We start from the raw sequence: 110,428 nt of genomic DNA on the forward strand, positions 1-110,428 counted from the left end.
TACTCTATCATCATCTGTTTTACTTCTTGACCAAGGAAGATGATGGGTTTTTGGATATTTTTTCTTCATATTATTCTACCTCACTTAGCAAATCTATCAGCTTCACTGAAGAAATATAGTTTCCATAACATTTCATCGCCTAACAAATGATAAATTTCAGTTGCTCCTTCGTCTCCTCCGTAAGTAATCTTCATATGCATTTCAACGAGATTAACTACTTGAGTAACGAACTCCTCTTCAAAACCTAATTCTGTTAGAAAATGACATGCTAATTGAGCTGAAACCCTTTCGTGTCCAAAATAGGAATAATGCCCTTTTGTTTTCTTAAAAGTTTTAGTAGCTGGTTTTCCTGTGTCGTGAAATAATGCTGCAATTTGCATAATTAATTTATCTTCTTCTTGATAATATTCGTTTACATATTCTAAAACACCATAAGTATGTTGGCATAGAGTCATAGAATGATATGGATTTTCTTGATTAAATTCATACATATCTCCAAACACTGGAATGTGTTTTAATTTCGAAAACAATTCTTCATAAGAAACTTCATTTGAAAGAAGAGAAATGAATTCTTCCTTTGTAATGTCATAAGAATTTTCTTCGTGGACAATATGAACTTCATCCCATCCTTCTTTTAACATGGGGAAATCTAAGTTTTTCTGCATTCTACGCATAATAAATTCTTGTACTTTCCGTTTTCTGCTTTTGTTTCGTTCTAAACATACTTCATATGGTGTGCTGAAGTAATAACACTCTTTTTGAGTAGCACTCGCACTAAGCTTCTTTAAAGCTTTCATTCGTCTAGCTCGTTCAATATTTGTAGCATCAATAATGACGTTTTTCCCTTCTGATAACAGCATTTCTGCTCTTTTATACAGAATAGAAAAAATTAATCCTGTTTTTTTCTGTCTCGACTGGTCAAAAAGAAACTCCCCTCTCAATTCATCAGTTGAGAGAATAATAGCCCGTTCTTTTTTAGCGATTTCTTTTGCATGTATGCTTTTTCCGCTACCAGGAATCCCGATTAAGTAAATTAATTTACTCATATGAATTCCTCCCTTTCTTTTGTGAAAATTGGTGGAAAGAGTGGGATTCGAACCCACATTACACTTAGCAGAGGACATTATATTCAATCAATATTGCATTTAAATATCCCTACTATCTTTCCATATTAAAAAGCGCGAGCCTTTTAGATTTAAATGCTCGCGCTTAATCATTACAAACACTTAGGATAGGTATTCTTTTACGATTCTTGAAACTAGGCTGCCATCAGCACGACCAGCTACTTCAGTTTGCATAAGTTGCATAACATCTTTCATTTTCGCTGTCTTTTCAACATTTAACTTGATTAGGATATCGTGCACTTCTTCTTCAGAAAGTTGCTTTGGTAAATATACTTCAATTACTGCTATTTTGAGTTTTTCTGATTCTACAATATCCTGACGATTAGCTTTTTCGGCTATTTGCAAAGCTTCTTTTGTTTGTTTTAGTTCTTTGCGAACGATAGCAATTTCTTCTTCTTTTGTAAGTTCTCTTTTATTTTCTTTTTCTGAATTGCTTATACCCGCACGAATCAAGATAATGACATTTTTCTTTACAGTATCTTTTTCTTTCATAGCTTGTTTTAAGTCATTCATAAGTTGTTCTTTTAATTTAGACATTTAAAGTCCCTCTTTTCTCTATTTAATATAATTATTGAAAAAATCATAGTTTCTGATTTTTATCATCAATCCAACCCGTTGAATCGCATTGTCCCACTGTGCACAAATTATTGGACCAAGATGTGTATCTCAATGTACCATCGCTGCCCTTTTCCATTTCAGGGAAATATTCATGTCCATGTGAACAAACATGACGAACAGGAATAGGGAAAGAATTTGATGTTTCTATTCCACCTGTTTTCATGATTTCCAATGCTTTTTTCAAAGAATGATATGCGGATGATAATCCTGCTCTATCATCAAGTAAAATGTTGTAATAAATCTTTTTTCCTTTAAAAGGAACAAAATCAGGAGATTCGTTGATATCATCAAATGGAATATCATTGCTCTTTAGATATTGAATCATTTCTGGAAAATCTTCATCTGCTTTTGCGGTAAATACAACTAAATGAGCTCCGTATTGTTTGCATTCTCTTAATAGTTCAATGACATGATGATAAGTATGTCCTTCTTTGTGAAAGTCATAAACTGTATTATCAAAATCGAATGCAATAATCAATTTCCCATGTGTACGCCACTCTTTTACTAATCTAGCAATTACATTTGAATCATTTAAATAAAAATCCATAATATGATACCTACCTATCTGTTCGTTTTAATTATTTAAATTGGATTTAATACAAACACAAAGTCATAGCAATAGGGTTTGAACCTATTCAGAGATTAATATCTCTTTCAACCAGACATGACCACAATCTTCATATAAAAAGGATAGGAGATTTGAACTCCTGTCGACTATTCATATGTTGCTAACGGGTCAGTCCTGCTATTATGTATAAAAATTGAAGTTTTATTATTACCAGAAGAAACTTATATATATTTTTCCCAAGGAAAAGATGAAAATAATTGAAACCCTTTGTCTTCAGTGGAATAAACAATTCTAGAAAGAAGTTTTTCATTCTTTGAAACTTCAACTCTCCACTGTAATTCTCTTTTAATAACCGTTACATATGTGTAGATACAAATTTCCTTATCCTGAAAGTTTCCAAGAATTTTATAGCGGTTAATTCCAAAACTTTTATCTTCTATAAATTTAATATAAGTTATTTTACAATTCATTAGAATGTCTGCGATGGATGATTCGTTAATAAATATTGATTCTTCAAGAAATAAAACCAATAGTTTATATTTTTCTAAATGGTTTTGCCATGCTACATTTAATCTATTCATATCTTTTACTACCACAAAAACCACCCTTTCTATACAACTAATGAATGTTTTTATCATACACAATTAGAAAGGTGAATTGTTTAAAATAAAGATTTATTTTGCGGAATAGAATATTTTTTTGATTTATTGGCTCTTATCAAAAGGTAAAATAACACGATTATTTTTAGTTACATATTTTTTATATAACATTTATATAAAATGTATATACGCACCATGTACTCGTTATATGTTTCTTATATACATATTTTCCGTCTCACTTTATTTAATATTAATGAGTTTCATTCTTTAAAAAAGAGCCTATATAATTCGCTCCCAAATGTTACGGAAAACAAGAAATTTGCAAAGGTATATACCTTCTTTTATTCTTTTCTTTAATAGAAGTAAAAAATTTGGTGCCGATGATAGGATTTGAACCTACAACCTTTCGCTTACAAGGCGACTGCTCTAGCCATTGAGCTACACCGGCAAATTTGGTGGAACTGGTGGGATTTGAACCCACGACCTCTTGCTTGCAAAGCAAACGCTCTCCCAACTAAGCTACAATCCCAATTTGGTTGCTGCGCTCTGGAATTGAACCAGATTTATAAGGTTTATGAGACCTCGTGAGATTCCAACCTCCCGCCAGCTATAATATGGTCGGAATGACAGGATTTGAACCTGCGACCCCTTGGTCCCAAACCAAGAGCTCTACCAAGCTGAGCTACATTCCGTTAAAGAGTGTTAGGTAAGGATTTGCACCTTACCTGTATAGCATGTTGTGACGTATCTTGGTTATATTTTTACACGTTTTTTTATTAACGCTCCAAGTACGTATCTACCCTTACACTTCATAAGCGTTTACCTCTTCCGCCACTAACACATAAATTTAATTTATTTAGTATGCTTATTTGCATAAGTAGAAGCTACAAAAGAATATGGTTTGATTTTTGGTACTAATCCCATAGACCTAATTCTAGATTCCATTTCCCTTACAAGAACTCTAGTAGCATTTCTTTCTTTATCTCCTACATCTATATGACCTTCCATTGTGAAGGTGGAACGACTTTGAGATGATAAGACAGACAGTAACTCATCTATCAACTCAGGCGTAAACATATATGCAATCATTTCTGTTAAAGTTGTTTCATAGGAAATCTTTTCGCGCAAACTTTTCATTTTTCTAGGTACATTCTCTGTTCGAATGCAACCCCATGCACCTTTCCCTTTTCGTATAATAACAATCCCCGTTACAAAAGAAATATGTTTTTTATGTGCCTGAGAATCCGTACCTATAGCTAAACGGTATTCCCCATCTGGATTTGACTTCATAAAGTCTTTGATTGTATAAAAAATTTCATCAAAATCCATATTTTTTTCAGAAATACAGTTAAACCTAAGATTCTGAATTTGATATTGGTCTTCTATCTTCTTAAATAACATGACACCTCACCGTTTCCCCTTTCATGGAACAAAATTTCAAACGATAAATATTGATATATTTGGTGGCGGTGAGAGGATTTGAACCTCCGACTTTTGCCTTATGAGGGCAACGCTCTAACCAACTGAGCTACACCGCCGAAATGAATAATCTAAAATTTTAGATGGTAGCGTGTAGGGGAATTGAACCCCTGATTCAGCCTTGAAAGGGCTGCGTCTTGACCACTTGACCAACACGCCATATTTGATATTGGTGCCGAGGGCGGGATTCGAACCCGCACGTCACAAAGACGGGGGATTTTAAGTCCCCTGTGTCTGCCGTTCCACCACCCCGACATATTGGTGCGCCCGGAAGGATTTGAACCTTCGACCCATCGATTAAAAGTCGATTGCTCTACCACTGAGCTACGAGCGCATAGGTTACAAGTTTGAGAACTTGTTAGCCTGCTATAAGATATTGAGACAATACAGATAATAGATATTTATTGGAACAATGCTCTACTCCAACTTTAACTTTATTTTTTCGATAAGAAAGACACTCGTTTGGATTTAACATCATTCTTTCTAAATTCGGAAATTCATTTGAGAGTCTTTCAGCTAACCAATCTCCAGCATCATCCGGGTCAGTAAGTAAGAATACTTTATCGCAATTCAACATTGCCTTATTTACGTCCATCACGACTCGTTTGTCAAATCTAGTTCCTTTCGTAACAACAACATAAGCTGTCGGATATACACTAAGCAGTTTTAATTCATCATGAAACCCCTCTACTACAAATCCCATATTTCATTATAAACATCCCCTTTATTTACTAATAATGCCGAGAGCGGGACTTGAACCCGCACGCCACTAGGACACTAGATTCTAAATCTAGCACGTCTGCCATTCCGTCATCCCGGCATGATTTTTGGAGCGATGTACGGGAGTCGAACCCGTTACTTCTGCTTGGAAGGCAGAGATTTTACCATTAAACTAACATCGCATGGCGGGGATAGTAGGACTCGAACCCACAACATCCTCATCCGTAGTGAGGTGCTCTATCCAATTGAGCTATATCCCCAAGCTTATTATATTTTGGCAGGGGCACCAGGAATTGAACCCAGACCGATGGTTTTGGAGACCATTGTTCTACCTTTAAACTATACCCCTATGGTCGGAATGACAGGACTTGAACCTGCGACCCCTGCATCCCAAATGCAGCGCTCTAATCCAAACTGAGCTACATTCCGTTAATGGTGGGAGTGGTGTGATTCGAACACACTAAGTACAAGACAGTGAATTTACAGTTCACCGCGAATCTCCCGCTTCGCTGCACTCCCATTATGGCTGCCCAACCTGGACTCGAACCAGGGATACAGGAGTCAAAGTCCTGTGCCTTACCAACTTGGCTATTGGGCAATAATTATTATTATTCGTTAGTATCAATTTGCAAATAAAATACTCATATATTTGTTCGCAATCTTCTCTCTTTGTTTCTAAAATTATATATTGATAATTAAAGAGAAACGGAAGGTAAGGGAATCGAACCCTTGCATCCAATTAAGGATGACCTCGCATTAGCAGTGCGGCACTTTACCAACTCAGTCAACCTTCCATATTTGGTGGTCTTGATTGGACTTGAACCAATGACCTACGCCTTATCAAGACGTTGCTCTAACCAACTGAGCTACAAGACCCTGGCGGAGGAAGAGGGATTCGAACCCTCGCACCGTTTCCGACCTAGCGGTTTTCAAGACCGCCCCCTTTTATCCACTTGGGTACTCCTCCATTAATGGTCGGCAATACTGGACTTGAACCAGTGACCTCTTCCTTGTAAGGGAAGCATTCTACTCTTCTGAACTAATTGCCGTTTTATTTGGCGGTCCTGACGGGATTTGAACCCGCGACCTTCTGCGTGACAGGCAGACGAGCACTCCATGCTGCTCCACAAGACCATACATCTTACATTATTAAATTTGGCGGAGAGTGAGGGATTTGAACCCCCGCTACGTTACTCACGTAGTCATCGACTTTCGAGGTCGCACTAATACCAGACTCTAGCAACTCTCCATTTTTTGATACTGGTGAAAGGATTTGAACCTTCACGAGCACATACGTCTCAGGAGATTTTAAGTCTCCAGCGTCTGCCATTCCGCCACACCAGCATAATTATTATGTGAGTAGAACAGTTAACACCTCACAGCCATCATTCAAAGCGACCTTTAGCAGACTAATCATTCGCTTTTACTTTAATGCCCTAATTTGTTTGCACAAAGTCTGCCCCACTTGGTCCTCGTGCAAAGTTGCCAACTTCCTAATTAGGAGTACCTTAAGGATTTTTTTATGGCACCTGTTCTAAAGAGAGTAAATAGCGATACTTGTAACCAACTCGTAGGAAAGGAATCGAACCCTCCATCTGCACCTACTATTTACTTTATTTCTAGTGGTCTTAATAGGTTTCGAACCTATGACCTCACCCTTATCAGGGGTGTGCTCTACCAACTGAGCTATAAGACCGTATGGCTGCCCAACCTGGACTCGAACCAGGGATACAGGAGTCAAAGTCCTGTGCCTTACCAACTTGGCTATTGGGCAATATGGTGGACAGAAGTGGTAACGAGCCACTCTCTAAGGATTTTCAGTCCTTCGCTAATCCATCTCAGCTATCTGTCCATTTATTATGGCGGAAGGTGTGGGGTTCGAACCCACGGAGGAGCTTTCGCCCCCTCTACGTGATTTCCAATCACGCCTCTTAACCACTTGAGTAACCTTCCATTTTGGGGACGGATTCAGGATTTGAACCTGATACGCAACATTCATCCATAATTACTTTGATAGAGTCTATCTAGAAAACTCTTATCATTTCGATATAGCAGGGAATTGAACCCCTATCTTGCTTTTATCAAATAGTCCTTACCATAGGACCTTATCCATCCATAATTGGGGAGACTAGTGGGAATCGAACCCACTTAAACGGAGTCACAATCCGCCGCGTTGCCATTACGCCATAGCCTCAATTGAATTTACTAATAGTTTCTAATAAATCCAATTCAAACTACGTGTTTTGTTAATTTAATCCCCAATATGTAAAGAAAATCTTATTGTCAAAGAACAAAGAAATCTATTTAAATCTTTTAAAACTATGTTTATTTATTTTTTGGAGCACCCGACAGGATTCGAACCTGCGATGGTAGATTTATCTACAAGGGATTTGCAGTCCCACCCGTTCAGCCACTTCGGTACGGATGCATATATTTTGGGGTGAATGACAGGATTCGAACCGGCGACCTCCAGAGCCACAATCTGGCGCTCTAACCAACTGAGCTACACCCACCATATTGGTGCGGTCAGAGAGATTCGAACTCTCACGTCCCAATGGACAACGGGCTCTCAACCCGTAGCGTCTGCCGTTCCGCCATGACCGCATTATTTCAATTTCGATACGTGAAATTAATAAAATCTTGTTTTTCCGAAACAGAAGAATAAAATTGAACCGAATATCGTTAGGCTGAACCCTAATCTATCAGGTGTTAAACCACTTCCAAAGCAACAGAAAAAGGCTACAAGAAATTTCTTCTCGTAGCCTTTTTGCTTACAATGAACCTGTATTTTCAAGTTCAAATTGTCATTGAGTTTTAAATATGATAGCAGTAGGAAGCCTTCTTTGGATGTGCCAAAATAAGATACTTCTTACCCTTGTATCATGTACTCAATGTCCCCCTTCCATGTTGATATTTTTCTGGATTTGGGGTAGCAAAAAGACTACTTCTATCTTCAATTTTCCCATACGGTGTATGGCAAAGTGCAGGTACGAACAGCTGGTGTTCTCCTGATAAATCATATTGTCGTGACCAAATTGTTTCAATACTCATTAGTTTTTTCATTTGCCAATACACCTCCCTTAGAAAAATTTAAATTTAATAACGATTGTAAATGAAAGTTTCAATTCATAAAATGTATTTTCACTATATATTACTTTTTAAAATCATGCAAGTATTTTTTTAAATATTTTAAATTTTCATTATCATTACTTGCTATAGTTTTCAGAAGTTTTTCGAATATCCTTTTTTATTTTTATTTTTTTGATTAAAATTAGAAAAGGCTACAAGAAATTTCTTCTCGTAGCCTTTTTGCTTACAATGAACCTGTATTTTCAAGTTCAAATTGTCATTGAGTTTTGAATATGATGGTAGTAGGAATCCTTATTTGAATGTGCCAAAATAAGATACTTCTTACCCTTGTATCATGTACTCAATGTCCCCCTTCCACATTGATATTCCTGTGGTTTAGAGGTAGCAAAAAGACTACTTCTATCTTCAATTTTCCCGTGCGGTGCATGGCAAAGTGCAGGTGCGAACAGCTGTTGTTCTCCTGATAAATCATATTGTTGTGACCAAATTGTTTCAATACTCATTAACTTTTTCATTTGCCAATACACCTCCCTTAGAAAAATTTAAATTTAATATATGATTATGGCTTAAAAGTTGTAATTCATAAATTTACGCTTACTATACATTACTTAGAAACATAATGCAAGTAACTTTTTATAATATTTTAAATTTTCTTTAAAATACCTTGTTGTATTATATATTCACAACGCTTTTTGAAATTCCTTTTTTAAAATATAAAAAACTACAAGAATTTTTTCTCGTAGTCTCTTGCGCGGATAAGTTCAATTAAACTTCCCTATATGTGATTAGGTTTTATTCAAGCAATTACTTGAATAATAAATCATATAAAGTTGAATGAAATGTTACTATTCATAAGTTATTACATTCGTTTTATATTAACCTAGTTCACGTTCCCCTCCTTCGATACTTCTGGAGAGTAAGCAAAAAGACCACTTGGATGTTGTGTATGACAAAATGCAGGAGCAATTGTATAAAGCTGCTCTGATAACCCTAGTTCAATTGACCATTTATGACTAATTACTAAGTCTTTCATTTTGTAATACACCTCCATTTAAAATTTAAAGTAAGAATTGGTTTCATTAGCAATAATTTCTAATTCTTGTTTTCAATATATTCTACGTTTATAAAAAATGCAACTATTTTTTTCATTTTTTATTTTTCTTATGAATTATATTTTGTAAATACTTTTATATAATCCTTTTTTTATTTAGCAATTTTTAAAAATTATTTTTAATACTTTTCTCTTAAAAGTTATTGTTAATTATACTATCGATAACTTTTTTAAATCCTTTAGCTTTTTTTATAAATTTTAAAAAATTTTAAAACGAGTATATAACATCTAAATATTTAATTTTAATAATTTCATTCCCTTACAAGAAGTCATGGTATAATTTTAGAAAAAGGAGAATTCGCATGAACACTTGGGGTAACTGGATTCATCCAAGAGAACAAGGACAAATTTATTTCTCTTCGGTTGAAAGAATGAATCAACTATTTGATTTAGCAGAGGAAAAAGCTAAAGATTGGTATGCTACAGAGGCAAGATACTATTTTAATCATAATACTGAATCTAGTATTGCTATGGATGCAAGATTCAACTTAAGAAATCAACCTCCAACAGAAGCAGAATTAAAATTTATGTATGACATTGTACATAATTATCTACCCTGTAAAGATACAAAAATCACTTTAGGTTGGTTACGACAACAATTTAATATTAATTTATTTGACCCATTCACCGAAAAAAAATATATCGATAAAATTTTAAGAAGTCTTCATGATACTTCTACTATCGTAGAGATGAGTTCTATTTTCGACATAAAAAAAACAGATAGATTAGAAGGAGACAGAGAATTAGCGTGGATGTGGAAAACCGTTGAAACAGATGGTTCGGAGTTTGAAATGGCTTATGATGAAGTAATACACCGTCTAAAAGAACTAATTACGGATAATGACGAAAATGTAGTTTTATATAAAACTTACTTAAAACGACTATATGATGTAAAAGAAAAAATGGCTGACGAGGTAATAGAACGCAAACTAAATCATAAAAAAAGATTAAATCATCAATTTCATCAGGAGGCATTAAACGATAGTGGAGAATATGGTTTTATTTATCAATACATGGATGAAGAAGATAAAAAAACAGTTCGTCATTTTTTGATTCACGCACAGCACATTAAAACTCCAATGGTGTACGCAACTAAAAATGCCACATATTATATTCATTACCAGGGAGAAAAAGTAGTTGGTAAAAGCGCCTATAAATACGAACCAGTTAAAGAACGACATTTTACTGTAGACATTCAAACAGCAAATAAAAAAATTGAGGGAATAGAACTACTAGTGGTTCCTGAATTGGTAACAGGAAAAGCAACTTTTAAAAGTGAAACAAAACCAGGAGAAGTATTTAGTTCTAAAGTATACCATCCTAAATATAAGAAAGTAGTTCGTGTAAAAAAAGGTCTATATTCAGGAAAATACTATCTATATTTAGATTATCCTAAATACACCGACAAAGATGGTCTTTTAGTTTATAAGAATCAAGAACTCTTTGCTGAAGACGACAGTGATACTTCTTCCAAAACCGTTGAAGTGTTGCTTAAATTAATTTCTAAAGCTCATAATAGAAAACAGACAAAGAAAAATATGTAGAGTTGCTGTTGATACAGCAACTTTTTTTCATTGTTTACTTTTCTTCATCTTCTTAGATATTAACATCTGACTAAAAAACAAGATTAATATTCACTTTGTTTTCATTAATTTTTCCAACAGAAAAAAATTCACGGATATAAACTTGACTGTTATTATAAAAAGATAATGAAGATTCGACATTCCCCCACCTATCGATGCAGATTGTGGAGCGGATTCACTGGAAATGATAAAAGCAGAGGTGTACACATGAATTTACTAAATTATACAAATTGCAATTTAAATAAAGGAACAGAGTATACGGATTACTTTCAATTAAGCTATGTAGAAGAAAGTGGTTACAAACAATACGCTTATTTCCAAACGATATATAATCCAAAAGATAAGAAAATTACAATAAAAAAATCAGATACCTTTGGACCCATTAGACATCACTTTGAAGACGAAGAAGAATTCAATGAATTATATGAACACCTTATAAAGAAATACAAAGAAAGAATGGATTACATCTATTCTTTTTACGATAAGGTATATGCATTCTTGTTAGAAAGTCACATTGAATTGAATCCTATTAGTATACAGGATATTAACGGACAAAAAGTACGATTTTTAATAAAAACTTACAATGAATCATATGACTTTAACATTGAAATTTGCCTAAAAAACGGAGAAGAATTAAACCATTTCAATATCCATCCAGCAGATGATTCTTATTTTATAAGTTTTGATGCAGTTTCTGATTATCCAAACATTCAAGCAGCTGCTAAAAAAATAATAGAAGAAAGCGATTTTCGTTTAAAACTATTATTGGATGAATAATTAAACAGGTGAAATCCAAAAAACATCCATAACAAAAACGAGCCTCTCTTATTGAGAAGCTCGTTTTTATGTTTTATTTAAAAAGCTCTAGTCTTTTTATATCTTTTATATAACAACAGGGTTTAAAAACAGAAGAAAAATTAGCCTCTTCTTCCTCCCCTACCGCCTCGTTTGGTATCTGTATTACGTTTAAGGCTAGTTAGGTTTTCTTCACTACTCTTTAAGAATTTCGCCATTTTATCTTCAAAACTTTCTTCTGTTTTGACAGTTCTCTTTTGGCGATTGTCTTTAGAACGATTATCAAATCTTCCTTGACGTGGTGGGCGTTGAGAAAAAGAAGTATTTTTTCTTTCTGGTTTATCTATTGTTTTTTTAATGGATAAGGCGATTTTTCCGTCTGTCTTACTAAGAACTTTTACTTCGATTTGGTCGCCTACTTTAAGGTGATTATTGATATCCTCTACATAGCTATCAGCTACTTCACTGATATGAACAAGACCTGTTGAACCTTCTGGCAATTCTACGAATGCTCCAAACTTAGTAATACCTGTTACTTTACCTTGTACCTTATTTCCTACTTCAATTGACATAAAAAATGTTCCCCCTAAGTAATGTTAACACAAATTGATTATAGCAAATCGAGAAGAATAATACTAATTCTGTACTTGTTTCTATAAAATTATTCAATTGCACCAATTTGTTTTAGTTTTTTCACGTTTTCCATATGATTAGTTTCAGCATTTGGTATGTATTGCATTACTTCTCTTTCATATGGACTGCGATTGATAATTACTATCGTCGCTAAATCTTTGCTTACATAACCACCTTCAATCATTGCATAGGTATAACCTAATTCTTTTAATTTACTGTGGTCAAATTCTGCTTTAATCATTACAGTTTCCATTTCTATTTCCCTCTCTGATTAAGCCAATATAAGCTACTGTTCTTTATCTAATTATGATTATAGTATTTTTCAGTTCATTTTTGTTAAAAGACAGCATTTTTTTTGAAATCACGTAAAAAAGAAGCCTAATACTGTATTAGGCTCCTAGTAAACACTTACCTTCCAAGTAAAAAACTATGATATCTATTACTTGTTGTGGCGTTTTATCTCTATTCTTTGTGGGAATCATCCAAAACTTATGAGATTCTAAGTTTACGATAATATACCAAGCATACTTCTGAGTTTGAATTTTGTACATTTTACAAAATAAATTTGTTTGGATTACTTTAAACTCTTCACCTTTGAGGTTTTTTTTCGCTTTCTTTTCTGCCCGTTTAAATATATCAACCATATAAGCAGATTCATTTTCTAATTGACCCTCTTCGATTCTATTTTCAATTTCACAATAATTATATTCCAAATTTATTTTATAAGGATTGATTTTTAAATGATTTTTAACCAGATTAGAAAAATGTGTTCTAGGTGGTTTTAAAAGATTAGGCATTTTCATTTGCTCTTTAATATAATCAAGTATTTCTAACATAACGCCTTTTTTAAAATCAAATCGTTTTTGGGGAATCTGTTTGCCTTCAACAAAAAGAAAAGATTCTCTTGGGATAATTTTAAATAGAGTATTTTCAAAATAATAATTCTGTCTTTCTATCCTAAATAAACCTTTTTGCTGATTGTAATCATACGAGTCCATGAAAAAGGTCGGTTCACTGATTCTAACTTCAGTTAATTCAGAATGAAATGTCAGCATGTTAGAAAGATATGTTATTTGTTCTTCTCCCAAATAACCATACACATTAGATAAATTAATATGCTCACAATCTAATATCTTACTATATTCAGTACAGTTAAAAAAATCTAGTTCAATCAAAAATTGTTCCAATTTACTTGTCAGGTTATTATCTGCGTTGTATACATCGATAAAAAGATATTCGTTTTTCAACTTAGCGTACTCCAACCAAAAAGTAATTATATGATTAAACACTTCTTTGTATATCTGAAGATTACAAGGATTTTCAAGTACATTATTTTCTGGAAAAGAAAATTGTAAAAACATTGTTTTTTTCAGTTTCTCTACATTTTTAGCTTCTATTGCAAATCTACATTCCGATTTTTGTTCTTTATTATCTTTCTCACTAAAATATTTAACGATGACTTTTTTTGAAGATACATGTACAAATAGTTGTTCATGAGCCTGTAAGTATATATTTTCCAATTCTTTTATACGAAAAATAAAATTCTTCTTTAATTGTGAAATTGCATTCACACTCATTCCCTCCTTCGCAAAGAAAATCCAAGTTCTATAACATATGTAATTCTGTTCTTTTAAGGAAATCGTTTTTTGTCGAAACTCGTCGAAAACCCTTGATAACATTGGACTTTTTCAATATCGTGCAATCTTTTTCTATATTTTAAACTAAAAAATATAAACCCTTAAAAATTTCATATGTTTTTTCTTAAATTCAAAAAAAGAAATCTAAGAAAAAAAAGAGAAAAAATTTCTCTTTTTAAAAACTGAATCTCTTTTCATGAAGATACTCAATAATAGCTTGTTCATAGAATACAATCATCTTTAAATCTCTCATACTGGCATATGTTTTAATTTCTGTGAAAAATTCTTTGTCTACTTCGAAATTATATGCTTTCTTTTGGATGCTTTCCGCATTTACATCAATCAATGCCCCGTTTACTTGGTCCTTTGTAACTATTTCATCTTCTTTATATTTTTTCATGAATATTGTTAATGCTTCTTTAAATACATCATTTTTTTTAAGGTCTTGTTGACTACAATAAGTTTTCAACATACGATGCAACATGGATGGTAGTTTTGTATTAATTTTTTTGTATTCATGAAGTCTCTCTTGTTTTGTTTTCTTTTTTTCAACTTGGCTTGGTCTATTGAATTCTTGAAAAAAATCATCAGAGTCATCGACAACTTTAGTTTCTAGGACAAAACCGCGTTCTTCTTCTGAATCTATATTCAAATCAAATGAATCATCATCAACAAAGGTATTCATTGACCATAAATCTTCCTGTTTTTTTACCATTTTATGCCCTCTCTTTCACTTCAGCATTTTTATTTGTATAACCCATTCTTTGTAAAATTTCATCAGTTAAATTATTGTAATCCTGCAATGCATCTCTTTCTGGCTTATTTCTCTTTTCAGGATATCCTTCGGCTGCATAACGTTTTAAAGCAGCTTTTCTTTTAATAACCGTTTCAAATACCAAATCAGAATATGTATTTCTAATAGTTGAAATTACTTTTTTCTCTAGTGTAGAACGTGAATCTAGCATTCCTACAGAAATCCCTAATATTTTAGTTTTAACTCCATAGTCTTTTTGTAATTTTTGAATGTCATGTATGTACTGCGGAACCATTTGCATAGAGAAAAACTCAGATTGCGTCATAATAATATGATGGCTTGCAGCTGACATAACAGAAGTATTTAATGGAGACGTAGATGGAGACATATCCATTATTACAAAGTCATAAGCTTGCGATTTATAAATATCAAACAACAAACCCTTTATGAATAAGTGACGGTCCTTCATGTTCTTCTTATTCATTAAAGTTTCAAATTGGTTGACTCCTTTGCTTCCAGGAACATAATGTAGTTTTTCATTTAGTTCAACAATGTTTTCTTTTAAATTTTCATCACGCATAGCCTTGAATATATTTTGTTCCTTAAAAATCTGGTCCGATATCTGCTTATTGGTTAAAAAGGTTGTACCATTCATTTGGCTATCAAAATCTAAAAATAACACTTTAAATCCACGTTCACTTAATGTTCTCGCCAATAATGTATTTTGATACGTTTTACCGATTCCACCCTTATAAAGAGCGCTTAGAATAATTTTCATTTCAAACTCCCCTTTTAAAAATAAAAACTTCTTTTGAATATAAGAAGGTTTCTTTATTTACTCTAATGTTGTTTTCTTTTGTACAATTCATTTTTAGAGGTAAAATCACTTCAAATAAATTTAAGAAGTTTTTTATGCATTTCAAGACGATTATTCAAAAGAAAAAACCCTGCAATATTCGCAGAGTTTTATGTTTTTAATTTAAATTTCAATTCTGTCCATGACCTTAGTAAATTCATCTATCAATTCGCCTGTAATTGTATCTGTAATTTTAATAAGAATTCCATTACCCTTAAAACTGGATTCTACTTGATAAGACTCTTTAACAAGCTTTTGCATCGATTCAGATTCCTTTTGTAAATATGTTTTTTGTCTTTTCGCGTTTTCAACTTCACACTTATCCAGTAGCTCGAAGTCATTAAAAACTTTTTGAATCGATAATTCTTGTGATTCTGTGATACCAAATATTTCTGTGAATTTTTTATTATTTCGAATTTCAATTTCCCCGGTAGGAGTATCAATATAATCAAGAAAAGGACTTAAAAACCAGTTTATTTCTGTATTCTTATTACAATCTGGAGATGCTCCCATTGTTTCTGAGATTCCATTCAATGAAATAGTTAAATCAAATTCATCTACTACATATGATTCGCTATAATAACCCTCGATTTGTCTCTTAAAAGTCGCCTTTTCAAAAATAAATTTCTTGAGAATAAATTCGAAATTTTCGTCTCCAGAATCTATGAGTATTTGCAACTTGTTTTCTTCAATGAATTCTTGCCATTGCTTATTTAAACCATCAACAAAACTCATTTCTACTACCTCGTTTGCTTTCTTGTTTTCTGTTAAAGTCTGCATATTTAAAACTCCCTTATGATTATTTTTAGTATATTGTAAAACAGTTTTTTAACATAGGTGAAAGAAATACGAGAAAATTAATGATAAAAACCAAAAACATAATTCAATAATTTTTAATACTATTTGCTGAAAAATACGTTATTTTCGTAAAAATTGTTGTTCAAGGATTAAAAAGTGTAAAAGAGAATGTATTATAAGAGGTGAATTTCATGACTGATTTTGAAAAGTTAAAAGCTGTTTTCGGTGATTTAGACATTGGATATGAAGTAGAAGAAAGAGAAAACAACAAAATAATTTTACTAGAAGCTAAAACTCATAAAAATGTTGGTGGATATGGCGGTTTTTCAACCGAATTTATTTTTGATGAAAATGAAAAATCAAAAGGCGTAAGCATTTGGGAGTAATGTTAGTTGATTTCAAATTTGTTCTTTATACAAACCTCGTAAGCGTAGCGACACGCTTGCGAGGTTTTCTATGAATAATAAATTTCTTACACTTATCACTTTCCAAGAAAGAAATCACAGCTGTTTAAACAACTTCTATTGGTGGAAAAATTCTTTTAGTTTTCGTTCTAGGATTTAATCCGAATCCTCTTTTTTCTGCAATCCTAATTGTTTGTTCGTTTGGATTCTCAATTGTTTTTAACAACAATTTAAAATCAAATTCCAAACAATTATAAGCTGCATCAAGTTCATCGGCTAGTTTATGAAGTTCAGACACTTCATTTCTAAGAAATATAACTTCTTCTTCTTGTGTTGCCAAATTAATTTCATTTGAAGAAAACCAATCACCTTCTCCATTGTTAAATACAACATAACATGATTTAATATGATTTTCTCTAATGCTTTGTATTTCTCCAAGAGAATCTTTCCATTCTCCCATTGTAATTTTTACAATTGATAATTCTTGCATTTTTCTACGCTCCCTCCCCTAAACCAAATAAATAGCGCCGTCTTTTTTTATAGGTTAGTTGCCCTTTCATAACTCCCTTGAAAATATTCAACATTTAAAAACCCGCCTATTCACTTATAAATAGACGGTTTTTTTAGCAACTGCTTCATATATTGTTCTAATTATTGGTTGAAAGAAGCTTTCCCAACAAGTTTATGACAGATAATTGTTACAGCTTTTTTGAAAAGATGACATCTAGTACAGTCGCTCTAAAAACTAAAGATTCGTCGATATTTCTTGATGCTACGCTTATTTTTTCAAATCCAATTTGACCAAGAAATTCCTCTTCTTCCTTGCTCTCTATGGTGGTACCTATTTCGCATACATTTATCTTTTCCTTTGATAAAGTTAATAACTTATTTCGCATATCCAAAAATAAATCTTTCATGTATTCATTTTTATTTTGGGTATGTGTATTCACTATAAGAGAACCGCAATATAAGAAAATATCCTTGTTCTTATAGTTAAGTAAAAAGTTTGGTATTTCATTCTTTTTTACAGTTCCTTTTAACACGCCTTCATAAATACCCTTAGAAAGAGGATATAACGAATAAATACCTGTTACTCCTTCTTCCGTTTCTAAAACCCTATAAACATAGCTGTTCTTTTTGAAAACTTGATGAAAAAATGTTTCATTTAGTTTTATTTGGTTTGAGTTCATCTTGTTATATAACTCTACTATTTTGTGTATATCATTGGTGGTCGCATTTCTTATTGTTTTCATCAAAAATCCTCCTCATTAGTAATAAACGAAGATAGTTTCTATAATTTGAACAAAAAGAAACCACGCATTATCATTCTAAATTAACTATTAGTTGGGCATATGCACAATTCGATTCAAAAAAAATCAACCCTGATTTGGGTTGTTTTTTTCTAATGATTAGGAAAAGATTTTTATCTTATCATTAGATGAACTGGATGCTTTAAGAAATTCAGATTGTAATAATTGATGTTTCATTTTTATCTCTTCTTTTACCTTACGGAAATAATAAGATTTAATTTCAAGATTACTCATGTCATCAAATGAACCTTTTTCATGCGACCAGTAAAAATTCTTTGCTGCATAAAAAGCGTTCCGTTTCAAGAAGTTCTTTGATTCCAATTTTTTATCAAGAGATTTAGTGGATTCAATCAAAGCCTCTCCTTGCTCTATTAATTTTTTAAATTCAAATTCATGCTTTGCAGTAATTTTATCAAGTTCCGCGATTTTCTTAGCTTTTGTTAATATATTTTGGAATTTAGCACGGTTATCTAGTCTGTTATATCTATACATTTCATCTATGTATATGTACAAACAAAATTCTGCGCCAAGTTTGAATACCTCATATAATCTTTTGTGCTCTTCATCGTCTGCAATTAGTTTCTTTGCTATTTGCTCTATATCCTGAAGTTTACAATCCAACTCTGTTGGTAGCTTTTTAAACAACGGTGCATTTTTTTCTGCCAAACCTGCTAAAATACCCGCATACTTTAAAATATTCTCATTTCCGTTGCTATAGAAGTCATTAAAAGATATCTCTTCTTCAGCCTTATATATAAAACCCTCTAACAACTTACTATCCCTTTTCAAAGCCACTGTTTGAGAGAAAGCAAAAGATTTTTCGAATGTAGATTCGAGGTATTGAATGTATTTATTATAGTTCATAGTTGAACTCTCCTTTCACTATTAAATTTTTATTTGAAACATTATAGTTCAAAAAAATAAAATGGTATGAAAAAAGTTTAGTTTTTCGTAAAAAAGAAAGATATATCCTAAATCACAAATGTAAATAGGTTATTTTTACTTCTATCATTCATTAAAAATAAATAAAAAAAATACCAAGCTTTTTGCCTGGTACTAAAGAAAAAGAATATTTCCCTTTCCTAAGAAAGGGAGATGTGTACAAACAGCTGTAATTGCTGTTAAAGCGTAATCAAAATTACGTATTTCACATCTACTACTATGCCCATTTGTTTTGCCCAAAAATAACCGCCACTTCCTAATGTGCCCATAAAACATAAAACGTGTATCCTAAAATATAGAACCTTTAAAAATCTTTTATTTTGTCCAGTAATTGCCCTATCGCCCATAGTGCAATTACTTTGGTAAGAAAAATGTATTTTTAACTTTATTCTCCTGTTTCATTTCACCTTTTGATTAACTTCAATATTACTGCCCTGAAAGGGTTGAATCCCATTGGTTGTCGAGAAACAGGTTTACTAGTTTTTTTCGTCTTTTCGTTTTCTCTTTTTTTATACCTATAATCAGTATCCACTAAAATGCTGTGTCGAATCATAACGTTTTCCGCTGCCTCCTAACAACACCACTTAATACGTAGTCGCATATAAAAGTGATATACAATGTATATACATAGTATATCAAACAATAAAACATATTTCTATAGTTTTTTAAAAAATTTCTTCACTTTTTAGCAAAAGAAAAAACCTTTTCCGAATCCGAAAAAGGTTTTTAAGTTTAGTTAATTATAATGTTTTAGTTTATTAAAAAACGAATAAAAGATGTTTATTTTTTAATTTCAATTCGCTCAATAGGGTAAATGGTTATTAACCATGAAAATACTTGGAAAACAAACGTTTTATATTGCTTGCTTTTCAAAATCCACTTCTTCAGCTTTGAATGGAAATCCATTTCTTGTTTTAACGACATAACAATAGTCTTCGGACTGAATGATAGTATTGATTCCATTCCTTTCTTTTTCAATCTTAATATTGAACCCTGCTAATTGAAGTGATTCCTTTTTATTACCTTTTAATTGAAAATCATCATAATAATCATTGAATTGGTCACTAGTTAAAGCCTTAAATAGCATATCCATTTCATCATAGTTCCAATCAGCTGATAACGCTGCATGTTGCAAAGTAATCGCCTCTTCTGTAATTGCCCCTCTACTATGAACACTAGCCAAATTATGCGAACTTGTAAACACTGTATCCTCTACCAACCACTTGAGTCTCAATGACGCATGAAATTCCTCAAATAAACTAGTAATTGGATTGTTAAAGAACAATGTATCAAACTCATATTCTGTTCCTATTACGGTAAGTTTTAATGTTAATGGTTCCAAAGAAGATAAAGAATACATAAGGGAATAATTACAAGCCTGTATCTTTCTTTGAAATGGTTTAAATAAAATTTCAGGCGTAGCCTCTTTATGATTTCTGTTCTTAATAAAACGATTAAAATCTAATTCGATATTCTTAAGAGAAGGAAAAAGTTGTTCAAAAACACTATTTTCATTTCTAAAAACCCATTCTGCATTATTGTAATCTTCTAAACAAACTAATGCTTGCTCTTCTTCATTACATTTCGCAAAAGAATGTTCTTGTAAAGCTTGTTCCCAGGATTCACTTAAAGGTATTGTCCCAATCAAAACAATTGGTTGATTAGCATAACTTTCTATTATTCCTAAAGTCTCTTTAAATAGTTCCTCAGAAACCAATTGAAATTCGTTTCCAATTTCTTTGTCAACAACATCAACAATAACTGCTTGTACTCCATTAACAAATTCAGCAAATTCAATAGCAAATGTACCTTTTAATGTATTTCTGCGAACAGTAATAATGTTTGAATAACAATTTACACTGTTTGATTCCTCTTTGCACATGTGTAACTCTAAAGTTTTAAGTAGGTTTTTTTCCTTCATTGTAATTCTCCTTTTGTTGTTTTTGTGCAATTATAACATCAAAAACAAACGCCTTATTAAACTCATTTAAAAAACAGTATTTTATCTTGAAATTTATTCTTCACCAAAAACGTTTTTTTGGAAATTTTTTGTGAAACTAATCGATTTAATAATGAAATCAAACAAAATATATAGAAAGAGAGAATTTATTTGCAAATAATTTTATAAAAACGATTATAAACAAATAAAAACAAAAATAAAAGCTCGCAATATAAATTGCAAGCTTCTATTTATAGATTCACGTTTTTTCTGAAATTATTTATTATTAACAAGTGTTTTTTTAAGATTTTCGTAGCTTAAATTTTTTACTTCTTCATCAGTTATAATATTTCCTTCTGAAATTAAATCATTAACGTTAACATTCTTTTCAACACTAAATTCCTCTTTGATTGTCGATATCAATTCTTTTAAATCTCCAATTTCAACATCAGAAACATCTTCTTTTGAGAAGATAGTGATGCCTCTTTGTTCATGTGGAAAATATTCAAATACATCTTCATCAATATTTTCATCAATAGTAGGAATATATTCATTTTTTTCTTCTGTATCCTCTAATAAGAAATCATCATCGTAGTCTTCAATTTCCGTATTGTTTAACTCTGAAGTTTGGTCATTATTAGATGTTTCAATAACATTGTTTTCTTTAGATGAATCTTCCTCTGTTGCAGAAGAAATGTTCTTTTTAGTAGTTTCTCTTTTGAAGATTCTAGTAAATACACTAGTTTTATTAGTTTCTTCGAAAGCAGCTTTTTCATCATTATTCTCTATTTCTTCTACATAAACACTGTTCTGTACAGAATCTTTGTAAATGTTATTGTTGATACTCATAAGGTTCCCTTGTTTGGAATCATTTTCACCGTTGAAGTTTTTTATGATTTCAGGGGCTGCCTTCAAAGCAGAAGTAAAAATAATAAAAGAAAACATAGATAATAAGGCACCGATTATTTGAAAATATATTAACGAATCTAAGTTAAACATTTATGGACTCCCCTCGTCCTCAAAGTAAAAAATTTTAATGGATAATTCTATTGGTAGAATTTATTTCATTTATATAAAATAACGGTTAATCATTAGTAAACTTTAATTATGAATTTAGAAATTTATTAGAAAAAAAATCAACTCAATCATATATGAATTTTCCGGCTAACGAAGGGATATTTCTTTTTCTTCCCAATAAGGAGGTAGGAGTTGATTTTAACAAATGATTAGAAATAGTATTCCAAATATATTTACTTTAAGTAATCTATTTTGCGGATTCTTATCCATTGTGTTTGCTGCTAATCACGATTTCAACAATGCAGCACTATTAATATTAATTGGAATGATGTTGGACAGCATGGATGGTAGAGTAGCAAGGATGTTGCGTGCACAAACGGAAATGGGAAAAGAGCTCGACTCTTTAGCAGATATTGTAACCTTTGGCGTTGCTCCTTCTATTCTTGTATATTACGTTTCATTTTCGTCTTACGGAATGATAGGTCTTTGGGTTGCAGGACTGTTCCCTTTGTTTGGAGCATATAGATTGGCTAGATTTAATATTAGCACAAAGAGTTCAAATGAATACTTTACAGGTGTTCCTATCACCGCTGCTGGTGGAATTTTAACATTATTATCTACATTACACATGTGGATTCCTGGCATCGTAATTAACGCTTCTTTTATGGCTTTGTGCTTTTTAATGGTAAGTACGTTGAAGATTCCAAGCTTTAAAAATATACCTTTGCCTAAATATGGGACAATAATAACTGTTCTTCTTGGTTGTGTTATATACTTGGTATCTGTAAGTGAATATGCTGAAATGCCTTATTTTATTTATATTGCAATTCCACTATATGTTGCTTTCATAGGTTATAGAATCAAAAGAACACAAAATCATAAAAAAAGAAATATCACGGAGAAAAGAAATAGGAATGGAAAAAAATAATATAGTTCGTCTTCACACGAAAAACATAAAAAGCCTCCGAACTTACTTCGGAGGCTTTTCTTGTTCAAATTCATCTTTTGGTATATGAATCCATCTTGCCAAATATCCCTGTTCATACACCGACTTTAGTAAAATTGTAATGATTGGAGAAGCTATAATTCCTGCTACACCAAAGAAAGATAAAGAAATAATCATGATGGAAAGCATTACGAATGCAGATACTCCTAATGAATCCCCTGCTATTTTCGGCTCCATTATTTGTCTGAAAAGCATAGTAAATCCAAGTAAACATAACAAGAAAATACCGAAACCTGTTTTTCCTACAATAAAGCAATAAATAGCCCAAGGGACAAATATAACCGGTATACCAAGCAAAGGTAAAATATCCAATATAGCTGACAACACAGCAATTGAAAATGCATTTGGAACCTTAGCAATTAATAATCCAACAAAGATAATCGAGAAACTAAAACCGATTAATTTCAATTGTGCTTTTGCATATTTTCCGATTCCTGCGAAAACATTCGTTTTAAGGAATTTTAATGTTTCACGAAGACTCTTAGGTGTTTTGGTTTGAATAAATATTTTCCAATCATCAATTTCTAAACATAATAAATATGCCAAAATTACACCAATAAGACAATTAGCTGTGCTCGAAAATGCGGAGCCAATTCCACCAAAAAGACCCTTCAGTAAACTAGTTGCTAAATTAGATATCTTTGTAGCTAGAAGTTGACCAGCTTCTTGTATTTTTTCCATAACATCAGGAGGAATAGAACTTAATTTTGTTTGGAAGAAATCCATTCTTCCTAAAGTGAAATGTTTTAAATAATCTACACATTTTGGAATTAATATTGCCAATTGCTCGATTTGAGAGGTAAGTATGGCTCCTACCGTGATAACAGTTATAAAAATTGATAAAATGAAGACCAGCATAACAATAGGAGTTGCTAATGATAACTTCATTCCCTTTCTTCTTAAAAAGTTCAATATCGGAGAAACCATCCCATAAATTAATAATGCAATAAAAATAGGTGCAGCTATATTAAATACACCGGTTAAAAGTAATGATAAACAATAAATAGTTAGCAACAATAGCCCTATTTCAATAATAGTTCTTGCCCATTTTTTATAAAACAATAACATGTCGTCACCTCTTTCATATTTTTATATATTCAGGGTAAAAACCTCTATGAATTATATAAAATTAAAAACGGCACAAAATGTGCCGTCATAAATTTTTTACATAAACAAAAGTTATTCGAATAAGAATAATAGTCTATTCATTCGCTCTATTTCTTCTATTTTTTCTTTAATTGTATACGGTGTAGTAGCATCAAATACTAGCGGAGAACTTTTATGATGCTTTATCATTCTTAATTCAATCATTAGTTTTTTTCCTTCCAGGAAACTAAGTACATAATGCTTATTTCTTAATTTAAAATGAATGCCTTTGGTAAACAGGTTACTATTAATAATCTGTGTGTTTCCTAATTCAAATGATTCATCACCACTTAATTCTTTTAAAGATGAAAATAACTTTTCCACTTCTTTGAATGTATCTATAATCATTGAATTGCTGTAAAGGCACCAATGCAAAGAAGAATTATTTAGAAAATGAAATATGTTCATCCCAGAAGATATCAAACAATGGTCTTTCTCAAAAATTGAATACACTACATCATTCTCTATTTCTTTTAAAAAGTGGTTTCTAAACGATTTATTTCTGCGATATATAATATATCCATTCCCCTTTTGTTTGTGATAGATTTTCAAAAAATGATGTAAATGCATTGCGTAATTTTGAAAATCATTGATTATTTGCTTTTCTAGAGGTTCATAAAACTCGATTCCATAGGTATCTATGTTACCTATACTTTTATCTCTATCTATAAATAGACGAGGAATCCCGATGGTTTCTTTTCCGAAGGCTGCATATCGCTCATGAGTAAATGTGTCATGGTAAACCATTGCGTCTATTTTATTTTGAACAAAGTATTGCATCAAACTTTCGTAAAAGTCTTTTTCCTCCATTGATTGTCACCCCTCTTATCTAACTAAAGGTGATAATATATAAAAACTTAATTTATTCAAGAAAAATTGTGATAATTTAATCTGAAAAATAAAATTATGTTAGAATTTTTAAGGCGGAATTTCGCTTTAAATAAGAGAAGAGAAAATAAGGAGAAATTATGATGACAAAAAATTTAAAAATCCAACACAAGAGTATATTTATTCTGAGTCTTATCTCGCTTATTTGCTTTGGAATTATGGCTGTTTTAGTAATTAATCAAAAAACAGCAACATTTGATAGCAAAGTCATAGCATTTATTCAAGGATTGGAATCCCCTTTTTTGACAACTATTATGAAGTTTTTCACAACTATTGGTTCAACAAAAACTGTTGCGATACTATGTCTAATTATAATGTGTGTTCTTTACAAAGTATTAAAACAACGTTCGGAATGTTTGTTGTTTATTACTGCTATTTTAGGTACGAACGTTCTATTTATTTCATTAAAGTTTCTAATTCAACGGGAACGCCCATCTTTACATCGTCTAATCGAAGAAACCGGTTATAGTTTCCCCAGTGGTCATTCAACGATAGCATTTGCTCTTTATGCTACTGTTTTATTTCTGTTATGGAGACATGTCCGTGTTCAATGGAAAAGAGTTATATTAACTGTACTAGTTTCTATGATGATTATATCTATTGGTATTAGTCGTATCTATGTAGGTGTCCATTACCCTAGTGATGTATTGGCAGGTTTTCTAATTGCTGCATTCTGGATTACACTAGTTATTGGGATTCATCAAAAATATCAAGAAAATGCTAGTAATAAAAATTTGTTATTAAAAATGAAGAGTAATAAAGTTTCTTAAATTTAATCTCTTTTCATAGAAATTGTTGATTTTATATAGATGCAAAAGAGATGATTTGTCTATGCTATAATAAGAAAAAATAAATAAAGTTCGTTTATAGAGGAGAAGAAAAAATGAAAGTTGTAATTAAATTAGGAGAGGTCCTAAAAAAACGAGGCATGACACAAAAAGAATTAGCTAAATTAACAGGAATACGTGAATCAGGTATCTCATCATTGGTTCGTTGTTCTCAAACTTCGTTTAATAAAGAGCAAATAGCTAAAATCGCTACGGTACTAGAAATTACAGATATTAAAGAATTAATTGATTTTGAAATCGCAAATTAATCGTTAGTAAAAACAAGAATATCGTACATTAAACAAAATAAAAACCCACAAGACTTTCCGAATAATTTGGAGGGTCTTTTTTATTTGTGTGGCGCATGTTTGAAATAAATAAAACAAAGAAAGATTAACTTTTTCATTAAACAAAACAAAAAAATGTTTCAATTTGTTATAATTCCCTGAACTAGAGGAGGGATATCATTGGTTAAAAGATTATTGGTAAGTGGTTACAAAAGCTCTGAACTTGGTATATTTAAAAAAGACCACCCTGGTATACACATTATTAAAACTGCACTAGAAAGAAAGCTACGGGAACTATTGGATGAAAATGTATTGGAATGGGTGATTACCAGTGGTCAGGTTGGAGTTGAGCATTACGTATGCGAGGTTGTGTTTCAATTACAACTCGACTATCCGGAATTAAAATTAGCAATCCTTCCTCCTTTTTTAAATCAAGAAGAACGATGGAATGAAGAAACAAAAGAATATTATAATTTCATCTTAGAACAGGCTGATTTTGTAAAAAGTATTACAGATAGAAATTATGAAGGTCCCTGGCAATTTAAAGCCAAAAACAAATTTTTACTGGATAACACTGATGGATTGTTACTTGTTTATGATGATGAAAAAGAAGGTTCACCGAAGTTTCTGAAACGTGAAGCTGATGAAAGAATGAAAGATGGATATTCATTTTTCTTAATTAACGCTTATGATTTGCAATCAATCGCAGAAAATATACAAGAAGAACAAAGAACAGATTGGTAAGATTGATTTAAATATTAAAAATCACTAAAAAAAGCATTGAAGTTATCAATGCTTTTTTTAATCAGAAAATACCCCTCTTTTTAAATCCGATAAAACACTTGTAAATCTTTTTGAATTTTCTTCGGAAGGTTCAATGATAAATTTAAATTTATCAACCCATGTTTTTGAACTTGAAAAAATAAAGATAAAATTCAAATCATAATTTTGGTATTTATATCGAAATATGTTTATTTGATACTTTTCCTCTCCTTGGTATGATTCCAATACCGTTTCACTAGCATCAAGATTAGTTAAATAAAAAGGTATACTATCCGCTGCTTCCCATGAGCCAAAAACATCTACCAATGTGTTAAATGATTGTTCAATTATAGATGGGTCTGAAAAGTTGATATTTTGGTTTATCGATTTTCTTTTTAATTGTTTAACAAAACAAGAAAAATTCCAATGAGGATTCATAATTAAATTCTTTAATTTGTTCTCTTCTATTAAATTATCAATAAAAGTGAGAAAAGGATTTAAATTATATGTTTTATTATTCATATCCCATATAGGAATTTTTATGCTGGAATCAATATCTAATACTTCCTTGCTTATTCTAAAATCAGTAATAACCTTTGACTTTTCAACACAATTTGACCTAACAACGTTTGATTCTTTAACACAATTTAACCAAAAATACTGGCTACCACAATATATTTGTAGAACACTATTAAATAACCGATACCACTCTCTAGTATGTAATCCATATTCACCATTTAAGCATAATAATGGTCTGGAAGATTTAATTTCCTCTAAAACAGGAAGAAAATCTAAAAAACGTTCAATCCTATTTTTTAATCTCAATCTTACATAGAACCCTAGTATCCGTTCCTCTAATGCCTTATCAAAGTGATACATAAATCTTTTATAAACATCGCTTCTTGTTGATTGTAATGTTTTATTAATTTTAAGTGAAAACATATTATTGATAGAAGTTTCAAGCCTTGCAACAATCGCTTCTTGAAGATTATTAGGAAGAATATATTTAGTTACAAAAACAACGCCTTGTTTATCTCTTTCTGTAGCTCGTATCATCCAATAATTAATAACGATATCTATGCAATCTAGAACAATGGATATGTCAGTTTCTTTTAGTTGTACATCAACTTTTTTGATATGAAAATCTCTAGGTATATTTGTAAAATCAAGATTAACAATACTAGTACCTAATACATTTCTACCGTTGTGATGAATTTTCACTTGGAAATCCCCATAAGAAATCAGAAATTCATCTTTATTAATAAATTTCCCGTTTATTTTTGTTGTTCCATATTTCGTAGTTATTTTGTTTTCTGTTATCTTTTTGAGCTCAGGTAAATTTAGTTTTCTGCTCATTTGGATGCACCTCTTATTTGAGTATAAACAGTATTTTGAAAGATTAGGAGATTTCAAAATTCTAATCAACTGCTTAGATATTGTTTCCTTTTCATTTACGGAATGTTAAATATAATTGTTCATCTTTCTCTTATGTATTTTTTCCTAAGTATTTTGTAATTTCCTACTGTGTGTACTGAAAGAAAATCAACTATTGGTTCTTTTTAATTGTTTGAATTTAATTTAAAAAAATCTGTCTATAATAGACAGATTTTATGCTTTTACTGAGTTTTTTTTACTAAGCAAAGAAATGCTTAACGCAGTAATTACTAATGTTGAAAAATAAAATTTATTGTTAGCTCCTGTACAGATATTGTATGAACTAAATAATCCTATTAAAGCTAAACCAGTAATTAAAGATAATTTTTTAAAATTCATTGTTGTTTTCTCCTTTGATGTTTTTCAAAAAATATCACAGTTTATAAAATATACAACAAAAAATTTCAAATTATACTAATTGCCTTTATTATGAAACAAATATTTCACATCTATGTATACGAAAAAACAAAAACCAGAGGAGTACCCCTGGCTCTTTACCACTTATCATAAAAAGTCTTATTTTTTTCAATGGTTGTGGAATTGTTGGAACCATCCTTATCAGTTCCAACAATGTTAGATGAAGATGCGAAAACTGGTTGGTTTTGCTCAACAACTGTTTCTTGAGGTTCATTTCGATGTTCCATATCAAAAAGGTGAATGAGCATATACTGTTGTACTTTATTGTGAGGAATATGTTTTACTACTTTTTCAGAACCCGCATTTGTTTGCAATTCTACATTTTCAATGCATTGATTGAGTTGTCTAATGTTATCGAACTCGATAGCAGTTCTACCACTCATTACATTATGTAAGACATACCTACCTTTTTCATTGAATGTAACCAGGTTATAAGAAAGGAGTCCTGCGTTTGTTTTTGTTATAATCATGTCTCCTTTGTTAATAACGTACCAATTACCTTCAAATAACTTTTCTACAGATACATTGAAGAATTCTGCCATTTTGGTAGCCAAATATAGAGAGGGTTCTAATTCCCCTGTTTTAATGGAAGCAATGTCATGAACGGAGATGTTGCAATATGCTGCTAGTTCGGCTTCTATATCGTGGAGATGAACATCTTTATCTGCTTTTTGAATGGTCAATTTGTTCTCTATGAACTTTTCAAGGATTTCTGATAATTTGCACTCTAATTTTTCATTTCTATCTACTCTTAATAATTCAGATTGAGTCACGCCTTCAATCCCCTCCTCTGCTAAAAATACACGAACTAATTATACACTTTGTTTAAAGCAGAACACAAAGGAATTTTTAGTTAATTAATAAAAAATTAACATATATGAATATTTTATTGGTGTAACTAAAAATAAAAAGGTCACTTTAACAAAAATGACCTTTTTAAGTATTCGAACACTCTGATATACATCAGCTGCTTCACTTAATTTTCGAAGAAGAAATTATTCGCCTGGTGACACTAAATCTAATACATTGGGGATATTTTTTTCCTTTTTGAAATTTCGCATGACAATAGGAAGTTTGAATAAAGGTTGTAGACCAATTTTGTTAGTAAGTTTGTGTACTTCAATGTTTTTTACTAGCGTAGCAACATCGTACTCTCCTATTACTTTGTCCAAGATGTAAAATATTTTCTCTAGATTCTCCATAAGTCTACCATTGTAGTCTTTTATGAAAATTTGCAATGACATGCCATCATCGAAAACTTCCTGTTTTTTAAAATATATATCTTTGAAATTTAATCTGCTATCTCCATATCCTAGTGCCATTGTTTTAAGTTGTTCCAAATTTTTATGAGGTGATTTGAAAGGAACAAATTTGAACTGGGATGAATCAGGAGCATTTCTTACCATATCAAAAACAATAGGAAACACACTTTTAACCCCTCCGGCACTTATATAAAATTCAAATTTATGATTATCATCTGGATTTAAGAAAAATTCATATGCTAAATTTGTATTCACGCGCTTTAAACGAACAGATAGTTTATCGAAAAACGGTGATTTGTTTGGAGAGTTCACCTTACTTTGATTAGAATAATAATCCGTGAGAGTATTGTAAAGTTTCAATTCATGTTGTTTAAACCAATCCCAAAACTCTTTTATTTTTTCAGCCTGATTTATTTCCACAGCTGCTCCTCCTTTTATTAACGAATATCAAACGAAGTCAATGAATCCATTCTATCACAAAGGGAAATAGCAGAAAAGAGATTACAAATGAACAAAGTTTTTCTCGATTTGTCATGTGTAATTAAAATGCCATTTCAGAAATATCTAGAAAATAGATTAATCTATAAAAAAATAATGTATGATATAAAAAAACCGAAAGAGGTCAAAAAAATGAACCAAAGTACATACGTTGCAAATGTTGTAGGAAATGAATGGTCAAAGGAAATTGAAGTCGCTATAAAGGAGACTCTTCATAAATTGAAAACTGTACCTAAATTCGGAAAATATTTAGATACACTAGATAAAATTACAATTGAAAGAAGCATACTTAAAGAGGATGAAAACACTTTAGGTGTATATAGACCAAACCAAAAGAATATTGCGTTATTTATAAATGGAATTAAAACCATCCCACAAGCAATCTATGTGTTTATTCATGAATGTAGTCATCATATTTGTGAAGAGTATTTGGGAGGTTTAGATAGAGACTATGATAGCAATCGACCAAACGCTGCCTATTTTAGAGAAGAAATACGCGCGGATAGTCTTGCTGTCGCATTATTAAAAAAATACTTCAATCAAAATAATTTATTTCAACAAATTATTAAAGAAACTCTTAAACGAGTTGCAGTCATGAATAAGCATTTAAAATCAATTCTTTCTGGATTGACATCTAAATTCGACGCATACGGAAGTTGGAGTTATGGAATTGATTGGAACAAGTATTCAACATGGGAGATTTCAATAGATGGAAATACACCCCTTTCAACTTTAGCGTTAGCTTGTTAGATTTAGAAGAAATTAAAATTAAAACACCAAACTAGTAATTTAGTATCGGTGTTTTTTTTCATTATCATTTCAAGGCAATAATTATTGTACCTATAGTACATAAAACAGAAATAATTTGATGCTGCTTCGAAAATATGAAGTAGTAAAAAATATGTTTGAACAGTTAAAAACGAGACTTGAACATAAAACAAGTCTCGTTACATATGATTGTAATGTATTACAAAATCAATAAAATATTAATTCGCATTCTTCATTAGGTTCTTCAATCTGTATCCTTCATATAATTCTTTTTCTTCTTGTGTTCTTTGGTTTAAGTAAGGTTCTAACCAATCATATCTTCCATAAAAAACAAACTCATCCAGATACTTATCTGTTAATTCGAAATTACAATTCATCAATCTATGAAATGATTTTTTTGCATCTTTTTCATTTGATTTAGCTTCTAAAAAGATTTTTTTGAATGTATTGGGACTAATAGGTTTTCTAATAGAGGAAGTATATACATAACCTTTATAGGCAAAATAAGCTGTAACTTGTTCATATTCAAAATACCTATTACCATCTATAAAAGTTCCTCTTTCCGATTTCCTGATATTCGTTTTTCCATAACCATAATACGTTCCTCCGTGACCAACAGGAATACAAGGAGCATCCTTTGCATCGTAGTATCTTCCGTTCTCATCTTCGGTAAGTCGACAATCCTTCATCCTAACAAAGGAAATATAAGTAGCATCTACAGGATTTCCATCTACGTCTCTATCTTTTTCGGGGTTCCCACTTCTATATGCTAATTCGGTATTCTTTTTCACTTTCATTCCTTGTAAGTACATTAAAATCTCTCCCTTTATACATAGTTTTTTCTATTGGAACTCTTTTAACGAATCAAAACTCTATTATCCATTATTAACCTCTTGTCCATTATCTAACACCTCTTTAATTGATTTTTTATATTGTAACAAAGTATCTGAAAATTTGTTAAAAACTAATAAATTAAAACAAAAAACCGATTCAATTTATTTGAATCGGTTTGGATGAGACTAACAATATCTAATTAGACTGTTATAAAATTTATGCATTTTAAAAACTCAGTTTTTGCATCTTCAGTTTCCCATTCATAAGCATAACCAACAGGGTTGCAAATTACATTTTTCCCTCGATAGTCTTCAATTAGACCGTATCTTCGATGAGTGTGACCAAATAACACATAGTTGATATTGGAACAACCATCTAAGAGTTGTCCTATTTTATCAGAACCCATAAATGCATTGCATAGATTCCATTCCCCATCGCTGCTATAAGTTACAAAATCTTTATATGGAATAAAATGATTTACGAAAATCACTTTTTTATCTTTATGTTCTTCTAATTGGTTTTTGAATTTATTTAAAATCATTTCAAAAACTTGTTCATCATCCATCTGCCACTTTACATACTTAGCATCATCCCATAGAGATTTTTTTCTCTGTTTAATAATACTCGAAGGAACGATATCTAAAGCATAACTATAATCGTACCAGCCCATATCACCGATTATGACGTTATCTTCATCGATAAGGAAGGGTTTGTCTATTAATGAAGATTCGTGTTCTTTTAATAGATTATAGCTATCCCAAGATGTGTCTGCGAATTTCGTAACATCATGATTACCAGGTATAAATAAAACTTTTTTACCAGTCTCCTCCTGGATTTTATTAATGATATTAATCGAAGTACGGGAAGAATTTGATAAATCTCCTGTAATAAGAAGAATATCATATGTAATTTCATTTAATGCAGCTAATAAATCCAGAAATACATCCCTCTTTAATAATAGTGAGTTAGTATCCAAATGAATATCTGTCATAGTTGCTATTTTCATGTCCAACATCCTTTGTAAATTCATCTTTAAAACTATATTAACAAAAAAATTTTGTTAAATGTTTAAATTAATAGAGTTATTATTAATACGAATTCGGAAATACACCTTTTTTATCACAAATATTACAATAGTGATAAGAAAACATATTACCTGCACAATCAAAATCTTCATCTGAATAATAACTTGTATCTGTGTGTTTACAAATACTATACATTTGTATTATAAGTTGTTCTTTCTCTTGAAAAGAAATATTTTTTGATTGTAATTGTTTCTTGATTCCATTTACTTTCTGCTTCCAAAAGAAAAAATCAATAAAACTTGTAAGTATGCCCATTGCTATTATCCCCCTTTTTGTTATTCTAATCTATGTAATCTTAGCATATTTTGATTTCCTTAAAATGAATTAGGCATTTTAATATAAAAAGAATACTTTTAAAGGGTATATGGTTCATAAACTTAAAATAATAGTAGTATTTGATACATTGTATCGAAATAATAATTTAATTAAAAGGAGGCTGAATAAATATGATTCCAAAAGAGATTTTAGTGGTTATAATAGGCAACGTTATAACATTTGGTGCATTAATGTGGTATTGTGCTAACTTAAGAAAAATGGTAGAAAAAGATGCGCAAAAAGAACTAAGAAAAATCTCCAACAAAACCTCCGAAAAAACTATTTAATTCATGCGTCACCTAAAATATAAAACTTCAATAATTATAATCGTCTTCATGTTAAATGAAAATGCTCAGTTTTTATAAACTGAGCATTTTTCGTTCTTTGATGAAATGTATCACATTTGAATGTATTCAGTTACCTTCTTTCCTTTTTAAGATTCTACTTCATTTAAGGTTCCTTTATAAGACGAACCTCTATGGAACAAATTACTTTTCATGCAAATTAATTTGTTCCATAGGCTTGTTATACAAGAAACAAAGCATTGTATACTTATTTGAATATTAATAAAAATTTATAGAAAATAATTTCATATTGTGTTAATATTTTCTTGCATATATTAATAGAAAATACGTGTCGATTGAAAGATAGTCTATCTTTTTAGTAAATAAACTGCATATATTTCTTTTTTAATTAATAGTATGAAATGTAGTGTTTGAAAACTACTTCTAAACACTATGTATGCAGCATTTGTTACAGAGATTGGTTATTTTTTTCTTCACGTTTTTCAAAAATACCTACATAAGGGGTTGAAAAGATGAGTAATTGGCAAGACAAAGTTGGTGAAATTGGCACAAAAGTTACCGATGCTGTGGAACAGCAAAAACAACGTATCGCTCAAAGCCAGGAGGCAAGTGCGATGCAAAAGCAGATTCAAACTCTATTGGACAAGAAAGCAATGTTATATTTCAACATTGGGCAACAGGTATACGAATTTGTGAGAAAAGGTAATGTTATCCCTGATGAAATTTCTATTCCTAGTGAAGAACTTCGTGAAATTGATGTTAACATTTTCAATTTACAAGGAAGACTGAGTGCATTAGAGACAGCAAATCAAAGTACATTGTTATGTCCGAATCCAGATTGTAAAAAACCCATCCAAGCAGATGATAAATTTTGCGGAGCATGTGGTCGAAAACAAGAAAAACCTACAGTGGGTCCACAAGTACAGTGTATACAATGCGAACAAAATATTCCGGAACAAGCAAAGTTTTGCAACATTTGCGGGACGGGACAAAAAGCGGTGAAAAACTATGCATTGTAGAAGTTGTGGAGAAGCCGTTCTACCTTTAGGGCAATACTGCGTGAATTGTGGGGATGATGCGCTATCTAAAAAAATGAATTTACAATTAGAAGGAAAAGCTTTTCCATATTGTAACGGATGCGGAACTCATAATGAAAAAGGTAGCATTCATTGTATTGGATGTGGAAACTCCCTTGTTCAATACACACAAAAAAGCAATGATTCCATATTAAAAAAGGTAGCTGAGTCAGCAAATAACCAAAGAACAAAGTTACCAAAAGCAAATTCTCTTTCTTTAGACAGCCTTAACCCAAAAGATATCCTACAAACATTGAAATTAAAAAGTATATTGTTTTCGTTTTCTATTGCTTTTGTCTCCACGTTAATTTTCTTTTTTGTTCTTTCTTTTTCTGCAAAGAAAGATATTGTTTCTTTTCTACAAGAAGGAGTTCGCGGCGATTTTGCTGCAATATTCTTTGGGAATATCGATTCAGTTGTTCCGGACTTCTACAATAAAATGTTAGGTGCTCCTTTTTTATTGTTGCAGTCATTAGGAGCTAAATTTTATATGAATATCGGAACAGATGGAGCTTCATTATATACTCCTATTTTCGGCTTAGGTATTTTAATCGCATTTGTTTTTTACCTTACCGGGAAAGGTATTAGAAAAGGAACTCAAGTTTCTTCTTTACCTGGTCATATTGTGAACTCATTAGTTGTTGGGGTACTTTTTTCAATTTGTTCGTTAGTCCTTTCATTTTTCACAAAAGACTCTGTAACAGTTGATGATATTTCCAGTTCCTACGGCATTTCTTCAATAAGTGCAATGTGGAATAGTTTCGTAATAGGAACAGTGTTCAGCCTAATCGGAAGTTTGTCTCAGCAAGGAAAAGAGGAACAGAAATGGCTACCAACTATGACTAAGGAGGCGTGGCGTACACATCTCATTTTCTTAGCTGGTATTCTTATAGTTACTATTATCTCTTTATTCAACACAAACGGAGCGCCTTCTGCTACTAGTTTAATACCATACTACGTTGGGTATATATTTATGCTATTGCAATGGATTATGGTACCTTTTGGTTCCTTTGCGTTTAATGTTCAAAATATGCCTTCAAGTTTTGGATTGAATATTAGTTCGGATATCTCTATGGGTTCATTTAAGAAGATAGAAGGAAAAACAATGACTGGAGATATAAATTTCACACAAAGCATTTTAAGTGAATTTAGTTTTCTTCACACAATCATGTTGATTGCGCTAGTTGCTCTTGTACTATATGTAGCATTCATCGGATACCGTCATGCATCTAAGCTTCAATTATCTACACAGTTGGCAGCTGTTAAAAGTAGTTTACTATTTGGCATTGTATTTTCTTTCATTATGGCATGCTGGATGCATTTCGTTCGAATGGGATTAACAGTTTCAAGTAAAACTACTTCACATGATGCATTTCTATTGGCACCAAATTTCTTAAAAACACTATTTATAGCATTTATCCTTATCAGTTTATTTCATTATGCGGGTTCATATTGGAGATTACACAAAAACGGAATAAAATGGTAGTTAGTGATGGGCGTTTTTATACGCCCATTTTTTTAAAATAGAAAGGAGAATACTACGTGGAATTTTGTAAAGAATGCGGAACTAAAAGAAAAAAAGAAAGTGATAGAGTGTGTACGAATTGCGGCACCCCCTTCCCTGCTTCTACAATTACCGAAGAAAATAAAGTTCACCATGAACCGTTAGATATACCTATAGAATCAAAAGAGGAAAAGTCTCATAAAAGAACAGAAAGAACGAAAAAAAAGAAAACCGGTTCTTCATTTAAATGGATATCTGGAATTTCCGCCGGTCTCATTGTTGTTGGTGGAATAGGATTTGGATACTTTTATGTACAAAAAAATTATGGCATTGATTCTTTTGTTGTTAAAGCAGACACAGCAATTAAAAACCAGGATACTTCTGCTTTGAAAAACATGATAATAAAAGATGAAAATAACACTCCCCTGTCTCAAAAAGAAACTCAAAAGCTTATTGAAGATATACATGATTCTGATTCAATAAAAGAAAAAGTATTACGTTCATTAGATGCACAGTCAAAAGGGAAAAAACAAGATGAAGTTGTATTAAAAGTCGTAAAAAGCTCTGAAAAGAAATGGTTAGTTGTCCCTCAATATAAATTGTCAGTAGTTCCTGTGCAATTTGATTTTACTGTACCTGCTGATTCCGTAGTTACAATTGATGATAAAAAAATAAAGACGAATAAAGACGGGAAAGTATCGGTAAAAGACATGATTCCAGGTTTGCATTCGGTAAAAGCAACAAAAGATGCTGAAGAAGTTGAATTGAATGTAGAGGCATGGAACTCTAAAGAAGTAGATACTTCTGAACTTGAAAATGCTTTTGAAAAATTAGATGGAACACAGGTAGTTAGTGCCGATAAAAATACCAATGGTAACAGTAACAATAACAGTGGTAACAACAATAACAATGTTAACAGCAGCAGCGATAACAGTAATAATAGTAACAGCAGTAATAACAGCAATAATAATACAAAAAATCAAAATGGTACTAGTACCCAAAATACACCAAACAACCAGTCTTCTAACGAATTGTCTTTAGAACAAGCGCAAGAATTTATAAATGAATACTTAGCGGCAGGTATCGCTACATTTAATAATCGTGACATAAAATATGTAAAAACGTTTATTGAACCTAATAGTGCAGAACTAAAAAACATTTCAGATTATCTTGTTACTCTTGAGAAAAAAGGAATTAAAGAGGACCTTATTGGAGCCGATGTTCTTAACGTATCAAAAGTATCTGAAAATGTGTATAACATTAATGTATTCTCTAAATACAACATTTCGTTTAATAATGGCGAAACAAAGCGTTTCCAAAGTTATAATGTGGTCTATCAAGTTGTGCAAAAAAATAATTCTATTCTTTTACGAAAGAATGTTAAAGAAGACCTTGTAGAAAAACGAGACTTATAATAATTGCTGCTCCTCATGTAAAATAAAATATGTTTTAACAACAAAAAACCTCGAATGATTCGAGGTTTTTTTAATGTAATATCGTTATGAGATTAGTAAACTAAAAATATATGATTTCAAGAAATATATGCTGCTACTTTTAATAAGCAAGACTCTTTATTTTGACCTCTTCTTCTAAATAAAAATCTTTATCTTTTCCTTCTTCAAAATTAATCGTTGCTCTCATTCCAATCCAACGTATCATTTTATCATTTTGGAAGTAATAACGATGTTCTTCTCCTGAATGAGCACTAAATGAAAAGAACAGTTTTCCGTCATTCCAGTAATAAAATTCTGTCTTCCCTCCGCCATCAGGAGAATTTTCCACGACTTTCTTTCTTGTTACTCCATTTTTGTCTTTGTATACAGTGGCACCTTTTCCATCAACAGTCTTTTGTAAATTACCTTGAGTATTGTTTATATTCCCATACTCTGCTCTAATTTTAAGAACTTGTGACTCTACTTCACTATCACTGAAGGAAGCTTTAGTCTGTTGCTGATTTGTTTGTTGGTTCCCTTGCTGCTGCCCGCTTGTAGAAGAATCTTTACCGTTTGTACCTTTTTCTTCTTTTGTTTTTGCATCTTGCTTAGTTTCCTGCTTTGTATCATTTTTCGCTACGACAGGAGCTGCCTCTGTAGAGCTAGCAATCGCTTCAATTCTGCTATTTATTTCTGATTCAATATCTTTTGAATTTTGTTGCCAAACATCATAAGACCACTTTTCTTCTTTCTCACCATTTTTCGCTACAAAACTATGCATACCCTGTACTGGTGTCTTTAAGGTTGTTGAAGAATCTCCCGAAGACTTTACCTTTTTCCCATCCATTTCTAATGTGACGTTATTTGGAATAGATAATGATAGGGATACTGGCTCGAAAGCTATTTCATACTGTTTAAATACAAACCACTTCTTCTCTTTTTTCTCTTGTAAACGAAGAATGAAAGGTTTTGTTTTTTCGTTATTTTGGATTGCTTTTTCTTGTTCTTTTAGAGAATCTTTAACTTTTTTCTCTATGTCTTTATAATAATCCAAACTAGAAAGTAAGTTTTCTGTATATCCTCCGATTGAAGATTTATCTATTCCATCATAATTTGCTATTTGTTGAAATTTCTTTTTATCTAATTTTTCCATAGAAACGATAGCTTCATTTACAACATGTTCTGGACCTGTTGCATCCTTTATGTATAGATAACCCGAAATGCCTCCTCCTAGAAGTAATCCAGCACATGTCATTAATATTGCCGGCTTAAGAATCGGCTTACCTTTTTTATTGCTTCTTTTATGGTTGTTGTTTTCTGGTTGTTGAGTGATAGATGAATTCACTTGTTCATTTTTCTGTACTTGTATATGCTCTTCTGGAAAACTTGAGCCACATTTCGTACAAACTTTATCCGTACTTCGTTTTCTAGGATTGCCGCATTTCGTACAAAACACTTCTTTATCCGTATTCATAAACTAACACCTTCCTATTCTATGTACTTTACTCTATTATATCTTCGAATCGGAACGAAAAGAATAGTTTTTGGAAAATTTATCTTAATAAGTAAAAGTTTTAATATCCTGTTTCCTATATTCTTTATCACACAAAAATATATAGAAATTAAAAAGGGTTCTGAAAGAATAACTATAATTTAAATACCAATAACAAATTAACAGAAAATTATTTATCTTTTAACTATGTAAGCGCTTTTCCTTGCGAATTTTATTTTTTTATGATAAATTATTAGAAAATTTTAAAACTTCTAAAACTTTATCGTTTCAAATATAAATTACCACTCTAAAATCTTAACTAAAAAGGAGAGAACACAACATGAATTATTTTCGAAAGAAACCTATTTCTTCATTATTAAAAGAAGTAGAAGCGAAAGGCACATCATTAAAAAAAGACCTTGGAGCTTTTGATTTAGCAATGTTAGGCGTTGGTGCAATTATCGGTACAGGCATTTTCGTCCTTACAGGAGTAGCAGCAGCGACACATGCGGGACCAGCCCTTATCTTATCATTTATTTTAGCGGGACTAAGCTGTGTATTTGCCGCTCTGTGTTATGCTGAATTTGCATCTACTGTTCCAGCAGCAGGAAGTGCCTATACATATAGTTACACTGCTTTTGGTGAAATCATAGCTTGGATAATGGGATGGAGTCTTATTCTTGAATATGGTTTTTCATCATCCGCTGTAGCTAGTGGATGGTCTGGATATTTTCAAGGGTTATTAGCTGGTTTTAATATTCATCTACCTAAAGCTATAACAAATGCTTATAATCCAGCAGCAGGAACCTATGTCGATTTACCAGCTGTTTTCATAGTTTTTGTTATTACTATTCTATTGATACAGGGTGTTAAGAAATCTGCTCGATTAAATACTATCATGGTATTTGTGAAACTAGCTGTGGTCTTACTATTTATCGTAGTTGGTGCCTTTTATGTAAAACCAGAAAATTGGACACCATTTATGCCATTTGGATTTCATGGTGTAACAACTGGTGCTGCAACGGTGTTCTTTGCTTATATAGGTTTTGATGCTGTTTCAACAGCAGCTGAAGAAGTGAAGAATCCGAGAAGAAATATGCCAATTGGTATCATATCAGCATTAGTTGTTTGTACTCTCTTATATATCATAGTATCGGCTATACTTACGGGTCTTGTTCCTTATACTGAATTAAACGTTAAAAACCCAGTAGCATTTGCATTGAATTATATTCACCAAGATTGGATTGCTGGTTTAATCTCTGTTGGAGCTATCGTGGGAATTACTACTGTTCTGCTTGTTATGGTTTATGGTCAAACGCGCTTATTCTATGCAATGAGTCGTGATGGATTATTACCTGGAGTATTTTCTAAAGTGAATTCAAAAACACAGGTACCTACACTTAATACTTGGATTACAGCAGCAATGGTCGCTTTCTTTTCTGGTGTAGTTCCTTTAGGGAAATTAGCTGAGTTATCGAATATCGGAACATTGTTTGCATTTATTGTGGTTTCTATAGGTGTTGTAGTATTACGTAAGACACAACCTGATTTACCAAGAGCATTTAAAGTTCCATTTGTACCTGTTATTCCTGGTTTAGCTGTACTGTTCTGCGGTTATTTAGTTCTTCAGTTACCGATAACAACATGGATTAGTTTTGTTGTATGGTTAGTTGTTGGATTGGTTATATATTTATCATATGGAAGAAGAAAGAGTACACTGAATCACACACAAAACACAGTTGAAATTCAGAAAACAGGAACAGATATCTAATTAACAACCAAAAACAAGACATGTATTTTAAATATATTGTCTTGTTTTTTTCTTATAATAAATGAACAGTAAAAAAGTAGTCTTATAAACTACAAAAGGAGCCGGAAAAATGGCTCCTCTTTACTGTTGTATATAATGAATTAGATGATAATAAGTTCTTTTTCGTGAAATTGTAAAACGTTATCTTGTACATTCATATCCTGAATATCTGACTTCAAAAATTCAAGACGATAAATAGTGTCCGACAAAAAGGTATGTTGTGTTTCAACCACTTTAGCTTCTGCCCCTACATACTTATCTTTCAATGGATTAATACTTCTTCGGTTACTTCTCCACTTAAACAGAAACATATTGGAGAAAACTCTTACGACATCACCATCTTTAGGTTTTTCTTTTTCATGAAGAATGTTTAACGGGTGTAAATCTTTTTCTGAACGATATTCTTCAATTGCATCTAGTATTTTCGTTTTTATAATTGTAGCTGTTTGTTTTGGTAATCCATCTAAACCGGACACCTCATACCCTTCCCATCCAAAATCAGAATTCGCCTTCCCTTTCTTGATTTCTGCTTTGAATGTTAAGGAACCAATTGTGATATCATAGCCTAGCAAATTATTTTCTTTGATAACAATTGATTCATTTCCAGTTGGAATGTGTAAAAGAATAGAATTATTATTTGTTGAAGATGGTTGAGTCTCCGAATCTTTGATGTTAGTTAAATCTTCAGATGCAGCATGTTCTACCAATAGAGTGTTTGTAATCTGTTTTTTAAACTTTTTAGCACCTCTTCCAGACAAAACAAATGTAGTGGGACTAGTACGTGTAGCTGTCACATCTATACGCACTCCTTTTGTGCTGGTTTTAACTTTAAAAACATTCTCTTCTGATTCTGTGATAACTAACTCTATTTTTTCTTCTTGAATCATGTCCACCATTCCTCTTCTCTATAAATAATCCCCTCATACAATTATTTTAACATAACCTGAAATCGTAACCAATACCTGAAAATTAAAAATTGTTAATTTTTACAAATCATTTACTACGAAGAAACATTTAATTGTACTTCCATAATCTATCGTTTTGAAATTAGTAAGGGTCTCGTCTCAGTCATAGAAATAAATAAAAAAGAGAGGACATCTCCTCTCTTCAATTAATCTAATTGTTTTAGTTTTATTTCTTTGAACTGTGGCTGTAGATTTACATAGTTGTAAAATACTGTTCCACTGATTTCAAAATGTATTATTTTTGCATCCGGACCATCCTCATTTGCATAAGCAATCTTCTGTGAGTATTTATATTCCTGCCCCTCTAAATGTTCCAATTTGAGAGTATCATCATATTCCCATTCTCTTGATAATGGATTGGATTCAGGGAATTGTTTTGGTAGTTCGTTTTTCAAATCAAAAATTGGCTTAAGAATTTTTTGTGATTTTTCCTTAGACTCTTCTGTGTAAACAAAAGTTCCCGTATTTGCTAAAAGGAATTGTTCATAAGTACCAATATTTTTATTAAGAGCTAGAATTAATAAATCATCCATTGCAAATCCGAAATTATTTTCGGCAAAATGGTTTCTTTTTTCAATTTCTCCTTTATCCCATCCCTTTGAGAATTGATTGAATTCCCTAAGGTTTTGCATTTTCTTCTGCTCTTCTTGATTTAATTCTAGTTCTGCTGCATTTACTACAACAGGTTTATCATAACTCTGCGTACAACCTGTTAAATAAGAAATTGTAACCCCTAATGTTAATGCTCCAATAATCATTTTTTTCGTTTTCATGTGATAATCATCCTTTTTAAATTTTTTCAAAGTGTACCAGATAATAGAAAAAGAGGTGGGATTTTCGATTATTTTTTTGATTGTGCTGGTTTCTCTTTATTCTTAATTTAGTAATGAAAAGCAGCATTTTTTCACACTTTTTTCAATTTAAATATAATATGTAAATATACAAAATAAACTGCACTATATATTACATAATGTGCAAAAAGGAGATGCGATTAACATGTTGATGACTAATGAAAAGGAAAAAGCACTAAACGAACAATTAGAAAAGATTAATCAGGATATGAAAGCATTAAAAGAGGCTTTTCCACTAGAAGAAGCAAAAGAACTTTTGAAATCAATTAATGGATTAACTGCGATGGTTAATGAATTTGGTGGATATGATGGACAAGAAGGTGTAAATCCAGACAGAAGCAGATGTGAATTTAATATTTGGCATGATTCACATCTATTAGCAAATCATATCAGAAACAAAGTGAATGGATTGTATGGATTTGAAAAAGATGCTGATAAATGCATGAACGGTATTTATCGTTGGATTGATGAAAACAAAAAATAACTAAAAATATACACTTTAAAACCTCATTTTTGAGGTTTTTTTGTTTATGAAAAATGAACCAAATTAAAACAAATAAAAAAAGGCTTTATCAGCCTTTTGATTTAGTCTCTAGTTTCGTACTAACATCTCTAATTTATGTTTTTCTAACACTTCTTGGAATAGTTGCATCGAATGTTTCTGCAATTCTATCGAATAATCTCCTACTGGTAACTCAACTGTCATATAATCATCTCCATAACAATCAATGTAAATACCGGATTCTTTTATTCTTTTAAAACGATTATTTACATCCACAAGTTCAACTAAAGCCCTTGTTTTGAATTTTCTAGAATAAATTCCTACGTCTAATCGATAATCCGGAAACTCATCCGTTTTTTTCTCTAAAAAGTATAGATTTTCCGTTGCGTTTTCTAATGTTTCACCGACAAAGTATCCATTCCAAATGATATGAAATGTCTTGTGAATATGATTTAAAAAAGAGTTTTTATCTTCTTCGGTCATTGTTGTCTCTAATTCTACATGTTCATTATCTATTGAAATTTTTTCATACAGTGTATTTTCAACAATTGAAAAACGGTAATGGTACTCGTTATCTGAAAAACGTATTTCTTTAAATGGAACTGGAATTTTTATATTGTTTCCGTAATAAGACTTATCTGGAGATAAATGATTAAACTTATCAAACCGTATTTCTTTTAATTTTTCCCAAGTTAACTTACTTTCAGGCTCAAAATGATATATCATGCAGAAAAACTCCTATCTTTTTTTAATTAAAAATAGAAAACAACTGAAATTACATTTTATCGGTTGTTTTCATTCAGAAATTTTAACATTATCCATGTCTTTAAGAGCAAAATATCGAACGTCATTCTTTTCCATATCAATTGCACGAAGTAAAAATTGTTGTTCCTTATGCCACTCATTACTACCCCAAACTACACTTCGGACTAAGGCTTTTCTCTTTCCTTTTTCGCCCTTCCAATTGATGTAGTCAAATTCAATAACATCGTTCTTTTCTAATTCAAAATACTTTGTCATTATGTATTCATCCCTTCTGCTTTCATCATAAGATGTAGATACTCTTGTACACCTCTTAATTTTAGCATTCCTTTTCAGGAAATGCGGAAAAACAAAGAAAAAATTAGTTTTAAATCCATAAAATAGATAGTGATGTAATTGAAAGGATAAAAATAAAAAAGACCTCGTTAAGTTACAGAGGTCTTACATTTTTTATTGTTATTCTATATGATTTCTTTGATACTATGTTCCTCTCCATTCCATATCTCTACCCATCCGAAGTTATTATGTGGGTCAGGAAACTTAAAATCTTTTACTTTCTGTTCTGCTAATGCTCCATCGGGTCCCGCATAAATATTTTCTGTCCTTTCGTTATCTCCATATCCGTAACTTATTACCGCTACATATGTCATTTGTAAAAACATCCTTCCTAGGTTGAGTATTGTAATTGTTTTGTACAATTTAAATCTTATATATAATAAATGAATTTCGTTTTTGTTGTTAGAAAAACAGGCTCTTTTCGCAAATAATAAAAAAAGACACACGGGGTGTGTCCTTTAATGTCTTACAAAAGGTTGAAATTACTTAGAAAACGCGACTTTAGCAGCTGCAACAACTTTAGCATCATATACATCTCCTGCTAAGCCTTCAAATTCTATTAAAGCATCTCCGATAGTCTTAAATTCTAATACCTTTCTAAAGTCTCTAGCAAAACGAACGATTCTTGCAGATAAAGGCAATGATTCGTCAAAGCTGCTTGCATGTAAACGAACTCCTTCAATTACTTCAGATGGATGTCCGTTCTCAGAAAGAGCCATTGCCCCCAACTGAGGATAAATTGTCATTAATTGAAACTCCCTATCAGTGTATTTTGTAGTTTTCTCACAAAATTCTTTTCTAAACTTAGTCCATCCAAAGTTGTGGCTTTGAGCTACTAGAATTACAACTTCTTTTTCAGATGAAGTTACATTCATTTCCTTCAATACTTTTTTTACAATCTCTACAACACTTTCTGTATGAGCTGCTTTCAATGGTGAATGTTCCTTTAATAATGCTGTTAATTGGTTGATTGTTTTCATAGTGTAAATCCCCTTTTTGTCTTATTTTTTATATTTTTATCATGATTTTTCTTTTTTTGTGTAAAAAGCTTTTTTCTTTTCTGAATTTCCTATATGAGAAGTAATAATCTTTACGAAAAGAACTAAAAATCAAGAAAATGACTTCCTATAGATTACATAGGAAGTCATGGTTTCGCTGTTCTTATAGTCGTGTTTTTAAAAAATCAATAAAGTTAGTATCTTCCACATAATATGCGTCTAATGCAGTGCCTGGTTGTTCAAAACCATCAGACATACGATATTTGTACTTTCGAGGAATAATCGAGCTATCATTAGCTGCATATATATGCTTTAAATTATGGATAAGTTGAAAGAAACGTGTATCCGGCTGACTACTCCATAATAGTTTGAATAAAAGAAGTAACTCTTGCATTCTTATAGATTCTGTTCCAGAAGCAGCTTCTACAACGTATCCTTCTAGAAATTGAATGAATTCATCATCTTCTACATTGAATGAATCTAATAGCGTTCCTTCTTGTTCTACATCCGTAGTGATTACAAATGTAACTTTTTTTGAAATAGTTGAACCTCCATTTTCCACAAATGCCTTTTCTAATTCATCAATCAATTGAAAGAAACGGCTATCGGGTTGTTTTAACCATACCCTCTCCAATAACAATATCAATCTGGGAATTCGGTTTATATCTCTTGTGTTCATAACGGCATCACCTTTCTGTTTCTATATTAAACAAATCCAAGTTATAGAAAATTACAATCGAAAATTATCTATGTAAATTATTTGTGAATCATTTAAATCTATATATAAGTTTAACATATGTTTTATACCTTCCCAAAGTGCATCACAGAGTTCCTTTTCGGTTTGTTTATTTCTCACACCAGCTTTAGCTTTAATTGTAGAAATAAACGATTGTGTCCCCACTTCTACTGTTAAACAAGTATGGAAATGATAAAGAAAATTCATCATAGCTCCAATTGTTAATAAAGGAAGAGTTTTATCTGATAATTGGAATTCAGAATCTCCACCCATATACCAAGTAATGTGCAGGACTTCTGGTGTCGTATCTTCTAAGCCACAAATGACTCCAATTTCATTTTCATCTGTGTAATAAATCCAATCTCCAAGTTCCGGTTTCCATAATTTCAAAAGTTGTTGCGTTTGAGCTTCATTTAATTCTCGAATTTGCTCTACGGTAATTCTTTGTTTCATTAATGTTCACGTCTTTCATCGATGTTTTATTAATCTATATATCTAAATATTAGTTTTCAAATCCAAAATAATTAGGAATAAATACTTGTTTAACATTAAGATAGTAATGAATTGAGTTTATTATATACGAAAAGTTGAAACTTTGAAACGGTGTATTGTTTTAAATAAAAAATTAAAATCAGAATATAGATTATAAGAAATAATAAAGAAAATACATTTAATATCGCTTAAATTATTTTCAAAACAGTATCATTTTTAAAGGAAACCTTGAAATAAATAAAAATATATTTTATAACAGGAATAACCATTCTAATTGACCACTGGAAGGCGTGGGTAATGCCCTAATCCAAATATTCCATTCGTGGGGGTGTTATGGCTATATGCTATATCATCTTATAAGAACACGATTAGAATTTATCCCTAAATAATAAATTACGTAAACAGATGTCTGTTGAGATGAAACAATGAGGGTCGATGACCTGTCATCTGTCACTCTATCAAGGACAGAAAGAACGCTATTTAAAATCAATATCACATTTATATAAAGCAATAACAATAGAAAAGCAGGAGATAATAATTATCTTCTGCTTTTTTTGTATTACTATTATAATTGAAACGTATCTTTAATTATTTTAGCTACTTCTTCTGCACTCAGGGTTGTATTGTTAATTCTGAGGTAATTTTCCCTATTGATTTCTTTTTCTTCCGAATTCAACCTAAGACTTTCCATAGTATCTAGTAAGTTTTCTTCAGACTGCTCAATGTTTCTTTTTGTAGGTTTGTGTTCAAGTCTGTGTGGAGTTTTATTTCGTTTAAGTCTTTCTTCTACATCTGCTTCTAACTCAACAAAATAAATATCGGCTCCTTTAGAACTAAAGATATCACATATCTTTTCAACAAATTGCCAATCTTCTTCTCGGTCAAATGCCCAAACGAAAGTAAAGGTCATTCCATAATTGTCACTTTTGGAAAAAGACTCGAATATTTCTTCGCGAAATAATGTTGATAACTTCCACATTTCATGATTAAATCCAAAAAACGGTTCAAGTAACTCTATAGTCATATGATTATGAAAAAGTTTTAAACCAGTAATCTTTTCTAATTCTTGACCAACTGTCATTTTACCTACTGCTTGTGGTCCAAATAATAAAACGAACTTCATAATTATCCCCTCTCCCCTATAAACTCTATTATACTATTCATTATTGTTTTTAGCATACCTCAAATAACCTTATCATCATTTAAAAACTACAATTTGAATCATTGTTTCAAAATTGAATTTGAAGATTTTTTCAATTAAAATGTAATATATAGGATGAAAAGTTTGGTATTTAAGGAGATATATGATGAAAATTAATAGTATTAAAGATATCCAAACGAATTTAAAGGAGATGATATCACAGAAGAAAGAAGTGTTCTTCCAAGAAGTTTTCGATAAAGCGACCTATCTGTTTATGTATGAATACAAACAAGTAATAGCAGATGATTCTGCCCCGGAACACTCAGGAATGATTGTTAATAGTTCAAATAAGCATAAATTGGATGATTATAAAACGTTCGGGGACTTTGCTAAGGTTATATTCACAGGAGGAACAATTGCCACACATGTAAAAGGCTCCGGCTTAGTTCATGAAAAGTTAAATCAGAAATTGGAACATGAATGCTTAGAAATGGTTGGTTTTACATTAAATGAACTTTTAGAAGGAATCGGAAGAGATACTTTAATTGCAATCCTCACAAATAAAGAATATCTAACTTCAGAAGATGATTTAACAAAGTTAACTATTGCGGATATAAAAGATATTATGTGCAAAAATGATTTAATTGATGTTTATGAAATAGGAAATGCTATTCTTGTAGAATTAATGGGTATTGAATTTTCTTCTGTAATTGACAAAGGAGTTTGGGAAGCCGGGAAACAAAGGCAACAAGAACTAGATGAAATAAAGAAAAAAACGAAACTTAAACAATAGAATTCTCTTGAAAAACATTAACTTTTAATGGAAAATAAAATCTGGGAATGCTTATACAAGAGAGGAAGATATCTATGGCAGAAAATACACGAAAAATAATAGTTGTTGAGGCTCTTGCTGAAGTTTACAAGCAATTATTCGGAAAAAAGATTGATGAATTTCAATTAGAAGATAAATTGGAAGTCATGGTTAGCGGAGATTGGGATAAGCTAACACAATGGTTTGTTTATGTTCATGAAAAACTAGATGTGTCAGCAGCATATATGCCTTTTAAAGAAAAGGAAAAATTCCATACATTCCAAGATGCAGTAACATATTTCGAGGACCGTGTAAAAGAAGAGGAATCTACAAAAAAGGGTTTATTATGAGTAAACGTTATTGGATAACCAAAATAACTAGCTTGATACTTGCAATCCTAATAGTTTATGGTGCAATTAAAATAAACTTTTGGTTAGACTCTATTTTCTTTGAATGATGTGTAGTAAGAAAAAGAAAATACAATAAATAAAAACCACAAAGATATTTATTCTTTGTGGTTTTTTTATATATTATTAGAAACGTTTTGCTCCAGCATATCTAGGTGCAAAGTATGAATTATCTAAGCTGCTTTTTTGTACTCCGTTATCACCAGCATGAACGAATTCGTTATTTCCAATATAAACACCTAAATGAGAGATTCCTGGTCTATATGTGTTTTTAAAGAATACTACATCACCTGGTTGTAGATTGTCTCTCTCTACATATGTACCATGATTATAAATGTCTGCTGAATTACGAGGTAATCCAGTGATACCTTGTTCTTTCAATAAGTGAAGTACAAATCCAGAGCAATCAAATCCGCTATGAGTGTTTCCTCCCCATACATAAGGAATTCCGATGTCATTTAATGCATGGTCTACCATTCCTTGACCGATAGAAGAATCTTGAACTGCTGAAGCTTGTTCTGTATTTTGAGTTTCTTGAACTGGTTGCTCAACTGCTGTGTCAGTTTCTGGTTGTTGAACAGGCTGTGCTTCCTGTTGTACAGGTTGTGCTGCTTGTTGAACCGGTTGCGCTTCCTGTTGTACAGGTTCCTGAACTACTTGTTTCTTTGTATTTTCTGATTGAACACGTTGTTGTGTTCCTGTGCCAGAGTTAGATACTTTTTTATCCATAACATCAGATAAATGTTGTTTTGTTTGAGGACCAACGATTCCATCAACTAAAATACCTTCATTTTGTTGAAATTTGATAACCGCTTTTTTACTAATAGGTCCAAAAATCCCGTCTACACCAGAAGTAGTGTAAATATTTAAATCCTTTAAGTCTTTTTGCACTTTAATAACATCATTTCCTCTTGTTACCTGTTTAATAAGTCTGTTTCCATAATCCGTAGAAGCTTCCGCTGTTTGTGATGTTCCTGCAAATGCCACAGCCGCCAATAAGAACGGGACTGCTTTCATACTTAATTTTTTCATGTTGTACCACTCCTTTTCGTCTGTATATTAATTTGAAAAAGAATGGGGCAAACCCTTATTACAGTTCTATTACAAGCTCATTTCAAATTGTTACATGATAAATTTGAAAAATACCCGTGTTTTCGTTCTTTTTACAAGATATTAAAATAGGAAAATATAAAAATAAAAATGACCTCTTAGTTTAAAGAGGTCATTCAGCTATAAAGTATTCAATGTCTATAATTTGTTCTTTACGAATAATCGGTATAACACCTTGGATAGTTGGGGGATATTCATTCCATAGTTCTGATTTTTGAAGCAGCTCGAAGTCAAATATTCTTTCCCAACTTTGTTCCATTGAAATTTTGAGTTTCCCTGCTTCAAATAAATCATCTTCTTCCTCTGTTAAAGGAAGAAACCAAGTATTTAAAATATAATGCCAAGTATCGAAATCAGAAAGAAGAACGTTATCATCTGGTATTTCAACTGTTAGACATACGGATTTTGTTCCTTTAGGAAAATGACCTTCCTCATTTAAGTTAGGTTTTTCTTTCCAAAGCCAAATGGGAAAAGAACCTTTGTTGTTAATTCTTTTATCCATTTGTTCAATCATCCATTGATAAGAAGGAAGAAAATCTGGATAGATAAATTTTTCAGAACCCTTTAAATATCCATTATTCTCTAATTCCCTGTAAGCTTCAATCGTTTGATTTGTGTAATAGATACCCATATATAACAACTCCTTTATGACTCTATGAATTTAATATATCATACAGTGGAAAAGATTCCAAAATCCCAAAAAACAATGTTACAATAAGTCCTTGTTATTGATTATTAATTAAAGCATACTGTTTTGTATCGAAGCTAACATAGTTTTCTACTCCACCTTCATAAATAATCATTCCATCGTAACCAAGTCTTTTAATTTGATTCATATGTGGCTCAAATAATTCCCATGTGTCACTATAAAGCAGACCAGAGTTTACTAATTCTTCATAACTACGATATTCAGAATCATCATAGCTATCTACTAATACAATTAGTTGACTCAAAAGATGAGTGACATCCTTTTCAGAACACGTATGAAATGGATTTTTAAAAGTTAATTGATATAATTTTACATCACCATAATCCTTCGAAAAATCTTCGCTACTAGAGAAAAATACGATATCTTCCCTTAATTCATCGTGATTCTTTCTACCATGAAATACAGTCACATTTAACATTCAGCATTTCTCCATTCTTTTGTTGTTTTATAAATAATAGTCCATTTTTAAAATTAATGTAAAAACCATTTGGCGTTTAACGGTGGAAATGTGTTCAAAGAAAATAAAAAAAGCCCCTAAAAAAGGGACTTAGAAAAGGTCTATAATGTTTATTTTTTATCTAATTGTAGATTTGGATTGGAAGAAAGTTGATTTAATTCTTCTAATTTCGTGAAACCTAACTGCATTAATCTACTAGCTGCGGAAGCTTCCATGTCCATTTTTGCCTCGTGAACCACTTTATCCATGCTTTCGTTAAACTGAGATAGGACGAATGGCATGTTAGAACCGATTTCTCGCTTAATAGAAAGCAATTGTTTTAATATTGTTTCTCTATCAGATTTTGTTAAGCTCTTTTTATTACGAAGTATATCTTCAGAATCGGATACCAATGATTCCAATTGTTTCATAAGACCCTCCATTGTATTTTCAAATTCTTCTTCGAATTGGATACGTTTGTTTGTCATCTCAATTGAATCTATTTGTTCCCCGTTTAATCTTCTTATTGTAACCGGAACGCCAGAACCCATGTTCATGCTTGTAATAGCTTCAGAGAATTGAGCGTGTGACATTTCTACTTCAATGTATGATTTGCTGTCTGCATAATAATAATCATGATTTAAACTTCTCTCTACTGCGCCTGGAGCAATTCTCATTCTAATTGTCTCTCTGTGAGGAATACTACTTCCAAATAACTGTGTGTCTCCTCCGTGAGATGTTCTAGAAAATTGTAACATTCCAAAGCTTTCATGAGTTTGTTTATCTTTTGACATTTGTTTGTCCTCTTTTCGTATGTTTTTTATAAGTATATTCTATTTGAGAGATTAGAACTATCTGTTAGAACTAACAACACTTGCAAACTTTGCATTTACTTCTTTTGTAAACGTAATTAAGTTATTCTTGACTAATTTTCTGTCATCAATATCGCTAAATGCTTTAAGATTCTGTATTCCGTGCTTGATAGCTGCTACTTCGTTTGCCAATAAATTTGATACAACTGAGCAATATTCTATTTGATTCTTTTCTATTAAAGTGACAACAACTTTTAAGTGGTTAGCTAATTGTTGAATTTCTGTTGTTTTCGAATTCATAAAAACAGGAATTTCTTTTTTTACAGAATCAATTACCTGTTCTTTTCTTAAAAATTCATCTTCCTTAAAATAATTACGGATTAGAACACTCGCCATACCCGCAACGGCAACAATAGAACAACACTCTAAATACATCTACTATTTCCTCCTTGAGTTTTTTCAATTTTTTAAACTATACCATGAATTATTATATTTAGATGAAATTAATCTATATTTGAAGCAGTCCTCTTCTTCATCTAATAGAAGCAAAATAAAATTAAAAAAGACAGACTGATTCTTAAAAAATTGGTAGAATACAGAAGCAGAATGTTTTCAATAACCATTGTGGTTTTTAATTGAACACAACTAAAATTAAGGAGCTTCTTTATGAGCAAAAAATCGATAGTATTAAATTTGTCCGATAACAACGAAGTGAAACTAAATGATGTAATAATAAATGAAATCAATGAAGATTATTGCTTTGTAGCTGCCACTGTTAATCTTCCTGATAATTACATTAGCGAAATAATCATTAGCAATTATGGATTTTATGCGGACTTTAGAAAAATAAATATAACAATTTACAAAAACGAAAATGATGGACACCCTTCTAATGTAATTCAGGGAAACGAAATAGTCGTATCGAAAGAAAATACAATTAACGCTTTAATGGGTAAGCACGTTTTACGAACTGAAACAGGAAAACCTATTGAATATTTTGTAACAATGGATAAATAAACAAAAAATGAAAAAGACCTAAGTATACAACTAATTCTCATGGGAGGATTATCGATGAAAATAATCGAAGATTATAAGAATGTCCATTGTGCGATTGAAAAGTTAGAGCGTAGTCAACATTTATCAGAGATAGAAGCAAAATCAGTATTAGTCCTATTACAGGATATAGTTGGACACTCTTTACCTTCAAAAGCTGAATTGGAACAACTAGAGGATAATATTAAATCACGAGAGCAAACAAATATCAATAAGCATCCGGACAAGTGGTTCGAAATTGCAAATAAAATAAGTGAATTTGAAAAAAAGTATTGCTGAATAGCACAAGACTTTATTTTAGAAAAATGTAAAAAAAGAGAACACGTTACAATACGCTGTTCTCTTTTTATTTTGTTCTCTTCAATTTTCTTTTTTGCTGTGGAGCACTAGTGTTTCTTTGTGGTAAAACAACGGTGTTTTCTAATCTCTAGTGTTTTCTTCATCCGAAATCCTATGTAAGAAGAAAGACCACATTGCTGCATCTGTTTCTTCTTCACCTGTCATGCTATCCCAATCCCTATTCCCAAAAACATCGTTAAAATCTCCCCCATTGTATTTCTTTTTGAAGTGCTCCAAATATAATTGAATTTGTTCTTGTTCACTAACTGTATTCTCTTGCTTGGAATCCTTCCATTCCTGTTGGTCTGACAGAAATGCCTGGATTACCTCTTTAACCTGATATCGAACACCAGAAGGTGCATAGAACCACGTATCTAGGTGGAATTTGATTTTTTTATTTGGTATTTTACACTCTACTTTTTTCATGGTTCCATTTTCTTGTTCACTTAAGAAACGTCCCTCATTAAACCAATTGTTAATCGTCTTTTCGCTAACACCGAAAAAAGTTGCTAAATTCCCCATTGTAATTGTCATTCATATCACCTCTCCCATATTAAATATATCGAAAATTGCAAGTAGCAGCAAAGAGCAAATAATATTTAAAAAGAAAAAGATAACAATGCCCCTACCCTAATCATACAGATATAGGTAGGGGCAGTTTGTAGTTAAAATTTAACCAAAACCTTATTTAAAATTAGAATTATAGTATGCCTTGCCTTCATCTACGTTATTAATATGTTTTTCATCAATGGTTTGGTATACGCCTGTTGCTAAGTTAATTTGTTTCGTTGGGAATGTCCAAAGCAAGTCTACATCAGCATTATTGTATTCAGTAGTCATGAATTTTCCATTGCCAAGATTTTTAAAACCACTAAAACTCATAGTGAAAGTATTTTGTCCTTGTGAATCCTTCAAGACCATGACTTTACCCTTGTTTACATAAAAACCAGCTACGGTATCTATTACTGTTGCTTCTCTTTGATGAATAACTAATATATCCGGGGAACCTGAATACACTTTGACCGAGCCTTCTGTATCATTAAGCGTCCATTTCCCGGCTCCTACTTCCTGAAGATATGGTTTTCCACCTTCTTGTTGAAGAGCAATGTTATAATCCCCTTCTCGCATTTGGTCTCCTTGTTTTGCTCCTGCCCATGTCATATCTTGAGTAAATTGTCGTTCATTTTTAGAAATGAGATGAATTTTATATTGTGTCCCTTCTACTGATTTAATAGGAAATGAGTATGAAGGTTTAAAATCTCCTGTAATAACAGACCCTTGTATATTACTTTGGGATTTTGTTGCACTTTGGCTGTTATTAGATTGATTTGTATCTTTTTTGTTTGTATCTTTTTTACTCGAATCCGAATTCTTTTCTTTGTTTTCATTTATTTCTTTCTTATTTGTATCTTTTGTACTTGAATTCGAATTCTTTTCTTTATTTTCATCTGTTTCTTTGTTGCCTGTAATACCTTGTGCTAACTTATTCGTTTTTTCTTCATTTGATTGTTTAACAGCATCTGCTTGTTCTATTTCTTTTGAAAAATCCGGGTCCGATTCATTGGAAATCGCATTATAGTAACGAAGTGAATATACTCTATACGAGTCTTTTGCTAATTTTGTTATAGATTCCAGTAGTTGTTTTTCGTTTTCACCTTCTATGACTGTACCATTTAATTTCTTTAATAGTGTTGCGATACTTTTATCATCTTTTGAATCCAATAACTCTTTTAAAGTTGATGCTGTTTTCGAATCAAGTTTTTGATTTTTTTCAATTAGAGAAAGGTAATCTTTATCTAAAGAATTAAGAACGTCTTGTGCTTCTTGGATAACCTCTTTGTATTGTTCAGGATTTTTAATAACTTCTTTAATAGATTCCGAGTCTATTCTCTTCAAATCCATTTCGATTCGGTTTACAGCATAGTCGTAACAACCTTTTTGTTTTTGTTCGCAGATATTTTTTGATTTGTCATCGGAAGCGGATTCCACAGCCACTTTGTCTTTTTCGCACCCTGCCATCATCAACATGAATGCTGCCCCTAATAGAATATATTTCTTTTTCACAACGAACCCCCTACGGTATGTATTTTTAAACCTATGAATATTATAGTTAATTTGTTAAATTAAGGATAGACCCTCCACAAAAAAAGTTTATGATTTTGCATAAATAAAAATGATTATTTTCGAAAAGGAACACTTTTTTTGGCTATAATGGTGTAAGCATATTGTAGGAGGAAGTTAAATTGGGAAACGAAGAACACTTATATAGATTAGAAGCATTAGAAAAGCAGTTTTACGATACAGGGTACCTTACAAGCTCATCTGCTGATGATTTAGCAGCACTAAAATGGACTATGAATGAAGCGAGAAAAGTTGAAAAATTAGAATCTGCTAGAAAAGAGATTACGGAAATTTGGATTAGAACTTTAATTTCACACATTAAATTAATGAATGAGCATCATCCTGAATGGAAGCTATTTGCTGAGAAAGAAATTAAACAACTCATTTCATTAATTCATACTAAAAAATAACGAAAAAGCAGAGAGTATTCTCTGCTTTTATTTATTTCACTATTTTTCTTGCAAAAATAGATGTGTCTTTATTTTACTGAAAACTTGAAGATATTCATAAATAAACTACTCATTTTCTCTCTATCATGAGTTTCCATAAATGGTTTATTTATTTTTTCTTTGCTATGAGTTTTCGGTTCGGATTTATCAAATTTTGAATCTTTTATCGCTTGAAAGGCATCTTTGAAACTTTTACTTTTTTGATAAGTAATTTTTTCCTTTCTTAGATACCTTAGTAAATCCCCTTTTGTAGCAAGAGTTTTTGAAAAAATCAATTCGATTAACGTATGACATTTTTGTTCTTCTTCACTTAAAACATTCTCTTTTGAATTCTCCGCAGTATGTAATACAGGTGACTCTATGTTTTCTGAATCTATTGGTGATGGCTCTGTTGCTTTGGATTCCAAATTTGGTGTTTCAAGTTCTGGAACTGTTGCTTTAACTTCAGAATTTGTTTCTTCAATCTCTGGCGCTGTTGCTTCGACCTCGGAATTTATTTCTGCAATCTCTGGCGCTGTTTCCTTAATTTCAGAATTTGTTTCTTCAATCTCTGGAATTGCTACTTCAACTTCAGAATTTGTTTCTTCAATTTCAGAATTTTCTTCTTCAACCTCGGAAGTTGGTGTTTCAGAAACTTGAGCAGTGACAGTGAAACCAAAAATTAAGTCCATTTCTTTTTCAATATCTTCTTCTCTTTTTTGTGTAGGAATATCTAATTCAATACAATCTCCAAATACATACTTCAATTCATTCTCGTATAATGCGTCATATTGCTTAGATTGTTCTAATAGTGCTAAACCACTAACATGTGAAATAGATGCAACACTCTCTTGGATTTGTGTCATTTTCATTTCTCTCCTCTGTATATCTGTTTTTTTGTTTTTTATTTGTTAACTCTATTATACCAAAGATAGAACAAATGTTCTAATAATATTAAAATAAATATTAGATTAATCTTTTATGTATTTGTATCGGAATAACAAGAGAAATCCAATTCAAAATGCGCATTACGACGAATGTTAAATTATTACAAAGGAAGCCAATGTAGATGTAGAAAACATTTTAAGTAATTGGTTATCTTGATGTATGGAAGTAGTCCAAATAAAAGTGAGTTAATGTAGATGTGATTACATGTTATCTAAATGCATATTCTACTTGCGCTTTTCTTACGGCGTGTTATAACATATATGGTTTTGAATTATAGGGGGAAATAATGAATGAATAATCATGAAATAGAGTATGAAGTGTTTGGTTCAGAAATGCAGTATATTACTATTATTTTGGACCCGCAAGAAATAGTGGTAGCCGAAGCTGGGCATATGATGATGATGGACGACGAGGTGCAGATGCAGACAATATTCGGTGATGGTTCTCAAGAAAAAATTGGTTTCATGGGGAAATTAGCAGGCGCCGGCAAACGTGTTCTTACAGGGGAAAGTATGTTTATGACAACATTCACTAACGTTTCCAATGAAAGAAGAACGGTGAGTTTTGCTGCTCCGTATCCAGGAAAAATCATTCCATTTGATTTACAAAAGTTTGACGGAAAAATTATTTGTCAAAAAGACGCTTTTCTATGTGCAGCTAAAGGTGTATCTGTGGGAATTGCAATTCAGAAAAAATTAGGAGCTGGCTTATTCGGTGGCGAAGGTTTCATCATGCAAAAACTAGAAGGTGACGGTCTTACATTTGTACATGCTGGAGGAACTATTGTTGAAAGACAACTAAAAGAAGGAGAAGTTCTTCGTATAGATACAGGTTGTTTAGTTGCTATGACACAAGATGTTAAGTATGACGTACAACTTGCAGGTGGAGTAAAAACGGCTCTATTTGGAGAAGGACTATTTGTGGCAACATTAGAAGGACCAGGAACAGTGTGGTTACAGTCACTTCCATTAGGTCGTTTAGCTGGACGTTTAGCAAGGGGCAGTGGCAAAGAAAGTTCTACTGCTGGCGGTATTTTTGATTTACTAACATAATTCGAAATAAATATTTGAAATGTATGAAAAAGACACAGAGTTCATCGGACTCGAAGTGTCTTTTTTTAATAATTAAATTCTTGTATGAAACAATTTAGTTAACAATGTTAATTAAATTACAAAGGAAATCAATGTAGATGTAGAAAATTAAGTTGCTATCCTATAGAATATTTTTTGAAATTAATGGAGTGAAGAAAATGGTTTCTATAAAACCAACAGATAAACCACCTTATTTAATGATTGTCATTTTGTTTATTGGGGCATTTGTAGCATTATTAAATAACTCATTAATAAATATGGCACTTCCAACTATCATGACTGATTTTGGTATTAAAGATTTTTCAACAGTTCAATGGTTAACGACGATTTATATGCTTGTTAGTGGGGTTCTTGTTCCTGCATCTGCTTTTCTAGTAACAAAATTTACGAATCGTCAATTATATATAACATCCATAGCGATTTTCACAATCGGAACATTACTTGCGGCGATATCTGATTCATTTGGGATATTACTTGTAGGACGTATTATTCAAGCTATTGGCGCAGCGGTTATATCCCCTTTGTTAATGAATGTAATGCTTGTAAGTTTTCCACCTCATAAACGTGGTGTCGCAATGGGCTTTTACGGAATGGCACTGATTGTAGCTCCTTCCATTGGTCCAACAATATCTGGCTACATAATGGAATATTATGATTGGCACATCATGTTTTATATGTTGTTACCAATCACAGGAATTAGTTTAATCCTTGCTATTTTCAAATTGAAAAACCTTTTACCTAATAAAGAGGCTACATTAGATTACCTATCATTAGTCATGTCTACTATTGGATTTGGTAGTGTACTCTATGGTTGCAGTACAGCCGGTTCAAAAGGATGGTCAGACCCATTAGTTTACGGAACTATTTTCATCGGTATGATTGGTGTTATAGGATTTATCATTCGACAAATTCGTATTGATAACCCAATGATAAATATGCGAATCTTTAAGCATCCAACGTATTCACTTGGCTTTGTTATAGCTGTTGTTATAGCTGTGTCATTAAGCTCAACAATGATTTTCATGCCGATGTATCTAATGAATGTTCGTGAAATTCAACCGTTTGATGCAGGTTTAATGATGCTACCATCAGCCTTAATTATGGGTCTCATGTCCCCTATTTCAGGGAAATTATTTGATAAATTCGGAGCAAGGATAATAGGTCTTATCGGACTAGCAATTGTATCCGTATCAACTTATTTATTATCCGACCTACAATTAGACTCTAGCTACAATTATATTATTGCTATCACTACATTACGTATGTTTGGATTATCAATGGTACTTATGCCTATTATGACAAATGGTTTAAACCAATTGCCAAAAGAATTGTACCCTCATGGAACAGCTATGAACAATACGCAGCAACAAATTGCAGGAGCGATTGGAACAGCAGTATTGGTAACACTTATGAACTCACATACAAAAGCTCGTGCAACAGAATTAGCTGCTGCTGCTAAAGAAAAATTTGCTTATCCAGGATTAATTCCTTCTGATGAACAAATCGTACAAATGAAAGAACATGTTACTCACCAAGCATTACTTTCTGGTATAAATCATAGCTTCCTTATTGCCTTCGTTATAACCATTTTGGCTTTCGTCTTAACTATATTCTTAAAACGTGGAAAAACCGATGAAAATAAAAAAGAAGAGGCAGTAGATAAAAGTGAAACAATCATTAAATAAAACAATGATTGACTCTTATTTGTTGTATTAGACGGAAGTATATTGAAAAAGAACAATTAAAAAACTTAAATTAATAGCACAAAAGACGTCGCACTCATTTAGGTGTCGACGTTTTTTATTCAAAGAAAAAATAAGAAATATATGTTTTGGTTTATAATTTTAAAAAATAACAAAGGAGATGTTCCCATGAGAATGTCAAACATATTAAAATCCAAAGATTTCGAACAAAAATTATTGAACAATGAAATTGATTTAGAAATTAAGAATAGCAAAGGATATACTTTATTCCTATATGCTGCGACTCGTGAAAAATATACAGTTCAATTAGAACTCATCTTGCAACATCAAAAAGAAAAAGTTCAACAACAAGCTCATAAGCAGCATAGTAATGCATTAATTATTGCAACTCTTAACAATAATTTAGAAGGAACAAAAGTGTTACTACGTCATGGATTTGATATTAATATTCAAGGTATTCCAGGACAAGGAGAAACTCCTCTCACCATATCGGCTCGTAATAACAACTTTGATTTAGTTCAATTTTTGGTAGCAAACGGGGCTAATATTAATTCTAAAAACTATGCAAAAACAACTAGTTTAATGTATGCAACCCAGAATCAAAACATTGAAATGGTTCGATTTCTGATAGAAAACAATGCGGAAATTAACGAAGTTGGTAGTAACGGAAGCGCATTAAAAAAAGCTTTGCTATCAAATGCAGATGAAATTATAAAATTGCTAATTGAAAATGGAGCAGATATTAAAAAAGTATGTTCTGGTTTAGAGCCTGCGTTAAATATTTCAGCGCAAGAAGGAAACATTGATATGATGAATTATCTTATTGAAAAAGGTGCTGATGTAGAATGGGCTTGCGGAAAAGGTGTAACAGCATTAATAGCTGCATGTTCTAGTGCTGGTTGTAAAACAGAAGTATTAGAACTCTTACTTTCAAAAGGCGCTAATATACATGCGAAAACTAAATATAACTATTCTGTTGTTTGGCACGCTATGTCATATAGTAAACCTGAACAATTGAAATTTTTAATAAGTCATGGTGCAACAATAGATGAAGAACTTAAAGAATTACAATTGTTTTTTGATGTTCAACAACCAGAAATGGTGGATTTCTTATTAATGAATGGTGCAAATATTAATACGCGTAATTCCTATAACCAATCACAATATGATGCGCTTATTAATTTCGTGTATTCCTTACAATGCTTAGAGATTTTAGATAAACACATAGATAAAATGGATGAGGAATTAAAAGTGCAATATATGGAACAACGTTTACAATTACTCATAAACGCCTAAGTATATAGAAGAATTAAAAATATAAATATGAAAAGCAGGTATTCCTGCTTTTTTATTTTTGGTTATAGTATAAGTATTTTAGAGTGCAGAAAAATTATATTAAAAAGTGCCGATTTAATTTTATCGGCACTTCATATACTTATTGTAACTTTTCCCTTTTGGATTTCAAAGAATGTATAAGGTTGTTAATACCCAAAATATTAAATTGCACACTTAAAAAAACAATCATGCATCCCACAATAATATACTGAATGATATCTCCAAACATAATTTTTTCATACTCCTTTTACAACAAATAAACACAAATACGCATGAATCTTCGACAAAGAATCACGACCATTTCTATTCCTTTTTCATTATAGCACTTGCTCATATGTAATATCTAATTTTCATAAGCAACTAACAATTCGATGTTGAGGAAAATAATAAAGTTTCTACTTTATTCCCAAATCCAGTTTACAATATTAAGAACTGGAGGTGATTATTTGTTTACATTAGTAATTGGAAAAAATTCAATAGAGAAGATGAGTTTTATAGCTACACATATCAAAACAATGTATTCTAAGAATACTATTTTTATTTTAGATACAACCGGCGAACTTACAAACATATTAAATAATGAAGGATTACTTGTTACAAACAAAATAATCGAAGCAGAAATTGTTGTATCAGATGGGGTAAATAAAGCAGTGAAAGAAAAAGACCTATTTGAAAAAGAACATGTTTTTTGTATTTCAAACGGGGATGATTTAGAAAAGAATTTTGTTGAAAAAGCACAGAGAATCGTTTTATTCCCTGTTAGTAATCCAGAAAAAATGAGTAAATTATTAGATATTCCAGTTGGTTATTTACAAGATTTAAAACCGTTTGAACCCATTACTGTAATTTAAGAGTCGCTGCTTAATAGTGGCTCTTTTTTATCAATTGTAGTGTATGTAAATATCGTTGTTTAAAAAAGAATTTCAAACAAACATTATAAAAAATGTGAACTTGTGATAAAATCATTAAAGTAAAAATTATCCAAATAAGGAGGTAAAGTCATTTGAAAAATCATCTTTTAGGCTCTTACTTGGTATTTATCGGTTTAGGTTTACTTATGATAGTATTATTTGCTCATATACCTTACTTAATATGGGCTATAACTTTAGGAGCAAGTATCATATTTAATATTACTGGAACTGCATTATTAATGAAACATATCAAGTTTGTTAAAACTAATAACAATGTACAGTGAAGCAGGAGACTCTAAAAAGGTCTCTTTTTTACTTATCTTTCAAACTAATTACTGTATTTAATTTTACACGTAAAAAAAGACCCAAAATGATTTTAATTGTGGTCTTTTCTTAACTGTAATCTTTCTTCGTATTATTCACTAAATTCTTCGGTTGTAATTTGTGAGATTCATAGATTTATTTTCTTCCGAATGACACCGATACATATAAAAAAGCACCAACAAGAAGTTGGTGTTTTTCTATTTATTCTGCTGAATAACTTTTCAATCGTTCCAATAATTTCTCTGTTTGCTCGATTGCTTTCGTTTGTTCTTCTTTTGTTAGCGTTTTGTCATTTAGTTTCTTTTCAAGTGACCCGTAGTAGGTGCAGAAGTCGATTGGTTGTTCAATAGGGTCCCCGATGCTGATTAAATTATCAAGTGGGTTGCCCTTATTATCAAAATTGTAATATGATAAATAGATTTTCCCCTCTTTATCAATGGCAGGATTATAATGTCCTAATCCTAATGTGCCATCCGAAATCGTTTTATAATCTAATTTCCAAATTTGTTCTCCATCTTTGTTTAATTTATAAACACCGTCATTATCACTAAATATAATATCTCTATTTTTATCAATTGCAACCTCTGTAGGAGCGGAATATATTGTTTTTTTCCATAACTCATTCAAATTATTATCAAACTTTGTAAGCTGATTATTCAAAGTTGTATAAAAATCTCCTGTTGCATAATCTACGATTGGCGCATTACCATTACGTGTATCATAGGTTTTTTCAACTAAAATATCTCCTGTTGCTCCATTTAGTTTATAAACTTTACTTCGACTACTCTGTAGGGTAACGATTAAATCTCCTTTATGGTCCATTGCATAGTAAAATTTGTCTCCACTAAACTCTTTACTCCACACTTTATTCCCATTTTTATCCAAAGCTATTACATATTTTAAAGAAGCTCTTGTCATCAATACATACAGGTATCCATTTTTTCCAATTAACATGCCGTTTTCATGTGGTATTGTTGTTCCGAATGTGGATAGGTCTGTTGTACCTTTGAATTTCAATGTGCCATCAGGGTTAAAAGCATATAATTTTTCATCGTATTGTGTATCATTCAACATATAAATTGTGCCATCTTTATCAATTGCTGGTTCGCTAAATTTATGTTGATTAGAGTCAGAAGAAGTAGGTTTTGCGACCCATTTTTCCGTACCATCAGGGTTGATGGCATAAAGCTTCCCAGACGAATTATAGATAGTTCCATCACTACTGATAATATTTGTTTTTTTATTATTTAAGCTAACAGGTAACTTCCACTTTACCGTGCCATCTCGGTTAAAGGCATACATGTTTCCATTTTGATTATTCATATACACAATGCCATCTTTATCAATCGCAGGCTTTCCCCAAAATTGTTGATTCCCATTGGTTCCATCAGATTGAACGGTGTACCTCCAATTTACTTTGTTGGTATTCGTTGAAGCATATTGCGAGTTTTGTGAATAGTTAAATCCATACGGTGCAGGAGCATCATGTTGGTATGCACCTGTTTCAAATGATGCTCCTTGATAATTCGGTTCTTCTGCCACAATGTGCTTGTCGTTTACCAAAAACATACTACTACATAAAAGAGCAAAAACAGTTGCAGATACTTTCAATTTTGACAATTTGTTTTTTCGTTTTTCCTTTGTGTTTGAAACAATGGAATTTGATGTTTTTTTCATAATGTTCCTCCTTTTATTTGTCTACTTTTGCATTATACATTATAGTTTCATAGATTTCATGTTTATTTTTCTGGATTTCTAAAAGAATTTTCAACAGCAATATTACGATTGAAACAAAATGTCTCCACTTTTAATCTACTTTTCTCTTCTTTATCTAGCCTTAAAACAGAAAAACCATATCTCCCCATCCTTCCCCCCTGTATTTACTAAAACAAATTTAAGATTTTAATAAAAGTGAGATTAATCTATTATCAACTAAAAATTTAATTCGCACACTGATTTCATAATTAATCTTCATATGAAAATGCTATTGGTGAACCAGTCAGCTCAATATAAGGTATTTTGTTGGCTTTAGCTTGTCTGCAATATTCTTTAATGAGAGTTTCTCCCTCTTCAACATTTAATATTTTGAAGAATTTACTATTTGTATCATCAATAAAAAAACTAGTAACCTCAATCGTCTCAAATAGTGAATTATTTTCAATCTCAACAATTAGTTTTTCCTCTTGCAAGTCAATTTTTGCTGAAAGATATTGAGTAACGCCACCTATGCGGTCAGGTTCGAAATCAAATGTGTTAAATTTAATCGTTGCATCGAAACCAAAATCTGATTTCACACCATTATAGGTAAAGCCAAACCAATTAAAATCGTATGTATACGAAATCTTTTTATTACTTTTTTTGTTTTCTTCTATATACGCAGCATGTTCTCGAAGAAAATCATCTGGATTATTAGTCAATTCATCCACCTCCTTCCTTTGTAATTATATTTGTAATTTCGAAACCTTCAATTTAACTACATATATTTTTAAAATCTGGATTTCTTATGATTATCTACGTAAGTGAAGTGTTTTTTCGAAAAATATAAAGAGCCTTCGTGATTAGAAGGCTCTGTTTGGTATATCTTTCAGTTTTAAATCTTGTATTGGAAATCTATCTTCAATGGCACGAATATTTTCTAATATCTTTCTAGGGAATATTTTACCCCCTACTCTACCAACTCTCCATATTTCATGAGAAGTTAAGAATGCATCGTATATTGAAATTTCACTTTTGATTAACTTTGAAACAATATCATCATTTGCTTTGCTAAATAATAATTCTTGAACTGCTATTATTCTATCGTCGTTCACTTTTGAGTAATCACGCAGCACATAAATTAAATATTTCTCATTATTATTATTTAATTCTAAGATTATTGGTTGAGAAATGTCTAAAATAATATTCAATTTGAATAAAGAATCATGATTTGAATCGTCAAAAATGGCATTAAATATTTCTTCATCGTTAATTATTAAATCCAATGTTTGCTCCTCCTTGTTGAATGCTTATTTGTTTAACTTCTTTTTAAATTATATCTTAATTCATATTTTTTAACTAATTTTTTTGAATTCTCACCTTATTTTAATGTTAATTTAGTATAATACATAATATATTTCAGAAATAAGAAAGAGGAAACTAACATGAATGCATTGCATTTTATCAGTGAATATATCAAACACCCTAGAAAAGTAGGAGCCATTGCCTCAAGTTCTAAGCACCTTGCAAAACAAATGGTAGCTCCTATTAATTTTGAAGAAGCAAAATGTATTATCGAATACGGACCAGGAACAGGTGTGTTTACAGAAGAACTCATTCAACATAAACAAGCCGATACAAAATTGTTCATCATTGAAAATAACGAGCAATTTTACCTAATGCTGCAAAAAAAGTATGGAGACATAGAAAATGTATATGTGATTCATGACTCTGCTGAATATACAGACAAACATATTCAGAAACATGGGATTGAAAAAGTAGATTATATTGTTTCTGGATTACCATTTGCTAGTTTGCCGCAAAACGTATCTAATAAAATTTTAAAGGTATCACGAGAAATGCTAGGGAAAGATGGGAAGTTTATCACCTTTCAATATACGCGTTTGAAACAAAAGTATTTACGTTCTTTCTTTGAAAACATTGAAATAAACAAAGTATATTGGAACGTTCCTCCTGCTTTTGTATTTACTTGTTATATTTAATTCCTTGTTATCATAGTGGAATACAACAAAAACGAAATAATAATAAAACCACAAAGAATATATATTCCTTGTGGTTTTTCACTTTGTTTTGCTTTTATTTAAAATACATTTTAAATCCCTAAACTTCTCCGCCAAACAAAAGCATAGTTTGATATGCCGATAGCCAAGAGTCACAATCATCTTCGCTCACACCATCTTTACAAAGAAGAAATGTTTCTGTATTGATTCCGTATTTGGTTTCAAATTCTCTCACGACCTTAATAGCCTCTTGTGGCTGCACTTTAAAATTTTCAGGTGGAAGTATATCTTTTAATTCTTTTAATATATCTGGGATATTCATTGGATTCCCTCCTTATCAAAAAGTTTTTCTTTGTATTTATAATTCTACATTGATGTAGAATTTAAAATCGCATTCCATGAAGGTAAATTAATTTTTTAAAACTCTATAAGCAATTCCTAATGCATCACCCATAGCATACATTTCTGGAATAGATAGTCTATATTTATCGTGTATTTCTTTGTCAGCAAAATATATAGACTTCCATATATCTTCACTTCCACAAAGGTGTTGCCCTCCTATTTGTTTGCAATAATCTTTATAAGCCTCTGGATGATTGAAACCTAATAGCTCCCATATCTTTGTAATATGCCTTCTATGTTGATTTGCTCTATGAGTTTGTATAATCAACATCGCAAATGCTCTGTTGTTTTCAACTACCTTTAGTAAATCTCTCTTGAAATTCGTTCTTGCTTCTCTATATTTTCTCTTATGACTTCTGCTCATTGAAAAAACCTTCCTTTACCTCGGAGATTATGCACGAAATCGCATTGTTTTTTAAGTTCCTTGTTATCATAACATTTTGAGTTTAAAAATTGGTTTTTATTAAGAAAAACATCCTATTTCACAAAAAAAGCAGCTCGTTTAGAGTGTTTTTGACTCTAATCCGAACTGCTTTCTAAATTTATATATTACTCTACCGTTTTCTTTAAAATACGAACTCTGATAAATGCATATGTCCAAGTAACAAGTGCAAATGCTCCAAAGAACATTAGTAGATGATTCATACTACTTATCAGTGTTGAAGTTTCATTTGAAGAAATAGCTGCTCTGAATCCTTGTACCGAATATGTCATTGGCAACCAGTTATGTATTGCTTGTAATTGACTCGGTATTAATTCGACTGGGAAAGTACCGCCAGTAGAAGTAATTTGGCAAATTAATATAATAACAGCCACGAATCTTCCAACATTCCCTAGTGGTTTCACTAGCATTTGAATCAGTGCAAGGAATGTAATACTAGTTAGTATAGTTAATGCAATGAAATTACTTAAATGGTTGACCTTTAGACCAACTACATGAATAAGAACCGCATCCACGATTAGTGATTGCATAACACCAACTATTGTTAATGTTACTAGTTTACTAAAGAACAAACCAAATCCTGTTCTAGGTATCGCCGGAGTCTTTTGGATATCCAACACAATTGTTAGCATTAAAGCTCCAATGAATAAACTAATAGAAATCATATATGGTGCTAATCCTGTACCATAATTTGAAACTTCATGTACAGATTGCTTATCTAATACAACAGGGTCTGAGAACATATCTAATGTTTTATCTGTAGGTTTGAATTCCTTAGACTCATCAGCTGCCTTTTTCAAGTTGGTTGTTAATTCTTTATTACCATCTAATACTTCTACTTCTCCGTCTTTAAGTTTTTTCACACCACTGATTATATCTAACCATCCTTCGTATAAGGATTTATTACCTTCAGCTAGTTTTTCTGTACCATTAGATAAATCAACACTTCCGTTATGAATCTTATTTTGTGCAGATTCTAATTTAGAAATACCATCTGTAATTTTTGTTTGTCCTTTTGATAAAGCATTCATATTTTCTGAAACAGAGTTAACTCCGGCTTGAATTTTTTTCGAAGAACCTTCTAATTTTTCTATGCCACCTGTAACTGCTTGGCTTGTGCCTACTAGAGTTAAGAATTCAGCATCCGTTTGAAGTTCAGGGTGTTTTGCTAGATATTGTTTTAATCCATCAGTTAACTGTTTAGAACCGTTTAAAGTTGCTGTTGCTCCGTCTCCCCAGTCATTCATACCCTTCGATAATGCTTGTGTTCCTTGACTTAATTGATTTATTCCTGATTCTACGGCTTTTGAACCTTCTTTTAATGGTTTAAAAGCTTCTAATGTTTGCTTGGTCCCTTTTTTAAGTTCTAAAGTACCATCTTTCAAATCATTTGAACCTTTTGCTAAGGAATTGACATCCGATGTTTTGTCTTTTAATTTCCCTAATAACTCATCGGTTCCATCATTTACTTTTGACATTCCGTCTGTTATTTCTTTTGAACCATCGGCAGCCTCTTGGAACCCATCTGAAGCTTCTTTTATTTTATCGAATATTACATCCGCATACTGTCTAGATATGCTAATAGAAACTTCATTCTTTATTTCTTCAATAGCTTTTTTGCCGATTTGAGCAGCCACGAAATTAAAAGATTCATCTTGGACATATTTTAATTCCGGACGCTGAGGTTTTTTATCATTAAGGGTTGCTACCTTTTTAGAGAAGTTTTTTGGAACTTCAATAATCATGTAATACTTATGTTTTTTTAACCCTTCGTCTGCCTCTTTTTTATTAATGAAATGCCAATCGAATTTGTCGTTGTCCTTTAGGTCATCTACAAACTCTTTACCTACGTTTATGGTCTTGTCATCTATTTTGGCTTCTATATCAGAATTGACGACTGCTACAGGTAATTTATCTACTTTTCCATACGGGTCCCAAAATCCCCATAAGAATACTCCACAATACAAAATAGGAATAAAGAAAAGTCCAATTACTGATAGGAGCGTCATTTTGTTTTTAAAAATAGAACGCCATTCTTTTAGAAATAGTTTAAAAACAGACAAAATATTTCACTCCTAATTTTAAATTGACTAATTTTTAACATTAGTCACGTAGTTCTACCTTTTATTTAAAGAAAAATAGTGTTTTCCTTTTCACTTTAAAAAATATACAACCGCATCATTATGAATAAAATAATGATACTAGCGGATATTCTTAACCTTAAACGAATATTTTCAAAAAAACTTTATAAAAATTACACAAAAAATTGACTTACGATTATTAAAATGATAAATTACATGGGCATTAAGGAAATATGCTATTCAAAAATTTGTATGTATTTCAACAGATTTTTCTCTACCCCCCCAGGTACGGGTTGCTCCAATTTATTGTGAGCAACCTTTTGAATTTCACATGAAAAATGGAGTTTTTTAAAATAAGACCAAAGATGTAGAGAGAATTAAGACTGTGGCTCATTAAAAGATTATCGTCCCTCTATTATAATGAACAGTGCAATAAACAGTATTGCGCTTTTTTTGATGGAGTAAAGTATTTAAAAAGGTGTATACATATTTTATTCAAACAAAAACAATAGAACAACTTGGGGGTTAGGATAATGAAAAAAATTGGACCAAAAGGTATGAAGTGGCTGAAGATTATCCACGTTTTTCTTGTGATATTATTTTTCGGAGGGATTTTAAGTTCTTCGGCTTTAAATCTCCATATTGATTTCACAAAATATGATGAGTCCTATCTGGGTTATAAAAACATTATCGTAATTAGTGATAATGTTATCAAATGGGGCGCAATTGGAACTTTATTAGTAGGTTTCACATATGGATTTTTTACCAACTGGGGGTTTTTTAAGCATAGATGGGTTGGTGTAAAATTTGTTCTTTATATTATTCAAACAATCGTTGGAATTTTTGTTGTGGACAAGTTAATGGTAGCTAATATGGAATTATTGGAAACTCAAAAAGAATTAGCATTAAGTAATCCAATCTTTATTCAAAATCACGAGATAAGACAATATGCAGTCTATTTTCAAGTTTTTGTTACAATTTTCGTTTTTATAATTTCATTTTTAAAACCTTGGAAGAAGAAAAAACTTCATTCAAAACAAAGTTAGTTTTTGCTGCTAAATACAATACTAAAAGCGTGGTTATTTTAACCACGCTTTTAGTATTGTATTGACCGATTATGATGTTTTTTTCTATTACTTCTTTTTAATTTTTGTTCTCTCCAAAATATGTATTGTAATACTTTGAGCCTTCTTCAAATTCATAAACTTCTACGTTCGATGGAGTTAACGTAGCATTCTCCTCATTTAATTTATAAATAGTAAATACCCATTTACCTTCCATGTTATTGTAAAAGGCTGATTCATAATGGTATGGTTCTACTTCTTTAAATGCAGCTTCAGAATACATAAATGAATCCGATTTATCTTTACCATTTTTAACTTGAACTAATGAATCGCCTTTAACTATGAATGCGTATCCCCAATTATTATTTGTACTCTCTGTTTGTGTGATTAATAATAACTCTACTTTTCCTTTTACTAATTCAATATGAGAAGAATTTGCGTTAAAAGTAAGATTATTTACTTTCACTTCTTGCTTTGTTTTTCCGTTTTTAGATAAAACAACCTTATAATCTCCGCTGTATATAGCATCACCTTGAGTTGCTCCTGCTAAGTTTTCTGTTTCAATTTGTTTGTTCTCTTTTACTGCAATAATAGATAATTTATACTCTTGTCCTTCTTTATCATGAATTAGTGATTCGAAGCGAGTTTTGCCACTTGTTTTTATTTTTTTTGAATTAGATGCTGAGTTGTTCTGTTTTTTATCCGTCTGCGATTCTGTTTCTTTATTTGATTCTTTATGAATCTCTTTATTATCACATCCAAATAAAAGACTGGTACATACAGCAGCTAGTAAAATAGTTTTTTTCTTCATAGCTATCCCCTCCTATTTTGATTAATTTCTAAAAAAGTTATCGTTCCTTTTAAGAATGTTTATTATATGCATCTAGGCATCTATAAATTAGTGCAGGAATACATGCGTTTATTTCTTTTGAATTAGATGTTGAGTTTATTTGTTTTTTATCCGTTTGCAACTCTTTTTCTTTATTTAATTCTTTATAAATTTCTTTGTTATCACAGCCAAATAAAAGACTGGTACATACAGCCGCTAGTAAAAAGGTTTTTTTCTTCATACATATCCCCTCCTATTTGTATTGATTTCAAAAAAGATATCGTTCCTTTGAGGAATGTTCATTAATTATTAATATGTATCTAGAAAACAACGCAGGAATGCATACATAAACAAATTAACTATTTCTGAATTTTAAAAGTCCTCTAATGAGGACCAACCAAAACCTATTTATATTGTTCTTTTAATTTTTCAATGAACGGAACAAATTTTTTATCCGGATAGATGTTTCTATGTTTTTTCAAGTGCATGATTGCTTCTTCAAAGCTATTAAAATGCTCACAACAAAGCCACAGCGTTAAAACGGCTGACCTTGAAACTCCCTCATAGCAAGAAATGAATACTGTTTTTCCAGCCTTTTTATATTCTAATATCTCTTCAAAACATCGACTCCAAATAAGTAAAGCTGCTTCTAAATCTCCATCATCAAATGGTATATGATGAACGATTAAGTTTTCTGGAATATTTAAGTTCTTCGGCTCCCTGGTGTCACATTTGAAGTCATACCAAATATCTACTTTGGGCAGAGTTTTTCTTGTGTTCTTTACGCCACCTAAATACAACCAATCTAATATTTGTGTCACATCATCATTACATGGTCTTTTCATTTAAAATCCTGCTTTCATTTTTTATAAATTATAGAATGTCTTTTATGTTATTAAAACATTTTAGAAGAATTTTTTGGTAAAAAAGAACTTCTTTTCTTTATAACTTTATAAGAATGAAATGAAAAAGTAAAAACAAAGGAGAATGCAGATATAAAATCAGTTGATTTCATATATGGAATTAACTGATTAAGGTTTCCTATGCACAACTTTTTTTGAGTAAATTCAAACTGTTTAATGAGATTAAAATAATAGTTTTTTTACAATAATGTTTCTCTAGACACACCCACCCTTTCTCTGATAAGATACAAAAGCGTTTTTTAGAGGAGGATTAAATTGGATACAAGAGAGTCTTTAGCAAAAAAAGTGGCGATTATAAGTGTTATTAGTAATATTGTTCTGACCATAGGAAAGTTAATTGTTGGCTCGTATGGAAATAGTGATGCAGTATTCGCAGATGGAATCCATTCAGCAGCAGATGTTTTCGCATCCATTATTGTACTTTTAGTAATTAAAATATCAAATAAACCCGCAGATAAAGAGCATCCCTATGGACATGGGAAAGCCGAGGTCATTGTATCGGGAATTGTAGGAATGATTTTGTTCATTGTATCTTTTTATGTTGTATATGAAGCAATACTGGGCTTTTTACATCCAATTTCCACACCAAATATTCTTGCAATGTGGGTTGCTCTTATCTCTTATGGAGCCAAAGAAATCCTTTATAGGTATTCTTATAAAATTTCTCAAGAGCAAAATAGTAAGGCTATTGAAGCGATTGCTTTTGACCATAAAGCAGATATTGTCGCTTCAATCGCAGCTGCTTTAGGGGTTATTTTATCTATTATTGGAGACAAATTTAATATTTCCATTTTACTTTATGGAGATAAAATCGCTAGTATTGTGGTTGCTTATTTAATTTTTAATATATCGAGAAAAATGTTGAACGAAGCATTCGATATTTTGTTGGAACGAAATATTGATATAGAAATTTTAAATGAATATAAAGCAATTGTTTCTTCATTTCCAGCTGTTAAAAGAATAGACCGACTTAGAGCAAGGGAACATGGTCATTATGTTTTAGTCGATTTAAGAATTTCAATTGACCATGAAAAAACAATAAAAGAAGGACATGACCTTTCTAGGGAAATCAAGCAGGAGCTCATGAACAAGCATGATAATATAGAAGAAGTGCTAATCCACTTAAATCCTTACTTTTCCAACTAATTGAGTGTTTGAATTTAAGTCCTATTTTTAATGAGCCTTAAAAAAGCAAAAAAATAGCAGAGACAATTCATAAGAGAATTGCTCTGCTATTTTAGTTTCTTTTAAAAATACAGGTATATCCAAAAAGAACAGTTAATAAAGTTTTTTTGTTAAAACTCATTACTCTCTTATTGAAGTGATTCTATTTAATTCTTCTAAGTTATGCTCTAACTCTTTGAAACTAGAAACTACTTCTGTAAACTTCTCCTGTTGCTTTCTCACATTCGATAATACTTCTGATAAAGAAGATTCATTATTTCTAGTTAATTGAGATACTGAGCCTACTTCTTCCACAATATTTTTCGAATGACCCTTTGAATTTTCTACCATATCATTACTTTCGTTTACCTTCGTTACTACGTTTTCAGCATTCGTAATGATATCATTTAACACATTCAACATTTCAACGGTTTTGTTTTTACTGATATGAACCGTTTCTTTTCCTGATTCAACTTGAGAAACAGCCTTTTTCGTATTTTCATTGATATCTGTAAGAATAGATGTAATATCAAATGTATATTTTTGAGAGTCCTCTGCTAATTTTAAAACTTCGTTCGCTACAACAGAGAATCCAGCACCATGTTCCCCTGCCCTCGCTGCTTCAATTCGCGCATTTAAGGCTAAAAGGTTTGTTTGTTCTGAAATTTTATTAATAACTTGTATTACTTCGCCAATTTTTTGGTTCTTTTCATTCAATTCATACATAGTTTGAGCTGTTGAATCAATAATAACATTCACGTTTTCCATATTATGAATTAATTCTTTCATTTCTTTATTTCCTAACTTTGTATACTCCACATTTTCTACAGACAATGTTTTTATCTGATTTGTAGTAGAAGATACATGTTCTATATTTTCATCGCTTAATTTGATAGATGTTTGAATATCATTGATACTTGCAAACTGTTGGTCCATATTTTTTGTGAATTTTTGAAAGGCTTGTGAAACATCCTCTGAAATTTCGATTGTTTTCTCAATATTACTCTCCAATAAAACTCCGAACTCATTTAATTTTTCAGTAGCGGATTGCACTCTTTCAATAATATTATCTGTTTGTTCCTTTTCTTTTCGAATTGCTTGTTCTTTATTATAAGATTCCAACTGTAATTTCGTTGAAAATTTACTTTGGAATGTTAGAAGTCCTGTAATTAAAATGATGTACATATAAAACGAAACCATATCTTCTTGGCTGTATAAAGGGAAAACTGTGTCACGGTATAAATGATAAAAAATTGCAGTAAGTATCATTTGTGTAACCCCTGTGAATATGGTGGTACGGTAATCTTGATACAAAGAAATAGCCACTATATTATAAAAAACCATTAAATAAGAAAGTAACGTTTGGTCATGCTGAACCATTAAAAAAGTTAAAACAGATAAAAAAATAATTAATGTCCAACTCACACCATTTACAAATACTTTTTTCCGAATCAAAACAGACAAACATAGGAAAATTAATGCCGCCATCCCAGCAATTATTAAAATAAAATCAACAGGTGCACCACTGAGAATATTCATAACAATAGAAAGAATCGCGGAAAATATAGTTACATTTAACACGAGTTTATTTCTTCCATGACGTATATCCAGTTTAGTTTGAGCATCCAAAAAAAACACCTCCTTCTATAAGAATTTTGTACATTGTACTATAAAAAAGGTTTTTTCCAAATAAAACTGGTGATATCTTAAAATCGTGATATAATGCTTAAAAATAACGGATAAAAATTAGGGGGAAATATCAATGTCAAAAAATGTGAACCTAACAAAAAAATTCTCATCAGTTTTAAAAGTAACAAATGAAGAATTAACAAAAAGATTTAATCGAGTTTGGGGAAAGAGCTGGGTTGAAGAAGGATACGAATTAGAATTTTCAAACGGAGAAGGAGTTCTACAATATCTTTTCACTAATGAACTTGGTGTAGATGCTGGTAGTTTAGAATTAAAATTAAATCCGAATGAAATTATGGACGAATTTAATTTTCTTAATTTTGTACCTAAAGGTTCAAAACTTATGGAAGTTGATAAGTTAAGTATTCTTAAGGAAGAAAGAGGAGAAGGAATTCTTGATGAAATTCTAACGACAATCGTAATGGCTGCCGAAGAACATCAAGTAGATTATTGTATCGCATTAATTGAGCCTGTATTTTATAGAGCATTAAGAGCCTTTTATAAACTACCGGTTCAAAAAGCAGGAAAAATGTTCTTCTATAAAGGTGATGACGTAGTTCCTATGATTATTGATGCAAAAAAAATGATAGTAATAAAAGAACAATTCGAATGGTTTAAGGGGCAAGACTTATTTGTCGCATAAACTCTTACATAATAAAAACACACAATATAAACATCGCTTAAGACTAATTTCTGAAATTAGTCTTTTTTATTTTTTATAGAATATAATAGATGTCATACGGTTATTAAAAAACTCGTTTATCCTATAAAGATAGACGAGTTTTGATAATGTTTAAACCTATTTATTTTCCTCAAACTTCATTAAGAATTTTGTTATGCGTTTTACGTATTCTTTTGGGTAATCTAAGAATCCTTTTACATGGTCCGTCCCTTCTGGAATCCAAATTTCGAATGCATCTGGATGAAGTGCCGCCATTTTTTCACTTTCTGTATAAGGGATTTTCGTATCACCGTTACCATGAATAAATAAAACTGGTCTTGGATAAATAGCCTCCAAAGATTGAATAGGGCTCGCCTCTTTTACATCTATATTCGCAATTTTAGGGATGGTATTCATAATAAGAGGTGTAAAAGGAAACGATGGAAGCTTGGTCCATACAGGTAAGTTTTCTTTTAAGTAATCTTTCAAATCGCTATATGGGCTATCTGCTATAACTCCAGCAACATCTTGTGACATACCGGCTGCTAAAATAGAAGTAGCTGCCCCCATTGAAACACCATGTAGAACAATAGGTTTATCATTTTGTTTTTTTATCCATTCAATAGCTCCAAGTAAGTCATATTTCTCTCTTGCTCCAATAGTTGTAACTGTGCCTTCAGATTCACCAGAATTTCGAAAATCAAACATTAGTGTCTGATATCCAAGTGGAACTAATCTTTTGCTTAAATGTATAAATCCCGCATTATGACGGTTTCCACCATATCCATGCGCCATAATGATATTTAGTTTTGGTTCTTCTTTTGTTGGAAGTAGCCAACCTTTTATATTTGTTTCTCCATCGAGACTTTTAAATTCGACATCTTTATATATCAAATTATGATTTTCTGGATTGTCCTCTATCGGTCTTCTTTTTCTGCGGGTAAGATTTAATCCTACGTACAAAGATAATCCTACACAAGCTGAAGAAACGGACAATATAGAAGTTCCTAATGTAGCAAGTAACTTCTTTTTAGAAAAATTACTTTTTGAATTGAATTCATTTTGTTTTTCCGACATGATTTTATCTCCTGTTTGTAAAAAAATAAGTAATGATGTCATCTATTATATACTAAGAAATTGTGAATAAAAGAATTTCATCTAATTTTTTACAAACAATGACCCTCTACGCAAGATTTGTTGAAGCTCATATAAGGTGATATATGCTTTCTTAGTAATATAAAAATAAAAACAGGTACCATAAGGTTTTAGGCACCTGTTTTTATATAAACTATTTTGTATTATTAAGACTTACTGCATTGTTGAAGGGAAATCATATTCTTTTGTTTGCCCTTCCGGAGTAACAACTTCAAATGTATAATCTATTCCATTTGGTCTAAGTTTACTTGGTCCGCTACGTAGATAATAATTCACTTTATAACCTTGCTGTTCTAAAGACCTTGCAGCTTGCTTATATGTGATTTCATGGAGTTCTTTATAATCAACTTTATCAATTAACCATTTTCCATTTTGTTTTACCATAGTAGCATCATAAAGTCTGCTTCCATCTTCATCATTTAATTCTATTAATTTACATGTTACAGAATTCCCTTTTTTCGAGCATGTGTCAGCGAGTCCTTGATAAGGTATCGGATAACCGTGCATCCATCCACGAGATTGTTGGTAATATTCTTTTAACTTACTGTTCATATAAGAATCTGTAGCGTATTGTGATAATTTACCCGTTATAGTGCTGAAATCTGGTAATGGACCCCCTGCTGGGTCTGTATTTTGAAGAAACACAATTTGCCTAATTCCGTCGAATAATTCATTAAATGTTTTTTCGTAATTAAGCGTTTCCGGATTTGTTTTTGGTATTTTAGTTTTCCCGGCTAACTCTGATAGTTTTACTGTAAATGACATCTTGTGCTCTTTTTTATTTTCAGTATAAGTGATATTTACCTTCGTTTCTCCACTGTTCGGGTTCTGCCCGGCTTTTATCTTTCCATCAGCCGTTATGGTTGCAACAGTTGAATCCTCAACTTTAAATTTCACATTTTTTTTCTTTTTAGAATCCTCAAGTAAATCCACTTTGTCTTTCTTAAGTTCGAATTTATCCGAATAAACACCCATCACTTTTAAAGTCCGTTCTTCATCCGAATCTAATTTTAGAGTTTCGGTACTAGAATTGTAATTTAAATAGTCGGTGTCCAATTCAATAGATGTTAACTCTGTACAGCTACTTCCTAGTTCCCTAGCAGCAAACTTCTCATCAGCTATTTCGAAGCTTTTATCGAGGTTGAAGAGGTATATATTTGCTTTACTATTAACAAATGCACCGACTTCTGCTTTCAAACAAGTAGCTGCCTGCATATTATCTCCTATTTGTGCGCCCGCTGTTGCTTTCGCTTCTAAATAAAGTCCAGCATTCGCTTCTACACCAGCTAAAGAAGCCTTAAATAAGTTAGCAGTTACTTCAGCTCCAACTCCTTCGCGATTTTCAAAACTAGCCTGACCCGATAACATTACATCTTCTTCATGTTTATAGTGAAAATAGGGTTTAATGCCATTCTTTTTTACATAAACTCCTGCTTTTGCTACTTGTTCCGCTTTAATTTTCACAACAGGTTGCATGCGCTTATAATCCCAAGACATGTACAAGTAAAATTCTAATTTCCCATTAATAGGTGTAAAAATCGGGAAATACACATCAAATAAATGTTGTTTAATTTCCATATTCGCGAAATTTGAATTTTTATCTTTAGGAATAACGCTTAATTTTCCGCTTTCAATCGTTGTGAGTTTTTGACCTATGTTTATGTTCTTAATTCTTCCCCATGAATAATTAACATCGAATAAAAGGTCGGGGTCTACTGTTATTTCGCCATCTATTACAAAATTCTGATTATCTTTTGGAATTGTAAAGTTGTTGAATTTTATTTTCACCCCTATTGGATTCGATACCTTAAGACCTTCGACTTCAATGCTTCTTTCGCCTTTATTATTTATATCTGTATCTTCATTCCATTCAAATTTAGGTTTAGATTTCATAGATTCTGCAAGTGGGCTCGATGATTGATTCGAATTCGGATTAGAAAATACAATTTCCTTGCCTAAACCAAGTGATTGAGCATTTGGTTTATCTCCAGATGTATTCACTTGTTCTGGCTTATTATCTGGAGTTTGTAATTCATTGGGTTTTAAGAATTCTGATAGGTCAAGTGGTGCCTGAACTAGGAAATCTTGCTTCTTATCTTCAATATTCGCCTTAACAACACCATTGAGGTTCGTTTTCGTTACTTCTATACCTTGTAATTTTTTGTCCGGAACTATAATTCCGTCATCAATTTTTAGGACCTTATAAATATCAATTACATCTACTATGTCTTTAACATTTGCTTCTTTATATGTAATCACATATGTTGAACCTTCTTCTTTTATGGTATCAACTAATACCGCTTGTTCTGGTTCGTATTGGTCATTCGTTGGTATGACTAAAGGCGTTTGTTTTTTTATAGGTTTATCTACTGCTGCTTTATCCACCACGATTTGATTGCCCTGCTGACTTTTAATTGCATCTGCTTTTATTTGAACAAGATTTTTCTTCAACTCTAACTTTTCATTATCTTTTCTAGTTGTAACAAACGGCATTTGTGCAGACTGTTCATCTCGTTTTCCATCTTTGTATTGCAGACCTTTTTCTACATAAATGGTATATTGTGTGCCTTCTTTATAGCCACCTTCGGGAGGAGATATCAGAAGAGTTTTTCCGTCTTGAGAAACTTCCGACTTCACTTTCACTTCGTTTTTATCTTCATCCTTCACATATACATTGGATTTCGATACTGTTTTAGAATCTAATTCCTTTGGGAAATTCAGTTCCCATTTATGTTTTGTGGGAATATCTGAAACTAAACTATAACTAAAATACGAATCTGAGTCTTTTGGTTCCGTAACGGCAGATTTACTTTCTCCTTTGAAATTAGCAATCACATCCAGCTTGTATAGAATTACGAATACAATGATAACAAGTGGAATGATAAGCCAAAATAATCTCTTCATTTCTCCAACAACCCCTTATTTAGTTTTTGAATTTTCTAGTCTATATTTTCTAGACATACATGCTCAACACCATCCTCTAATAATAAATTTTTACGGAATATAAATAACGTCTTAATTGAATAAAATAATTGCTCTATATGTTCCATAGAAATAATTGTAAGCAAAATCCAAATCGTTGTAAATATATTTTTTCCGCATTTACACATTGATAATACCGTAAAAATTACGTAAAATCAAGTGTGAGGTGGAGAAATTCTTTTTTAGTTCATATTAAAATATGAAAAATATACATATATAGACTATATGTATATTAAATTATTTTCATTACGCACATAATAACCATAGAAACAATCATAGCAATTCCACTATATACAATTTGTTTCTTCGCCTTTTCTGTTGTGCGTAAGTCACTTGATACTGTATATTTGAATCCGGCATGAATAATTACACATGTACATATTACGAAAGGTCCCATTAAGATACCCGTAAGAATATCATATTTCTTGATGGATAAATAAATCCATAATACTGGAAGGAACCAACATAGTGTACGTCCTGCTGAATAACAAGTAATAATAAACGCATCTATGGTTTTATCAATGAATGGGTTGTAAGAATATTCATGTATTTTAGGCGGCGATTCCTTATATAAAATAGCCATTCGATAACAAGAATCTTCCTGGAGAAAAGTTAGCACGTTTTTCACTATCTCCTCTACCTCTTTTATTACTTCTATGTTTTTAGTAGGAATACTTTTCCTCACAAAAAAATCAGCGAGTGTATTTAAAAAGAAATTGATTTGGATAACTCTTTTTTTGTATGTAAAGTATAATTCCAAATCCATAAGCGCATATCTATTTTCTTCGCTTACTTCCGCTTTATGAAAAGCAATGTTTTTCAATTCATACTTTTGAAAGTATTGCTCGATTTCTTGAACTAACATAACACTCTTCCCTTCTGCATAAAAAGACTTCATATAATAAGTTTCCGATATTCTATACCATTTACATAAAAAAACAACTTATATGAAAAGAAAGTTACTGAATTGAATCTGGTTTTTATTAAAGTAAATTTAAGTTTAATTTTTTCTATTTTTTTATAGAAAAAATTCGATATCTATAGATGGATTCCTTAATTAACTTTTATTTTAAAAAGTGAGGTGAATATATCTTGAATGAAGCGTTAATCTATCGAAACCAAAAAATGTTTTCTCTAAGCATTTTATTGAATCTAATTGTTTTAATTTCACTTATTGCATCTAAAAAGCCACCGGGATTTATTACATTGGTTTGTCTTATCTTTGGATTCGTAAGTGTCGTGAACTATTTTTTAATATACAAAACCAATGTTAATCCTGTAATTCCTGCATTACTATTCATAGGTATTAATTACGGAGTTGTAGCATTAACAATCGCAATGGACCCTTCTTTAAATAAATTTCTATTCCTATTTGGTGCAATGACAATCGCGACTATTTACCAGGATATAAAAATTTCAATTGGTAGTTATGTGATGGCAGTTGCTGTATCTGTATTCTCTTATATGTGTTATAAGAATGAGATATTTGGAGGATATGACGTAGTACAACCTAAGAGTCTGATATTTATGTTAGCCATTGTAACGATTATGAAATCTATTATGATGGTTCAGGCACATGCATCAGAAAAACTAAGAAAAAAAGCAGAAGAGCAAGAAAAAGAAGCTCGTATTCAGAAAGAATATGCGGAAAATATGCTAAAGCAAGTAGAGGAAAATGCAAAAGAACTTCATTTATTTAACAACAAATTAAATGGTCATACACAAGAAGTGAAACAATTAACAAATAAAATTGTTGGTTTTAGTAATGAAATGGAGTTATCTTTCGGACAACAAACACAAAAAGTAACTCATATTTCCGATAATATGAAATTAATAGGTGATGAAACCAAAGCAATGACCTTGAATTCTGAATCTATTCAAAAGAAAGCAACAGATTCTAAAGATTTAATCGTAAAATCAGAATCGGATTTAAATGATTTATCAAAATCATTCACTTATCTGAAATCCGTTTTTGAAAAAAGTTTAACATCTGGAAAAGAATTAACTTCTCAGGCAGAAGAAATTGAGAAGCTTAGTACAGCGATTGAAGACATCGCTGCTCAAACAAACATGTTGGCTTTGAATGCTGCGGTAGAAGCTGTTAGAGCTGGTGAGCACGGAAAAGGGTTCTCTGTTGTTGCAGAAGAAGTACGAAAATTGGCGGATAATTCATTCCGCGCAACAAAAGAAATCACAACTATTTTAGAACATATCAAAAGAACAGCTAATGAAAACCAAGAGTTCATTCATCAATCTCATGAAGCAATTCAATCAAGTGAGAACTCAACATCTCGATTTAACTCTACATTTAGTGAAATCAAGAAAACAATTGATGAAATTGCCAATGTAAGTGTTCAAATTAAAAATCTAAATAACTTAATTTCTGAAATTGATGTACTAATTGCAGATACTGCTGTTATTTCTGACCAAAACACTTATGGACTAGTAGAATTAAATAAAAATTTACGAGAAATTAATGAAAACATTGAAAGAATTGCTACTGGTTTTGAAAGTTTACAAAAATAAAGCAGAAGGCTATTATATAGTCTCCTGCTTTATTAGTTAATATGAGTTTAATTGTCTTATTTTTTGTTTTTCATTTCATTTGCTTTATTTAAGAGTTTTTGAATATGCTCTTTTGCCTCTTGAGATTCTTCATTTGCGCTTGTAACAAATACCTGTCCTAAGAAAAGGTATTCATTTGCATTAAATGAATTGAAATCTATATGCTTAATAAAGTTGAACCGATAAGAATTGTATTGTAATTCGTAACAAGCAATATTATATCTAAAATCTGTTTCGTCTTCTATTATACTCTTTGTAAGTTGTAGAAAAGAACTATCCTCCGATGGAATGAGTCCCTTAAACGGAGATTCGTTTGATTTCAATTTTACATTGATACCTTTTGCATTGATGTCTTGGAAAATAAGTTCTACTTGTTCCCAATCACCTATCATTCCGATAAGGTCGTCGAATAATTCATTTACATTATTAACTATGATATTATTGTCTATAAATTTTTTAAAGAAAATCGTTTTTGGTTGTGTAAGGTTTTTAAGACGATTATCTTCTTTTATCATATCTAAAAGATTTGCAATTTGTTCTTTTTCTAGAGGTAAATTATATTTATACGTTCTTTCTAAATCTTTTAATGTTATACGAATCGCATGTTCTTCCTCAATTATACCAAAAACAATTTCTTCTCCATGATACAAAAGCCACCATTCGTATTTCATCATTAAAGAAATGGGGTTTGTTAATGTGGAGCAAAGAGGATAATTTGGTAACACTCCTTGTATATTCTTTACTGTAAGAATTACTTTTTTGATGTATTCTTCAATGTTGAAAGGTAATTTCGCCACATAAAGATACGTCAAAGAAGTATTAAACATACGAGCTGCTTCCTTACGTTCTTCATCTGTAAAAGAAGAGCGGTCTGTCTCTAAAATAACCTCTTTCAATTCCTTATTTGTATTTGCATCAGGTCGTCTTGCAATTACATAGCCTTCTAACTTTTCATGCTTTTGATTAGCTTCCATATATTCATAAACAAAGGGTATGGCTTCTTTTAAAATCTCATACGTTAATTGAGTAGCCTTTTCCTTATGGCTTTCAGCTAGTGAATATATGTGACAATTTAAATTGCTGGATTTCCACTTTTTGAATTGAACTTTTACGCCTGAGATATTAACAATGATAATGTTCGGTTTTATTTCCATTCGGAACTTAATATTAAGCTCCTTATATACATTCTGGATATGTTGGTGCGATTTTATAATAATAGCATTTGCAACTTTTCTAATGGACATATTTAGTTTATTCTCCTTTTATGATGATAGATATACCATTCGTTTTCACTTATTTTATCAGATAAACTGGTGAAAGGTTTACAATTAACATAAATAAAAAAAGAAATTCTAAAAGAAGTTCCTTTATATAGTTATAGTGTATTACCGTACTATTTTAATTGTTTTTTCATTTCAGATGATTTATTTAAGAATTTCTGAATATAATCCCTTGTCTCTTGAGACTCTTCATTTATATTTGAAACAAATACACGTCCTAAGAAAAGATAATTTTTTGAATTAAACAATTTGGAATCTAATTGTTTGATTTTGGGGTATTCTTTTGCATCGAATGAATTGAAATCTAAGTGTTTAATAAATTTAAAATGATAAGACTTGTATTGTAAGTCAAAGCAAACAATATTGTATCTGAAATCTGTTTCGTCTTCTATTAGACTCTTTGTAAGTCGCGGAATAGAACTATCGTCGAATAAAGTCTGTTTCTCAAATGAAGATTCATTTGATTTCAACTTTACATTAATATCTTGGAAAATAAGTTCTACTTGCTCCCAATCACCTATCAAGCCAATGAGGTCTTCGAATAGTTCATCTCTATTATTGATTGCGATATTATCGATTGCAAATTTCGAGAAGAAAAACGTTTCTGGTTTTGTAAGGTTTTTAAGACGATTTTCTTCTTCTATCATTTTTAAAAAGTTGGTAATTTGGTCTTTTTCTAAAGGTAAGTCATATTTATACGTTCTCTTTAAATTTTCACATTCTATAGCAATCGCATGTTCTTTATTAATGAAGCTAAAAGTAACTTCTTCTCCGTAATAAAAAAACTCCCAATCGTATTTATTCATTAAAGAAGTGGGACTTCCTATCGGGTAGAAAAGTGGGAAATTTGGCAATACCTCCTGTATATTTTTCACTGTGCGAACTGCTTTTTTAATATATTCTTCATGACGGTAAAGTAGTTTTGCTGCATAAAGATACGTCAAAGCAGGATACGTCATAGAAGTATTAAACACATGAAATGCATATTCACGTTCTTCGTCTGTAAAGGAAGAATGGTCTGTCTCTAAAATAACTTCTTGCAATTCTTTATTTATATTTTCATCAGGTCTTCTTGCGATTACATAACCGTCTAATTTTTCATGATGCTGAATAGCTTCCATATAGCTATAGACAAACGGCATTGCTTCTTTTAAAATCTCATAAGTTAATTGTGTAGCATGTTCCTTATGACTTTCAGCTAGTGAATATATGTGAAAATTTAAATATTTAGTGACTTCCCACTTTTTAAACTGAACTTTTAATCCTGCTATATCAATACTAATAATGCCTGGTTCAATTTCCATTCTAAACTTAATATCCAATTCTTTATAAGCTTTCTGAATATGTTGATGAGATTTTATGATAATATCATTTGCAACTTCTATAACGGACATAATTAGTTCGTCCTCCCTTTATGACGGTAGAATTTTATTGTAGCAATTACTCAAAATTCAAAAGAGCTTCGAAATGAAGCTCTCATGTGTAATTATACTATGCTCAAGACCGGTGTTTTCGAAGCATTTTCGAAATATTGGTCTATCTTTAATTTATCTCGCATCATGGTTTGAATACTATAAAGTCCCAGGCTGAATATTTCATTACAGCGAGCATAACCGAGTTGTAATGATTCACCTATTTCCTGAAATGTTCTAGGACTATTTGTGTGAATGCCTAATCTTTCTGAAATGACATATCTTTCTTTTTCCTCTAAATACGGTAAAAAAGGTTCAATTATAGAAATAAATTTTATATAATCCGCATTTTTGTTTTCTAATGCTTTATAAATGGGCATTCTCATTCTTCCATGTCGTCTTTTAGACTCCGGTGCTGCAATCATATCCAGGTAATAATGAAACGCTGATTCATCGAGTTTATCGATGTTTTTAAGAAATGAAATTCTTCTTAGTTCTTTTTCTTCTTCGGTTTCCCAATCGCGAGTCTCGTGGTCTACTTGAAAATGAAGAGGAACAAATAAATAAGAATTTGATTTACCTTCTTTTAAATACACTCGCTGTATTTTCTTATCTTTTTTCATTCTAGTCAAAACAGACGAAATCATATTTAACGGATAAACTTCCTTTAATCTATTTTCACCAAACGCAATAAGACCTTTTAATGTAACGGGCTCTTTTGTTTTCAAAAATAATTCCTCAAAGATTTGCATTACCTTTGCTTCTTTTTGTAATCGCTCTTTTGTTTTTTGATTCATGGTTGTTAGCTCTCCTTTTCTTACATTATATCATTTTTGTTTTTTTGAAGAAAAAAGATAATGTGTCTTATTGTATTTAAACTAACTGAATCTATCTCTGTAAAACTACGGGGCATAAATGCCACAAGAAACAAGCATAGTCATTAAATACCATGCTTGTTTTAATCAATTTTATAGAAAATGATGACTTTCATTATATTCCTTTTGCCCAACAATGTAGTCTTTTAATATAGAAACAACGTCTTCTAAAGTTTCTACGATTGTTTCTGTTCGTGGCTTTATATCACCTGGAACATGATGATGATGATAGGGGTCTGTATCAACATTATGTGGTGGTTCTGGATGTTTCTGTTTGTCGAAAGCAAAAATGTGCCTAGACGATTTCCCTATTTTTTTTAACCGTTGAGACAATTCCCAACCATATCGATATTCTTCAATAGTTCCATCTTCTTTATATTTTTCGTTTATAAATAAAATCGTTTCTCCGTATGTCTCGTGATTATTTAGAGGTAATGTAGCGACGACTCTACTTTCTCCCTTTGCCTTAATTTCAGGAATTAAGTTTTGATTAAACAAGTCTGGATTGTCTTCAAATAAGCTTACCATATGTTCAATTCGTTCTATCTGAAAATGACTACTCATGTAGTTTTTTTAGTTCTTCAAGTGCGTCTCGCCATTCAAAATAATCATCGGGTTCGTCGAGTTCATACGGGTCATTTACATCTCCAAAAACATCCTCAAAATTTCCACAATACTTTGTTTTGAAGTGTTTAATTTCTGCTTTTAATTCTGAGATAACATCATTTTTCGTGCGATTACGAATCTTAAATGATTCGTGTAAGGCTTGAATCTTTACTGCCCAAACACCATTTGACCAAAGAAATACATTGTGTAGTGGGTAGCGCCGATGTCCAACACCTTGTACTATTTCCATTCCAATATCAACATATCGACTAATAGTAGCTCTAGATACATTTAATTTTTGTTGTAATTCTCTAGAGGCAAGTAAAGCTTCTTCGTGATAAACATATTCTAAAACTCCACGTTTAGTGTGCATAAAGAAGATTTTATCTAAGTAATATTTAGCTTTCGCAATAGATTCGATAAATGGAACGGAACTTGTCTTCATAATGTCGTTTAATGAATAGGTCCACTCACTATATTCAGTTTGTTCAGTGAATATTGTATCTTTGCTAGGTTTAATTGCAACAATGTATGAAGGGAACTTGTTTTGTACAGCATAAGCATATAAGGAAATCAATTCCACTACACTGATATCTGGGGTATTTTCAAGGATTGCGATTATTTTTTCACTAAATGCTTTTTCTAAACTTGTGCTGCGAACGTCATTTTTATAACTCGCTATCATTTCTATTCCTCCCTCCTTTCTTAAAAGGATATCACTTTTTGAAACAAAAATCCAGTTTTGTTTCATTATAATCTGAAAACAATATTTTTATGCATAAATAAATTTCTAAATAGACAACAAAATGATGTGTAATAATGTATAGTGATTTCCTTACCTAAGTGGATTAAATATTATTATCTTCTACGAAAAACGAAAGGTGGATTTTTCCTGTTGTTATTTTATCAAGATGCCACCACCACTCTTGAATAGAATTTGTAGATTTTGAAAAATTGTATACTTTTTGAATATGTTGGACCATTGCATCGGCATTTCTAAGAAGTTTTAAATCATATGAAAATAATGCCCTCTTCTCTTCTGATGATAAATTCGAATATTGCTCATGTAGTTCGCTTCGGATATGTAAAGCTTCTATTGTTTCAAAAGGGCTTAATTCAGTGTCATTTACCACTTCTCCATAGATACGAATATCTTCCTCATGATTCATTAACAATCCTCCTTATTTATTCCGATATAATCGTCTGTTTTTTGATGATAAATGCTATTCAAAACTTTATAAGGTACATATGTTTCAATGAAACAATTTATATAATTTCAATATCAACACTTACAATACCTTCCTCGATGACGCACAAAAAAGAACATTGAATATATCATTCAACGTTCTTTATATTGATTTTATTTTTTGTTATTATCCGTAAATTCATCCCATGTAACGGTTCCTGTATCGATAATATACTTAGTATCATCCTCTGAACGATTAGCAATAGATATAAGTTTACATGACCCATCTATAAAATAATTATCAAGAGATTTTTTATAAGATTCATATTCATTTACACTAATTTCTTTGATTTCATCGCGATTCGTAGTAAATGAAACTTCGACTATCTCTCCCGCTTGATTAAATATAATTTCTCTTATAAATTCCTCATTAACAATTGCAATAAACATATAAGTTTCTCCTCCGTGTTTTTTTTAGCTTTTTTTGTTTTCTATCTAAAAAAATAATACCATGAAATGAGCGAATGGTACGAAAAACTAAAAAAGCCCCCTAATGGGGCTAACATGATTATATTGGAACTATACTTGTTAATGGGAATAGTTTACGTAATAGCCTTTTTCCCAAACCTCTATTAAGTAATTTAATACTTCCAAGGGGTCAAACCTATAAATGTAATGTTTTTTAACCAGTTCATAATTATCTTCAATATATGACCTGGCTTTTGTTCCTTCTGCTAGTGCTGCTTCAAATGTAAATTCCTTAAGTTGTTTAATGATATGAGTATAATCGGGATTATCATAGTCAAGAATCTCATCCCAAATTAGATATTTTCTTAAATCAATATCATTTTTAGTTAGTTCTTTTAACGTTTCCGCTAGTTCAACAAATTCACCATTCGGATATTTAAAATGAATTCCTTCGATATCATCGTAAAAACCTTCGAATACTACTTCTTTGTGTCCAGTGATTCGATATTGTTTTTCTGCTCCAGTATCTATTCCCATCCTATTATTCCTCCAATTTTTTCAGTCTTAAATGTAAAAATTGAATCAACGTATCTAAAATCAATTTGTTTCATTTAACTTACGTATTGCAAAATTTAATCTATTTAGAATGTCATCATAACCTAATTGAATAAATTCATTTGCTTTCAATCGATTTTCTTCAATGATGATTCTTCCTTCGTTTAGTGATTGTAGATACACTTCAGTCTTATCTTCAGGAATACCTCCATCACTATGAAGACGCATGATTAAGAAGCTAAGATTCTGTGTCATAGTTTGATATTCTTTGTCATTTTCTTTAACATAAGGATTTTCCATAACCAAATAATTAAATGCTTTAGAAATTTGTTCTGCGATTTCAAGTGGGTTATCAACTTTTATAATCATATATTTCATCCTTCTTTCATTTTTCTGTCACTCTATTCTGTTATACCTGATTCTGTAGGAAAATCAATATATTTTTATGGGATGATGTGGTAATAATCTTGTTAATCATACAAAAATAGAAGACTCATATTCTAAGCCTTCTTTCTATTTGAAGCGTTTATTTGATTCTGATATTTCTAACTTTCAAATCGTATTCGATTATGTAAATGCAATTACAATCTTCGTTTTCACACTGTCTATATTCTCTTCCAAGCCACTCTTGCATTTGATATGTATCTTCGTTCCCGCATTTAGGACATATCGTTACATCTAACATTAAAATAACTCCCTTTATTCCCTATTATCTGAACGAATATTATAATTTGATTCCTTCGTATCCATACTCTTTTAAAACATACCTTGCCCAATATTTCTCATGATAATGAAAAACAAATTCTTTATCTTCTATTAACGTTTGAAAAAATGATGACTCATGAACCATTTCAGAAACTTCTTCTTCTGTTTTGGAGCCTATGAATTCAAAAATAATTTTTTTAACGTTGTTTAAATATCTATATTCTGATACTGTTAATTTTTTGTAATTCACAATTACATAACACCTTTCTTTGAAGCACTTTTAAGGAATCATCTTGATAGCTTATCAGCTATCTTATTTTTATTTCGGTGTACCCACGCTAATTCTGCATCTAGGGAATGTAAATTATATGTAATTTCATCCATAATTGGTTTATATAATTCTTTGTGTTTGCTTTTTAAATACTTTGATTCGTTTATTTTATTAACAATTCCTCTTTGGTCTATGTTTACCAAAACATCTTTCATATTCATAGATTTAAGCACGCGTAGGGATTCATTTAAAGCAAGTAATTCAGCATGTAAACTAGTTACGATATTTTGACCCAGTTTTTTAGATTGTTTCAAACAAATTTGGTTATCGCTATCAAAAACAACCAATCCCATACTTCCTGTTTTTTCTAACTCATTGTAGCTAGCATCACAATGACATATGTACATGTTTTTAATCTTCCTTACCATTATTTCTCGTATGCTATATCTAAACATCTTTATAATAATTTCTGAATTTAAATAAGCAATTAATGAATATTTTTAAATTAAACACTTAATTCAGAATTACCAGCTTCATCAATTGCTTTTTGTGTGCTCCATTCTCCACATTCGGGGCAACAATATTCATATGTTGGATTATAATCTAATCCTAAAGACGGAAATTCATGTCCCCGTTCTTCTTCAGTTGTATAATCCCAATCTCGCCAGTTACTTTTAATGTTACAATTTGGACATTTATGAGTCATACTAACGCACCTATCTGTAATGGATTATGTTGGATTGTATATCTTAAAGAATGCCATATTATTTTCTTCTCTGATTATTATAATATCGTACCTTGTTCCTTGAAATACTCCCAAATATGAACAGAAAAATTTTTCTCATAAGTATTTAACTGCCCATCATTATCAACTACTAAATTTACTTTTACTAAGCTAGGATTCACCTGACCTGTCAATTCGTCAATGCATCGTTCTTCGCTGATTATTTTTTTGATAATCTCCATATTTTTCACCAACTATATTAATCATTTTGTTTTCATATACAATTCAAATTGTATATCAATCTATTTAAGAACCGCTTGCTTAACTTATCCACTGATAAATACCTTCTGAGGTAACAATTGCAACTCTAGGGTTTCCGAATTTAAAGCCTTTCGCTATTTGAACAGCTGTGCTTAAATCGTTGAATCCTAAGGCGTTGCTTAAATACCGCGTCCAATAGCCACCTTTGCTAATCCTTTGGTCTTGGAAAAAGACTATGTTACCTGAACTTTTTCCTTTAGTAGCTACTACATATTTTCCAGAAAGCAGTTTAACTCTTCTTTTTCTATCTTTTTTGATACCCGTTATTCTCGCCATTTCCTCATCCCAAATATCACGGTCTGCCATTTGACCACCAATATCTTCTCCACCATCTAAAGCCCAACCCATATCGCATTCCTCTTTCTTAAGAAATTTCAAAATTTACGATAACCTATCAGTTTTTTAAAAGAGTGCTTTCATTAAAAATGCTCGTCCCAACGTTCAACTTGACCTCTTGCATGAGACCAAACTCCGTTTCTCTCCAATGTTTCTAATTCAATCTCCACTGGAACATAATCATCGCCATCTAACTCTTTATTAATAAAGTTTTCAGCCATTTTTTCTGTAGGTAGAAAACAATTTTCGTTTAATTCCAATGTAGTCTCTTCTTTTGCAAAGTTATAAAAAACATCTTCTTGATGTTGATAAGCAATCGCCCAAAATTTCATATTGAATTCTCCTTCTTGATAAAGTTCAAATTTGATAGAGTAACGCTTTGGTTACATTCTCATCAGTTTTTACTCATTTTCTTCTACGGATTTAAAGTTTTCCGTAAATTTAATCAATAATAACTGTACCAATACAGCAGACATAAACATTTTCAAATTAATAATATCGAAAGCACATAAACTTATTGTAATTAATAATGTAATAACAAAAAAATATAATAAAATATTTTTCATATTCTTCTCTCGCCTTCAAAATAACGCTTTTGTTTAGTTTTCTTCATTCCAATCATACAACCAATTAAAGACCTTTTTATTTACACCTAAATGACCTAATTTCCATTTGATATGAACAACTTCATAGAATTTCATTTTTAATCCCTCTTTGTAACAAAATTAAAAATCTATTACAATAACTAGTTTGTTTAAATTACTTAGAGCTATGTTGGCGATAAAAGTAATCTAATAACTCTTTAATCTTCCTTTCAATTGCTTCCCTCTCTATTCCGTCCTTTTTAACAAGCATCCGTAGAGACATTGCTAACGCCCACCATCCAGCGCTCACTTTATCTTCTTTCTTCATAAAACCACCCCGACCAAATAATGCTTTTTTAATTTTCTAGTGCTGCACAAAGCACTTTATATTCTGTTTTTTTATTTCTTTTAACCTTTTTAGTGCCTTGATAGTGTTCGCACGGTTTAATCATATGTACACCATGCAGACCGCTTCGATAAATACACATACATTCATGTAATACGGGATTTTCCATGCCTTTTGGAACAGCCAGATACTTATTGCGTTTTCGTTCAGTATCTTTCCTTTTAATCGGACAATCTTCCATTAATACATGTACATTTTCAGTTCCGTCATTTCCAAATGCACAACAGCTAGAAAGTATCTCTTTTTTCATTTTTTATTCCCCTTTTCGATTAAAACAACGGCTTTTTTATGGCATCTTGCAATAACGATGTAAGAAAAGCGATTTCCATTTCTTTTGAAATGATTGAACCTCTTATTCTACCCACTTCAATGTGACCGAATTTCGTTAATGGTTCTTTATATTCTTTTTCACGAGATTCTAGATTTTCTATTCTTGTATTAAGATATGTTATTCTTTTTTTAATTTCATCTTCCATAATTCATTCACCTTTTCTACAAATTCAGAATCTATTATATTTCATAAAAAAACGATTTTATCTAACATACTTAGGTCTTTTTTCAACAATAATGGTTTCTGTATTTTGATAACCATGTCTTAGGAATCCGCCCATACCAAACCAATGTTGGTCATACCTTTTAATTTCCACTCTATCTCTCCATTGCTGCGCTAACCCATGAAACAATTCATCACATATCTGTAATTTGTTTATAGACCCTTTTTGGAATTTATCTAACATAATATCACCTCTTAACCAAATTCAGAATCGATATCAAACAATTAATTATGTAAATAAAGAATTTATTAAGCTAATGAGCCATCAACTATTACAGCTGCATCTTTATGCTTCCTAAGTTCTTGCATCCATTTATCTGCCGGTATATGCGATTCTTCTGTTCGTTTCATTAATGCTTTCCATCTAAACCATACATAAGCAAACGACATTTCTTCTGGCTCCCCTGCTGCTCTTACTTCTTGAACACTGTCAGAACCTACGATTTCAAAATAAATTTCATATGCTTTTTCTAATGAATTTCGTCCTTCTTTTTCAGATACCGCAATTAAGGCATAATATTCATGTTGGTTAAATTCAAAATATTTCATTTTTCATTATCCTTTTCTATTGAATTCAAAATAGAATAAGGCTTTTGTTTATCATAAGGATAAAAATCTTTTTCGTTTGCATGTTTATCACAAGTGACTAAATCAATCATTTTATCCTTTTTATCAACACTATCTTTAAAATGTCCGTAAATAAAACCTGTTGTCGTTGCATGATTCGTACAATCTTTATAGCAGCACATTCCTAAATTCATTTTATTTACTCCCTTTTCTAGAAAATAAAAAAACTATTGCATGTCATTTTGTTGCATGTCATGCAATAATGCTTTTGTATGAATTTTTATCATGCAATTGAGCTTCGAACTCTTCTAGGCTCATATCCATGTTGAATGATTCCCAATTTCTATGTATTTCTTTTTTGCAATCAGATTCCGTCCAGTCTTCAATTACATCCGATGAATATTGAAAATAAAACAGGCATTCTTTGTACTTCCCCGGTTGAAATACCCATTCCATATTTGTAATTTCAGAACTAGCTATTTCTTTCGTTATTTTACGTGGAAATGGTCGATTCGTCGTTTCCCACTGAATGCCTTCTTCTCGGTGTTCAATGGCTACCCCATTCATATTGACCCATCTATCACCGATTTCAGTGTTCAGTAGCATTTCCTTTGTTTTCAGAGGAACTGAATTGACTCCATAAGAAACGGATTCAAATGTTAAACACTCTTTGGATTCTAAGTATCCTTTATATTCGTTTTTAATAAGGGTTTTAAACTCTTTCTCTGAAATAATTGTTTCACATTTCGGATTTTGAACTGGATATAAGCCATCGATATTTAGGTACTCGCCTTTTGTTTCGTCATAATAGCTGAACTTAGACACCCAGGCTTCATCGAAAAATCCGTTATCAATGATTTCAATTATTATTCTGTCTTCTGCTTTGTCATAATAAGGGTTTAAGAATCTTGATATCTTCCCTTCCAATGATGAAGCGAGTTTTTTCTTTGCCTCTTCCGATGTCACTTCAAAGATGTGATTGGTATTTACAACCATGCTAAAATTACCTTCGCAAAATAAAAAATCAATTGTATATCTTTTCATTCCTTGTTCTCCTTTAAAAACAAAATCTATTAGCGTTTTTCAAAAGAATCCCCCTACTTCAGACGAAGTTCAGTAGGGGGTATTTATAAAAATTTGGTTATGTATGTATTCGTTCAATTATATATGTATTGGTTTATTTAACTCTATTGGCGAACTATGATATATAACTTCTTCGCATTCACCTAGAGTGTTTTTGATTATTGTTCTTTTATATTTGATTTGAGAATTACAATTTGCGCACTCTGTCTCATCTTCGTTCTGTTCCAAATCAAATGCGTCATAATCCACATAATTACAGTATGGACATTTCAAACCATCATGATTATTTACCTCATCTTCTGGTTTTGCATTTAAATGAATTTCTTCAGCTGCAATGATTCCGTCCTTAGGATAAGCAGCACATACAACGTATGTTTTCTCGTTGATTAGTAAGATATGCTGAAACAGGTCTGTTTTTGATTCAATTTCTTTGATAAGCTTGAGTTCATTGTAATCTTTAAATAAACTCCTAGACTTATATTCTACAATTTTTGTATACATCTCGCAATACTCCTTTTTTATACATTTGTATAATACTTATGTATGATTTTTTTCTAATTTTGATATGAGATACATATGTAAATAAATGATTTCATCCAAACTATATTTCGGTTTAGCTTTCCAACAGTGCGTTCGCTACGTCAAAGCAAAAGAAACTATTCAAAGCCTCATACAACTCATCTGTCATCCATTCAGCTTCCATGAGGTCTCCCTTTGTTTGCGAGGCATGACCTGGTTGATTTAAAACAGAAACTTCTTCATATACATTATCGCCAACTTGCGCTTTTAAGTTCCATCCTTGTTCAGTAATTTCAATTGTTACTTTTTTCATCATTCATCCCTCGCTTGTGTATGTATCTACAATTAAAGCATATCCATATATCTTTATTTCCATCTTGAAATAAAACTTCATAGTCATCATCATTGCAATTTGGACATTTCTTTGTTTCCATAACGCGCCTTCTTTCTATGAAAAGTTGTTTTTATATGGGATATCAGTAATATATAGTGCAACATTCTATTTTAATATTTGTTATGATTTTATTTGTGTCATTTACGCTCAAAAAAATCTAAAAATTCACTGTAACTAAAATGCTCAAACGTCCCTATGTCATTTTTTACAGCTATACCTACTTCATCCGGTTTTCTGAACATCTTGAAGTCATCGTAATTGAACCAGTAATGTTTTTTTGTACTAAATCCCCTTGCATTAGCATGTGGCACTACATACATCCAATCTCTGACTTCTATCAATAAATTTATTGTGTCCTGTAAAGCATCCAAAGTCTTTTGGCTCATCTTCGCACCTCATTATAATGAATGGTTTAGTTTTCCACTATTTTTTACGAATGACCGGTATATTTAAATTGATAATTCTATATAATCCCATTGTAATCCACGTTTATTGGCTTCTTTTCTTGCTTTGATAAGAGCATGAGTCGCATTTTCGCCATCTGTTTTAATCATGACAGCTTCATCCATACCTATACCATTCACTTTCCAAACAAACGTCATGACCTTATCCTCTTTTCGTTTGGAATGATTCGACCTTATGATGTATGAAGAAAGATGCAACATTCTTATAGAGCGTAAGAAATGAAATATGTGATATTTGAATTTCATTTAACAAACCTATAATACGTTTCTTACATCATTTAGATTACATGGAAGAGAAAAGCCCAATGATTCAATTTGTCTATCAGTTAATTCTATTTTCTCTATATGAGAATGAAAATAACGATATTTTGAAATTAATTTACAAAAATCATTTTCAGAAAGACTATGCCCTTGAAGAAATAGCTCACCATCAACGTAAGTACCCGACCAATCACCGCTTCCAACATTAACGATTGCTACAGAAACAGGTTTTACATCATTCATTTTGAATTTCTCCTTTGATTATGTATTATTTATCTGTTTGTTTTCTGGATTTTGAAATTAAATACATGAAAACCATAAATTGCTTTACAAAGTATTATTTTCTATATACTTTTTGCAAATTTGCAGAATATGATTTCGGAACATGTCGAGCACTCTTTCATCTTCTGGAATCCCAATCATGTCATTTAATTCTAGTAATCCTATTTTCTCTTCAGAAATAACCCAATCGATTCCTATTAAATCAGAATTGTAACGAATGGCGATATTACGTGTTTCTTCAATTAACTCATCTATTTCAGGAATATTCAATATGGCTCTTTCATGATAAAGGTATGTAGTTTCAATCGGAGCAATATTTTTAATCCAAGATGTAGAAGGGCTGTATTTCGCATACTCTGAATTTTGGTGTTCTGAAATAAAGAAATTTTCTTCTTTATTAGGGTCCCCTACTATACCAATTCGAATGGACCGTCCATTTGGAACAAACTCTTCAAATAAAACCGGTTCATTTCGAAGTTTGTATTTTAGTACAGGAACCTTAGTTCCGCTTTTTAGAAGCCATTTGTTTTCCCCGCAATGGAAGTTCCCAACCTTCATTACCACTTGTTCACTTAAGTTCGGAACGAATGATACATCTGTTAAAGAATTATACCCCTGTCTTTTCAAAGGAAATCGTGTTATTTTATCCACTTCTTTAAGGTGCTCGATACGACTTGCGATAAAAAGAGAGAAATCTGGATTTGGATACAAATTAAAGTTTTTCTCATGAAATTCTTGATGTAATTTGTGAGCTCCTCGACCAAGAGCTAAAAAGAAAATGAAGTCATCTTTTGTAGCATCTCTTTTAATGCGATTATAATCAGAAATATTCTTAATAGAATTATGAGGTAATTCCTTCATTATATGTGTGAACACATTTGACCATAGCGTGTATCCATAAATCATATTTCATCAACACCTTTCAAATGTATGTAACCAATTGTTTTAAGTATACTTATTGTACATTTTTTAAAATGAAAAGTAATCCGTTTTCGAATTTTTTTTAACGGTTTTTAATGTTTTTTGATTTAACAAGAAAATTATGGTAAAATCAGAAAATCATCATGAGAAAGGAAGCTTTTTTTGAAATGAAATTTCTAATAACTTATCGAAAACATTGAAAAAAGAAATACAATCAGGAAATAATATAGAAAAAACTAAATGAATGAATATAATTATACATATTCCAGACAAACAATAAGGAGGTACTCCCTTGATAGGTTATATCATATTGTTGAATATTATTTTGTTTCTGATAGCCCACGCAAATAGAATTATAACGAAAACACTGTTTAGAAATATTAGCTTTAAAACAAATGCGGAGCGGACGGCATCGGAAGTGTTGAATGATTTCTTGATAGAAAAGGATATACAAGTTGGTGTCCATTACAGTTATTCTGAACCAGGTGGAGAGTATCGCGTTGATGAAAAAACTATCCATTTATATAAAAATCATGAAAACTCTAAAAATATATTTCATATATTCATTGCATTGCATGAAGCACATCATGCTCATCAATTTCAATATAATAAACCTATATCGGTCCGTTTCTTCCGAATATGGGAATATTTGTACTATGTTTTCAATACTTTTATAATATTGGTTAGTCTCTATTGGCTTTATAGTTTTTTATTTCAATTACCTAAAGTTAATAGCTTCATAGAAACATTATTTACAATCATATATGTTCTTTACGTCTTAGGGAATCTTTATACTCGATACTGGATTGAGAGAGACAGTAATAAACGCACATACCGCTTAATGTTGGAGGATGGTTATTTCGAAAACAAAACAGATAGGATGATAATAAAATATTATATTAACATCTTTTTAAAATTCCAATATTTTTGTGATTCTTGCTCCTTCATGTATCGTGTATAAGTGACATCATCCCCTCCCCAACCTATAACTTTACTTTTAAGGAGAGGTTATTCTCGATAAAAATTAAAAAAACAGCGTTCTGAATAATTCAAACGCTGTTTTTTTGAGTTTATTTTCTTTAACATTTTACATCGGTTAAACTAGCATACGGCTCTACAGTATTTTGAACAATGAAGATTAGCTCGGCAATCTGTTCGTTATTGAATAAATTAAAATCCAACAACAAAACAAGTTCATTGCAACCTCTCCCTCCAATGTCATAAGGTTCTAAATCAACCATATCTGAATTATATCCAGCATTTCTTAGAACCGGCTCTAACACTTCCTTAACAAATGACGGTTTAAGAACACGTTTAATTTGTATTTCGATTTCAGGATATGATTCTTCCGCTTCGTGATGGAAAACCAACGGTCCTTTGCAAAGAGATTTGGCATAGCTTAATTGTTCCTCATTTTTGTAGTGTGTGCATAAATTCATAATTGTTTCCTCCTTGGAATTGCATTTTTAAAATTCTAGCACACTTTTCATTTATTGTTGAAAAAACAACAACATTTCAAAAGCAAACTTTATAATGAAAGAGTTGTTTATAAAGATGAGATAAATGAGGAGATTATTACATGAAGAAAACCAAAATAGAAGTTACAACATATGCCTTTGATTCTGGAGAAGAAATAGACATTGAAAAAGGTACTTCTGTAAGTTTATACGAAATGGATGCAGCAAAAAAAGAAAAAAGTTACCAATACGTATGTCTCCAGCAAGCAAGAAGGGTTTGGAATTATGAAGGAGCAACAGCGGAACAATTGTTACTATGGTTAAAAGATAGACACACTTGGCATGATTTCCTTCCCAAATTCGAAATAGACAATGCGGTATTGGTAAAAGTAATGGACGGAAAAGAAAAAGACGTCATTGTTTGGATGGATGAATTAAACCTTCGTTAGTTTCCACCACATTTTAAAATCGTTGCTATAATTATAGAGAGTCCGAGAAACATATAAAAAAAATACAAACAAAAAGGAGATTTTAAAAATGCAAAATCAAATGATGACTTGGGAAATGATTGAAAAAAACAAATGGAGTGCTAAAATTTCAGATACGAATTACATGTTTGTTATCATTACTCCATTACCAGAAGGTAAATATGAATTAAAATATATTGATGCTGAATTAAGCGAATACACGAAAAATGAAAAGAATATTGTACAACTAAAATACAATATTTCTCCAGATTCAAATCGAGAATTAGCATTGAAACTAATGGAGCATTATGACCATTATGAATGGGACGGAACTCTTGATGATAAAGAGAAGTTGGCTGAGTTGTTAAAGGATGGTACTTCATTCGATATCAAACTATTGGCAGACTTACAAGAATACTGCGGGTAATAATACAAAGAAATTCAACAAAAAAAGTTCATTCAAAAAGAATGAGCTTTTTTAATAACGGTAAAATACAGAAATAAGATTAATAAGAAAGAATGGAGTGTTGAAATTGAAGAAATCGTTTGAAAGAATCCAAAATATTATGGATGACAATCAAATAAAAGTAGTATCTATAATGAAAAACCAAGTATGGATTTCTAAAAATAGCGGAAAATTCGAAGAAACTCAAATACAATTTAACGATGAAGAAGTTTATTACTTAATCAATTTCATTTCAAAAGACTTTAGAAATGAACCTAACGAAGAAAACCCAATATGGCGAGGGCGTATCCCAAATGGTTTTATAACCGATATTGTAATACCACCTGTTTCTTTTGATGGACCAGTCATAACAATGTATAGAGAAGAATTGTTTTCAGGAAATTTTTATAGTTATTAATCTCAATAACAAAGAATCTCTTGCAGATGGTTTCTGTGCCATTACAACAGAAAAAGGATTGCGTCTTTAAGACTCAACCTTTTTTCTGCGATTTTTTGTGATTAATAACTTTGAAAGTAAATAAGGAAATAAGAAACACAGGAAAAGCTAATGTTTGACCGATAACTAGTTTCCAAACAATTGTATTATATCCATCACTAGCAGGAATCAGTAGTCCTATGCCAAGTACAAAAAAATATAGAAATAGGGAAATCCAAAAGCTGTTTTTCACAAACTCACCTCCTTTTTGGATTATACTGTGAAATATTATTTTTCCATTTTTTGTTTTATTATAATTTCACAAAAAAGAAAGGAACCAATTTCTTGTTCCCTTTGTGCGTCTTTTGAATTAACATGTCCGTTAGCTTAATAAGAGGGTGAATATATTCTATCTGTATCAGTATCTATAACGAAATCAACCTCTATCTTGCTGTCATAAGTTATTTGTTCGAAATTATGAATCCTGCAAAATACATTAGGAAGTTCTCTTATTTCATAAGTTAATTCATTTGTCTGAAGATACATTTTCTTTAATTGCTGTTTAGAACACCTTTTACCTGTCAGTATAACTTCATGAAAAAATCCATCAATTTTAATTAACAAAATAATCACGACCGGTTGCTAATCAGTCCTATAGCTTAGATTTAATTACTACCATTTTAACAACTTTTCTTCTTCACGTAAATCGCCCTATTGTTAAGTAAATAGGAAGAAAATCAAAATGAAATAGAAAATAAGATAATGTTGACTTATTCCTGATACGTTTTATTACTATAGAAGGTAAAAATATCAGAAATGAGGTGAATACATGGGAATCGAAGGCGTAGCTAATATGGCGACCCAATTATCACAGGCGAAAGTACAGGCGAATGTAGATGTTTTGGTTGCAAAAAAAGCGTTAGATATTCAAGAGACTGTTGCAGCAGGTATAGTTCAATTAATAAGTCCAGAAGAATTGAATCCTCAATTGGGAAGAAACTTAAATATTAAATTGTAAAAGTAGGCAGTCTATCGCAGTATTATTGATAAAAAGAAAAAACAGACGGTATTATGTAAAACTACCGCCTGTTTTTATTTGATTTAAATCATAGAATTATTTATTTTGCTATTTCTTGTGGTTCTTCTTCTTTTTTCTGATTTGATTTCTTTTTAAGCTCTCCTACTACAAGTACACCAACAACAACTAATGCTGATAATACCCATTTTAATAATGGATTTTCTTCAAAAAAGCCTTTTAAGAACTTTTCTTCTACAATCATTTTAGTTGCTGTAAATGCTACTACTGCTGCACCAATTTTACTAATAACCGGAAAACGTTCTATTAGTTTTAAAATCATTGTGCTTCCCCATACTACAATCGGAATAGAAATTACTAATCCTATAACAACAAGTAAGAAACTTCCATGAGCAGCTCCTGCAACAGCAAGAACATTATCAAGACCCATTAATGCATCTGCGATAATAATTGTTTTAATGGCTCCCCAGAAACTATTTTGCGATTTTACCTCATGACCTTCTTCTTCGGCAATAAGTTTGTACGCGATGCCAATTAATAGCAAACCACCTACTAAAAGCAAACCAGGAACTTTTAACAACCAGACTACGGCTAATGTAGCTATTGCTCTAATTACAATTGCTCCAACAGTTCCCCAAATAATAGCCTTTTTTTGTTGTTGTGCAGGTAATTTTCTTGCCGCTAATCCAATAACAATTGCATTATCTCCTGCAAGAACTAAATCAATCATAATTACTGATAATAATGCAGTCCAAAACTCAGGTCCAAACATTTCTAACATCAAAAATCACTCCTTGTACTTTATAAAATAGTAGTTTTAAAACAAATTAAGAATTAACAATATGCCTTAGCAATTCTGAAAAAAACAAAAGACCTTTACTGAAGGAATACAAGCTTTACGTACTAAAGCCTATATTTCTCCAGTAAAGGTCTTGCTAACAACATAATGTTGCCAATAAAGCCGGGGATACTATCCCGAAATGACGACTTTATTGTGTTAAGCTACTCCCCTTTAGAAGTTATATATTTATTTCATGAATTTCTTTTAAACCCTTCTTTTTTCATAGTCTAACACAAAAATAATTATGTGGTATAAAAAACCTCTTTAAATTAAAGAGGTCTATTTCTTTTTAGTATAATCCGGTCTAATGGAAACATAACCACATTTTTGGGATTCTGAACAAGCTAAAACTGTTTTCCCAAAGTCTTCTTCATTTCCATCTCCCATTACATCCATAGTGTCATACACAATTTCTTTTCCGCATTTAGGGCAAGTTGAAATCTCTACTAGTTTTCCTTCGATATATTCAAGAACAGGTGCTTTATAAGCCTTTTCGATTTCTTGATGTGCCCAAAGTAAATCTTCGTATGAATCCTGACTTAATACATTTTTTCCAGGAGCGTAAGAAGTCGGAATCCCCTTTTCATTATAGTGTACCTCACAGATATCGAAAGTATCTTCATCTTCTGTAAGCTTCTTTTTTACAATTCGATAGTTCCAAGCCATGTAAATTATCCCCTTTTTGTTATTTATGTATTTTTAATAGTATATTTCTATTCATACAAAACTATTATACTACGTCTATTAAGCAAAATTAACGAAAAATATTTGAATTAAAAAAGGAAGCGAATGTGCTTCCTTTTACAATAAAAAATAATTATAGAACGCCGACTAATTCTTTTGTCGTAGTAGGATTACCGTCATCGATATGTGCGACATTCAAAGTTGATAAGTTCATTTCTTTAGCAGCTACATATTTGGCATAGCCATCGATTAATAACCAATCACTTTCTTCTTTAATAACTACAACTTCTCCGTTAAACTTCCCGTTTCTTTTGTAGTATTTAATATTATTTTGTACTTTTTCCGGTTTCGGGCTTCTAGAAAGAAAAGTTTCTGGAATCTTTATATTTTGTAATGATAAATCTATTTCTTCTAGGACAACAAAAGACTTGTTTTTTATCGTAATTTCTTTACTATTATTGCTTTTCTCCACCTTCTTTTCTTCTAAAGAAGGTTTTTCGTCTTTTGATTTTTCTGCCTGTGGTAGATACTGAGCTTGGAATGCCGTAATGCCCATATCTCCTTCTACTATATCCATAGGCAAATCTACATTTATTTCACCCTGAATTAAAAACTTATGAGCGGTTTTAATTGTTTCACCAGCTTCTTTTACACTTTTCAGTAGCTTATTCCATTGTTTTTGATTCATTAATACGGTAGTTGTTAAGGTACTAGCTTGTGGTAATCCTTTTGGAGGATTCACGCTGCCCCCTTCTTCGAAATCTAAACACACCACAGTATTATTTTGATAAACTGCTTGTCTAATTGCTACAGGTTTTCCTGTGACGGTAATTTTAATAGGCATCGAATCTCCCCTTATAACAATATTATTTTTCTTTAGTATAAATTGTTTATTGATTGTTTATATACACAGTATATTCCAGGTATGTACAGTATTCAATCTTTATTTTTTTCTTTGATTATAAAAAAGAGTTAAACAGTTTTTTTATACTGGTTATAGTCCTGTTCACTTATTACCTAACATTGAGGAAAAACATTATAAGAAGTTAAAAAGTTTTCGTACTTGATTACATACAAAATTATATTGAGCCATGTGTTATGTATTGATAAGATATCAATACATAACACAACTTATCTAAAGAAAGGAATGCATGTAATGTCTAAATTATCATTAGCCGAAAAGTATTTCGAAGAATGTAAAAACAATAGAATACATTACAAAGATGTTCCAAGATACTTGGAACATAAAATACAAGATGAAGACGAAGAAGTTCAAGAGGCGATAGAAATCTACGTTAGGTATAATCTGTATGATAGAAGCCTAACAGATAATGACATTATTTATGCAAAAGAATTACTTTATAACAAGAAATAATAGTGTTAAATCCCAAAGCACATCAAAAGCAGCTGAGCAATAATTACGCTGCTTTTTTATATTTATATAATAATTTTCTTTTCGATTCCATTCTGAAATGATTTATAAAAATAGAGTTTTAATCCTCTTTGTTATAAATTCGAAATTACCTTACTATCAACAATGCGTTATTGATAGCTAGGTAATTTAAACATTAAAAACAAATCAGCAATTAATTGCTATAAATCTTTTCTGAATTTCTTTTCATTGTTTTAAGTTATTTTTTCAGAAATCTATATATTTCAATAATAAAAATAATTTGAAAGTTTCTTGACTTTCCAATAAAATACATTAGAATATGAAAAACCTCAAAGGAGACTATACATATGCCTGCAATCTATAGAAAACCAATTATTTCAATCTTAGGAATCAAAATTTTTAAAGAAGTTGAAGATAAAGAACTATACATTAAGATTGGCAAAAGAAAAAGCAGAAGGTTATTTAAAAAGAAAAGAAAATAAAAACAAAAAAGCGTGATTCCACGCTTTTTTTTATTCTTTATATTCTTTATTAGTGACTCTTTTTTGTAAATCTTGTTTTTACACAAATTATGAAAGCAAGGTATAATTAGGTAAATACATAAACAAAAGGAGAGAATTATAAATGTATAGTGTTTGGAAATTTGCATTAAAAACTCAAGAAACTCAGGTGTTAGAAGTTCCTTTGGATGCACAAATATTATCTACAGAAACTCAAGGTGATGACATCGTAGTTTACGCTATGGTTAACACAGAACAGACAGAGAAAGAGTACAAGGATGTTAGAGTGTATGGCACGGGTGTACCAATTCCTGATGTAATTACTGAATATAATTTTCTTGGAACTGCTAAATTTAATAATGGTTCTATGATGTTTCATGTTTTCTACAAATAACAAAATAAAGACAAAAAAGCGAACTACTACAGTTCGCTTTTTTCACCTATGAAATTCCATTAATTTTTGAACTATACACAGTAGCAGCTAGTCGTTTTTGGCAATCCAGAATATAGAGTTATAATTACATAATTCGACAATTAATTCGTAAATACTTCAAAAATCGTAGTATAATTTGCAAGACATGGAATAAAAAACATTGTATAAGGAGAATGAAACATGTTAATTCAAGGAGTTAAAGAGGTAGAAACACGTACAATAAGAAGTTTCCGTATAAAACTAGATAGTACATTTACAAATGGTCATGAATTTTGTGAATTAATCGTAGATGAACAAAATAAGAATTTTACTGCTCGCTTATATAATGAAACATATTCTTATAGCTGGGGAGCAACAAAAGATGATTTTATCCAATACTTAATTGACATATTCAGTAAACATAACGATTACTTGTTTGGAAATTTAGAAGATAGTTCGTTTAATAACTTTGTTGATACAGAGAAAACGGCTGAAAATATGCAAAAACTTGTGTTAAAAGCACGCTATAATCGCAATATTGATGAAGATGAAGCGCGTGAATTGTGGGAAGAAATAGAATCATTTTCAAATTATGAAGATGTAACACTAGGCTATTTTTATGATTTATACTCTAGTAAATTTGCCATTGGCATAAAAAAAGATGTGATATCAGATGAACCTTGGTTTGAAGAGTTTGTAGAAAGACAAGAAGATTATAAATGCCGAGTATTTTGTGAAAAAGTTGCTCCGATTTTAGCTCAAGTTTTAAAACACGAATACCAGAAATCTTGATACATAATATACAAAATGAAACATACATCAAATAAAACAAGACCACGATATTATTATTAATCGTGGTCTTTTGTAATTGTTTTTATAATTTCTATTGAAGTGTTAAAGAGAAACGATTTGCTCCAACCTTAAGAGGCTCAGTATAGCTATTTCCATTAACAACTCTCGCATCGTAAACGTTCCAGATATCTACCCCTTTATCAGTTGCAGCAATCTCAAAACGACCTTTATCAAAATAATCATAAATAGCGCTTACTCTAGTTGGCTTCGCAAGCATTTTCATGTCTTTATTAAATGTTGCTACCGTCACACTATATGAATTAGAACCATCTGTAGCACTTGCTGGTAACGAAGCGATATATAGATTACCTTTTTTATCATTAGCAAATCTCATTCTCTCTGAAGTATGTCCAAAAGGCATTGGGGTTGTTTGACTTCCATTTGCATCAGCAATAAACTTTTGCTTATTCAAATCATAACGATGCATCAACCATTTGTTTTTTTCGTCAGAACGATAATCAGTTACAATTGTGTATACCATTTTATTATCAAAGTTCCAATAAACATCTTTTTCATCTTTGCTTAATAATAGATTAGCAAGCTCCCCAGTAATCTTTACTTCTTCTGGTGCAGCATTTAGATTTTCAAATACAATATAATGCTTTCCACCATAAGAAACTAATACACCTGCTCCTTTATTTGTGGAAATGTCCGATATATAATCAAAATCACTATACTTTTCTCTAGCTTCATCTATATATGATTGTGTTTTACCTGTGTCCTTTTCAACCTTAGTCCATTTGCCATTTTTCATTTCAGTAATAACAAATTTACCATCCTTCAGTGTTTGGAACGATATTGAATTTTTATCTAAGATAGTAAAGTTACTCATAGCAGCACCATAACCTGCATCTTTTTTATACTCATCCTTTGGTGCGGTAGATGAATCAAATTCCCCTCCGATTTGCTGCGTTATATTTGTTAATCGAAGTTGTTTATCGTAACCTTTCTCCTTTTTAGGTTTTTGTTCAATACTCACTTCCCAATCACCTTTGAAATCTGGGGATATTTTATATCCGCTAATATTAACATCGTAATTTCCTTCTGAAGGTACATCGAATGATTCTGACTGAGAAAAGTCACCTTTTCCAGAAACAGAAGCTATACTAGTAGTTGAACCAGTACCTTCTAAATGTTGAAATACTGCCGCTGAAAAAGTTTCTGATTTGTTTAAGTCTTTTACCTTCACCTTAATAGTAGCTTTCCCTGGATTCAACGTAATCATCGGAAATGTCGACATAAGACGAGGTTCCCCTTTTCCGCGAATAATAGTAGCATCCTTAGCTACATCCTCTGTTTGGATTTCTTTGTTTTCTGATGTACTAGCGGTGCTATTGTCTTTTTGACAAGCTCCTAATACAGTAATAAGGCTTGCAGACAACAATAATGTAGAAATACGTTTCATTTCTCCTCTTCCTTTCAAATGCTTATTTTTATTTACTATTAAATTATAATTCAAAATAGTTAAAAATGTATCTTTTTATTTAGTTAAATAGAAATAACAGAAGTCTCAGGTATGCTATTTGAAAACAAAATCTTCATCTGCTATACTTTGTATATACATTTTACGTATAAATCGAAATATGAAGGTAGGAGAATGCATGGCAGATTATGAAGTTATTGAAAAAAAAGATGGCGAATATAAGTATATTAATAATATTTTTTCTCAAAAATGGTATAGAAGCCATTCTTACACCAAAGGCAAAAGTAAAGTATATGGTAGTAAAGAGATTGACCAGGCAGCAATCCAGAATAAAGATTTGTTTGACCGCTACATAGCCTATGCAAAATACTTGTACGCTAATACAGTTACTGGAATTATGCCTAAAGACTTAGAGGAAGACGCTGTAAGATGGGACAATGAAGGATGTTGCATTTATAACTCTGTCGTTTTGTATTTGCTCCTAACTTCTGATGATGTAGTGCGTAAAGAAAATATCCAATACGTACAAGGTATGGCTAAATGCACCCTTTCTATCCCAATGTTAGGTATGGGCGTAGACTCTCTTGGCAAACCTTTCACACAAGAACGACCGTATGCTGGTTTGCATGCATGGATTTCAATTCAAGAAAGTGTAATAGATTTAACAACAGAGCAATTTCAACGCATCCACTTCCGACTTGGGCGGGATAAGTATATTCTAGGGAAAATACCAAAAGGCATGGAATTGATAGGTTTTCCGGAAACAGAACATATTGTAATGAAACTCGCAAAGAAATTTGCTAAGCATGCCAAAATGGACCTTGAGGATTGGATAGCATTCCATAGAAACTATGCACATACATTAGTATAATAACAAATTAAAAAAGGAGCTTGAATATCTTATTCAAGCTCCTTTTCTGTTAACTGCGTAATCTCTTCACATTTATTCATCCGATTTAAATTCATCTCCGCTCTGGTTAACCACTTTTAATTTCCCTTTTATCTCGTTTATGCCTATTAAAATAAAAGGATTCTTCTCGTCGGATTTCTTATTTTTTTCTTTGACTAATATTGTTGTATTGTTATCAGAAACATCTGCCTTCGTAAGTTCCAAAGTTTTATCAGTCGAACCAGTTGAAACAACTATCATCTTTTTCCCTTCGGATATTGTAAGAACTTTATAACCTCGGAAATCTACCTTGTCATTTTGTAGTCGTTTTGCATAACTCTCTACATCGCTCGCTTCAGCAATCCTATCCTTTTCTAACACCCAAGTATTTTTAACACTAAAACTACAGGCACCTAAAAGCATCGTCATTAGAATAAATAATAGCAAGAATATTTTTTTCATTTCAACATCCACCTTTTTTATTGTTTGAAAATTCTATAATCATCTTATCATAATTTTCCAAATAATAGGTTTTTATTTTTTTATGCTGCTCGTTCGTGGATTAGAAGGAACTATTTCGCTTAAAATGAAAAAAAGAGAGTCATGCGACTCCCTATAGATATTTAAATATTTTCTTTGTTAAGAAGGTAGAACGATTGTACGATTGGTTTTTCCCTCAAAAATTTCAATGATTTCTAACATCTCAAAGACATGCTCCGTAATATTCTCGATAGACTTGCTTATATTAACATAAACCTTTTCTTCCTGACCTGTTAGCAACTTGAAAAATCCTTTAAATAAATCTATGAAACCATATTTTTCAAAATCTGGTTTTGATGCAATATGGCTACGTGATAATGATTTTTCAATTGCCTCTGCTAATCGAATTAATTCTTTATCAGAAGATTCTTTGCAGCATTGTGAGATTATTTTGATGTTTTGAAAATACTTTATTCTTTTTTCAGGACTTTCTTTAATTTCTAAATCAAATGCAAAATTTAATAATTGCTCTTTAATTTGTAAATAATTTATTTTATTAACAAGAATATTGAACAATTCATTATATTCTTCTTCTAAATTTATGACGATTCCTTTTTTGTTTTCCATTTGAAATCCACCTTTTTTGAATTCATAATATCATGCTTTTTATAATATAGTAAAAAGTAAATATTTTAAAACAAGAAGTTCAGTTGGATAAATATGTAATTAACTTACAATCATTCTCTAAGAATTTACCACTAAAACCTAAAAACAATCAAAAACGAGATAAAATCATATAATGCCTTTACTGATGATTAATTTATCGGATGTTTTATTTTAATTCAAAAAATAACCCTTTTAAAAAGGTAGGAAAAACCACATTTTTTCTGAGTTTATTAAAGATAAGGTTTAATTATCATTACCAATCAAACTGGTGTTCGCGTGCAGGTTTATGAATTGTGATTATTTATATATTTCTCACCAAAAAAATCATAATAAATATTTTCATACAAAAAAGCTCTTATTAATTAATAAGAACTATCTGTTTCATCAATTTCTTTTTTTAATTCATCGGATGCTTTCATTAATACAATCACACATCCAATAATGAATGTTAGTGTCAAAAAATTATTAACAACCAATCCTGAACTGTCTTGGTGTTTATTATCGAGGTAGAAAAAAACTGCTGCCGCGATGAACATAAAAAATAACATAAATATTCCTAATATATTTTTCATAAATTAGTTTGCTCCTTGCATCTGTTTTTTTATGAATTTTATACACCATTTTTCAGTAGAGTCAACAATTTTTATTTTCACCTATGATTGTATTAGGGAATTACTTAACAAATTAGCATCGTCCCCTATTATCTATCTTTTCCGAGTTAGGAAGGTTATTTATATGAAGAATAGGGGCTGCTTTCGTATAGATTGTTGTTTCTTTAACGATAAGAAGTACATAAAAAACAACTTGAATTAGTCCAAGTTGTTTTCTTTTAAGAATGCTGTGATTTGTCTTTTGTGATGGTTATCGTGGTCCGTAAATTCTTTAATAATATATATAAGAGAATAAGGTGTTCCTGTATGTGGGCAATGCGTTGCTCCGTTAGCTGTTAATTGTTTATTTAACGTTTCAACTGGCATCTCGTTTAGCTCTTTTATAAGTAGCTCCCTCGTATTTCTCGCTTCTTCAAGAATTTTCAATTGTGATATACCTGATTTTGCATAATCAGATGCTTTTTTATTATAGGAATCAAAATCCGGAAAATTCATCCCCTTTTCTTTTCGTACCGATGGGAGAACTTCTGATAATAAATGTTTATCCCAATTCATAAGATGTGCTATTATCTCGCTTACAGACCATTTGCCTTTGTTTATCGGTGTAGACCATAATTCCTTGTCCATATCTTCTAATGTGCTTAACCAAGATGAATATTGTTTAAAATTACTAATTACACAACTTTCCTCACTCATTTTAATCCCCCTTTTTAAAGTTAACTTAAGGATATTATAACATATATATAACAATTAACGAATGTATGTTCTTTTGTTTTAATTATGATTTTAAATAAAAACAATCTTTCCAAATTATTAATAGTCTAATTTGTTTTTAGAAAAACCAATGATAAATATATTTAATTAAATCCACAGAAGTAGGATTTGCTGGTCCTACACCTGTATTAACCATATCGTTTTGTGCAATATTAAAAGTCAACTCCAG

140 protein-coding genes and 30 tRNA genes (2 of these 170 running past the window's edge) are annotated in these 110,428 nt (G+C 31.2%); 39 read left to right on the top strand and 131 right to left on the bottom strand.

The annotated features are described in order from the left end of the window. The 40 genes from PDL00_RS04905 to PDL00_RS05100 all read right to left on the bottom strand — a co-directional run. Positions 1 to 69, bottom strand: partial view of an RNA ligase family protein gene (locus PDL00_RS04905; RefSeq protein WP_270727062.1) — the beginning only. 573 nt of this gene lie to the left of the window's left edge; the window shows 69 of its 642 coding nt (coding positions 1-69); it begins with the start codon at positions 67 to 69; its stop codon lies off the left edge, out of view. A gap of 11 nt (positions 70 to 80) precedes the next feature. Next, entirely contained in the window at positions 81 to 1,046 is a 966-nt protein-coding gene (locus tag PDL00_RS04910; protein WP_270727066.1) for an AAA family ATPase, read from the bottom strand. Between the two features lie 29 nt (positions 1,047 to 1,075). Then, positions 1,076 to 1,168 (bottom strand) — tRNA-OTHER (locus PDL00_RS04915). Between the two features lie 58 nt (positions 1,169 to 1,226). Beyond that, a complete protein-coding gene (locus tag PDL00_RS04920; protein WP_270727069.1) occupies positions 1,227 to 1,661 on the bottom strand; it encodes a GatB/YqeY domain-containing protein in 435 nt (144 codons plus the stop codon). Positions 1,662 to 1,704: 43 nt separating this feature from the next. Continuing rightward, a complete protein-coding gene (locus PDL00_RS04925) occupies positions 1,705 to 2,289 on the bottom strand; it encodes a hypothetical protein (protein ID WP_270727071.1) in 585 nt (194 codons plus the stop codon). A 242-nt stretch (positions 2,290 to 2,531) separates the two neighbouring features. After that, complete coding sequence (locus tag PDL00_RS04930) at positions 2,532 to 2,906, bottom strand: hypothetical protein (protein ID WP_270727073.1); 375 nt, start codon at positions 2,904 to 2,906, stop codon at positions 2,532 to 2,534. 375 nt (positions 2,907 to 3,281) lie between these two features. Further along, positions 3,282 to 3,357, bottom strand: a tRNA-Thr gene (locus PDL00_RS04935). A 5-nt stretch (positions 3,358 to 3,362) separates the two neighbouring features. Continuing rightward, positions 3,363 to 3,438 (bottom strand) — tRNA-Ala (locus tag PDL00_RS04940). Between the two features lie 86 nt (positions 3,439 to 3,524). Then, positions 3,525 to 3,601 (bottom strand) — tRNA-Pro (locus PDL00_RS04945). A 160-nt stretch (positions 3,602 to 3,761) separates the two neighbouring features. Then, on the bottom strand, positions 3,762 to 4,310 hold the full coding sequence (locus PDL00_RS04950) for a ribonuclease H-like YkuK family protein (RefSeq protein WP_180229199.1): 549 nt from the start codon (positions 4,308 to 4,310) through the stop codon (positions 3,762 to 3,764). Positions 4,311 to 4,370: 60 nt separating this feature from the next. Further along, a tRNA-Met gene (locus PDL00_RS04955) sits at positions 4,371 to 4,447 on the bottom strand. Between the two features lie 25 nt (positions 4,448 to 4,472). Continuing rightward, positions 4,473 to 4,547: transfer RNA gene (locus tag PDL00_RS04960), tRNA-Glu, on the bottom strand. A gap of 11 nt (positions 4,548 to 4,558) precedes the next feature. Next, positions 4,559 to 4,643 (bottom strand) — tRNA-Leu (locus PDL00_RS04965). Positions 4,644 to 4,647: 4 nt separating this feature from the next. Beyond that, positions 4,648 to 4,722: transfer RNA gene (locus tag PDL00_RS04970), tRNA-Lys, on the bottom strand. Between the two features lie 24 nt (positions 4,723 to 4,746). After that, the gene (locus PDL00_RS04975) at positions 4,747 to 5,091 is read right to left on the bottom strand and encodes a toprim domain-containing protein (RefSeq protein WP_270727076.1); all 345 of its coding nucleotides are present in this window, start codon (positions 5,089 to 5,091) and stop codon (positions 4,747 to 4,749) included. Positions 5,092 to 5,126: 35 nt separating this feature from the next. Further along, a tRNA-Leu gene (locus PDL00_RS04980) sits at positions 5,127 to 5,208 on the bottom strand. A gap of 8 nt (positions 5,209 to 5,216) precedes the next feature. Beyond that, a tRNA-Gly gene (locus tag PDL00_RS04985) sits at positions 5,217 to 5,290 on the bottom strand. A 1-nt stretch (position 5,291) separates the two neighbouring features. Then, a tRNA-Arg gene (locus tag PDL00_RS04990) sits at positions 5,292 to 5,368 on the bottom strand. A gap of 15 nt (positions 5,369 to 5,383) precedes the next feature. Continuing rightward, a tRNA-Trp gene (locus PDL00_RS04995) sits at positions 5,384 to 5,457 on the bottom strand. 1 nt (position 5,458) lies between these two features. Continuing rightward, positions 5,459 to 5,537, bottom strand: a tRNA-Pro gene (locus PDL00_RS05000). A 4-nt stretch (positions 5,538 to 5,541) separates the two neighbouring features. Beyond that, positions 5,542 to 5,627 (bottom strand) — tRNA-Tyr (locus tag PDL00_RS05005). A gap of 4 nt (positions 5,628 to 5,631) precedes the next feature. Further along, positions 5,632 to 5,706, bottom strand: a tRNA-Gln gene (locus PDL00_RS05010). Positions 5,707 to 5,814: 108 nt separating this feature from the next. Further along, positions 5,815 to 5,902, bottom strand: a tRNA-Ser gene (locus PDL00_RS05015). A gap of 5 nt (positions 5,903 to 5,907) precedes the next feature. Beyond that, positions 5,908 to 5,984, bottom strand: a tRNA-Ile gene (locus tag PDL00_RS05020). 1 nt (position 5,985) lies between these two features. Beyond that, a tRNA-Ser gene (locus tag PDL00_RS05025) sits at positions 5,986 to 6,075 on the bottom strand. A gap of 5 nt (positions 6,076 to 6,080) precedes the next feature. Then, a tRNA-Val gene (locus tag PDL00_RS05030) sits at positions 6,081 to 6,157 on the bottom strand. Positions 6,158 to 6,164: 7 nt separating this feature from the next. Further along, positions 6,165 to 6,242 (bottom strand) — tRNA-Asp (locus tag PDL00_RS05035). A 22-nt stretch (positions 6,243 to 6,264) separates the two neighbouring features. Next, positions 6,265 to 6,357 (bottom strand) — tRNA-Ser (locus tag PDL00_RS05040). 9 nt (positions 6,358 to 6,366) lie between these two features. Next, a tRNA-Leu gene (locus tag PDL00_RS05045) sits at positions 6,367 to 6,452 on the bottom strand. Positions 6,453 to 6,731: 279 nt separating this feature from the next. After that, positions 6,732 to 6,804 (bottom strand) — tRNA-Ile (locus PDL00_RS05050). A 3-nt stretch (positions 6,805 to 6,807) separates the two neighbouring features. After that, positions 6,808 to 6,882, bottom strand: a tRNA-Gln gene (locus PDL00_RS05055). Positions 6,883 to 6,885: 3 nt separating this feature from the next. Beyond that, a tRNA-Phe gene (locus tag PDL00_RS05060) sits at positions 6,886 to 6,960 on the bottom strand. A gap of 8 nt (positions 6,961 to 6,968) precedes the next feature. Next, positions 6,969 to 7,061, bottom strand: a tRNA-Ser gene (locus tag PDL00_RS05065). 167 nt (positions 7,062 to 7,228) lie between these two features. Next, a tRNA-His gene (locus PDL00_RS05070) sits at positions 7,229 to 7,302 on the bottom strand. Between the two features lie 143 nt (positions 7,303 to 7,445). Continuing rightward, a tRNA-Cys gene (locus PDL00_RS05075) sits at positions 7,446 to 7,536 on the bottom strand. A gap of 8 nt (positions 7,537 to 7,544) precedes the next feature. Further along, positions 7,545 to 7,621: transfer RNA gene (locus tag PDL00_RS05080), tRNA-His, on the bottom strand. A gap of 5 nt (positions 7,622 to 7,626) precedes the next feature. Next, positions 7,627 to 7,712, bottom strand: a tRNA-Leu gene (locus tag PDL00_RS05085). 276 nt (positions 7,713 to 7,988) lie between these two features. Beyond that, positions 7,989 to 8,171, bottom strand: a complete 183-nt coding sequence (locus tag PDL00_RS05090; protein ID WP_270727079.1) for a hypothetical protein — start codon at positions 8,169 to 8,171, stop codon at positions 7,989 to 7,991. A 359-nt stretch (positions 8,172 to 8,530) separates the two neighbouring features. Continuing rightward, on the bottom strand, positions 8,531 to 8,713 hold the full coding sequence (locus tag PDL00_RS05095; protein WP_270727081.1) for a hypothetical protein: 183 nt from the start codon (positions 8,711 to 8,713) through the stop codon (positions 8,531 to 8,533). A gap of 365 nt (positions 8,714 to 9,078) precedes the next feature. After that, positions 9,079 to 9,231: a hypothetical protein gene (locus tag PDL00_RS05100; protein WP_270727084.1), complete on the bottom strand. Its 153-nt coding sequence runs from the start codon at positions 9,229 to 9,231 to the stop codon at positions 9,079 to 9,081. Between the two features lie 380 nt (positions 9,232 to 9,611). On the opposite strand from PDL00_RS05100, the gene PDL00_RS05105 reads away from it, so the two are divergent. Both PDL00_RS05105 and PDL00_RS05110 read left to right on the top strand, forming a co-directional pair. Beyond that, positions 9,612 to 10,853, top strand: a complete 1,242-nt coding sequence (locus PDL00_RS05105) for a hypothetical protein (RefSeq protein ID WP_270727087.1) — start codon at positions 9,612 to 9,614, stop codon at positions 10,851 to 10,853. A 246-nt stretch (positions 10,854 to 11,099) separates the two neighbouring features. Then, positions 11,100 to 11,669 (top strand): hypothetical protein, encoded by a 570-nt coding sequence (locus tag PDL00_RS05110; protein ID WP_270727089.1) that lies wholly within the window; start codon positions 11,100 to 11,102, stop codon positions 11,667 to 11,669. Between the two features lie 140 nt (positions 11,670 to 11,809). Here the strand turns inward: PDL00_RS05110 and PDL00_RS05115 are convergent, their stop codons facing one another. From PDL00_RS05115 to PDL00_RS05140, 6 genes are all read right to left on the bottom strand, one after another. Continuing rightward, positions 11,810 to 12,259: a S1 domain-containing RNA-binding protein gene (locus PDL00_RS05115; RefSeq protein ID WP_270727091.1), complete on the bottom strand. Its 450-nt coding sequence runs from the start codon at positions 12,257 to 12,259 to the stop codon at positions 11,810 to 11,812. A gap of 89 nt (positions 12,260 to 12,348) precedes the next feature. Then, complete coding sequence (locus tag PDL00_RS05120) at positions 12,349 to 12,573, bottom strand: hypothetical protein (protein WP_270727094.1); 225 nt, start codon at positions 12,571 to 12,573, stop codon at positions 12,349 to 12,351. 136 nt (positions 12,574 to 12,709) lie between these two features. Further along, entirely contained in the window at positions 12,710 to 13,891 is a 1,182-nt protein-coding gene (locus PDL00_RS05125; RefSeq protein ID WP_270727096.1) for a hypothetical protein, read from the bottom strand. A gap of 241 nt (positions 13,892 to 14,132) precedes the next feature. After that, entirely contained in the window at positions 14,133 to 14,672 is a 540-nt protein-coding gene (locus tag PDL00_RS05130; protein WP_270727099.1) for a hypothetical protein, read from the bottom strand. A 1-nt stretch (position 14,673) separates the two neighbouring features. Continuing rightward, the gene (locus PDL00_RS05135; RefSeq protein ID WP_270727101.1) at positions 14,674 to 15,489 is read right to left on the bottom strand and encodes a ParA family protein; all 816 of its coding nucleotides are present in this window, start codon (positions 15,487 to 15,489) and stop codon (positions 14,674 to 14,676) included. Positions 15,490 to 15,690: 201 nt separating this feature from the next. Next, positions 15,691 to 16,347 carry a hypothetical protein gene (locus PDL00_RS05140; protein WP_270727103.1) on the bottom strand — a complete coding sequence of 219 codons (657 nt, stop codon included), beginning with the start codon at positions 16,345 to 16,347 and terminating at the stop codon, positions 15,691 to 15,693. Between the two features lie 209 nt (positions 16,348 to 16,556). Here PDL00_RS05140 and PDL00_RS05145 point away from each other — a divergent pair, with 209 nt between their 5' ends. After that, positions 16,557 to 16,751: a hypothetical protein gene (locus tag PDL00_RS05145; RefSeq protein ID WP_270727106.1), complete on the top strand. Its 195-nt coding sequence runs from the start codon at positions 16,557 to 16,559 to the stop codon at positions 16,749 to 16,751. 124 nt (positions 16,752 to 16,875) lie between these two features. Here PDL00_RS05145 and PDL00_RS05150 read toward each other — a convergent pair whose 3' ends face one another. The 5 genes from PDL00_RS05150 to PDL00_RS05170 form a co-directional block, all read right to left on the bottom strand. Next, positions 16,876 to 17,259 carry a hypothetical protein gene (locus tag PDL00_RS05150; RefSeq protein WP_270727108.1) on the bottom strand — a complete coding sequence of 128 codons (384 nt, stop codon included), beginning with the start codon at positions 17,257 to 17,259 and terminating at the stop codon, positions 16,876 to 16,878. A 208-nt stretch (positions 17,260 to 17,467) separates the two neighbouring features. Then, the gene (locus tag PDL00_RS05155; RefSeq protein WP_270727111.1) at positions 17,468 to 18,022 is read right to left on the bottom strand and encodes a hypothetical protein; all 555 of its coding nucleotides are present in this window, start codon (positions 18,020 to 18,022) and stop codon (positions 17,468 to 17,470) included. 156 nt (positions 18,023 to 18,178) lie between these two features. Next, positions 18,179 to 18,943: a hypothetical protein gene (locus PDL00_RS05160; RefSeq protein ID WP_270727113.1), complete on the bottom strand. Its 765-nt coding sequence runs from the start codon at positions 18,941 to 18,943 to the stop codon at positions 18,179 to 18,181. Positions 18,944 to 19,874: 931 nt separating this feature from the next. Continuing rightward, complete coding sequence (locus PDL00_RS05165; protein ID WP_270727117.1) at positions 19,875 to 20,942, bottom strand: hypothetical protein; 1,068 nt, start codon at positions 20,940 to 20,942, stop codon at positions 19,875 to 19,877. Between the two features lie 294 nt (positions 20,943 to 21,236). Next, positions 21,237 to 21,959: a hypothetical protein gene (locus tag PDL00_RS05170; protein ID WP_270727119.1), complete on the bottom strand. Its 723-nt coding sequence runs from the start codon at positions 21,957 to 21,959 to the stop codon at positions 21,237 to 21,239. A 223-nt stretch (positions 21,960 to 22,182) separates the two neighbouring features. On the opposite strand from PDL00_RS05170, the gene pssA reads away from it, so the two are divergent. Then, positions 22,183 to 22,905 carry a CDP-diacylglycerol--serine O-phosphatidyltransferase gene (gene pssA / locus PDL00_RS05175; protein WP_270727121.1) on the top strand — a complete coding sequence of 241 codons (723 nt, stop codon included), beginning with the start codon at positions 22,183 to 22,185 and terminating at the stop codon, positions 22,903 to 22,905. Between the two features lie 42 nt (positions 22,906 to 22,947). Here pssA and PDL00_RS05180 read toward each other — a convergent pair whose 3' ends face one another. Together PDL00_RS05180 and PDL00_RS05185 are read right to left on the bottom strand one after the other, a co-directional pair. After that, a complete protein-coding gene (locus PDL00_RS05180; protein WP_270727124.1) occupies positions 22,948 to 24,051 on the bottom strand; it encodes an AI-2E family transporter in 1,104 nt (367 codons plus the stop codon). Positions 24,052 to 24,162: 111 nt separating this feature from the next. After that, positions 24,163 to 24,939, bottom strand: coding sequence for a hypothetical protein (locus PDL00_RS05185; protein ID WP_270727127.1), 777 nt, complete (start codon positions 24,937 to 24,939; stop codon positions 24,163 to 24,165). Between the two features lie 161 nt (positions 24,940 to 25,100). Here PDL00_RS05185 and PDL00_RS05190 point away from each other — a divergent pair, with 161 nt between their 5' ends. From PDL00_RS05190 to PDL00_RS05200, 3 genes are all read left to right on the top strand, one after another. Continuing rightward, positions 25,101 to 25,787, top strand: coding sequence for a phosphatase PAP2 family protein (locus PDL00_RS05190; protein ID WP_270727129.1), 687 nt, complete (start codon positions 25,101 to 25,103; stop codon positions 25,785 to 25,787). Between the two features lie 113 nt (positions 25,788 to 25,900). Further along, positions 25,901 to 26,113, top strand: a complete 213-nt coding sequence (locus PDL00_RS05195) for a helix-turn-helix domain-containing protein (protein ID WP_270727132.1) — start codon at positions 25,901 to 25,903, stop codon at positions 26,111 to 26,113. 198 nt (positions 26,114 to 26,311) lie between these two features. Beyond that, on the top strand, positions 26,312 to 26,875 hold the full coding sequence (locus PDL00_RS05200; RefSeq protein ID WP_270727134.1) for a DUF1273 domain-containing protein: 564 nt from the start codon (positions 26,312 to 26,314) through the stop codon (positions 26,873 to 26,875). A 57-nt stretch (positions 26,876 to 26,932) separates the two neighbouring features. Here the strand turns inward: PDL00_RS05200 and PDL00_RS05205 are convergent, their stop codons facing one another. The 4 genes from PDL00_RS05205 to PDL00_RS05220 all read right to left on the bottom strand — a co-directional run bounded on the left by PDL00_RS05205 (position 26,933) and on the right by PDL00_RS05220 (position 30,426). Next, positions 26,933 to 28,249 carry a hypothetical protein gene (locus tag PDL00_RS05205; protein WP_270727136.1) on the bottom strand — a complete coding sequence of 439 codons (1,317 nt, stop codon included), beginning with the start codon at positions 28,247 to 28,249 and terminating at the stop codon, positions 26,933 to 26,935. Between the two features lie 252 nt (positions 28,250 to 28,501). Next, positions 28,502 to 28,666 carry a hypothetical protein gene (locus PDL00_RS05210; RefSeq protein ID WP_270727138.1) on the bottom strand — a complete coding sequence of 55 codons (165 nt, stop codon included), beginning with the start codon at positions 28,664 to 28,666 and terminating at the stop codon, positions 28,502 to 28,504. A 155-nt stretch (positions 28,667 to 28,821) separates the two neighbouring features. After that, positions 28,822 to 29,517, bottom strand: a complete 696-nt coding sequence (locus tag PDL00_RS05215; RefSeq protein ID WP_270727141.1) for a helix-turn-helix transcriptional regulator — start codon at positions 29,515 to 29,517, stop codon at positions 28,822 to 28,824. A 222-nt stretch (positions 29,518 to 29,739) separates the two neighbouring features. Next, a complete protein-coding gene (locus PDL00_RS05220; RefSeq protein WP_270727144.1) occupies positions 29,740 to 30,426 on the bottom strand; it encodes a hypothetical protein in 687 nt (228 codons plus the stop codon). A 210-nt stretch (positions 30,427 to 30,636) separates the two neighbouring features. On the opposite strand from PDL00_RS05220, the gene PDL00_RS05225 reads away from it, so the two are divergent. Then, the gene (locus tag PDL00_RS05225; protein ID WP_270727147.1) at positions 30,637 to 31,254 is read left to right on the top strand and encodes a hypothetical protein; all 618 of its coding nucleotides are present in this window, start codon (positions 30,637 to 30,639) and stop codon (positions 31,252 to 31,254) included. A 236-nt stretch (positions 31,255 to 31,490) separates the two neighbouring features. Here PDL00_RS05225 and PDL00_RS05230 read toward each other — a convergent pair whose 3' ends face one another. The 3 genes from PDL00_RS05230 to PDL00_RS05240 form a co-directional block, all read right to left on the bottom strand. Then, positions 31,491 to 32,084 carry a hypothetical protein gene (locus PDL00_RS05230; protein WP_270727151.1) on the bottom strand — a complete coding sequence of 198 codons (594 nt, stop codon included), beginning with the start codon at positions 32,082 to 32,084 and terminating at the stop codon, positions 31,491 to 31,493. Between the two features lie 221 nt (positions 32,085 to 32,305). After that, positions 32,306 to 33,112 (bottom strand): metallophosphoesterase, encoded by an 807-nt coding sequence (locus tag PDL00_RS05235; RefSeq protein WP_270727154.1) that lies wholly within the window; start codon positions 33,110 to 33,112, stop codon positions 32,306 to 32,308. Positions 33,113 to 33,194: 82 nt separating this feature from the next. Beyond that, complete coding sequence (locus PDL00_RS05240) at positions 33,195 to 33,446, bottom strand: hypothetical protein (RefSeq protein ID WP_270727155.1); 252 nt, start codon at positions 33,444 to 33,446, stop codon at positions 33,195 to 33,197. Between the two features lie 191 nt (positions 33,447 to 33,637). Here PDL00_RS05240 and PDL00_RS05245 point away from each other — a divergent pair, with 191 nt between their 5' ends. The 4 genes from PDL00_RS05245 (at position 33,638) to PDL00_RS05260 (ending at position 37,806) form a co-directional block, all read left to right on the top strand. Next, positions 33,638 to 33,793, top strand: coding sequence for a hypothetical protein (locus tag PDL00_RS05245; RefSeq protein WP_170953030.1), 156 nt, complete (start codon positions 33,638 to 33,640; stop codon positions 33,791 to 33,793). A 530-nt stretch (positions 33,794 to 34,323) separates the two neighbouring features. Next, positions 34,324 to 34,830 carry a zinc ribbon domain-containing protein gene (locus PDL00_RS05250; RefSeq protein WP_270727157.1) on the top strand — a complete coding sequence of 169 codons (507 nt, stop codon included), beginning with the start codon at positions 34,324 to 34,326 and terminating at the stop codon, positions 34,828 to 34,830. Then, positions 34,820 to 36,373, top strand: a complete 1,554-nt coding sequence (locus PDL00_RS05255) for a hypothetical protein (RefSeq protein WP_270727159.1) — start codon at positions 34,820 to 34,822, stop codon at positions 36,371 to 36,373. Before PDL00_RS05250 ends, PDL00_RS05255 begins: the two co-directional genes overlap by 11 nt. 56 nt (positions 36,374 to 36,429) lie before the next feature. After that, positions 36,430 to 37,806 carry a TcaA NTF2-like domain-containing protein gene (locus PDL00_RS05260; RefSeq protein WP_270727161.1) on the top strand — a complete coding sequence of 459 codons (1,377 nt, stop codon included), beginning with the start codon at positions 36,430 to 36,432 and terminating at the stop codon, positions 37,804 to 37,806. Positions 37,807 to 37,945: 139 nt separating this feature from the next. Here the strand turns inward: PDL00_RS05260 and PDL00_RS05265 are convergent, their stop codons facing one another. Then, positions 37,946 to 39,298 (bottom strand): hypothetical protein, encoded by a 1,353-nt coding sequence (locus PDL00_RS05265; RefSeq protein WP_270727163.1) that lies wholly within the window; start codon positions 39,296 to 39,298, stop codon positions 37,946 to 37,948. 358 nt (positions 39,299 to 39,656) lie between these two features. Here PDL00_RS05265 and PDL00_RS05270 point away from each other — a divergent pair, with 358 nt between their 5' ends. Beyond that, positions 39,657 to 41,087, top strand: coding sequence for an amino acid permease (locus PDL00_RS05270; RefSeq protein ID WP_270727165.1), 1,431 nt, complete (start codon positions 39,657 to 39,659; stop codon positions 41,085 to 41,087). 140 nt (positions 41,088 to 41,227) lie between these two features. On the opposite strand, the gene PDL00_RS05275 is transcribed toward PDL00_RS05270, so the two are convergent. Further along, on the bottom strand, positions 41,228 to 42,013 hold the full coding sequence (locus PDL00_RS05275; protein ID WP_270727167.1) for a hypothetical protein: 786 nt from the start codon (positions 42,011 to 42,013) through the stop codon (positions 41,228 to 41,230). Positions 42,014 to 42,237: 224 nt separating this feature from the next. Then, a complete protein-coding gene (locus PDL00_RS05280) occupies positions 42,238 to 42,864 on the bottom strand; it encodes a hypothetical protein (protein WP_098517317.1) in 627 nt (208 codons plus the stop codon). A 223-nt stretch (positions 42,865 to 43,087) separates the two neighbouring features. Between PDL00_RS05280 and PDL00_RS05285 the strand changes: the two genes are divergently transcribed. Beyond that, complete coding sequence (locus PDL00_RS05285) at positions 43,088 to 43,426, top strand: hypothetical protein (RefSeq protein ID WP_270727175.1); 339 nt, start codon at positions 43,088 to 43,090, stop codon at positions 43,424 to 43,426. A 108-nt stretch (positions 43,427 to 43,534) separates the two neighbouring features. Here the strand turns inward: PDL00_RS05285 and PDL00_RS05290 are convergent, their stop codons facing one another. From PDL00_RS05290 to PDL00_RS05320, 7 genes are all read right to left on the bottom strand, one after another. Then, entirely contained in the window at positions 43,535 to 44,170 is a 636-nt protein-coding gene (locus tag PDL00_RS05290) for a hypothetical protein (protein WP_270727178.1), read from the bottom strand. Positions 44,171 to 44,239: 69 nt separating this feature from the next. Then, positions 44,240 to 44,464, bottom strand: coding sequence for a hypothetical protein (locus tag PDL00_RS05295; RefSeq protein WP_098517314.1), 225 nt, complete (start codon positions 44,462 to 44,464; stop codon positions 44,240 to 44,242). Between the two features lie 203 nt (positions 44,465 to 44,667). Further along, positions 44,668 to 44,856 (bottom strand): hypothetical protein, encoded by a 189-nt coding sequence (locus PDL00_RS05300; protein ID WP_270727181.1) that lies wholly within the window; start codon positions 44,854 to 44,856, stop codon positions 44,668 to 44,670. Between the two features lie 168 nt (positions 44,857 to 45,024). Beyond that, positions 45,025 to 45,522, bottom strand: coding sequence for an HD domain-containing phosphohydrolase (locus PDL00_RS05305; protein ID WP_270727184.1), 498 nt, complete (start codon positions 45,520 to 45,522; stop codon positions 45,025 to 45,027). A 181-nt stretch (positions 45,523 to 45,703) separates the two neighbouring features. Beyond that, a complete protein-coding gene (locus tag PDL00_RS05310) occupies positions 45,704 to 46,219 on the bottom strand; it encodes a hypothetical protein (protein ID WP_270727186.1) in 516 nt (171 codons plus the stop codon). Positions 46,220 to 46,270: 51 nt separating this feature from the next. Continuing rightward, entirely contained in the window at positions 46,271 to 46,729 is a 459-nt protein-coding gene (locus PDL00_RS05315; protein WP_270727189.1) for a hypothetical protein, read from the bottom strand. Between the two features lie 604 nt (positions 46,730 to 47,333). Then, positions 47,334 to 47,891, bottom strand: coding sequence for an AAA family ATPase (locus tag PDL00_RS05320; RefSeq protein WP_270727192.1), 558 nt, complete (start codon positions 47,889 to 47,891; stop codon positions 47,334 to 47,336). 184 nt (positions 47,892 to 48,075) lie between these two features. Between PDL00_RS05320 and PDL00_RS05325 the strand changes: the two genes are divergently transcribed. Together PDL00_RS05325 and PDL00_RS05330 are read left to right on the top strand one after the other, a co-directional pair. Continuing rightward, on the top strand, positions 48,076 to 48,702 hold the full coding sequence (locus PDL00_RS05325) for a hypothetical protein (protein WP_270727195.1): 627 nt from the start codon (positions 48,076 to 48,078) through the stop codon (positions 48,700 to 48,702). Between the two features lie 74 nt (positions 48,703 to 48,776). Further along, complete coding sequence (locus tag PDL00_RS05330; RefSeq protein ID WP_270727197.1) at positions 48,777 to 49,070, top strand: hypothetical protein; 294 nt, start codon at positions 48,777 to 48,779, stop codon at positions 49,068 to 49,070. Between the two features lie 183 nt (positions 49,071 to 49,253). Here PDL00_RS05330 and PDL00_RS05335 read toward each other — a convergent pair whose 3' ends face one another. The 5 genes from PDL00_RS05335 to PDL00_RS05355 form a co-directional block, all read right to left on the bottom strand. After that, a complete protein-coding gene (locus PDL00_RS05335; RefSeq protein WP_270727200.1) occupies positions 49,254 to 50,159 on the bottom strand; it encodes a C40 family peptidase in 906 nt (301 codons plus the stop codon). A 190-nt stretch (positions 50,160 to 50,349) separates the two neighbouring features. Continuing rightward, a complete protein-coding gene (locus PDL00_RS05340) occupies positions 50,350 to 50,868 on the bottom strand; it encodes a DUF3841 domain-containing protein (protein ID WP_270727203.1) in 519 nt (172 codons plus the stop codon). Between the two features lie 94 nt (positions 50,869 to 50,962). Further along, the gene (locus PDL00_RS05345) at positions 50,963 to 51,364 is read right to left on the bottom strand and encodes a hypothetical protein (RefSeq protein ID WP_270727205.1); all 402 of its coding nucleotides are present in this window, start codon (positions 51,362 to 51,364) and stop codon (positions 50,963 to 50,965) included. A gap of 149 nt (positions 51,365 to 51,513) precedes the next feature. After that, positions 51,514 to 52,176: a hypothetical protein gene (locus PDL00_RS05350; RefSeq protein WP_270727206.1), complete on the bottom strand. Its 663-nt coding sequence runs from the start codon at positions 52,174 to 52,176 to the stop codon at positions 51,514 to 51,516. Between the two features lie 57 nt (positions 52,177 to 52,233). Next, entirely contained in the window at positions 52,234 to 52,629 is a 396-nt protein-coding gene (locus PDL00_RS05355; protein WP_270727209.1) for a hypothetical protein, read from the bottom strand. A gap of 231 nt (positions 52,630 to 52,860) precedes the next feature. Between PDL00_RS05355 and PDL00_RS05360 the strand changes: the two genes are divergently transcribed. Continuing rightward, entirely contained in the window at positions 52,861 to 53,211 is a 351-nt protein-coding gene (locus tag PDL00_RS05360) for a hypothetical protein (RefSeq protein ID WP_270727211.1), read from the top strand. 54 nt (positions 53,212 to 53,265) lie between these two features. Continuing rightward, the gene (locus PDL00_RS05365) at positions 53,266 to 53,526 is read left to right on the top strand and encodes a hypothetical protein (RefSeq protein WP_270727213.1); all 261 of its coding nucleotides are present in this window, start codon (positions 53,266 to 53,268) and stop codon (positions 53,524 to 53,526) included. 141 nt (positions 53,527 to 53,667) lie between these two features. Here the strand turns inward: PDL00_RS05365 and PDL00_RS05370 are convergent, their stop codons facing one another. Both PDL00_RS05370 and PDL00_RS05375 read right to left on the bottom strand, forming a co-directional pair. Continuing rightward, positions 53,668 to 54,120, bottom strand: a complete 453-nt coding sequence (locus tag PDL00_RS05370) for a hypothetical protein (protein ID WP_270727216.1) — start codon at positions 54,118 to 54,120, stop codon at positions 53,668 to 53,670. Between the two features lie 150 nt (positions 54,121 to 54,270). Continuing rightward, on the bottom strand, positions 54,271 to 55,650 hold the full coding sequence (locus PDL00_RS05375) for a hypothetical protein (RefSeq protein ID WP_270727218.1): 1,380 nt from the start codon (positions 55,648 to 55,650) through the stop codon (positions 54,271 to 54,273). Positions 55,651 to 55,829: 179 nt separating this feature from the next. On the opposite strand from PDL00_RS05375, the gene PDL00_RS05380 reads away from it, so the two are divergent. Further along, positions 55,830 to 56,117, top strand: coding sequence for a hypothetical protein (locus PDL00_RS05380; RefSeq protein ID WP_270727221.1), 288 nt, complete (start codon positions 55,830 to 55,832; stop codon positions 56,115 to 56,117). Positions 56,118 to 56,185: 68 nt separating this feature from the next. On the opposite strand, the gene PDL00_RS05385 is transcribed toward PDL00_RS05380, so the two are convergent. After that, complete coding sequence (locus PDL00_RS05385; RefSeq protein ID WP_270727222.1) at positions 56,186 to 57,001, bottom strand: hypothetical protein; 816 nt, start codon at positions 56,999 to 57,001, stop codon at positions 56,186 to 56,188. A gap of 372 nt (positions 57,002 to 57,373) precedes the next feature. Between PDL00_RS05385 and PDL00_RS05390 the strand changes: the two genes are divergently transcribed. The 5 genes from PDL00_RS05390 (at position 57,374) to PDL00_RS05410 (ending at position 62,407) form a co-directional block, all read left to right on the top strand. Beyond that, positions 57,374 to 58,135 (top strand): TIGR00266 family protein, encoded by a 762-nt coding sequence (locus PDL00_RS05390; protein WP_270727225.1) that lies wholly within the window; start codon positions 57,374 to 57,376, stop codon positions 58,133 to 58,135. A gap of 197 nt (positions 58,136 to 58,332) precedes the next feature. Continuing rightward, positions 58,333 to 59,859, top strand: a complete 1,527-nt coding sequence (locus PDL00_RS05395; protein WP_270727228.1) for a DHA2 family efflux MFS transporter permease subunit — start codon at positions 58,333 to 58,335, stop codon at positions 59,857 to 59,859. A gap of 186 nt (positions 59,860 to 60,045) precedes the next feature. Beyond that, positions 60,046 to 61,173, top strand: coding sequence for an ankyrin repeat domain-containing protein (locus tag PDL00_RS05400; protein WP_270727230.1), 1,128 nt, complete (start codon positions 60,046 to 60,048; stop codon positions 61,171 to 61,173). Between the two features lie 485 nt (positions 61,174 to 61,658). Further along, positions 61,659 to 62,063 (top strand): hypothetical protein, encoded by a 405-nt coding sequence (locus PDL00_RS05405; protein ID WP_270727233.1) that lies wholly within the window; start codon positions 61,659 to 61,661, stop codon positions 62,061 to 62,063. Between the two features lie 152 nt (positions 62,064 to 62,215). Beyond that, on the top strand, positions 62,216 to 62,407 hold the full coding sequence (locus PDL00_RS05410) for a hypothetical protein (protein ID WP_270727235.1): 192 nt from the start codon (positions 62,216 to 62,218) through the stop codon (positions 62,405 to 62,407). A 241-nt stretch (positions 62,408 to 62,648) separates the two neighbouring features. Here the strand turns inward: PDL00_RS05410 and PDL00_RS05415 are convergent, their stop codons facing one another. The 4 genes from PDL00_RS05415 to PDL00_RS05430 form a co-directional block, all read right to left on the bottom strand. Further along, positions 62,649 to 64,124 carry a PQQ-binding-like beta-propeller repeat protein gene (locus PDL00_RS05415; RefSeq protein ID WP_270727238.1) on the bottom strand — a complete coding sequence of 492 codons (1,476 nt, stop codon included), beginning with the start codon at positions 64,122 to 64,124 and terminating at the stop codon, positions 62,649 to 62,651. Between the two features lie 62 nt (positions 64,125 to 64,186). Further along, positions 64,187 to 64,312 carry a hypothetical protein gene (locus PDL00_RS05420; RefSeq protein ID WP_270727240.1) on the bottom strand — a complete coding sequence of 42 codons (126 nt, stop codon included), beginning with the start codon at positions 64,310 to 64,312 and terminating at the stop codon, positions 64,187 to 64,189. Positions 64,313 to 64,411: 99 nt separating this feature from the next. Further along, on the bottom strand, positions 64,412 to 64,864 hold the full coding sequence (locus PDL00_RS05425; RefSeq protein WP_270727242.1) for a hypothetical protein: 453 nt from the start codon (positions 64,862 to 64,864) through the stop codon (positions 64,412 to 64,414). Positions 64,865 to 65,005: 141 nt separating this feature from the next. Next, positions 65,006 to 65,428 (bottom strand): hypothetical protein, encoded by a 423-nt coding sequence (locus tag PDL00_RS05430; protein ID WP_270727245.1) that lies wholly within the window; start codon positions 65,426 to 65,428, stop codon positions 65,006 to 65,008. A gap of 159 nt (positions 65,429 to 65,587) precedes the next feature. Here PDL00_RS05430 and PDL00_RS05435 point away from each other — a divergent pair, with 159 nt between their 5' ends. Further along, positions 65,588 to 66,145, top strand: a complete 558-nt coding sequence (locus PDL00_RS05435) for a class I SAM-dependent methyltransferase (protein WP_270727247.1) — start codon at positions 65,588 to 65,590, stop codon at positions 66,143 to 66,145. A gap of 118 nt (positions 66,146 to 66,263) precedes the next feature. Here PDL00_RS05435 and PDL00_RS05440 read toward each other — a convergent pair whose 3' ends face one another. From PDL00_RS05440 to PDL00_RS05450, 3 genes are all read right to left on the bottom strand, one after another. Continuing rightward, complete coding sequence (locus PDL00_RS05440; RefSeq protein WP_270727249.1) at positions 66,264 to 66,485, bottom strand: hypothetical protein; 222 nt, start codon at positions 66,483 to 66,485, stop codon at positions 66,264 to 66,266. 87 nt (positions 66,486 to 66,572) lie between these two features. Beyond that, on the bottom strand, positions 66,573 to 66,929 hold the full coding sequence (locus PDL00_RS05445) for a hypothetical protein (RefSeq protein WP_270727251.1): 357 nt from the start codon (positions 66,927 to 66,929) through the stop codon (positions 66,573 to 66,575). Positions 66,930 to 67,114: 185 nt separating this feature from the next. After that, the gene (locus PDL00_RS05450; RefSeq protein WP_270727254.1) at positions 67,115 to 69,070 is read right to left on the bottom strand and encodes a YhgE/Pip domain-containing protein; all 1,956 of its coding nucleotides are present in this window, start codon (positions 69,068 to 69,070) and stop codon (positions 67,115 to 67,117) included. A gap of 551 nt (positions 69,071 to 69,621) precedes the next feature. On the opposite strand from PDL00_RS05450, the gene PDL00_RS05455 reads away from it, so the two are divergent. Next, positions 69,622 to 70,134, top strand: a complete 513-nt coding sequence (locus PDL00_RS05455; protein ID WP_270727256.1) for a DUF2269 family protein — start codon at positions 69,622 to 69,624, stop codon at positions 70,132 to 70,134. Positions 70,135 to 70,231: 97 nt separating this feature from the next. Here the strand turns inward: PDL00_RS05455 and PDL00_RS05460 are convergent, their stop codons facing one another. From PDL00_RS05460 to PDL00_RS05470, 3 genes are all read right to left on the bottom strand, one after another. Next, complete coding sequence (locus tag PDL00_RS05460) at positions 70,232 to 70,963, bottom strand: hypothetical protein (protein ID WP_270727259.1); 732 nt, start codon at positions 70,961 to 70,963, stop codon at positions 70,232 to 70,234. 49 nt (positions 70,964 to 71,012) lie between these two features. Beyond that, positions 71,013 to 71,222 carry a hypothetical protein gene (locus PDL00_RS05465; protein ID WP_270727261.1) on the bottom strand — a complete coding sequence of 70 codons (210 nt, stop codon included), beginning with the start codon at positions 71,220 to 71,222 and terminating at the stop codon, positions 71,013 to 71,015. A 163-nt stretch (positions 71,223 to 71,385) separates the two neighbouring features. After that, a complete protein-coding gene (locus tag PDL00_RS05470) occupies positions 71,386 to 71,826 on the bottom strand; it encodes a dual specificity protein phosphatase family protein (RefSeq protein ID WP_270727264.1) in 441 nt (146 codons plus the stop codon). Positions 71,827 to 72,159: 333 nt separating this feature from the next. Here PDL00_RS05470 and PDL00_RS05475 point away from each other — a divergent pair, with 333 nt between their 5' ends. After that, positions 72,160 to 73,050, top strand: coding sequence for a cation diffusion facilitator family transporter (locus PDL00_RS05475; protein ID WP_270727267.1), 891 nt, complete (start codon positions 72,160 to 72,162; stop codon positions 73,048 to 73,050). 159 nt (positions 73,051 to 73,209) lie between these two features. Here the strand turns inward: PDL00_RS05475 and PDL00_RS05480 are convergent, their stop codons facing one another. Next, positions 73,210 to 74,607, bottom strand: coding sequence for a methyl-accepting chemotaxis protein (locus PDL00_RS05480; protein ID WP_442868315.1), 1,398 nt, complete (start codon positions 74,605 to 74,607; stop codon positions 73,210 to 73,212). 223 nt (positions 74,608 to 74,830) lie between these two features. Here PDL00_RS05480 and PDL00_RS05485 point away from each other — a divergent pair, with 223 nt between their 5' ends. Next, positions 74,831 to 75,400, top strand: a complete 570-nt coding sequence (locus tag PDL00_RS05485) for a hypothetical protein (protein WP_270727272.1) — start codon at positions 74,831 to 74,833, stop codon at positions 75,398 to 75,400. Positions 75,401 to 75,556: 156 nt separating this feature from the next. Here the strand turns inward: PDL00_RS05485 and PDL00_RS05490 are convergent, their stop codons facing one another. From PDL00_RS05490 to PDL00_RS05500, 3 genes are all read right to left on the bottom strand, one after another. Continuing rightward, complete coding sequence (locus PDL00_RS05490) at positions 75,557 to 76,495, bottom strand: alpha/beta hydrolase (RefSeq protein ID WP_270727274.1); 939 nt, start codon at positions 76,493 to 76,495, stop codon at positions 75,557 to 75,559. Between the two features lie 231 nt (positions 76,496 to 76,726). Further along, on the bottom strand, positions 76,727 to 79,477 hold the full coding sequence (locus PDL00_RS05495; protein ID WP_270727277.1) for an Ig-like domain-containing protein: 2,751 nt from the start codon (positions 79,475 to 79,477) through the stop codon (positions 76,727 to 76,729). 310 nt (positions 79,478 to 79,787) lie between these two features. Then, entirely contained in the window at positions 79,788 to 80,420 is a 633-nt protein-coding gene (locus PDL00_RS05500) for a hypothetical protein (protein ID WP_270727279.1), read from the bottom strand. A 989-nt stretch (positions 80,421 to 81,409) separates the two neighbouring features. On the opposite strand from PDL00_RS05500, the gene PDL00_RS34830 reads away from it, so the two are divergent. Continuing rightward, positions 81,410 to 82,081 carry a methyl-accepting chemotaxis protein gene (locus PDL00_RS34830; protein ID WP_420107066.1) on the top strand — a complete coding sequence of 224 codons (672 nt, stop codon included), beginning with the start codon at positions 81,410 to 81,412 and terminating at the stop codon, positions 82,079 to 82,081. Positions 82,082 to 82,137: 56 nt separating this feature from the next. On the opposite strand, the gene PDL00_RS05510 is transcribed toward PDL00_RS34830, so the two are convergent. From PDL00_RS05510 to PDL00_RS05645, 28 genes are all read right to left on the bottom strand, one after another. Then, positions 82,138 to 83,364 carry a hypothetical protein gene (locus PDL00_RS05510; protein ID WP_270727284.1) on the bottom strand — a complete coding sequence of 409 codons (1,227 nt, stop codon included), beginning with the start codon at positions 83,362 to 83,364 and terminating at the stop codon, positions 82,138 to 82,140. Between the two features lie 149 nt (positions 83,365 to 83,513). Continuing rightward, entirely contained in the window at positions 83,514 to 84,794 is a 1,281-nt protein-coding gene (locus PDL00_RS05515) for a hypothetical protein (protein WP_270727286.1), read from the bottom strand. 92 nt (positions 84,795 to 84,886) lie between these two features. Then, positions 84,887 to 85,609: a hypothetical protein gene (locus PDL00_RS05520; protein ID WP_270727289.1), complete on the bottom strand. Its 723-nt coding sequence runs from the start codon at positions 85,607 to 85,609 to the stop codon at positions 84,887 to 84,889. A 171-nt stretch (positions 85,610 to 85,780) separates the two neighbouring features. After that, the gene (locus tag PDL00_RS05525) at positions 85,781 to 86,251 is read right to left on the bottom strand and encodes a toxin-antitoxin system TumE family protein (protein WP_270727291.1); all 471 of its coding nucleotides are present in this window, start codon (positions 86,249 to 86,251) and stop codon (positions 85,781 to 85,783) included. Continuing rightward, positions 86,244 to 86,978, bottom strand: coding sequence for a hypothetical protein (locus PDL00_RS05530; protein WP_270727293.1), 735 nt, complete (start codon positions 86,976 to 86,978; stop codon positions 86,244 to 86,246). The genes PDL00_RS05525 and PDL00_RS05530 overlap by 8 nt, the downstream gene beginning before the upstream one ends. A gap of 163 nt (positions 86,979 to 87,141) precedes the next feature. Further along, positions 87,142 to 87,462, bottom strand: coding sequence for a hypothetical protein (locus tag PDL00_RS05535; RefSeq protein ID WP_270727296.1), 321 nt, complete (start codon positions 87,460 to 87,462; stop codon positions 87,142 to 87,144). A gap of 191 nt (positions 87,463 to 87,653) precedes the next feature. Next, positions 87,654 to 87,929 (bottom strand): hypothetical protein, encoded by a 276-nt coding sequence (locus PDL00_RS05540; RefSeq protein ID WP_270727299.1) that lies wholly within the window; start codon positions 87,927 to 87,929, stop codon positions 87,654 to 87,656. A 138-nt stretch (positions 87,930 to 88,067) separates the two neighbouring features. Next, positions 88,068 to 88,484, bottom strand: a complete 417-nt coding sequence (locus PDL00_RS05545; protein WP_270727302.1) for a hypothetical protein — start codon at positions 88,482 to 88,484, stop codon at positions 88,068 to 88,070. 60 nt (positions 88,485 to 88,544) lie between these two features. After that, positions 88,545 to 88,871 (bottom strand): hypothetical protein, encoded by a 327-nt coding sequence (locus PDL00_RS05550; protein WP_270727304.1) that lies wholly within the window; start codon positions 88,869 to 88,871, stop codon positions 88,545 to 88,547. Between the two features lie 355 nt (positions 88,872 to 89,226). Continuing rightward, positions 89,227 to 89,457: a hypothetical protein gene (locus PDL00_RS05555; RefSeq protein ID WP_270727306.1), complete on the bottom strand. Its 231-nt coding sequence runs from the start codon at positions 89,455 to 89,457 to the stop codon at positions 89,227 to 89,229. A gap of 38 nt (positions 89,458 to 89,495) precedes the next feature. Next, positions 89,496 to 89,885, bottom strand: a complete 390-nt coding sequence (locus PDL00_RS05560) for a ribonuclease H family protein (RefSeq protein ID WP_270727309.1) — start codon at positions 89,883 to 89,885, stop codon at positions 89,496 to 89,498. 98 nt (positions 89,886 to 89,983) lie between these two features. After that, positions 89,984 to 90,184 carry a hypothetical protein gene (locus PDL00_RS05565; RefSeq protein ID WP_270727312.1) on the bottom strand — a complete coding sequence of 67 codons (201 nt, stop codon included), beginning with the start codon at positions 90,182 to 90,184 and terminating at the stop codon, positions 89,984 to 89,986. Between the two features lie 77 nt (positions 90,185 to 90,261). After that, positions 90,262 to 90,444, bottom strand: a complete 183-nt coding sequence (locus tag PDL00_RS05570) for a hypothetical protein (RefSeq protein WP_270727314.1) — start codon at positions 90,442 to 90,444, stop codon at positions 90,262 to 90,264. Between the two features lie 79 nt (positions 90,445 to 90,523). After that, positions 90,524 to 90,871, bottom strand: coding sequence for a hypothetical protein (locus PDL00_RS05575; RefSeq protein WP_270727315.1), 348 nt, complete (start codon positions 90,869 to 90,871; stop codon positions 90,524 to 90,526). 71 nt (positions 90,872 to 90,942) lie between these two features. Continuing rightward, a complete protein-coding gene (locus tag PDL00_RS05580) occupies positions 90,943 to 91,191 on the bottom strand; it encodes a hypothetical protein (RefSeq protein WP_270727317.1) in 249 nt (82 codons plus the stop codon). Positions 91,192 to 91,618: 427 nt separating this feature from the next. After that, positions 91,619 to 91,771 carry a hypothetical protein gene (locus tag PDL00_RS05585; RefSeq protein ID WP_270727320.1) on the bottom strand — a complete coding sequence of 51 codons (153 nt, stop codon included), beginning with the start codon at positions 91,769 to 91,771 and terminating at the stop codon, positions 91,619 to 91,621. 28 nt (positions 91,772 to 91,799) lie between these two features. Then, on the bottom strand, positions 91,800 to 92,099 hold the full coding sequence (locus PDL00_RS05590; RefSeq protein WP_270727322.1) for a hypothetical protein: 300 nt from the start codon (positions 92,097 to 92,099) through the stop codon (positions 91,800 to 91,802). Positions 92,100 to 92,118: 19 nt separating this feature from the next. Next, entirely contained in the window at positions 92,119 to 92,325 is a 207-nt protein-coding gene (locus tag PDL00_RS05595) for a hypothetical protein (protein ID WP_270727325.1), read from the bottom strand. 57 nt (positions 92,326 to 92,382) lie between these two features. Next, the gene (locus PDL00_RS05600; RefSeq protein WP_270727328.1) at positions 92,383 to 92,586 is read right to left on the bottom strand and encodes a hypothetical protein; all 204 of its coding nucleotides are present in this window, start codon (positions 92,584 to 92,586) and stop codon (positions 92,383 to 92,385) included. Between the two features lie 65 nt (positions 92,587 to 92,651). Then, positions 92,652 to 92,951, bottom strand: coding sequence for a hypothetical protein (locus PDL00_RS05605; protein WP_270727331.1), 300 nt, complete (start codon positions 92,949 to 92,951; stop codon positions 92,652 to 92,654). Continuing rightward, positions 92,948 to 93,163: a hypothetical protein gene (locus PDL00_RS05610; protein ID WP_270727334.1), complete on the bottom strand. Its 216-nt coding sequence runs from the start codon at positions 93,161 to 93,163 to the stop codon at positions 92,948 to 92,950. Before PDL00_RS05610 ends, PDL00_RS05605 begins: the two co-directional genes overlap by 4 nt. A 58-nt stretch (positions 93,164 to 93,221) precedes the next feature. After that, the gene (locus PDL00_RS05615; RefSeq protein ID WP_270727336.1) at positions 93,222 to 94,013 is read right to left on the bottom strand and encodes a hypothetical protein; all 792 of its coding nucleotides are present in this window, start codon (positions 94,011 to 94,013) and stop codon (positions 93,222 to 93,224) included. A gap of 117 nt (positions 94,014 to 94,130) precedes the next feature. Continuing rightward, positions 94,131 to 94,553 carry a hypothetical protein gene (locus tag PDL00_RS05620; protein ID WP_270727338.1) on the bottom strand — a complete coding sequence of 141 codons (423 nt, stop codon included), beginning with the start codon at positions 94,551 to 94,553 and terminating at the stop codon, positions 94,131 to 94,133. Between the two features lie 112 nt (positions 94,554 to 94,665). Then, positions 94,666 to 94,884 carry a hypothetical protein gene (locus PDL00_RS05625; protein ID WP_255301913.1) on the bottom strand — a complete coding sequence of 73 codons (219 nt, stop codon included), beginning with the start codon at positions 94,882 to 94,884 and terminating at the stop codon, positions 94,666 to 94,668. A 218-nt stretch (positions 94,885 to 95,102) separates the two neighbouring features. Continuing rightward, complete coding sequence (locus tag PDL00_RS05630; protein WP_098517257.1) at positions 95,103 to 95,351, bottom strand: hypothetical protein; 249 nt, start codon at positions 95,349 to 95,351, stop codon at positions 95,103 to 95,105. Positions 95,352 to 95,414: 63 nt separating this feature from the next. Continuing rightward, complete coding sequence (locus PDL00_RS05635; protein WP_270727342.1) at positions 95,415 to 95,567, bottom strand: hypothetical protein; 153 nt, start codon at positions 95,565 to 95,567, stop codon at positions 95,415 to 95,417. Positions 95,568 to 95,684: 117 nt separating this feature from the next. Next, entirely contained in the window at positions 95,685 to 95,933 is a 249-nt protein-coding gene (locus PDL00_RS05640; RefSeq protein ID WP_270727345.1) for a hypothetical protein, read from the bottom strand. Positions 95,934 to 96,017: 84 nt separating this feature from the next. Next, positions 96,018 to 96,878 carry a hypothetical protein gene (locus PDL00_RS05645; protein WP_270727348.1) on the bottom strand — a complete coding sequence of 287 codons (861 nt, stop codon included), beginning with the start codon at positions 96,876 to 96,878 and terminating at the stop codon, positions 96,018 to 96,020. Positions 96,879 to 97,206: 328 nt separating this feature from the next. Between PDL00_RS05645 and PDL00_RS34835 the strand changes: the two genes are divergently transcribed. Beyond that, a complete protein-coding gene (locus PDL00_RS34835) occupies positions 97,207 to 97,854 on the top strand; it encodes a zinc metallopeptidase (protein WP_420107067.1) in 648 nt (215 codons plus the stop codon). Positions 97,855 to 97,972: 118 nt separating this feature from the next. On the opposite strand, the gene PDL00_RS05650 is transcribed toward PDL00_RS34835, so the two are convergent. Further along, positions 97,973 to 98,332, bottom strand: coding sequence for a hypothetical protein (locus PDL00_RS05650; protein WP_270727349.1), 360 nt, complete (start codon positions 98,330 to 98,332; stop codon positions 97,973 to 97,975). 140 nt (positions 98,333 to 98,472) lie between these two features. On the opposite strand from PDL00_RS05650, the gene PDL00_RS05655 reads away from it, so the two are divergent. The 3 genes from PDL00_RS05655 to PDL00_RS05665 all read left to right on the top strand — a co-directional run bounded on the left by PDL00_RS05655 (position 98,473) and on the right by PDL00_RS05665 (position 99,680). Then, positions 98,473 to 98,799: a hypothetical protein gene (locus PDL00_RS05655; RefSeq protein WP_270727351.1), complete on the top strand. Its 327-nt coding sequence runs from the start codon at positions 98,473 to 98,475 to the stop codon at positions 98,797 to 98,799. A gap of 88 nt (positions 98,800 to 98,887) precedes the next feature. Then, positions 98,888 to 99,244, top strand: coding sequence for a hypothetical protein (locus PDL00_RS05660; protein ID WP_270727353.1), 357 nt, complete (start codon positions 98,888 to 98,890; stop codon positions 99,242 to 99,244). A 106-nt stretch (positions 99,245 to 99,350) separates the two neighbouring features. Continuing rightward, complete coding sequence (locus PDL00_RS05665) at positions 99,351 to 99,680, top strand: hypothetical protein (RefSeq protein WP_270727356.1); 330 nt, start codon at positions 99,351 to 99,353, stop codon at positions 99,678 to 99,680. A 73-nt stretch (positions 99,681 to 99,753) separates the two neighbouring features. Here PDL00_RS05665 and PDL00_RS05670 read toward each other — a convergent pair whose 3' ends face one another. Then, positions 99,754 to 99,951 carry a DUF4017 family protein gene (locus tag PDL00_RS05670; protein WP_442868308.1) on the bottom strand — a complete coding sequence of 66 codons (198 nt, stop codon included), beginning with the start codon at positions 99,949 to 99,951 and terminating at the stop codon, positions 99,754 to 99,756. Positions 99,952 to 100,527: 576 nt separating this feature from the next. On the opposite strand from PDL00_RS05670, the gene PDL00_RS05675 reads away from it, so the two are divergent. Further along, complete coding sequence (locus PDL00_RS05675; protein ID WP_270727358.1) at positions 100,528 to 100,716, top strand: YjfB family protein; 189 nt, start codon at positions 100,528 to 100,530, stop codon at positions 100,714 to 100,716. A 100-nt stretch (positions 100,717 to 100,816) separates the two neighbouring features. On the opposite strand, the gene PDL00_RS05680 is transcribed toward PDL00_RS05675, so the two are convergent. The 3 genes from PDL00_RS05680 to PDL00_RS05690 form a co-directional block, all read right to left on the bottom strand. Next, positions 100,817 to 101,515 carry a TerC family protein gene (locus PDL00_RS05680; protein ID WP_270727361.1) on the bottom strand — a complete coding sequence of 233 codons (699 nt, stop codon included), beginning with the start codon at positions 101,513 to 101,515 and terminating at the stop codon, positions 100,817 to 100,819. 339 nt (positions 101,516 to 101,854) lie between these two features. Further along, entirely contained in the window at positions 101,855 to 102,241 is a 387-nt protein-coding gene (locus tag PDL00_RS05685; RefSeq protein ID WP_270727363.1) for a hypothetical protein, read from the bottom strand. 151 nt (positions 102,242 to 102,392) lie between these two features. Continuing rightward, positions 102,393 to 103,103, bottom strand: coding sequence for a hypothetical protein (locus PDL00_RS05690; RefSeq protein ID WP_270727365.1), 711 nt, complete (start codon positions 103,101 to 103,103; stop codon positions 102,393 to 102,395). Positions 103,104 to 103,415: 312 nt separating this feature from the next. Between PDL00_RS05690 and PDL00_RS05695 the strand changes: the two genes are divergently transcribed. The 4 genes from PDL00_RS05695 (at position 103,416) to PDL00_RS05710 (ending at position 105,356) form a co-directional block, all read left to right on the top strand. Continuing rightward, complete coding sequence (locus PDL00_RS05695; protein WP_270727367.1) at positions 103,416 to 103,634, top strand: hypothetical protein; 219 nt, start codon at positions 103,416 to 103,418, stop codon at positions 103,632 to 103,634. A gap of 365 nt (positions 103,635 to 103,999) precedes the next feature. After that, a complete protein-coding gene (locus PDL00_RS05700) occupies positions 104,000 to 104,134 on the top strand; it encodes a hypothetical protein (RefSeq protein WP_270727369.1) in 135 nt (44 codons plus the stop codon). 142 nt (positions 104,135 to 104,276) lie between these two features. Beyond that, positions 104,277 to 104,546 (top strand): DUF7352 domain-containing protein, encoded by a 270-nt coding sequence (locus tag PDL00_RS05705; protein WP_270727372.1) that lies wholly within the window; start codon positions 104,277 to 104,279, stop codon positions 104,544 to 104,546. A 219-nt stretch (positions 104,547 to 104,765) separates the two neighbouring features. After that, on the top strand, positions 104,766 to 105,356 hold the full coding sequence (locus PDL00_RS05710; RefSeq protein WP_270727374.1) for a hypothetical protein: 591 nt from the start codon (positions 104,766 to 104,768) through the stop codon (positions 105,354 to 105,356). Between the two features lie 91 nt (positions 105,357 to 105,447). On the opposite strand, the gene PDL00_RS05715 is transcribed toward PDL00_RS05710, so the two are convergent. After that, on the bottom strand, positions 105,448 to 106,821 hold the full coding sequence (locus PDL00_RS05715) for a hypothetical protein (protein WP_270727377.1): 1,374 nt from the start codon (positions 106,819 to 106,821) through the stop codon (positions 105,448 to 105,450). A 196-nt stretch (positions 106,822 to 107,017) separates the two neighbouring features. Here PDL00_RS05715 and PDL00_RS05720 point away from each other — a divergent pair, with 196 nt between their 5' ends. Then, the gene (locus PDL00_RS05720) at positions 107,018 to 107,710 is read left to right on the top strand and encodes a hypothetical protein (RefSeq protein WP_270727379.1); all 693 of its coding nucleotides are present in this window, start codon (positions 107,018 to 107,020) and stop codon (positions 107,708 to 107,710) included. A gap of 72 nt (positions 107,711 to 107,782) precedes the next feature. On the opposite strand, the gene PDL00_RS05725 is transcribed toward PDL00_RS05720, so the two are convergent. The 5 genes from PDL00_RS05725 to PDL00_RS05745 all read right to left on the bottom strand — a co-directional run. After that, positions 107,783 to 108,190 (bottom strand): hypothetical protein, encoded by a 408-nt coding sequence (locus tag PDL00_RS05725; protein ID WP_270727382.1) that lies wholly within the window; start codon positions 108,188 to 108,190, stop codon positions 107,783 to 107,785. 177 nt (positions 108,191 to 108,367) lie between these two features. Then, positions 108,368 to 108,835: a hypothetical protein gene (locus PDL00_RS05730; protein ID WP_270727384.1), complete on the bottom strand. Its 468-nt coding sequence runs from the start codon at positions 108,833 to 108,835 to the stop codon at positions 108,368 to 108,370. 401 nt (positions 108,836 to 109,236) lie between these two features. Continuing rightward, the gene (locus tag PDL00_RS05735; RefSeq protein ID WP_270727385.1) at positions 109,237 to 109,446 is read right to left on the bottom strand and encodes a hypothetical protein; all 210 of its coding nucleotides are present in this window, start codon (positions 109,444 to 109,446) and stop codon (positions 109,237 to 109,239) included. Between the two features lie 237 nt (positions 109,447 to 109,683). After that, on the bottom strand, positions 109,684 to 110,181 hold the full coding sequence (locus tag PDL00_RS05740; RefSeq protein ID WP_270727387.1) for a DinB family protein: 498 nt from the start codon (positions 110,179 to 110,181) through the stop codon (positions 109,684 to 109,686). A gap of 136 nt (positions 110,182 to 110,317) precedes the next feature. Then, positions 110,318 to 110,428 carry the 3' portion of a hypothetical protein gene (locus PDL00_RS05745; RefSeq protein WP_270727390.1) on the bottom strand. It continues 54 nt past the right edge of the window, so only the last 111 of its 165 coding nucleotides appear in the window; its start codon lies off the right edge, out of view; it ends in the stop codon at positions 110,318 to 110,320.

Source organism: Bacillus cereus group sp. TH152-1LC (genome assembly GCF_027710505.1).
In the GTDB taxonomy this organism is placed as follows: Bacteria; Bacillota; Bacilli; order Bacillales; family Bacillaceae_G; genus Bacillus_A; species Bacillus_A mobilis.

Coding starts and splice junctions, on each gene's coding strand:
- PDL00_RS04910 (WP_270727066.1), bottom strand. CDS start 1,046: ATGAGTAAATTAATTTACTTAATCGGGATTCCTGGTAGCGGAAAAAGC.
- PDL00_RS04920 (WP_270727069.1), bottom strand. CDS start 1,661: ATGTCTAAATTAAAAGAACAACTTATGAATGACTTAAAACAAGCTATG.
- PDL00_RS04925 (WP_270727071.1), bottom strand. CDS start 2,289: ATGGATTTTTATTTAAATGATTCAAATGTAATTGCTAGATTAGTAAAA.
- PDL00_RS04950 (WP_180229199.1), bottom strand. CDS start 4,310: ATGTTATTTAAGAAGATAGAAGACCAATATCAAATTCAGAATCTTAGG.
- PDL00_RS04975 (WP_270727076.1), bottom strand. CDS start 5,091: ATGGGATTTGTAGTAGAGGGGTTTCATGATGAATTAAAACTGCTTAGT.
- PDL00_RS05090 (WP_270727079.1), bottom strand. CDS start 8,171: ATGAAAAAACTAATGAGTATTGAAACAATTTGGTCACGACAATATGAT.
- PDL00_RS05095 (WP_270727081.1), bottom strand. CDS start 8,713: ATGAAAAAGTTAATGAGTATTGAAACAATTTGGTCACAACAATATGAT.
- PDL00_RS05100 (WP_270727084.1), bottom strand. CDS start 9,231: ATGAAAGACTTAGTAATTAGTCATAAATGGTCAATTGAACTAGGGTTA.
- PDL00_RS05105 (WP_270727087.1), top strand. CDS start 9,612: ATGAACACTTGGGGTAACTGGATTCATCCAAGAGAACAAGGACAAATT.
- PDL00_RS05110 (WP_270727089.1), top strand. CDS start 11,100: ATGAATTTACTAAATTATACAAATTGCAATTTAAATAAAGGAACAGAG.
- PDL00_RS05115 (WP_270727091.1), bottom strand. CDS start 12,259: ATGTCAATTGAAGTAGGAAATAAGGTACAAGGTAAAGTAACAGGTATT.
- PDL00_RS05120 (WP_270727094.1), bottom strand. CDS start 12,573: ATGGAAACTGTAATGATTAAAGCAGAATTTGACCACAGTAAATTAAAA.
- PDL00_RS05130 (WP_270727099.1), bottom strand. CDS start 14,672: ATGGTAAAAAAACAGGAAGATTTATGGTCAATGAATACCTTTGTTGAT.
- PDL00_RS05135 (WP_270727101.1), bottom strand. CDS start 15,489: ATGAAAATTATTCTAAGCGCTCTTTATAAGGGTGGAATCGGTAAAACG.
- PDL00_RS05140 (WP_270727103.1), bottom strand. CDS start 16,347: ATGCAGACTTTAACAGAAAACAAGAAAGCAAACGAGGTAGTAGAAATG.
- PDL00_RS05145 (WP_270727106.1), top strand. CDS start 16,557: ATGACTGATTTTGAAAAGTTAAAAGCTGTTTTCGGTGATTTAGACATT.
- PDL00_RS05150 (WP_270727108.1), bottom strand. CDS start 17,259: ATGCAAGAATTATCAATTGTAAAAATTACAATGGGAGAATGGAAAGAT.
- PDL00_RS05155 (WP_270727111.1), bottom strand. CDS start 18,022: ATGAAAACAATAAGAAATGCGACCACCAATGATATACACAAAATAGTA.
- PDL00_RS05160 (WP_270727113.1), bottom strand. CDS start 18,943: ATGAACTATAATAAATACATTCAATACCTCGAATCTACATTCGAAAAA.
- PDL00_RS05165 (WP_270727117.1), bottom strand. CDS start 20,942: ATGAAGGAAAAAAACCTACTTAAAACTTTAGAGTTACACATGTGCAAA.
- PDL00_RS05170 (WP_270727119.1), bottom strand. CDS start 21,959: ATGTTTAACTTAGATTCGTTAATATATTTTCAAATAATCGGTGCCTTA.
- pssA (WP_270727121.1), top strand. CDS start 22,183: ATGATTAGAAATAGTATTCCAAATATATTTACTTTAAGTAATCTATTT.
- PDL00_RS05180 (WP_270727124.1), bottom strand. CDS start 24,051: ATGTTATTGTTTTATAAAAAATGGGCAAGAACTATTATTGAAATAGGG.
- PDL00_RS05185 (WP_270727127.1), bottom strand. CDS start 24,939: ATGGAGGAAAAAGACTTTTACGAAAGTTTGATGCAATACTTTGTTCAA.
- PDL00_RS05190 (WP_270727129.1), top strand. CDS start 25,101: ATGACAAAAAATTTAAAAATCCAACACAAGAGTATATTTATTCTGAGT.
- PDL00_RS05195 (WP_270727132.1), top strand. CDS start 25,901: ATGAAAGTTGTAATTAAATTAGGAGAGGTCCTAAAAAAACGAGGCATG.
- PDL00_RS05205 (WP_270727136.1), bottom strand. CDS start 28,249: ATGAGCAGAAAACTAAATTTACCTGAGCTCAAAAAGATAACAGAAAAC.
- PDL00_RS05210 (WP_270727138.1), bottom strand. CDS start 28,666: ATGAATTTTAAAAAATTATCTTTAATTACTGGTTTAGCTTTAATAGGA.
- PDL00_RS05225 (WP_270727147.1), top strand. CDS start 30,637: ATGAACCAAAGTACATACGTTGCAAATGTTGTAGGAAATGAATGGTCA.
- PDL00_RS05230 (WP_270727151.1), bottom strand. CDS start 32,084: ATGTACTTACAAGGAATGAAAGTGAAAAAGAATACCGAATTAGCATAT.
- PDL00_RS05235 (WP_270727154.1), bottom strand. CDS start 33,112: ATGAAAATAGCAACTATGACAGATATTCATTTGGATACTAACTCACTA.
- PDL00_RS05240 (WP_270727155.1), bottom strand. CDS start 33,446: ATGGGCATACTTACAAGTTTTATTGATTTTTTCTTTTGGAAGCAGAAA.
- PDL00_RS05245 (WP_170953030.1), top strand. CDS start 33,638: ATGATTCCAAAAGAGATTTTAGTGGTTATAATAGGCAACGTTATAACA.
- PDL00_RS05250 (WP_270727157.1), top strand. CDS start 34,324: ATGAGTAATTGGCAAGACAAAGTTGGTGAAATTGGCACAAAAGTTACC.
- PDL00_RS05255 (WP_270727159.1), top strand. CDS start 34,820: ATGCATTGTAGAAGTTGTGGAGAAGCCGTTCTACCTTTAGGGCAATAC.
- PDL00_RS05265 (WP_270727163.1), bottom strand. CDS start 39,298: ATGAATACGGATAAAGAAGTGTTTTGTACGAAATGCGGCAATCCTAGA.
- PDL00_RS05270 (WP_270727165.1), top strand. CDS start 39,657: ATGAATTATTTTCGAAAGAAACCTATTTCTTCATTATTAAAAGAAGTA.
- PDL00_RS05275 (WP_270727167.1), bottom strand. CDS start 42,013: ATGATTCAAGAAGAAAAAATAGAGTTAGTTATCACAGAATCAGAAGAG.
- PDL00_RS05280 (WP_098517317.1), bottom strand. CDS start 42,864: ATGAAAACGAAAAAAATGATTATTGGAGCATTAACATTAGGGGTTACA.
- PDL00_RS05285 (WP_270727175.1), top strand. CDS start 43,088: ATGTTGATGACTAATGAAAAGGAAAAAGCACTAAACGAACAATTAGAA.
- PDL00_RS05290 (WP_270727178.1), bottom strand. CDS start 44,170: ATGATATATCATTTTGAGCCTGAAAGTAAGTTAACTTGGGAAAAATTA.
- PDL00_RS05295 (WP_098517314.1), bottom strand. CDS start 44,464: ATGACAAAGTATTTTGAATTAGAAAAGAACGATGTTATTGAATTTGAC.
- PDL00_RS05300 (WP_270727181.1), bottom strand. CDS start 44,856: ATGACATATGTAGCGGTAATAAGTTACGGATATGGAGATAACGAAAGG.
- PDL00_RS05305 (WP_270727184.1), bottom strand. CDS start 45,522: ATGAAAACAATCAACCAATTAACAGCATTATTAAAGGAACATTCACCA.
- PDL00_RS05310 (WP_270727186.1), bottom strand. CDS start 46,219: ATGAACACAAGAGATATAAACCGAATTCCCAGATTGATATTGTTATTG.
- PDL00_RS05315 (WP_270727189.1), bottom strand. CDS start 46,729: ATGAAACAAAGAATTACCGTAGAGCAAATTCGAGAATTAAATGAAGCT.
- PDL00_RS05320 (WP_270727192.1), bottom strand. CDS start 47,891: ATGAAGTTCGTTTTATTATTTGGACCACAAGCAGTAGGTAAAATGACA.
- PDL00_RS05325 (WP_270727195.1), top strand. CDS start 48,076: ATGAAAATTAATAGTATTAAAGATATCCAAACGAATTTAAAGGAGATG.
- PDL00_RS05330 (WP_270727197.1), top strand. CDS start 48,777: ATGGCAGAAAATACACGAAAAATAATAGTTGTTGAGGCTCTTGCTGAA.
- PDL00_RS05335 (WP_270727200.1), bottom strand. CDS start 50,159: ATGAAAAAATTAAGTATGAAAGCAGTCCCGTTCTTATTGGCGGCTGTG.
- PDL00_RS05340 (WP_270727203.1), bottom strand. CDS start 50,868: ATGGGTATCTATTACACAAATCAAACGATTGAAGCTTACAGGGAATTA.
- PDL00_RS05345 (WP_270727205.1), bottom strand. CDS start 51,364: ATGTTAAATGTGACTGTATTTCATGGTAGAAAGAATCACGATGAATTA.
- PDL00_RS05350 (WP_270727206.1), bottom strand. CDS start 52,176: ATGTCAAAAGATAAACAAACTCATGAAAGCTTTGGAATGTTACAATTT.
- PDL00_RS05355 (WP_270727209.1), bottom strand. CDS start 52,629: ATGTATTTAGAGTGTTGTTCTATTGTTGCCGTTGCGGGTATGGCGAGT.
- PDL00_RS05360 (WP_270727211.1), top strand. CDS start 52,861: ATGAGCAAAAAATCGATAGTATTAAATTTGTCCGATAACAACGAAGTG.
- PDL00_RS05365 (WP_270727213.1), top strand. CDS start 53,266: ATGAAAATAATCGAAGATTATAAGAATGTCCATTGTGCGATTGAAAAG.
- PDL00_RS05370 (WP_270727216.1), bottom strand. CDS start 54,120: ATGACAATTACAATGGGGAATTTAGCAACTTTTTTCGGTGTTAGCGAA.
- PDL00_RS05385 (WP_270727222.1), bottom strand. CDS start 57,001: ATGACACAAATCCAAGAGAGTGTTGCATCTATTTCACATGTTAGTGGT.
- PDL00_RS05390 (WP_270727225.1), top strand. CDS start 57,374: ATGAATAATCATGAAATAGAGTATGAAGTGTTTGGTTCAGAAATGCAG.
- PDL00_RS05395 (WP_270727228.1), top strand. CDS start 58,333: ATGGTTTCTATAAAACCAACAGATAAACCACCTTATTTAATGATTGTC.
- PDL00_RS05400 (WP_270727230.1), top strand. CDS start 60,046: ATGAGAATGTCAAACATATTAAAATCCAAAGATTTCGAACAAAAATTA.
- PDL00_RS05415 (WP_270727238.1), bottom strand. CDS start 64,124: ATGAAAAAAACATCAAATTCCATTGTTTCAAACACAAAGGAAAAACGA.
- PDL00_RS05420 (WP_270727240.1), bottom strand. CDS start 64,312: ATGGGGAGATATGGTTTTTCTGTTTTAAGGCTAGATAAAGAAGAGAAA.
- PDL00_RS05435 (WP_270727247.1), top strand. CDS start 65,588: ATGAATGCATTGCATTTTATCAGTGAATATATCAAACACCCTAGAAAA.
- PDL00_RS05440 (WP_270727249.1), bottom strand. CDS start 66,485: ATGAATATCCCAGATATATTAAAAGAATTAAAAGATATACTTCCACCT.
- PDL00_RS05445 (WP_270727251.1), bottom strand. CDS start 66,929: ATGAGCAGAAGTCATAAGAGAAAATATAGAGAAGCAAGAACGAATTTC.
- PDL00_RS05455 (WP_270727256.1), top strand. CDS start 69,622: ATGAAAAAAATTGGACCAAAAGGTATGAAGTGGCTGAAGATTATCCAC.
- PDL00_RS05460 (WP_270727259.1), bottom strand. CDS start 70,963: ATGAAGAAAAAAACTATTTTACTAGCTGCTGTATGTACCAGTCTTTTA.
- PDL00_RS05465 (WP_270727261.1), bottom strand. CDS start 71,222: ATGAAGAAAAAAACCTTTTTACTAGCGGCTGTATGTACCAGTCTTTTA.
- PDL00_RS05470 (WP_270727264.1), bottom strand. CDS start 71,826: ATGAAAAGACCATGTAATGATGATGTGACACAAATATTAGATTGGTTG.
- PDL00_RS05480 (WP_442868315.1), bottom strand. CDS start 74,607: ATGAATATTCTCAGTGGTGCACCTGTTGATTTTATTTTAATAATTGCT.
- PDL00_RS05485 (WP_270727272.1), top strand. CDS start 74,831: ATGTCAAAAAATGTGAACCTAACAAAAAAATTCTCATCAGTTTTAAAA.
- PDL00_RS05490 (WP_270727274.1), bottom strand. CDS start 76,495: ATGTCGGAAAAACAAAATGAATTCAATTCAAAAAGTAATTTTTCTAAA.
- PDL00_RS05495 (WP_270727277.1), bottom strand. CDS start 79,477: ATGAAGAGATTATTTTGGCTTATCATTCCACTTGTTATCATTGTATTC.
- PDL00_RS05500 (WP_270727279.1), bottom strand. CDS start 80,420: ATGTTAGTTCAAGAAATCGAGCAATACTTTCAAAAGTATGAATTGAAA.
- PDL00_RS34830 (WP_420107066.1), top strand. CDS start 81,410: ATGACCTTGAATTCTGAATCTATTCAAAAGAAAGCAACAGATTCTAAA.
- PDL00_RS05510 (WP_270727284.1), bottom strand. CDS start 83,364: ATGTCCATTAGAAAAGTTGCAAATGCTATTATTATAAAATCGCACCAA.
- PDL00_RS05515 (WP_270727286.1), bottom strand. CDS start 84,794: ATGTCCGTTATAGAAGTTGCAAATGATATTATCATAAAATCTCATCAA.
- PDL00_RS05520 (WP_270727289.1), bottom strand. CDS start 85,609: ATGAATCAAAAAACAAAAGAGCGATTACAAAAAGAAGCAAAGGTAATG.
- PDL00_RS05525 (WP_270727291.1), bottom strand. CDS start 86,251: ATGAGTAGTCATTTTCAGATAGAACGAATTGAACATATGGTAAGCTTA.
- PDL00_RS05530 (WP_270727293.1), bottom strand. CDS start 86,978: ATGATAGCGAGTTATAAAAATGACGTTCGCAGCACAAGTTTAGAAAAA.
- PDL00_RS05535 (WP_270727296.1), bottom strand. CDS start 87,462: ATGAATCATGAGGAAGATATTCGTATCTATGGAGAAGTGGTAAATGAC.
- PDL00_RS05540 (WP_270727299.1), bottom strand. CDS start 87,929: ATGTTTATTGCAATTGTTAATGAGGAATTTATAAGAGAAATTATATTT.
- PDL00_RS05545 (WP_270727302.1), bottom strand. CDS start 88,484: ATGGGAATAGATACTGGAGCAGAAAAACAATATCGAATCACTGGACAC.
- PDL00_RS05550 (WP_270727304.1), bottom strand. CDS start 88,871: ATGATTATAAAAGTTGATAACCCACTTGAAATCGCAGAACAAATTTCT.
- PDL00_RS05560 (WP_270727309.1), bottom strand. CDS start 89,885: ATGTACATATGTCATTGTGATGCTAGCTACAATGAGTTAGAAAAAACA.
- PDL00_RS05565 (WP_270727312.1), bottom strand. CDS start 90,184: ATGACTCATAAATGTCCAAATTGTAACATTAAAAGTAACTGGCGAGAT.
- PDL00_RS05570 (WP_270727314.1), bottom strand. CDS start 90,444: ATGGAGATTATCAAAAAAATAATCAGCGAAGAACGATGCATTGACGAA.
- PDL00_RS05575 (WP_270727315.1), bottom strand. CDS start 90,871: ATGGGTTGGGCTTTAGATGGTGGAGAAGATATTGGTGGTCAAATGGCA.
- PDL00_RS05580 (WP_270727317.1), bottom strand. CDS start 91,191: ATGAAATTTTGGGCGATTGCTTATCAACATCAAGAAGATGTTTTTTAT.
- PDL00_RS05585 (WP_270727320.1), bottom strand. CDS start 91,771: ATGAAGAAAGAAGATAAAGTGAGCGCTGGATGGTGGGCGTTAGCAATG.
- PDL00_RS05590 (WP_270727322.1), bottom strand. CDS start 92,099: ATGAAAAAAGAGATACTTTCTAGCTGTTGTGCATTTGGAAATGACGGA.
- PDL00_RS05595 (WP_270727325.1), bottom strand. CDS start 92,325: ATGGAAGATGAAATTAAAAAAAGAATAACATATCTTAATACAAGAATA.
- PDL00_RS05600 (WP_270727328.1), bottom strand. CDS start 92,586: ATGTTAGATAAATTCCAAAAAGGGTCTATAAACAAATTACAGATATGT.
- PDL00_RS05605 (WP_270727331.1), bottom strand. CDS start 92,951: ATGAAATATTTTGAATTTAACCAACATGAATATTATGCCTTAATTGCG.
- PDL00_RS05610 (WP_270727334.1), bottom strand. CDS start 93,163: ATGAATTTAGGAATGTGCTGCTATAAAGATTGTACGAATCATGCAACG.
- PDL00_RS05615 (WP_270727336.1), bottom strand. CDS start 94,013: ATGAAAAGATATACAATTGATTTTTTATTTTGCGAAGGTAATTTTAGC.
- PDL00_RS05620 (WP_270727338.1), bottom strand. CDS start 94,553: ATGTATACAAAAATTGTAGAATATAAGTCTAGGAGTTTATTTAAAGAT.
- PDL00_RS05625 (WP_255301913.1), bottom strand. CDS start 94,884: ATGAAAAAAGTAACAATTGAAATTACTGAACAAGGATGGAACTTAAAA.
- PDL00_RS05630 (WP_098517257.1), bottom strand. CDS start 95,351: ATGAGCCAAAAGACTTTGGATGCTTTACAGGACACAATAAATTTATTG.
- PDL00_RS05635 (WP_270727342.1), bottom strand. CDS start 95,567: ATGACGTTTGTTTGGAAAGTGAATGGTATAGGTATGGATGAAGCTGTC.
- PDL00_RS05640 (WP_270727345.1), bottom strand. CDS start 95,933: ATGAATGATGTAAAACCTGTTTCTGTAGCAATCGTTAATGTTGGAAGC.
- PDL00_RS05645 (WP_270727348.1), bottom strand. CDS start 96,878: ATGATTTATGGATACACGCTATGGTCAAATGTGTTCACACATATAATG.
- PDL00_RS05650 (WP_270727349.1), bottom strand. CDS start 98,332: ATGAATTTATGCACACACTACAAAAATGAGGAACAATTAAGCTATGCC.
- PDL00_RS05655 (WP_270727351.1), top strand. CDS start 98,473: ATGAAGAAAACCAAAATAGAAGTTACAACATATGCCTTTGATTCTGGA.
- PDL00_RS05660 (WP_270727353.1), top strand. CDS start 98,888: ATGCAAAATCAAATGATGACTTGGGAAATGATTGAAAAAAACAAATGG.
- PDL00_RS05675 (WP_270727358.1), top strand. CDS start 100,528: ATGGGAATCGAAGGCGTAGCTAATATGGCGACCCAATTATCACAGGCG.
- PDL00_RS05680 (WP_270727361.1), bottom strand. CDS start 101,515: ATGTTAGAAATGTTTGGACCTGAGTTTTGGACTGCATTATTATCAGTA.
- PDL00_RS05685 (WP_270727363.1), bottom strand. CDS start 102,241: ATGGCTTGGAACTATCGAATTGTAAAAAAGAAGCTTACAGAAGATGAA.
- PDL00_RS05690 (WP_270727365.1), bottom strand. CDS start 103,103: ATGCCTATTAAAATTACCGTCACAGGAAAACCTGTAGCAATTAGACAA.
- PDL00_RS05695 (WP_270727367.1), top strand. CDS start 103,416: ATGTCTAAATTATCATTAGCCGAAAAGTATTTCGAAGAATGTAAAAAC.
- PDL00_RS05700 (WP_270727369.1), top strand. CDS start 104,000: ATGCCTGCAATCTATAGAAAACCAATTATTTCAATCTTAGGAATCAAA.
- PDL00_RS05705 (WP_270727372.1), top strand. CDS start 104,277: ATGTATAGTGTTTGGAAATTTGCATTAAAAACTCAAGAAACTCAGGTG.
- PDL00_RS05710 (WP_270727374.1), top strand. CDS start 104,766: ATGTTAATTCAAGGAGTTAAAGAGGTAGAAACACGTACAATAAGAAGT.
- PDL00_RS05715 (WP_270727377.1), bottom strand. CDS start 106,821: ATGAAACGTATTTCTACATTATTGTTGTCTGCAAGCCTTATTACTGTA.
- PDL00_RS05720 (WP_270727379.1), top strand. CDS start 107,018: ATGGCAGATTATGAAGTTATTGAAAAAAAAGATGGCGAATATAAGTAT.
- PDL00_RS05725 (WP_270727382.1), bottom strand. CDS start 108,190: ATGAAAAAAATATTCTTGCTATTATTTATTCTAATGACGATGCTTTTA.
- PDL00_RS05730 (WP_270727384.1), bottom strand. CDS start 108,835: ATGGAAAACAAAAAAGGAATCGTCATAAATTTAGAAGAAGAATATAAT.
- PDL00_RS05735 (WP_270727385.1), bottom strand. CDS start 109,446: ATGAAAAATATATTAGGAATATTTATGTTATTTTTTATGTTCATCGCG.
- PDL00_RS05740 (WP_270727387.1), bottom strand. CDS start 110,181: ATGAGTGAGGAAAGTTGTGTAATTAGTAATTTTAAACAATATTCATCT.